General features: G+C 45.5%; 96 protein-coding genes and 1 pseudogene (1 of these 97 running past the window's edge). 39 read left to right on the forward strand and 58 right to left on the reverse strand.

Annotated elements, in window-relative coordinates; translation table 11 throughout:
• Window positions 1-325 precede the first annotated feature (325 nt).
• Together DW033_RS15395 and DW033_RS24940 are read left to right on the forward strand one after the other, a co-directional pair.
• Window positions 326-601, forward strand: a pseudogene (locus DW033_RS15395) (S1 RNA-binding domain-containing protein); the annotation flags it as partial.
• A 171-nt stretch (window positions 602-772) separates the two neighbouring features.
• The gene (locus DW033_RS24940) at window positions 773-1,402 is read left to right on the forward strand and encodes a hypothetical protein (protein ID WP_227805716.1); all 630 of its coding nucleotides are present in this window, start codon (window positions 773-775) and stop codon (window positions 1,400-1,402) included.
• A gap of 67 nt (window positions 1,403-1,469) precedes the next feature.
• On the opposite strand, the gene DW033_RS15405 is transcribed toward DW033_RS24940, so the two are convergent.
• From DW033_RS15405 to DW033_RS15415, 3 genes are all read right to left on the reverse strand, one after another.
• Entirely contained in the window at window positions 1,470-2,084 is a 615-nt protein-coding gene (locus DW033_RS15405) for a hypothetical protein (protein ID WP_147423680.1), read from the reverse strand.
• Between the two features lie 131 nt (window positions 2,085-2,215).
• Entirely contained in the window at window positions 2,216-2,560 is a 345-nt protein-coding gene (locus tag DW033_RS15410; RefSeq protein WP_227805714.1) for a DUF3244 domain-containing protein, read from the reverse strand.
• 101 nt (window positions 2,561-2,661) lie between these two features.
• On the reverse strand, window positions 2,662-4,401 hold the full coding sequence (locus tag DW033_RS15415) for a tetratricopeptide repeat protein (RefSeq protein ID WP_122382898.1): 1,740 nt from the start codon (window positions 4,399-4,401) through the stop codon (window positions 2,662-2,664).
• 244 nt (window positions 4,402-4,645) lie between these two features.
• On the opposite strand from DW033_RS15415, the gene DW033_RS15420 reads away from it, so the two are divergent.
• The gene (locus tag DW033_RS15420) at window positions 4,646-5,845 is read left to right on the forward strand and encodes an ATP-binding protein (RefSeq protein WP_057319947.1); all 1,200 of its coding nucleotides are present in this window, start codon (window positions 4,646-4,648) and stop codon (window positions 5,843-5,845) included.
• Between the two features lie 91 nt (window positions 5,846-5,936).
• Here DW033_RS15420 and DW033_RS15425 read toward each other — a convergent pair whose 3' ends face one another.
• A complete protein-coding gene (locus DW033_RS15425; RefSeq protein WP_005860810.1) occupies window positions 5,937-7,565 on the reverse strand; it encodes a fumarate hydratase in 1,629 nt (542 codons plus the stop codon).
• 125 nt (window positions 7,566-7,690) lie between these two features.
• Between DW033_RS15425 and DW033_RS15430 the strand changes: the two genes are divergently transcribed.
• The 3 genes from DW033_RS15430 (at window position 7,691) to DW033_RS15440 (ending at window position 13,855) form a co-directional block, all read left to right on the forward strand.
• Window positions 7,691-9,940, forward strand: coding sequence for a trypsin-like peptidase domain-containing protein (locus tag DW033_RS15430; RefSeq protein WP_122382899.1), 2,250 nt, complete (start codon window positions 7,691-7,693; stop codon window positions 9,938-9,940).
• A gap of 265 nt (window positions 9,941-10,205) precedes the next feature.
• The gene (locus tag DW033_RS15435; RefSeq protein ID WP_121961142.1) at window positions 10,206-11,897 is read left to right on the forward strand and encodes a hypothetical protein; all 1,692 of its coding nucleotides are present in this window, start codon (window positions 10,206-10,208) and stop codon (window positions 11,895-11,897) included.
• Between the two features lie 209 nt (window positions 11,898-12,106).
• Window positions 12,107-13,855, forward strand: a complete 1,749-nt coding sequence (locus DW033_RS15440) for an LruC domain-containing protein (protein WP_122382900.1) — start codon at window positions 12,107-12,109, stop codon at window positions 13,853-13,855.
• Between the two features lie 102 nt (window positions 13,856-13,957).
• Here the strand turns inward: DW033_RS15440 and typA are convergent, their stop codons facing one another.
• The gene (gene typA / locus DW033_RS15445; protein WP_005864133.1) at window positions 13,958-15,754 is read right to left on the reverse strand and encodes a translational GTPase TypA; all 1,797 of its coding nucleotides are present in this window, start codon (window positions 15,752-15,754) and stop codon (window positions 13,958-13,960) included.
• A gap of 170 nt (window positions 15,755-15,924) precedes the next feature.
• Here typA and rpsO point away from each other — a divergent pair, with 170 nt between their 5' ends.
• From rpsO to DW033_RS15480, 7 genes are all read left to right on the forward strand, one after another.
• Window positions 15,925-16,194 (forward strand): 30S ribosomal protein S15, encoded by a 270-nt coding sequence (gene rpsO, locus DW033_RS15450; RefSeq protein WP_005864132.1) that lies wholly within the window; start codon window positions 15,925-15,927, stop codon window positions 16,192-16,194.
• 159 nt (window positions 16,195-16,353) lie between these two features.
• Window positions 16,354-16,935: a helix-turn-helix domain-containing protein gene (locus DW033_RS15455; protein ID WP_005860798.1), complete on the forward strand. Its 582-nt coding sequence runs from the start codon at window positions 16,354-16,356 to the stop codon at window positions 16,933-16,935.
• A gap of 12 nt (window positions 16,936-16,947) precedes the next feature.
• Window positions 16,948-18,597 (forward strand): AMP-binding protein, encoded by a 1,650-nt coding sequence (locus tag DW033_RS15460; protein ID WP_057326727.1) that lies wholly within the window; start codon window positions 16,948-16,950, stop codon window positions 18,595-18,597.
• A gap of 93 nt (window positions 18,598-18,690) precedes the next feature.
• Window positions 18,691-19,509 (forward strand): AraC family transcriptional regulator, encoded by an 819-nt coding sequence (locus DW033_RS15465; RefSeq protein WP_122382901.1) that lies wholly within the window; start codon window positions 18,691-18,693, stop codon window positions 19,507-19,509.
• A 112-nt stretch (window positions 19,510-19,621) separates the two neighbouring features.
• Window positions 19,622-20,377 (forward strand): glucose 1-dehydrogenase, encoded by a 756-nt coding sequence (locus DW033_RS15470; RefSeq protein WP_005864130.1) that lies wholly within the window; start codon window positions 19,622-19,624, stop codon window positions 20,375-20,377.
• A gap of 230 nt (window positions 20,378-20,607) precedes the next feature.
• A complete protein-coding gene (gene ahcY / locus DW033_RS15475) occupies window positions 20,608-22,026 on the forward strand; it encodes an adenosylhomocysteinase (protein ID WP_011966979.1) in 1,419 nt (472 codons plus the stop codon).
• A 102-nt stretch (window positions 22,027-22,128) separates the two neighbouring features.
• Window positions 22,129-23,256: a glycosyltransferase gene (locus DW033_RS15480; protein ID WP_122144704.1), complete on the forward strand. Its 1,128-nt coding sequence runs from the start codon at window positions 22,129-22,131 to the stop codon at window positions 23,254-23,256.
• A gap of 43 nt (window positions 23,257-23,299) precedes the next feature.
• Here the strand turns inward: DW033_RS15480 and DW033_RS15485 are convergent, their stop codons facing one another.
• From DW033_RS15485 to DW033_RS15565, 16 genes are all read right to left on the reverse strand, one after another.
• Window positions 23,300-25,804, reverse strand: a complete 2,505-nt coding sequence (locus DW033_RS15485) for a YfhO family protein (protein WP_122382902.1) — start codon at window positions 25,802-25,804, stop codon at window positions 23,300-23,302.
• A gap of 23 nt (window positions 25,805-25,827) precedes the next feature.
• Window positions 25,828-26,589: a glycosyltransferase family 2 protein gene (locus tag DW033_RS15490; RefSeq protein WP_122382925.1), complete on the reverse strand. Its 762-nt coding sequence runs from the start codon at window positions 26,587-26,589 to the stop codon at window positions 25,828-25,830.
• A 12-nt stretch (window positions 26,590-26,601) separates the two neighbouring features.
• Window positions 26,602-28,464 carry an RNA-binding domain-containing protein gene (locus DW033_RS15495; RefSeq protein WP_008774360.1) on the reverse strand — a complete coding sequence of 621 codons (1,863 nt, stop codon included), beginning with the start codon at window positions 28,462-28,464 and terminating at the stop codon, window positions 26,602-26,604.
• Between the two features lie 98 nt (window positions 28,465-28,562).
• Complete coding sequence (locus tag DW033_RS15500) at window positions 28,563-29,825, reverse strand: glycosyltransferase family 4 protein (protein ID WP_057319921.1); 1,263 nt, start codon at window positions 29,823-29,825, stop codon at window positions 28,563-28,565.
• A gap of 92 nt (window positions 29,826-29,917) precedes the next feature.
• Window positions 29,918-30,706: a glycosyl transferase gene (locus DW033_RS15505; RefSeq protein WP_057319920.1), complete on the reverse strand. Its 789-nt coding sequence runs from the start codon at window positions 30,704-30,706 to the stop codon at window positions 29,918-29,920.
• Window positions 30,706-31,569: a glycosyltransferase gene (locus tag DW033_RS15510; RefSeq protein WP_122382903.1), complete on the reverse strand. Its 864-nt coding sequence runs from the start codon at window positions 31,567-31,569 to the stop codon at window positions 30,706-30,708. The genes DW033_RS15505 and DW033_RS15510 overlap by 1 nt, the downstream gene beginning before the upstream one ends.
• A gap of 2 nt (window positions 31,570-31,571) precedes the next feature.
• Entirely contained in the window at window positions 31,572-32,699 is a 1,128-nt protein-coding gene (locus DW033_RS15515) for a glycosyltransferase family 4 protein (RefSeq protein WP_057319918.1), read from the reverse strand.
• Window positions 32,696-33,613, reverse strand: coding sequence for a glycosyltransferase family 2 protein (locus tag DW033_RS15520; protein ID WP_122382904.1), 918 nt, complete (start codon window positions 33,611-33,613; stop codon window positions 32,696-32,698). Before DW033_RS15520 ends, DW033_RS15515 begins: the two co-directional genes overlap by 4 nt.
• On the reverse strand, window positions 33,610-34,647 hold the full coding sequence (locus tag DW033_RS15525; RefSeq protein WP_008774354.1) for a hypothetical protein: 1,038 nt from the start codon (window positions 34,645-34,647) through the stop codon (window positions 33,610-33,612). The genes DW033_RS15520 and DW033_RS15525 overlap by 4 nt, the downstream gene beginning before the upstream one ends.
• The gene (gene glf / locus DW033_RS15530; RefSeq protein WP_057319916.1) at window positions 34,644-35,729 is read right to left on the reverse strand and encodes a UDP-galactopyranose mutase; all 1,086 of its coding nucleotides are present in this window, start codon (window positions 35,727-35,729) and stop codon (window positions 34,644-34,646) included. Before glf ends, DW033_RS15525 begins: the two co-directional genes overlap by 4 nt.
• A gap of 4 nt (window positions 35,730-35,733) precedes the next feature.
• On the reverse strand, window positions 35,734-37,179 hold the full coding sequence (locus DW033_RS15535) for a lipopolysaccharide biosynthesis protein (RefSeq protein WP_057319945.1): 1,446 nt from the start codon (window positions 37,177-37,179) through the stop codon (window positions 35,734-35,736).
• 337 nt (window positions 37,180-37,516) lie between these two features.
• Window positions 37,517-38,542, reverse strand: coding sequence for a Gfo/Idh/MocA family protein (locus DW033_RS15545; protein ID WP_057319914.1), 1,026 nt, complete (start codon window positions 38,540-38,542; stop codon window positions 37,517-37,519).
• Window positions 38,539-39,669, reverse strand: a complete 1,131-nt coding sequence (locus DW033_RS15550) for a DegT/DnrJ/EryC1/StrS aminotransferase family protein (RefSeq protein ID WP_048928508.1) — start codon at window positions 39,667-39,669, stop codon at window positions 38,539-38,541. The genes DW033_RS15545 and DW033_RS15550 overlap by 4 nt, the downstream gene beginning before the upstream one ends.
• A gap of 72 nt (window positions 39,670-39,741) precedes the next feature.
• Window positions 39,742-41,781, reverse strand: a complete 2,040-nt coding sequence (metG, locus tag DW033_RS15555) for a methionine--tRNA ligase (protein ID WP_122382906.1) — start codon at window positions 41,779-41,781, stop codon at window positions 39,742-39,744.
• A 67-nt stretch (window positions 41,782-41,848) separates the two neighbouring features.
• Entirely contained in the window at window positions 41,849-42,235 is a 387-nt protein-coding gene (locus DW033_RS15560; protein ID WP_121962185.1) for a DUF86 domain-containing protein, read from the reverse strand.
• Window positions 42,228-42,521: a nucleotidyltransferase family protein gene (locus DW033_RS15565; protein ID WP_121962186.1), complete on the reverse strand. Its 294-nt coding sequence runs from the start codon at window positions 42,519-42,521 to the stop codon at window positions 42,228-42,230. Before DW033_RS15565 ends, DW033_RS15560 begins: the two co-directional genes overlap by 8 nt.
• Before the next feature lie 122 nt (window positions 42,522-42,643).
• Between DW033_RS15565 and DW033_RS15570 the strand changes: the two genes are divergently transcribed.
• Entirely contained in the window at window positions 42,644-43,063 is a 420-nt protein-coding gene (locus DW033_RS15570) for a hypothetical protein (protein WP_147331050.1), read from the forward strand.
• Here the strand turns inward: DW033_RS15570 and DW033_RS15575 are convergent.
• The 10 genes from DW033_RS15575 to DW033_RS15620 form a co-directional block, all read right to left on the reverse strand.
• Window positions 43,056-43,238, reverse strand: coding sequence for a hypothetical protein (locus tag DW033_RS15575; protein WP_121962188.1), 183 nt, complete (start codon window positions 43,236-43,238; stop codon window positions 43,056-43,058). The genes DW033_RS15570 and DW033_RS15575 overlap by 8 nt on opposite strands.
• A 74-nt stretch (window positions 43,239-43,312) precedes the next feature.
• On the reverse strand, window positions 43,313-45,037 hold the full coding sequence (locus tag DW033_RS15580; protein ID WP_122382907.1) for an ATP-binding protein: 1,725 nt from the start codon (window positions 45,035-45,037) through the stop codon (window positions 43,313-43,315).
• Window positions 45,038-45,136: 99 nt separating this feature from the next.
• Window positions 45,137-45,940 (reverse strand): DUF4493 domain-containing protein, encoded by an 804-nt coding sequence (locus tag DW033_RS15585; protein ID WP_121962190.1) that lies wholly within the window; start codon window positions 45,938-45,940, stop codon window positions 45,137-45,139.
• Window positions 45,941-45,955: 15 nt separating this feature from the next.
• Window positions 45,956-47,803, reverse strand: a complete 1,848-nt coding sequence (locus tag DW033_RS15590) for a DUF4493 domain-containing protein (RefSeq protein WP_122382908.1) — start codon at window positions 47,801-47,803, stop codon at window positions 45,956-45,958.
• Between the two features lie 18 nt (window positions 47,804-47,821).
• Window positions 47,822-49,486: a PCMD domain-containing protein gene (locus DW033_RS15595; protein WP_005864077.1), complete on the reverse strand. Its 1,665-nt coding sequence runs from the start codon at window positions 49,484-49,486 to the stop codon at window positions 47,822-47,824.
• Window positions 49,487-49,504: 18 nt separating this feature from the next.
• Entirely contained in the window at window positions 49,505-50,260 is a 756-nt protein-coding gene (locus tag DW033_RS15600; protein ID WP_005864076.1) for a hypothetical protein, read from the reverse strand.
• A 14-nt stretch (window positions 50,261-50,274) separates the two neighbouring features.
• Window positions 50,275-51,114, reverse strand: coding sequence for a DUF6261 family protein (locus DW033_RS15605; RefSeq protein ID WP_005864074.1), 840 nt, complete (start codon window positions 51,112-51,114; stop codon window positions 50,275-50,277).
• 244 nt (window positions 51,115-51,358) lie between these two features.
• Window positions 51,359-53,119, reverse strand: a complete 1,761-nt coding sequence (locus DW033_RS15610; RefSeq protein WP_048928488.1) for a PCMD domain-containing protein — start codon at window positions 53,117-53,119, stop codon at window positions 51,359-51,361.
• 15 nt (window positions 53,120-53,134) lie between these two features.
• Complete coding sequence (locus tag DW033_RS15615; protein WP_227154328.1) at window positions 53,135-54,397, reverse strand: DUF4493 domain-containing protein; 1,263 nt, start codon at window positions 54,395-54,397, stop codon at window positions 53,135-53,137.
• A gap of 60 nt (window positions 54,398-54,457) precedes the next feature.
• Window positions 54,458-55,282: a DUF4493 domain-containing protein gene (locus DW033_RS15620; protein ID WP_005864068.1), complete on the reverse strand. Its 825-nt coding sequence runs from the start codon at window positions 55,280-55,282 to the stop codon at window positions 54,458-54,460.
• Between the two features lie 263 nt (window positions 55,283-55,545).
• Here DW033_RS15620 and DW033_RS15630 point away from each other — a divergent pair, with 263 nt between their 5' ends.
• The gene (locus DW033_RS15630; RefSeq protein WP_005864065.1) at window positions 55,546-56,394 is read left to right on the forward strand and encodes an AraC family transcriptional regulator; all 849 of its coding nucleotides are present in this window, start codon (window positions 55,546-55,548) and stop codon (window positions 56,392-56,394) included.
• Between the two features lie 7 nt (window positions 56,395-56,401).
• Here the strand turns inward: DW033_RS15630 and DW033_RS15635 are convergent, their stop codons facing one another.
• From DW033_RS15635 to DW033_RS15670, 8 genes are all read right to left on the reverse strand, one after another.
• Window positions 56,402-57,940, reverse strand: a complete 1,539-nt coding sequence (locus DW033_RS15635; RefSeq protein WP_122377498.1) for a YifB family Mg chelatase-like AAA ATPase — start codon at window positions 57,938-57,940, stop codon at window positions 56,402-56,404.
• A gap of 60 nt (window positions 57,941-58,000) precedes the next feature.
• Window positions 58,001-59,101 carry a TlpA disulfide reductase family protein gene (locus DW033_RS15640; protein WP_122382911.1) on the reverse strand — a complete coding sequence of 367 codons (1,101 nt, stop codon included), beginning with the start codon at window positions 59,099-59,101 and terminating at the stop codon, window positions 58,001-58,003.
• Window positions 59,102-59,290: 189 nt separating this feature from the next.
• Complete coding sequence (gene pckA / locus DW033_RS15645; protein ID WP_122382912.1) at window positions 59,291-60,898, reverse strand: phosphoenolpyruvate carboxykinase (ATP); 1,608 nt, start codon at window positions 60,896-60,898, stop codon at window positions 59,291-59,293.
• 414 nt (window positions 60,899-61,312) lie between these two features.
• The gene (locus tag DW033_RS15650) at window positions 61,313-62,329 is read right to left on the reverse strand and encodes a 2-oxoacid:ferredoxin oxidoreductase subunit beta (RefSeq protein ID WP_005860730.1); all 1,017 of its coding nucleotides are present in this window, start codon (window positions 62,327-62,329) and stop codon (window positions 61,313-61,315) included.
• Window positions 62,330-62,332: 3 nt separating this feature from the next.
• A complete protein-coding gene (locus DW033_RS15655; protein WP_048928484.1) occupies window positions 62,333-64,186 on the reverse strand; it encodes a 2-oxoacid:acceptor oxidoreductase subunit alpha in 1,854 nt (617 codons plus the stop codon).
• Between the two features lie 88 nt (window positions 64,187-64,274).
• Window positions 64,275-65,486: an alanine dehydrogenase gene (locus DW033_RS15660; protein ID WP_005860726.1), complete on the reverse strand. Its 1,212-nt coding sequence runs from the start codon at window positions 65,484-65,486 to the stop codon at window positions 64,275-64,277.
• 3 nt (window positions 65,487-65,489) lie between these two features.
• On the reverse strand, window positions 65,490-66,011 hold the full coding sequence (locus tag DW033_RS15665) for a shikimate kinase (RefSeq protein WP_005860724.1): 522 nt from the start codon (window positions 66,009-66,011) through the stop codon (window positions 65,490-65,492).
• A gap of 80 nt (window positions 66,012-66,091) precedes the next feature.
• Window positions 66,092-68,152 (reverse strand): hypothetical protein, encoded by a 2,061-nt coding sequence (locus DW033_RS15670; RefSeq protein ID WP_122382913.1) that lies wholly within the window; start codon window positions 68,150-68,152, stop codon window positions 66,092-66,094.
• Between the two features lie 104 nt (window positions 68,153-68,256).
• On the opposite strand from DW033_RS15670, the gene DW033_RS15675 reads away from it, so the two are divergent.
• Genes DW033_RS15675 through DW033_RS15700 form a run of 6 tightly spaced genes read left to right on the forward strand, consistent with a single transcriptional unit; the run spans window position 68,257 to window position 73,867 of the window.
• Window positions 68,257-69,438 (forward strand): glycosyltransferase family 87 protein, encoded by a 1,182-nt coding sequence (locus DW033_RS15675; RefSeq protein ID WP_122382914.1) that lies wholly within the window; start codon window positions 68,257-68,259, stop codon window positions 69,436-69,438.
• A 5-nt stretch (window positions 69,439-69,443) separates the two neighbouring features.
• The gene (locus tag DW033_RS15680; protein WP_122382915.1) at window positions 69,444-70,160 is read left to right on the forward strand and encodes a glycosyltransferase family 2 protein; all 717 of its coding nucleotides are present in this window, start codon (window positions 69,444-69,446) and stop codon (window positions 70,158-70,160) included.
• A 9-nt stretch (window positions 70,161-70,169) separates the two neighbouring features.
• Window positions 70,170-70,967: a polysaccharide deacetylase family protein gene (locus DW033_RS15685; RefSeq protein WP_005864049.1), complete on the forward strand. Its 798-nt coding sequence runs from the start codon at window positions 70,170-70,172 to the stop codon at window positions 70,965-70,967.
• On the forward strand, window positions 70,954-71,589 hold the full coding sequence (locus DW033_RS15690) for a viroplasmin family protein (RefSeq protein ID WP_122380807.1): 636 nt from the start codon (window positions 70,954-70,956) through the stop codon (window positions 71,587-71,589). Before DW033_RS15685 ends, DW033_RS15690 begins: the two co-directional genes overlap by 14 nt.
• Before the next feature lie 56 nt (window positions 71,590-71,645).
• Complete coding sequence (locus DW033_RS15695; protein WP_122382916.1) at window positions 71,646-72,779, forward strand: glycosyltransferase family 1 protein; 1,134 nt, start codon at window positions 71,646-71,648, stop codon at window positions 72,777-72,779.
• Between the two features lie 23 nt (window positions 72,780-72,802).
• Window positions 72,803-73,867 carry a glycosyltransferase gene (locus tag DW033_RS15700; RefSeq protein ID WP_005864043.1) on the forward strand — a complete coding sequence of 355 codons (1,065 nt, stop codon included), beginning with the start codon at window positions 72,803-72,805 and terminating at the stop codon, window positions 73,865-73,867.
• Window positions 73,868-73,880: 13 nt separating this feature from the next.
• Here DW033_RS15700 and DW033_RS15705 read toward each other — a convergent pair whose 3' ends face one another.
• The 6 genes from DW033_RS15705 to DW033_RS15730 form a co-directional block, all read right to left on the reverse strand.
• A complete protein-coding gene (locus DW033_RS15705) occupies window positions 73,881-74,744 on the reverse strand; it encodes a hypothetical protein (RefSeq protein WP_005864041.1) in 864 nt (287 codons plus the stop codon).
• A 6-nt stretch (window positions 74,745-74,750) separates the two neighbouring features.
• The gene (locus DW033_RS15710; RefSeq protein ID WP_048928479.1) at window positions 74,751-75,485 is read right to left on the reverse strand and encodes a lipopolysaccharide kinase InaA family protein; all 735 of its coding nucleotides are present in this window, start codon (window positions 75,483-75,485) and stop codon (window positions 74,751-74,753) included.
• Window positions 75,469-76,524 carry a glycosyltransferase family 9 protein gene (locus DW033_RS15715; protein WP_048928478.1) on the reverse strand — a complete coding sequence of 352 codons (1,056 nt, stop codon included), beginning with the start codon at window positions 76,522-76,524 and terminating at the stop codon, window positions 75,469-75,471. Before DW033_RS15715 ends, DW033_RS15710 begins: the two co-directional genes overlap by 17 nt.
• A complete protein-coding gene (locus DW033_RS15720; protein ID WP_005860709.1) occupies window positions 76,524-77,129 on the reverse strand; it encodes a DUF4254 domain-containing protein in 606 nt (201 codons plus the stop codon). The genes DW033_RS15715 and DW033_RS15720 overlap by 1 nt, the downstream gene beginning before the upstream one ends.
• Before the next feature lie 84 nt (window positions 77,130-77,213).
• Complete coding sequence (locus DW033_RS15725; RefSeq protein ID WP_048928477.1) at window positions 77,214-77,897, reverse strand: response regulator transcription factor; 684 nt, start codon at window positions 77,895-77,897, stop codon at window positions 77,214-77,216.
• Window positions 77,894-78,328, reverse strand: coding sequence for a sensor histidine kinase KdpD (locus tag DW033_RS15730; RefSeq protein ID WP_232054463.1), 435 nt, complete (start codon window positions 78,326-78,328; stop codon window positions 77,894-77,896). The genes DW033_RS15725 and DW033_RS15730 overlap by 4 nt, the downstream gene beginning before the upstream one ends.
• Between DW033_RS15730 and DW033_RS15735 the strand changes: the two genes are divergently transcribed.
• The 3 genes from DW033_RS15735 to pdxB all read left to right on the forward strand — a co-directional run bounded on the left by DW033_RS15735 (window position 78,303) and on the right by pdxB (window position 83,348).
• On the forward strand, window positions 78,303-80,651 hold the full coding sequence (locus tag DW033_RS15735) for a TonB-dependent receptor (RefSeq protein WP_229103492.1): 2,349 nt from the start codon (window positions 78,303-78,305) through the stop codon (window positions 80,649-80,651). The genes DW033_RS15730 and DW033_RS15735 overlap by 26 nt on opposite strands.
• A gap of 71 nt (window positions 80,652-80,722) precedes the next feature.
• Window positions 80,723-81,922, forward strand: coding sequence for an MFS transporter (locus tag DW033_RS15740; protein ID WP_048928474.1), 1,200 nt, complete (start codon window positions 80,723-80,725; stop codon window positions 81,920-81,922).
• A gap of 316 nt (window positions 81,923-82,238) precedes the next feature.
• The gene (gene pdxB / locus DW033_RS15745; protein ID WP_048928505.1) at window positions 82,239-83,348 is read left to right on the forward strand and encodes a 4-phosphoerythronate dehydrogenase PdxB; all 1,110 of its coding nucleotides are present in this window, start codon (window positions 82,239-82,241) and stop codon (window positions 83,346-83,348) included.
• Window positions 83,349-83,361: 13 nt separating this feature from the next.
• Here pdxB and DW033_RS15750 read toward each other — a convergent pair whose 3' ends face one another.
• Window positions 83,362-83,922 (reverse strand): phosphoribosylglycinamide formyltransferase, encoded by a 561-nt coding sequence (locus tag DW033_RS15750; protein WP_005860699.1) that lies wholly within the window; start codon window positions 83,920-83,922, stop codon window positions 83,362-83,364.
• A gap of 154 nt (window positions 83,923-84,076) precedes the next feature.
• Between DW033_RS15750 and DW033_RS15755 the strand changes: the two genes are divergently transcribed.
• The 4 genes from DW033_RS15755 (at window position 84,077) to DW033_RS15770 (ending at window position 89,120) form a co-directional block, all read left to right on the forward strand.
• Window positions 84,077-84,313: an acyl carrier protein gene (locus DW033_RS15755; RefSeq protein WP_005639879.1), complete on the forward strand. Its 237-nt coding sequence runs from the start codon at window positions 84,077-84,079 to the stop codon at window positions 84,311-84,313.
• A gap of 21 nt (window positions 84,314-84,334) precedes the next feature.
• Window positions 84,335-85,600: a beta-ketoacyl-ACP synthase II gene (gene fabF / locus DW033_RS15760; RefSeq protein ID WP_005860697.1), complete on the forward strand. Its 1,266-nt coding sequence runs from the start codon at window positions 84,335-84,337 to the stop codon at window positions 85,598-85,600.
• Between the two features lies 1 nt (window position 85,601).
• Window positions 85,602-86,444, forward strand: coding sequence for a ribonuclease III (gene rnc, locus DW033_RS15765; protein WP_005860695.1), 843 nt, complete (start codon window positions 85,602-85,604; stop codon window positions 86,442-86,444).
• An 81-nt stretch (window positions 86,445-86,525) separates the two neighbouring features.
• Entirely contained in the window at window positions 86,526-89,120 is a 2,595-nt protein-coding gene (locus DW033_RS15770) for a T9SS type A sorting domain-containing protein (RefSeq protein WP_122382917.1), read from the forward strand.
• 64 nt (window positions 89,121-89,184) lie between these two features.
• Here DW033_RS15770 and DW033_RS15775 read toward each other — a convergent pair whose 3' ends face one another.
• Window positions 89,185-90,198: an ATP-dependent 6-phosphofructokinase gene (locus tag DW033_RS15775; protein ID WP_005864022.1), complete on the reverse strand. Its 1,014-nt coding sequence runs from the start codon at window positions 90,196-90,198 to the stop codon at window positions 89,185-89,187.
• Between the two features lie 80 nt (window positions 90,199-90,278).
• Here DW033_RS15775 and DW033_RS15780 point away from each other — a divergent pair, with 80 nt between their 5' ends.
• Window positions 90,279-91,796: a GH3 auxin-responsive promoter family protein gene (locus DW033_RS15780; RefSeq protein ID WP_122382918.1), complete on the forward strand. Its 1,518-nt coding sequence runs from the start codon at window positions 90,279-90,281 to the stop codon at window positions 91,794-91,796.
• 29 nt (window positions 91,797-91,825) lie between these two features.
• Here DW033_RS15780 and DW033_RS15785 read toward each other — a convergent pair whose 3' ends face one another.
• The 4 genes from DW033_RS15785 to DW033_RS15800 form a co-directional block, all read right to left on the reverse strand.
• On the reverse strand, window positions 91,826-92,611 hold the full coding sequence (locus DW033_RS15785) for a phosphatase PAP2 family protein (protein ID WP_008781033.1): 786 nt from the start codon (window positions 92,609-92,611) through the stop codon (window positions 91,826-91,828).
• Complete coding sequence (locus DW033_RS15790; protein ID WP_008781032.1) at window positions 92,601-94,439, reverse strand: right-handed parallel beta-helix repeat-containing protein; 1,839 nt, start codon at window positions 94,437-94,439, stop codon at window positions 92,601-92,603. Before DW033_RS15790 ends, DW033_RS15785 begins: the two co-directional genes overlap by 11 nt.
• A 251-nt stretch (window positions 94,440-94,690) precedes the next feature.
• Window positions 94,691-95,959 carry a PAS domain-containing sensor histidine kinase gene (locus DW033_RS15795; RefSeq protein WP_005864013.1) on the reverse strand — a complete coding sequence of 423 codons (1,269 nt, stop codon included), beginning with the start codon at window positions 95,957-95,959 and terminating at the stop codon, window positions 94,691-94,693.
• On the reverse strand, window positions 95,956-97,323 hold the full coding sequence (locus DW033_RS15800) for a sigma-54 dependent transcriptional regulator (RefSeq protein WP_199712373.1): 1,368 nt from the start codon (window positions 97,321-97,323) through the stop codon (window positions 95,956-95,958). Before DW033_RS15800 ends, DW033_RS15795 begins: the two co-directional genes overlap by 4 nt.
• Before the next feature lie 195 nt (window positions 97,324-97,518).
• Between DW033_RS15800 and DW033_RS15805 the strand changes: the two genes are divergently transcribed.
• From DW033_RS15805 to DW033_RS15815, 3 genes are all read left to right on the forward strand, one after another.
• The gene (locus tag DW033_RS15805; RefSeq protein ID WP_122382920.1) at window positions 97,519-99,885 is read left to right on the forward strand and encodes an ABC transporter permease; all 2,367 of its coding nucleotides are present in this window, start codon (window positions 97,519-97,521) and stop codon (window positions 99,883-99,885) included.
• Between the two features lie 90 nt (window positions 99,886-99,975).
• On the forward strand, window positions 99,976-101,451 hold the full coding sequence (cysS, locus tag DW033_RS15810) for a cysteine--tRNA ligase (RefSeq protein ID WP_048928467.1): 1,476 nt from the start codon (window positions 99,976-99,978) through the stop codon (window positions 101,449-101,451).
• 25 nt (window positions 101,452-101,476) lie between these two features.
• Window positions 101,477-101,884, forward strand: a complete 408-nt coding sequence (locus tag DW033_RS15815; RefSeq protein WP_005864005.1) for a PaaI family thioesterase — start codon at window positions 101,477-101,479, stop codon at window positions 101,882-101,884.
• A 294-nt stretch (window positions 101,885-102,178) separates the two neighbouring features.
• Here the strand turns inward: DW033_RS15815 and DW033_RS15820 are convergent, their stop codons facing one another.
• Together DW033_RS15820 and DW033_RS15825 are read right to left on the reverse strand one after the other, a co-directional pair.
• On the reverse strand, window positions 102,179-103,045 hold the full coding sequence (locus DW033_RS15820; RefSeq protein WP_005860674.1) for a DUF3108 domain-containing protein: 867 nt from the start codon (window positions 103,043-103,045) through the stop codon (window positions 102,179-102,181).
• Entirely contained in the window at window positions 102,987-104,900 is a 1,914-nt protein-coding gene (locus DW033_RS15825; protein ID WP_122382921.1) for an Ig-like domain-containing protein, read from the reverse strand. The genes DW033_RS15820 and DW033_RS15825 overlap by 59 nt, the downstream gene beginning before the upstream one ends.
• Before the next feature lie 403 nt (window positions 104,901-105,303).
• On the opposite strand from DW033_RS15825, the gene DW033_RS15830 reads away from it, so the two are divergent.
• Both DW033_RS15830 and DW033_RS15835 read left to right on the forward strand, forming a co-directional pair.
• Window positions 105,304-105,555 carry a hypothetical protein gene (locus tag DW033_RS15830; RefSeq protein ID WP_005864002.1) on the forward strand — a complete coding sequence of 84 codons (252 nt, stop codon included), beginning with the start codon at window positions 105,304-105,306 and terminating at the stop codon, window positions 105,553-105,555.
• Window positions 105,530-105,913 (forward strand): hypothetical protein, encoded by a 384-nt coding sequence (locus DW033_RS15835; RefSeq protein ID WP_005864000.1) that lies wholly within the window; start codon window positions 105,530-105,532, stop codon window positions 105,911-105,913. Before DW033_RS15830 ends, DW033_RS15835 begins: the two co-directional genes overlap by 26 nt.
• On the opposite strand, the gene DW033_RS15840 is transcribed toward DW033_RS15835, so the two are convergent.
• The gene (locus tag DW033_RS15840) at window positions 105,897-107,177 is read right to left on the reverse strand and encodes a DUF2851 family protein (RefSeq protein WP_122382922.1); all 1,281 of its coding nucleotides are present in this window, start codon (window positions 107,175-107,177) and stop codon (window positions 105,897-105,899) included. The two genes, DW033_RS15835 and DW033_RS15840, sit on opposite strands and share 17 nt — an antisense overlap.
• Before the next feature lie 76 nt (window positions 107,178-107,253).
• On the opposite strand from DW033_RS15840, the gene dapB reads away from it, so the two are divergent.
• Genes dapB through DW033_RS15860 form a run of 4 tightly spaced genes read left to right on the forward strand, consistent with a single transcriptional unit; the run spans window position 107,254 to window position 110,896 of the window.
• A complete protein-coding gene (gene dapB, locus DW033_RS15845) occupies window positions 107,254-107,970 on the forward strand; it encodes a 4-hydroxy-tetrahydrodipicolinate reductase (RefSeq protein WP_005860661.1) in 717 nt (238 codons plus the stop codon).
• Window positions 107,971-107,986: 16 nt separating this feature from the next.
• Window positions 107,987-109,384, forward strand: a complete 1,398-nt coding sequence (locus DW033_RS15850) for a S26 family signal peptidase (RefSeq protein WP_005863994.1) — start codon at window positions 107,987-107,989, stop codon at window positions 109,382-109,384.
• Between the two features lie 19 nt (window positions 109,385-109,403).
• Complete coding sequence (gene lepB / locus DW033_RS15855) at window positions 109,404-110,264, forward strand: signal peptidase I (RefSeq protein ID WP_005863992.1); 861 nt, start codon at window positions 109,404-109,406, stop codon at window positions 110,262-110,264.
• Between the two features lie 2 nt (window positions 110,265-110,266).
• On the forward strand, window positions 110,267-110,896 hold the full coding sequence (locus DW033_RS15860) for a WbqC family protein (protein ID WP_121962220.1): 630 nt from the start codon (window positions 110,267-110,269) through the stop codon (window positions 110,894-110,896).
• On the opposite strand, the gene phnW is transcribed toward DW033_RS15860, so the two are convergent.
• Genes phnW through DW033_RS15875 form a run of 3 tightly spaced genes read right to left on the reverse strand, consistent with a single transcriptional unit; the run spans window position 110,880 to window position 114,163 of the window.
• Window positions 110,880-111,965 carry a 2-aminoethylphosphonate--pyruvate transaminase gene (phnW, locus tag DW033_RS15865; RefSeq protein WP_122382923.1) on the reverse strand — a complete coding sequence of 362 codons (1,086 nt, stop codon included), beginning with the start codon at window positions 111,963-111,965 and terminating at the stop codon, window positions 110,880-110,882. The two genes, DW033_RS15860 and phnW, sit on opposite strands and share 17 nt — an antisense overlap.
• 31 nt (window positions 111,966-111,996) lie before the next feature.
• Window positions 111,997-112,785, reverse strand: a complete 789-nt coding sequence (gene phnX / locus DW033_RS15870) for a phosphonoacetaldehyde hydrolase (protein WP_005863985.1) — start codon at window positions 112,783-112,785, stop codon at window positions 111,997-111,999.
• Between the two features lie 34 nt (window positions 112,786-112,819).
• The gene (locus tag DW033_RS15875; RefSeq protein WP_122382924.1) at window positions 112,820-114,163 is read right to left on the reverse strand and encodes a DUF5690 family protein; all 1,344 of its coding nucleotides are present in this window, start codon (window positions 114,161-114,163) and stop codon (window positions 112,820-112,822) included.
• A 196-nt stretch (window positions 114,164-114,359) separates the two neighbouring features.
• On the opposite strand from DW033_RS15875, the gene DW033_RS15880 reads away from it, so the two are divergent.
• Window positions 114,360-115,232 carry a hypothetical protein gene (locus DW033_RS15880; protein WP_009276618.1) on the forward strand — a complete coding sequence of 291 codons (873 nt, stop codon included), beginning with the start codon at window positions 114,360-114,362 and terminating at the stop codon, window positions 115,230-115,232.
• A 56-nt stretch (window positions 115,233-115,288) separates the two neighbouring features.
• On the opposite strand, the gene DW033_RS15885 is transcribed toward DW033_RS15880, so the two are convergent.
• Window positions 115,289-115,343 carry the 3' end of an inorganic phosphate transporter gene (locus DW033_RS15885; protein ID WP_044545184.1) on the reverse strand. Its footprint extends 2,201 nt past the window's final position, so 55 of the gene's 2,256 nt are visible here — the last part of the coding sequence; the start codon falls outside the window, past its right edge; its stop codon occupies window positions 115,289-115,291.

Below are 115,343 nucleotides of genomic sequence, written 5' to 3' on the forward strand. Positions count from 1 at the left end.
GATTACGTTTATAAACAAAAAAAGTGTCTAGATAAATCAGGAAAAGACATTTCTTGGTATAAAACAAAAGTTTTCCGCTATAAAAACTTTTGTTTTCTCATGATGAAACCTTAGTTTCGTGCTTATGAAACTTTAGTTTTCCCTAGGAGAAACTATTTGTTCGCCTAAGGGAAACGCTTTTCTCATGCCGGAAAAGTCAGTACTACTTACTTATCCACGGGATATATACTGCAAGTGGCATAGAAGATATACTGTGTTGGCAAGGTAAGTACTACTGATAATTTAGGATCATGTTGCCAAAACATGCCTTTTGAAGGATAACAGATCTATTATGCCTTACGGTACGCTCGTTGAGGTTATATCGGGCAAGGATGATCTGCTTCACATTTTCGAGATCGGCTGGAAACGTCTGGAGACAGTTGAACAAGCGGGCTTAAAGGAAGGCGATACGGTTTCTGTCAAGTTGATTGATATCAATCCGAAGACAGGCAAGTTCAAAATTTCCGGGAAGGAATTACTTCCGAAACCGGAAGGTTACGAAGAACATCCACCGAGACCGGAAAGAGGTGATTTCAGACCTCGCAGGGAGTACAGAGATTAAATTAAACCTATACATGAGTATATATAATGAATCCTGAGTAACACAAACTATCCGGAATTTTATTTCTTACATATTTCTTTCAAACGAGTGCAAAAAAACAATTTTATTCTATAGAAACATACACTAAAAAATAAAGATTTACGTTATATATGTAAGAAAAAATATACAAGTATGAAAATATTCATCGGAAGCATAATTCTATTATCATGTATTTCTAATCTGAACGCACAAGTATTTAAATTAGAAAACGGCTTAGCTTTTTCGAAATTACAAACAAAAGGAGTCAAAGGTGCAAATATAGATTTATATCCCCATAAGTTAACGACTTATCAAATATCATTAGGTATCGAGTATTTGCAAACAAAACATTTCTATTTATCAAGTTCCATTGGTTACCTTGAAAAAGGAGGCAAATATACAGACATTGTAAATCAATCCATGAGTGAGAGACATATCAATCAGTATATAACAATAAATACTTTAACTTGTCTTAAAGCCAATATACGTCATGAAATTTATTACCTTGGTATCGGACCGAGGATAGATATTAGAACAAATCATAAGGTATCGCCCCCCGATATTCCATCTTATACTAATCAATGGCCCTCTCCTAATAGCCTTGTCTATGGACTAAAATGTGAAGTTGGATTTAAGTTACAACTAAAAAACAATTGGGAATTTGGAGTAAACACCGCTTACTTACCCAGTTTTAACTCTACACACTCATCTTCGTATAATTTAAAATTAAGAGATCAGACCTTTACTCTAACATTTATGATTGGATATAATATATGTAAATAAAATCAAAAAAAGAGGTTGCCTGACAAAATAGGGGGCAACCTCTTCAAAATCATTTCATCATCTATTACTACCAAATATAATAAGTAAATACTGTCTTTCGCAGATCTATAGGAAAAACAAATTCACCGATATATTGGCCTAGTAGATTATAATTAACCAATAAAGAGTAATACTTTAAGATCGCATAAGTATCGTGAACTTCCACTACTGCCCCAAGTTCTTGAGAATAATAATTATCATACCCACAAGGGCTTGATCCTTCATCCCATTTCACAGACGCACCTTTAGGAATAGATACAGTAAACGCATACTCATAAACATCACAGGGGTAAATTCCAGCTGTCAACCTCGTACCATTCACTGTTGCTGGTATCAAGCGAATCTTCTCTGTTTGTAACTTTTTTAATGTTCCCTGTCCTGCAGGAATAGTAAATGGGCCTTGTATTCCACGAGGAGTTTTTACGTTAGTAATAATCCCATTAGACGTTATTGCTATTGGGAAATCTGATTTAGACACATGATAAACACGAACTGAGTCTTCTTCAACAGAAACTGAATCAATAATTACATTTTCCTCTAAAGACGTAGATAACATTGCCGATTCAACACTATCCATTTCTACAAGCTCATTAGAACAAGAACCTAATGCAACAATGCTCAAAAGCATAATAAAAAATTTCATGATTTTCATATTATATTTGTAAGAATTAAATAAGATCAAAATTATATACTACACCTACGCTTCACATAAGCAGTTATTCCTCCCATCGAACATACAATATTCTTTAATGTAAGGTCTCTTTCATTTCTTTTTCATTCACTCAAAATAGGAATATCCATATTGATGCCATCCCCAATAATAAATAATTTGTAACACAAAGGACGATTTATAAAAATATAGTAACTTAACGAAGAGTCCACAATTACCTCCTCTCTATAAACTAAATCATTTGTGTCATTTATCACTTGTACAGACACCTCCCCTAGCGGAACCATAAAATGGATCATCACCCCATCATTTACAATTTCCACTTTTACCGGATCATGAGAAATGGAGCGTTCTTCTTCTTTATCACGTTCATTCTTTTTCTCTTCTTCCATCGCATGTACACACAAGCTCACGCAACTCAACAAAATCAAAAATAAAATTCTTTTCATCCCATTCATTTTTTGACTTCAAAAGTATCCGATAAGGTTGGATTCGGGGCTAAAACTTTGTTCGCTTTTTGTTCGCTTTTTGTTCGTAGAGTTGTATAAGACTAAAGATCAGCGATTAATTCATCCAGTTCATTCGGGGTTCCATCCTCTCCCTTTATTTTTTTATAAAGCCGTTTACGGGATGAGGATACGGAGGGTTTGGAGCGACCCAAGATTTTTGCCATATCAGTTACCTTGACTGATATCTTTATCAAGTAACAAATCCGGAGTTCTATCAATGACATTCCCGAGTATAGCTGATATAGACGATTCGTAAAATTATTGTATGTCTTATCTAACTCCTTCCGTAAAGCATTCCAATCTTCTTCCCTGATTATCTGATCTGCCTCATTCGTGGAATGGAATTTCATATAGATATCCGAATGCCTTAAATCCGACTCTAACAAATCACGCTCGGTACGCCGCAACTGTATTTGTTCATTGGTCACTTGCAAAAGTTCTTTTCGCACATGAAGCAATGAATTTGTATCTTCATGGTCTTTAGATAGTAAGGTTCCCAATTCATTCAATTTCGCGTTATTCGCTTCTACATATTGAAAACTTCTCTCATATTGTTCTTGCTTTTCCCGCTGAAGCGCCTCAAACTGCCTAGCCAACCGCTCTTTCTGCCGTTTCAGTCTATATATAAACAATAAGGTTATCGAAAGCCCCAATCCGAACAAGGATAATATCCGGTAAATACGAATCTGCATCCGGTCATTCTCGCCCTTTAGCCGTAAATTCTCAGTTTCCCGCTTCTGATAATTATACAAAGAGGTCATTTTACGGATTTCCTCCGAATCGGTTATCTTGCGGATGGTATCTTGCACTTGCTGGCCAAGACGAACATAGCGAATAGCCTCCCGATAATTCAACCGGCGCTCGTACAAAAGCGACAAGTACTCATAAATAGCGTCTCTCACATATAAATCGGGACTATCCAAACACCTCCTTAAATAGTAGTCGGCAGAGTCCAATTTTCCCACCTCTAAATAAATATGTCCCAATGTAGAATAAGTAGGATACATATTCCGACCTACGGAATCTTTTAATGATTCAAACAAACATTCAAAAGCCTTATCATACATTCCCATTTCCCGATGAAGATCTCCTAATTCTGTTGATATACCGGAATAGCGATGCACCAAGCCTATCTCTTTCGCTATATCGGCAGCCTTTTGATAATACAAAACCGCACTATCATTCTTATTGATCGCATCATACACCCGTGCGATGTCTCTCATCACAAGAGACAAGCTAGTGCTATCCCCCTTTAATAACTTATATTGAGCCGCTTTCTCATGCATACGGATCGCATTCTCATACACATTTTGATAAAAATAAAGCGTACCCATCTGCGAATAGACATTGGACAATAATCGGTACTTTCTCGTATCCCCCGCCACATCCAATGCCTTTTGGAAATACTTCAACGCTTCCGGGGCATCGTTCAGATCCCGGTAGACACGGCCCATATAGTAATAAGACTCCAGTAATTTATCCCGATCGCCATATGTCTCATAGAAAGCGGTGATTCGTTTAATTAAGGAATCGGATGTATGCCGGACATACATCTTATCATTGACCTTCAAGTCGAGCAAGTCATAATACATATGCTGTTCCTCATCAAAGAGCGAAAGGCTATCCCGCAATCGATCCAACAAAGGCCGGGCCTCTTCCGGATTTGTATCCGCAAGGGATTCGATCTGCGACAGGGTAGCAGGGTAAGGCTTCCCCCGATGATCGCAAGCATAAAAAGCCGAGATCAAGACCGACATCAAGAGGATGTATATACGAGGCATTGGAAATCTGTTTTATCACTTAAACGCAACAAAGGTAAAAAATTAAAGTGTAATAGTTTCATTGATATTTATACAAACTTTTGAAAGCCAATACGTAAAGTACGCTACGACCGGATACTTACAGGTTTTGCTTTTTACTCTTAACAAAAAAATACCAGATTTGCTTTTTGCCCTTAACAAATCCATGTACTTTTTGCTATCTATCTTGAATAAATCGTATATTTGTCATTCAATCAATCAGCGTATGGATAGTCTATTTATTAAACAAGAACGATTACTGGCACAAACGAGTACCCATATCATAAGGGAACTCATGAACCAAATTCACTGGGATAATCCTCTGATCGCCATCAGAGGATCAAGGGGTGTCGGAAAAACAACACTCATGTTGCAATACATCAAACTGAATTTCCAGCCGGGAAGCAGGGAGGTACTTTATTGCACGCTCGACAGCATCTATTTCAGTAATCACACCCTATCTGAACTGATTGAGCGGTTCTATTTGCAAGGAGGAAAACAATTATTCCTTGATGAAGTACATAAATATCCCACTTGGAGTAAAGAGATAAAAGAGGCCTACGACCTGTATCCATCTCTACGAATTGTTTTTAGCGGTTCTTCCCTATTGAATATATTGAATGCGGATGCCGATCTTTCCAGACGTTGCCTACCGTATAATATGTACGGACTTTCCTTCCGGGAATTTCTCATGTTCTATAAGCAAATTGATATACCTGTCTATTCCCTACAAACGATACTGGAAGATCCGGGAAACATTTGCCGGGAAATAAATGAGAAATGTCGCCCCGTACAAATGTTTAACGAATATCTCCACGAAGGGTATTACCCCTTTTTTACGGGTAACAGAGAAGATTATTATATTAATATCGAGAATGTGGTCAATCTCATTATTGAGCAGGAACTCCCGTTGCTGTGTGGCGTAGATCCTGCCTATACACGGAAGCTAAAGGCTTTGATGGGTATCTTAGCTACCTCTGTTCCTTATGAGCTGGACATCACGAAACTAGCGGGAATGATCGGACTTTCCCGAAACTCTGTCATCAATTACTTACAGAATTTGGACAAGGCGGAATTGCTCAAGTTATTGTACTCGGATTTACTATCTGTCAAAAAGATGCAAAAACCGGATAAGATTTACCTACAGAATCCCAACCTATTGTACGCCATAGCTTCCGCTCCCGTACAGATCGGGACGGCAAGGGAAACTTTTGTCGTCAACCAGTTATCCGTAAATCATAACGTGGAATATGGAAAAACAAAAGGCGACTTTATCGTAGACCATGCCTACACCTTCGAGGTAGGAGGAGCGGATAAAACATTCAAGCAAATAGCAGATCTCCCCGATTCCTTCATCTTGGCTGACAATCTAGAGTTCGCCACCGGCAAGAAACTACCGCTGTGGATCGTGGGATTAACCTATTAAAAAAACACGTACGTCTTTTTTTAAGAACAAAAAAGCGGTATCCAGCTTGCCGCCGGATACCGCTTTTCATTTATCTTTACCGATCAAGGAATCAGCAACGAGGCTTGATCTGCTTGAAGAAGTCATTACCCTTGTTATCTACCAAGATAAACGCAGGGAAGTTCTCTACCTCGATCTTCCAGATCGCTTCCATACCCAATTCCGGATATTCCACGCACTCGATGCTCTTGATATTGTTCTGAGCCAGGATAGCTGCGGGGCCACCGATAGATCCTAGGTAGAAACCACCGTGGTTCTTACAAGCGTCCGTAACTTGCTGGCTACGGTTACCCTTCGCCAACATGATCATGCTACCGCCATGGCTCTGGAACAAGTCAACGTATGAGTCCATACGACCCGCCGTCGTCGGGCCCATCGAGCCACAAGCCATACCTGCCGGAGTCTTAGCCGGGCCCGCGTAATAAATAGGATGATCCTTGATGTATTGGGGAAGATCCTCGCCACGATCCAGACGCTCCTTCAACTTAGCGTGAGCGATATCACGGCCCACGATGATCGTTCCGTTCAATGACAAACGAGTAGATACCGGATATTTATCCAATTCCTTCAAGATATCTGCCATCGGTTGGTTCAAGTTGATCTTGACAGCGTCGCCCTCACCCGCTTGACGAAGTTCCTCCGGAATCAATTCGCCGGGATGGCTATCCAACTTCTCGATCCAGATACCTTCCTTATTGATCTTACATTTAATATTACGGTCCGCGGAGCAGCTTACACCCAAACCTACCGGGCAAGAAGCGCCGTGGCGAGGCAAACGGATGATACGGACATCGTGAGCCAAATATTTACCGCCGAATTGAGCGCCCAAGCCAATATTCTGAGCGGCGGCCAATACCTCTTTCTCCAACTCCACGTCGCGGAAAGCACGGCCACCCTCGCTACCGGTCGTAGGCAAGCTATCGTAGAAACGAGTAGAAGCCAACTTCACCGTCAATAAATTCTTCTCAGCGGAAGTACCGCCAATCACGATCGCGATATGATACGGAGGACAAGCGGCCGTACCCAACGTCTTGATCTTCTCTACGAGGAAGGGAACCAATGTACCCGGATTCAAGATCGCTTTTGTCTCTTGGTATAAATAAGTCTTATTGGCGGAACCACCTCCCTTTGTCACGCAAAGGAACTCATACTCCATGCCTTCCGTAGCCTCGATATCGATCTGGGCCGGCAAGTTACATTTCGTATTTACCTCATCGTACATATTCAGCGGAGCGTTCTGGGAGTAACGAAGGTTCTCTTCCGTGTAGGTCTTGTAAACACCTAAAGAAAGCGCTTCCTCATCGCAGTAACCGGTCCAGACCTGCTGGCCCTTCTCGCCGTGGATAATAGCCGTACCGGTATCTTGGCAGAAAGGAAGTACGCCTTTAGCCGCTACCTCGGCGTTGCGAAGGAATGTCAAGGCCACGTACTTATCGTTGTCCGTAGCTTCCGGATCGCTTAGGATCTTAGCGACCTGCTCGTTGTGAGAACGGCGAAGCATGAATGATACGTCGCGGAAAGCGGCGTTAGCCATAGCGGTCAAACCTTCTTTAGCGACTTTCAAGATCGGTTTTCCTTCAAACTCAGAAACGGAAACATAATCTTTTGTAAGCAAATAATACTCTGTTGTGTCCGGTCCCTTTTGGAACATCGGCTCGTAGTGAAACGGAGGTGTTGCCATATCTTTAGAATTTAATTATATATTGGTTTTATTTAAGTTTGTCCGTACTTTTCGATTGGCAAACTTAGCGAAAAAACTTGATATATAGATCATGGGGTAAAGAAATATAGCTATATTTGCCCGATATGAAAAAGTTGACCTCTTTATACATTGTATTCCTGCTAACGATGCTCAGTTTTCAAGGAAATCTGAAAGCGCAGGTTAGCCACGGAGGCCGCCCGCTTCCGCTATCGCTCATGCGAAGTACAAACGGACAGATGTTTAAAGAAATGCCTCCGTTCGACGTCCAAGAGGAATTGCGTATCGACTCGCTGAATGAGAGCGACCTAAGAAGCGGTTTCCGTTTTGCCTATAAATTCATAACGGATTACAATCGGTACAACTCGGGCGTAACTTTCACCGGGCCGGATGGGACACGTGTATGGAGACTCGGGATCTACTCGCCCGGGGCCCTTTCCATCAACGTGCTCTTCACGGAATATGAACTGCCCGAAGGCGCCCAGCTCTTCCTATACAATGAGGACCAGACACAGATATTAGGCTCGTTCAATCACCTAAACAACTCGGAGTTAAACCTATTGCCGGTCTCTCCTATCCAAGGGGATCGCCTGATCATAGAATATCAAGAACCGGCCAACGCCTCTTTTCAAGGAAGACTGACCGTCGGGGAAGTCAACCATGGCTACCGGAGCTTGCGGGGGTTAGAACCGGGAGACAACACCTCACTGATCGGTAAAATTCCACCGTTAGCTTGCTATCAAGATGGGACAAACGATTACGCCCAATGGGGGCAAAGCGTCGTTCTCCTGATCATAGACGGAAGTGTAGGGTGCACGGGCACACTGATAAATAATACGGACAATGACGGAAAGCCTTATCTACTCACCGCCTCCCATTGCCTGAACAAGCAATTCACGATGAAAAACCCCGATTATGAGAAAATAGCCGGAAGTATCGTCTGCTTTTTCAACTTCAACAGCCCTTTCTGCGACCCGATCCTAAGGGGAACGGAAGAGATGTCTACCGCATCCACTTACTTCAAGGCGGTTAATGAAATGGCAGACATGGCCTTGTTGGAACTTACCGCCACACCTCCGGTTTATTACAGGCCTTATTATGCGGGCTGGAACGCACAAGAGGTAGGACCTGCCCCCTATACGTGCATCCAACATCCCCAATACTCGGTAAAGCGAATCAGTATATCCGATGAGGATCTGGCTCCCTTTACCTTGACAGATCCAAACATGATTTTTTACGAGAACGCTCATTTACATGTCAAGACTTGGGAAGTAGGTTATACGGCCAGCGGTTCCTCCGGATCTCCTTTATTCAATGCCAACGGAGAGATTATCGGAGCGTTATCCGGCGGGCAGTCCAGTGAGAATAGCCCGAAGAATGATTACTTCTTCTCTTTGAAGAAACCCTGGGACGCGATCGATACCCCCGAGAGACAGCTCAAATATTGGCTAAACCCGTCCGATGACGAGACCAAGGTTTGCGAGGGACTTGATCCGTATAAATCAGCCCCTTGTTTCCGGTTGAGCAACATCTATGACTCCGGTAATCAAGAAAACGCCGAATGTACGCTCTATCCCGGGTCTGAAAAAGCGTATTTGTTCGGAAACAACCCCGCCAATATCACTGAATACGCGGAAGCTTACCAAGTAGCCGAAGCGGGTACCTTATACGGAGCTTATTTCGTAACACCGCCTGCCGGAGCGAATTACAAACAAATGGAAGTGGAAGTTACCGTTTACAGCGGTGACTCTAAGCCCTCTACATTATTATATACGGAAACATTCCAACCCACCTACAGCAATAAATCGATATTGGACGATACGTTTATTGAGACCGCTAAATCCCTAAATCGGTCACAGGAAAGTTATATCCATTTCTCCAAGCCCATAAACGTTAGCGGAAAGTTCTACATCGGCTATAAGCTCAAGAGCGTCCCGGAGAACACGTATTTCTCCGCTTACAATTTGCCCAAAGGCAAAACGACCCGGAATACGGCTTGGGTTCATGATAAAAACGGCTGGAGACAAGCTACCGAATATACGCAAGCAGGTTTTAGCACCTCCTTGTTTATCGATCCCGTCATTCAATACGGTAACCCCGTCAGCAACGAAAAGCTCGAGGCGAACGAGCAGGTACTCATTCATCTCGGTCCGGAGAAAGGCATGGTACACCTTGTTTTGCCGGATGGAATAGAGAAAGCGACTTATACATTGCACTCGGCACAAGGAAAAGTGTCGGAAAACGGAGAGATCACGGACAGGCAAGCTACACTCCATTTCCTAAAATTAACATCTGGAGTCTACTTTCTAACCGTGCACTATGGCGAGGAGCATTATACACAAAAGATTATATTTTAATCAAAAAATATACAATAAGAGTTCTGGGAAACCATCCATTGAAAAGAATGGCAAGAGGTACACAGCCATATTTTTTCAATAATTCTACCCATATTTTATGTATAAAACAAGCCTAGGATTCATTAATAAGTATTAATTAAAAAGATTTTATCGCTTCTTTGCTATCCATAACAAAAAAATACTTTAGTTTTGCACGATAATGGCTAAGGGATAATTTGGAAGTGAATATATTAACATAGTAACATTTTAAACTTACATCAAGATTATGAACAAAAAGTTTTTATTGCCATTCTTCGTATTGGCAGCCATTTTAACTCTTTCTTCTTGTTCAAACAAGTTGAAACCGTTGGCAGAACAGTACATTAAAGCAGAGCCGCAGCCGCTAGAGGCTATCGGAGGCAAAGTTCCTGTAACGATCAATGCGACTTTCCCCGCTAAATGGTTCAACAAGAAAGCTGTTGTAACTGTAACTCCGGTATTGCGTTACCAGGGTGGCGAAGCTTGGGGCACTTCTTACACTTACCAAGGTGAGAAAGTAAAAGGTAACAACCAAGTAATCCCTCAAAAAGAAGGCGCTAACGTAACTATGAAGTCTTCTTTCACTTACAAACCCGAGATGAAAAAATCAGAATTGTATTTGACTTTCGATGCGAAGATCAAAAACAAGACTGTTAAATTGCCGGACGTAAAGATCGGTGAAGGCGTTATCGCTACTTCCGAATTGGCAGACGCAGCTACTGCTACAGCAGCTATCGCAGCTGATAAATTCCAACGTATTATCAAAGAGGCTCATGACGCTAACATCATGTTCTTGATCCAACAAGCTAACCTTCGCGCTAAAGAATTGAATTCTGACGCTATCAAAGAATGGAAAGATCTTGTTAAGAACGCTGACGAGGCTCCGAACCAGAATGTAGCTATCGAGATCAGCGCTTACGCTTCTCCTGATGGTGGTTTCAAATTGAACAACACGTTGGCTGAGAATCGTGAAGGAAACACTACGAAATATTTGAACAAGGAATTGAAGAAGATGAAGGTTGACGCTCCGGTTGACGCTCGTTACACAGCTCAAGACTGGGAAGGCTTCAAGGAATTAGTTTCTGCTTCTAACTTGCAAGATAAAGACTTAGTATTGCGTGTGATCTCTATGTACCAAGATCCTGAGACAAGAGAGAAAGAAATCAAGAATATCTCCGCTGTTTACTCTGACTTGGCTGAGACTATCCTTCCGCAATTACGTCGTTCTCGTTTGACTGCTAACATCGAGATCATCGGTAAGTCTGACGACGAGATCAGCGCTTTGGCAAAGAGCAATCCTTCTGAGTTGAATATCGAGGAAATCCTTTACGCCGCTACATTGACTAACAACGACGGTGAGAAGATGGCTATCTATACAAAAGCTTCTGAATTGTATCCTAACTGCTACCGTACTTGGAACAACATCGGTATGATGGCATTCAAGGCTGGTGATTTGGCTAAGGCTGAGCAAATGTTCAACAAGTCTAACTCTGTTAAGAATAACGCTTCCGCTAACATGAACTTAGGTTTGATCGCATTAACGAAGGGTGACCAAGCTAAGGCTCAACAATTGTTCGGTAACGCTGCCGGCGTAAACGAATTGAGCGAGGCTCTTGGTGTTCTTTATTTAGAGCAAGGTGAATATGCTAAGGCTGTTAACTCTTTCGGTTCTGTTAAGACTAACAACGCTGCTTTGGCTCAGATCTTGGTTAAGGATTACAGCAAGGCTTCTCAGACTTTGAACGGTGTCGCTAATCCTGACGCTGTAACTTCTTATTTGAAGGCTGTTGTTGCCGCTCGTACGAACGACGCTAACGGTGTTATCAACAACTTGAAGGCTGCTATCGCCGCTGATAAGAACATGGCTAAGGAAGCTGCTATCGACTTAGAGTTCGCTAAATACGCGACTAACTCTGACTTCGCCGCTTTAGTAAAATAATTAGAAAATATTCTTTCTAAATAAGAAAAAGACCTCATCCTTTTGGATGGGGTCTTTTTTTATATCCCACCATCCAATCCTACATTTGATAAAAGCGTAACAGCTTGAAATAAATATTGATTATCAATGATTTTTCATGAAATAAATTCGTAGATTTGCAAAATCTAATAAAGTTGTTGTAAATATTAATCAAATAGGGTAAAGAAATTATGAGATCACAAATCTGGAAACAAATGGTGTGGGTATTTTGTCTGCTCTTTCTAATGGGATCATGCGTTAAACATGACATTTTTCAAGGAGAAGACCCCACGGTAGATCCGAAAGAACCTACCAAAGAAGAAGAAGATTACATAGCCCAGTTCGAGAATTTCGAGAACATACAGGTTAACATATCTTCTCAGCATGAAGGGACCCTATATTCTATTTATTATGAATATCCTTATGAGGAAGGCTCTTTAGTCAAAGATCCTTATTTAATTGGTAAAACTCCGATCCATATGGCTCTGGAAGTACCTACACACGTAAAGAAACTCTATATCCTAAGAGGGGATGGGGAACTTATCGAGAGCGATGTAAAGGATATCACGATCGGTAGCGGAACCAAAAGCAGTTTACGGGCTACAAATGCGATCAGTGATGAAGTCCTTCATTTGATCAATAACAAATACTTCCCGGAAAAGTCATACAATGTGAAAAGCGAGGATTTATATAGATGCTCTGATCTAAAAATCACGGAAACCGTTTTTACCAGTAGCTTTGAGAAAGCGGATATTTGGCTGACCTATATAAGCGATGGAGGAATGTCCAAAGACAATATGTATGGTAAAATTTGGTTCTATACATATCCCTTTGAGAAGATGGAGAATCTCACTTTAGACGACTGCACCTTCTATGGAAAGACTAATGGCACCATCCAAGTCATTGACTTCAATATGATCAACCAAGGCGAGAATTATATCTTTTACTCCAAAGAGGAACAGCCAAAGGCTAAGACAGGAGAATATACCCGAATTCCCCTAGGAAGATTCGACAAGGGGCTCAACGTCGGCTTCGTATATCGAGGCACAGACCGTCCACAATTCTCCACCCCGGCATTAAATGGGCCGGATAACAATAAAGTGCCAGACAATGGGGCATTCTCCCATAATTATATAGGCCATACCTTAAAATACGGCAATTCTTCTTTCAAAATAGAGAAAAACGTAGCAAACGGATTCATCCACCACATTCAAGAAGGTGATTTTGAAGGAAATATATTGGGAATGGAAAATCGTTGTCCAAACTATAGGGCCTACGACGGAGACTACAACGATATGCTTTGCCTAATCGAAAGTAATCCCGTCGCCATCGAGCCGGCAGAGCCGGTAACCCCTCCCGTCATAGAATCGCAAACGAACAAGAAAGGATTCCTCTTGTTCGAAGATAATTATCCAAACCAAGGCGATTTCGATTTCAATGACGCTGTCATATATTATAGCATCACAGCATATACCGATAAGAGTACCGCAGATGTTTATGCCCAGTTACTGGCTAAAGGCTGTACATTCCACAACCAATTTGGATTTAAGGACGCCAATGGACTAACTCCCTTTTTCTCCGATGTCAATGGATATGTCAATGTGAGAAAATTCGACAAGGAACCGGAAAGTGGGATTACAAAGACATTAACATATAGCTCAACTCAACTGATCATGCCTTACATTGATAACGGGAAGGGACCGGTAAGTAAAAACGTAAAGAATACGGATCTATACCCATATGTGTTGGATATCCCTTATTCGGAAAATAAACCTTTCCATTGGTGTATAGAGAATAAGAGTATTGACAATGCCTATAATTTTGATCAGGATTACCGCAAAGCGCACGGAGATTGGTATGAGACTCCTAAAGATGAATCGCTTGTAATAAAATTCACGACTTCGGATGAAGAGAAGAAAGATCCGGAAAATAAAGAATGAAGTTACGCGAACCCATTGAAGGATCTCTAAAATCCTATAACACATAAAAACGGCGGCCTTTTTAAAAGGTCGCCGTTTTTTATATTTATTCAATAGAAGAATTTATCTACCTTGGCGCTTGCGCTCTGTCTCATCCAAAATGATCTTACGCATACGCATATTATTCGGGGTGATCTCTACGTACTCATCGCCCTTGATGTACTCAAGCGCATCCTCTAGGCTGAATACGATAGGAGGAGCCAAGGAAACCTTGTCGTCCGAACCAGAGGCACGCATATTCGTCAACTTCTTGGATTTGGTGACATTTACCACCAAGTCATTGTCTTTGGTATGCTCTCCGACCACCTGTCCAGCGTAAACCTCCTCGCCCGGGGCGATGAAGAAACGTCCGCGGGATTGCAAGTTATTCAGGGCATAAGCGAAAGCCTGACCTGTCTCCATAGCGATAATCGAACCATTCATACGTCGTTCGATATCACCCTTCCACGGTTGATATTCCAAGAAACGGTGTGCCATGATAGCCTCACCGGCAGAGGCGGTCAATACAGCGTTGTTCAAACCGATAATACCACGGGAAGGAATCGTGAACTCCAAGTGCATACGACCATTCTTGCTTTCCATCATGGTCATCTCGCCCTTACGTTTCGTTACCATATCGATAATACGGCTAGAGCATTCCTCCGGAAGATTCACCGTCAATTGCTCTACCGGCTCACATTTCTCACCATCGATCTCCTTGATGATAACTTGAGGCTGACCTACCTGCAACTCGTATCCCTCACGACGCATCGTCTCGATCAATACAGACAAGTGAAGCACACCACGACCATATACCAACCAAGAATCAGCGGAATCAGTAGGAACTACGCGTAAAGCCAAGTTCTTATCCAATTCTTTCTGCAAACGGTCAAAAATATGACGGGAAGTAACAAACTTACCATCCTTACCAAAGAACGGAGAATTGTTGATCGTGAAAAGCATAGACATCGTAGGCTCGTCGATAGCGATCGTTGGCAATGGCTCCGGCTCGTTCACGTCGGCGATTGTCTCACCGATCTCGAAACCATCGATACCGATAATAGCGCAAATATCCCCGGACTGCACGGAATCAACTTTCGTACGTCCCAAACCCTCAAATACATCCACTTCCTTGATCCTCGATTTCACCATACTACCATCACGCTTACAAAGCATGACATCTTGGCCCTCTTTCAACTCGCCACGGTGTACACGTCCTACGGCGATACGACCTACATACTTAGAATAATCCAAAGAAGTAATCAACATCTGCGGAGTACCCTCCAACATCTTTGGTTCGGGGATATACTTGATGATCGCATCAAGCACAGCCGTGATATCTTCTTTCGGCTCCTTCCAATCCTCGGACATCCAGCCCTGCTTGGCGGAACCATAAATAGTAGGGAAGTCAAGCTGCTCCTCGGTAGCATCCAGACTAAACATCAAGTCGAATACCATTTCCTGCACTTCCGACGGGCGGCAATTCGGCTTATCCACCTTATTAATTACCACGATCGGCTTCAAACCCAGTTGAATCGCTTTTTGCAAAACAAAACGAGTCTGCGGCATAGGCCCCTCAAAGGCGTCTACCAATAGCAAACAACCGTCCGCCATATTCAAGACACGCTCCACCTCGCCACCAAAGTCGGCGTGGCCCGGAGTGTCAATAATATTGATCTTATATCCCTTATAATTGATAGACACGTTCTTGGCAAGAATCGTGATACCTCGTTCCCGTTCCAGATCATTGTTATCCATGAACTGATCCGGTTCTGCCTGTCCTTCACGGAAAAGCTTACCGGCTAATAACATCTTATCCACGAGCGTCGTTTTGCCGTGGTCTACGTGCGCGATAATCGCAATGTTTCTGATCTTTTGCATTGAAGACTAATTTATTGGCTGCAAAAATACGATATTTTTACGATATATATATGACATTCATGCTTCAAAACACAAAAAAGATAGTAGAATCTATTGCAAATCAAAAAGGAATGCCTACCTTTGCGACCGCTTAGATAACATAGTATTAATTTATTAAAGTAAAAAGAATCATGTATTTAGATTCAGCGAAGAAAAAAGAATTATTTGAAAAGTATGGCAAATCAGCTACTAACACAGGTTCTGCTGAGAGCCAAATCGCATTGTTCACATTCCGTATCTCTCACTTGACAGAGCACTTGAAAGTGAATCACAAAGATTACGCTACGGAAAGATCATTGAAGATGTTGGTAGGTAAACGTCGTCGTTTATTGGACTATCTGATCAAGACTGACATCGAGAGATACCGCGCTATCATCAAAGAACTTGGTATCAGAAAGTAAGAAAAAGCTTACTCGAGAATATTGAAAAGGGCAATCCCAATCGGGAATTGCCCTTTTTATTTGCCTTAATCCTAGATATAATAAAATATTAATGTAAATTTGCGCCGTTTAGTATCAATTTATCAAACATTATAGGACTATAAATAACAAATCATACACATGGGAAACAACAAAATTATAGGCGCAAAAATTAAAAATATCCGGGAATCGAAACAGCTCTCTATCGAGGAAGTAGCCGAACGCTCCGGGTTAGGTATCGAACAGATAGAACGTATCGAGGGTAACTTGGATTTTCCATCTTTGGCCCCTCTTATCAAAATAGCACGGGTATTAGGGGTACGTTTGGGTACATTCTTGGATGATCAAGCGGAGCTAGGCCCAGTCGTATGCCGCAAAAAGGACAGCGAGGCCGATGGTATCGGGTTCACGAACAACGCGACACAAGGACACAAGCATATGGATTACCACTCGCTCTCACAAGATAAGTCCGGCCGCCATATGGAACCCTTCTTGATCGAGATCGCTCCCTCCGAGGAAGGCGAGGATTTCATCCTGTCCACGCATGAGGGAGAGGAGTTTATCTACGTATTGAATGGCGTCGTAGAGATCAATTACGGAAAGAACACCTATATCCTAGAGGAAGGCGATAGCATCTATTATGATTCTATCGTGGCGCATCATGTACATGCGGCAGCCGACAACAAGGCCCGAATCCTAGGAGTTGTCTATACACCTTATTAAATCCGGCGTTTTATGGAATTACATAACAGAACCCTTGGCCAATGGCTGGAACATTGGGCCGAGACTACACCGGACAAGGAATATATCGTTTATTCGGACCGTGACTTACGTTTCACTTGGAGCGAATTCAACAAGCGTGTGGACGACATGGCGAAAGGTATGTTGGCGATCGGTATCACCCATGGCACACATGTCGGCGTATGGGCGACGAACGTACCGGATTGGTTGACATTCCTATATGCAGGCGCGAAGATCGGTGCCGTATTGGTCACGATCAATACGAACTATAAACAAAGCGAGCTGGAATACCTAGTAGAGAACGCCGATATCCATACGATGTGTATCACTGACGGCGTGTTTGATGGAAGTTACGTGGACATGGTCTATACCATGTTGCCGGAATTGAAGACCTCTCAACGGGGGTATTTGAAAAGCGAGCGTTTCCCACGCTTGAGAAATGTAGTCTATATCGGACAGGAGAAATACAGGGGTATGTACAATACGCCCGAGATGTTGCTCCTCGGACAAAATATAAAGGATGAGACCTTAGAGGCTGCCAAAGCGAGAGTAAATTGCCACGACGTTGTCAATATGCAATATACTTCCGGTACGACCGGCTTCCCGAAAGGGGTCATGTTGACTCACTACAACATCGCCAACAACGGTTTCTTGACGGGTGAGCATATGAAATTCACCGCCGACGATAAGCTTTGTTGCTGCGTACCTCTCTTTCATTGCTTTGGCGTGGTATTAGCTTCCATGAACGTATTGACGCATGGATGTACGCAAGTGATGGTCGAGAAATTCGATCCGCTATTGGTATTAGCTTCTATACATAAAGAGCGTTGCACGGCCGTGTACGGCGTGCCTACCATGTTCATTGCCGAGCTGAACCACCCGATGTTCGAGATGTTCGACCTCACGTCGTTACGTACCGGTATTATGGCAGGTTCTCTTTGCCCGGTTGAATTGATGAAAACCGTGGACGAGAAGATGCATATGCGTGTAACCAGCGTGTATGGATTGACAGAGACCTCACCGGGTATGACCCACTCCCGTATCGAAGATCCGGCCGAGGTGCGTTATAATACCGTAGGCCATGAGTTCGAATTTACCGAGGTACGGGTTATCGATCCGGAGACCGGCGAGGAATGTCCCGTTGGCGTACAAGGCGAGATGTGTAACCGCGGTTATAATAACATGAAAGGTTACTATAAAAACGAAGCCGCTACCAATGAAGCGATCGACAAGGATGGCTTCCTGCATTCCGGCGACTTGGGCGTTCGTGATGAGAATGGAAACTTCCGTATCACCGGCCGTATCAAGGATATGATTATCCGTGGAGGCGAGAATATCTATCCACGTGAGCTGGAGGAGTTCCTCTATCATTTCCCCGGCGTGAAAGACGTGCAAGTAGCCGCTGTTCCTTCCAAGAAATATGGAGAGGAAGTGGGTGCCTTTATCATCCTTCACGATGGTGTGACGGCTACGGAGGAAGAGGTGAAAGACTTCTGCCGCGGAAAGATCGCCCGGCATAAGATCCCGAAATACATCTTCTTCGTCGATACCTTCCCGATGACCGGAAGCGGAAAGATACAGAAGTTCAAATTGAAAGACCTCGGGCTGAAACTATTGCAAGAGCAAGGTATCACGCCGGCCTGACGATTTAGTGGACAGCTAACAGTTGACAGTTACTTTAAAATCTTCATAATGGGCGGTACGATCTTCCCGTGTCGCCCATTTTCCTAAAGAACGATGGACGGAATCAACACACTGCGTTACTCGGATTTATTTTTAGCGATGTATTTCGATGGCGGAAAGAGCTGCCTGCACCGGAATCATTCGCATGTGTTGGTGTATGTATATTCCGGAGAGATGGTAATCGACGAGAAAGGCCAAATCACCCGGTTACATAAAGGAGAATGCGCTTTCATCCGCAAGGACTTCAGCGTGCAGATGACGAAACAAGCATGGAATGGCGAGCAGTTCAAGGCGATCTTCTTGATGTTCACCATGAAGTTCCTACGCGACTTTTACAGCAAATTAGATCGAAATACTCTCCCTAAAGATGCCAAGCGAGATCAGGTAAGCCTTTACAAGCTACCGTCCAACCGTCCCGATATCGTAAGCTTGTTTGAGTCGATGACCCCTTATTTCAATTCCAAGATCCAACCGACAGAGGAATTGCTGCAACTAAAAATGATCGAGGGCGTTTATGTGTTGCTCCATACCGACAAGAATCTATATGCCTCTATCTTCGATTTTACCGATCCATGGAAGATAGACATACTGGAATTTATGGAGCGGAATTACATGAACGATATTTCCATGGAAGAAATCGCCAACTATACGGGACGCAGTCTCTCCACATTTAAACGTGATTTCAAGAAATGTAGCGCTCTCTCGCCCCGGGAATGGCTCATCCGACGCCGCCTTGAAGCCGCACACGGGCTGATACGTAAAGGGGGGCGTAAGGTCTCGGAGATTTGTTTCGAGGTAGGTTTCAAGAACCTTTCCCATTTCTCGAAAATCTATAAGATAGCGTATGGCGTACCGCCAACCGAGGATATATAATATTTATAATGGCCCACACAACAAAGCTATTTGAACCACATAACAAAGCCTCCATACCACTCCCTCCTTATCTTTGCGACATAAATAATAACAAAATGTAAATCAAATGATCATGACAAAGACAACGGAAGAGAAAGTAGCTTTAGTAACCGGTTCAGCGATGGGTATCGGACTCGCTTGCGCCGAAGCCTTCGCCAAGGCTGGATACATAACCGTATTGGCAGACATCCGTGAGCCGAGAGAACAGGTAGAGAAATTAGTAGCCGAGGGACATAAGGCCGTAGCGTATCGGTGCGACGTATCAAACACGCAAGCCGTAAAAGAGATGATCGACTGGATCGTAGCTACCTACGGAAGACTGGACGCGGCTCTTAACAACGCAGGCATACAAACACCGCAACGCCCAATGGCGGAAATCACCGACGATGAATTCGACCGTACCGTGGCTGTGGATTTGAAAGGTGTCTGGAACTGCATGCGTTATGAGATCCTGCAAATGCTGAAACAAGGCGGCGGCGCCATCGTCAACACCTCATCGCAAGGCGGAGTCACGGGATTTCCGGGGCAAGCGGCCTACATAGCCTGTAAGCATGCCGTTATCGGACTGACACGTACCGCCGCTATCGACTATGCGGCAAAGAACATCCGCATCAATGCCGTATGTCCGGGCGTTATCCGTACGCCGATGGCGGAAGACTTAATGCGGCGTGACCCTTCCTTGGAGAAGGAGCTGGTGCGCGACATTCCCGCAGGGCGGCTCGGTAAGCCGGAAGAGATCGCCAACGCCGTACTTTGGCTATGCAGCCCGCAAGCGAGCTTCGTAGATGGGCATGCGTTATTGGTAGATGGAGCCTTCAGTATTCATTAAATCGCAAAACTACAGAGAGTCCAATACTGCAACGGCGTTGCAGTGATACTGCAATGCGGGTTGCAGTAATGCTGCATGGCTGTTGCAGAACTACTGCAAGGCAGGTTGCAGTAACGAACCCACCTACCCCTCGGCAAGCCTCTGCCCTAGATGGAAATTCATAGATAAAGAACACCTACTATCAACGCTTTTTCGTACCTTTGCGTCTCAACCATTTATAGTATTAATTTATGTCACAATTATTTCCAACTAATCTGCCTTATAAAGTGGCAGATATGAGTTTGGCTGAATTCGGTCGCAAAGAGATCGAGATCGCCGAACACGAAATGCCGGGATTAATGGCGCTACGCCAGAAATACGCCGATCAGAAACCCTTGAAAGGCGCACGTATCACCGGCTCACTGCATATGACTATTCAGACGGCGGTGTTAATCGAAACATTAGTTGCGTTGGGAGCGGACGTTCGCTGGGCTAGCTGTAACATCTTCTCCACACAGGACCATGCGGCAGCTGCTATCGCGGCTGATGGCGTACCGGTATTCGCTTGGAAAGGCGAGACGCTGGAGGAGTATTGGTGGTGTACGGACATGGCGCTTCGTTTCCCGGAAGGTAAAGGCCCTCACATGATTGTTGACGATGGCGGAGACGCTTCCTTGCTGATTCACATGGGATATCGTGCGGAGAACGATGCGGAGACCATCAACCGCAAAGGCGGTAATCATGAGGAACAGGTAATTCTAGATACATTAAATCGTATCCTTCAAGAAGATAACAGCCGTTGGCACCGTACGGTAGCCGAGATGAAAGGTGTGTCGGAAGAGACGACCACCGGCGTTCACCGTCTGTATCAGATGATGGAGAAAGGTGAGTTGCTGGTTCCGGCTATCAATGTTAATGACTCCGTGACGAAATCCAAGTTCGATAACCTATACGGTTGCCGTGAGTCTTTGGCGGACGGCATCAAGCGGGCTACGGACGTTATGATTGCCGGCAAGGTGGTAGTCGTAGCCGGATACGGTGACGTAGGTAAAGGCTGCTCTCACTCCATGCGCTCTTACGGGGCTCGTGTACTCGTGACTGAGATCGATCCGATCTGCGCCTTGCAAGCCGCTATGGAAGGTTTCGAGGTCACTACCATGGAAGAGGCTGTGAAAGAGGGTAACATCTTCGTTACAACCACCGGAAACTGCGATATCATCACGATCGAGCATATGACACAGATGAAAGATCAATCGATCGTATGTAATATCGGTCATTTCGACAACGAGATCCAAGTGGACAAGCTTGTCAACTATCCGAATATCAAGCACACGAATATCAAGCCTCAAGTGGACAAATATACGTTCCCGAACGGAAACTCCATCTTCTTATTGGCAGAGGGACGCTTGGTAAACTTAGGTTGCGCTACGGGACACCCGTCATTCGTAATGAGTAACTCGTTCACGAACCAAGTGCTTGCCCAAATGGACTTATGGCAAATGGCTTATGAGGTAGGTGTATACCGCTTACCGAAACGCTTGGATGAGGAAGTTGCCCGCCTACACTTGGAACGTATCGGCGTGAAATTATCTACATTATCACAAAAGCAAGCTGATTATATCGGCGTACCGGTAGAAGGACCGTACAAGGCCGATCATTACAGATACTAATTAATTGAAAATTGAAAGTTGAGAATTGATAATGAAGGGAGGGCAGCTCCTGTAGTTCTCGATTCTTAATTTTCAATTTTCAATTCTTAAATTTCAATTACCATGCGTTTCGCTATTCTCTCCCCCATTTATCCCTATCGTGGCGGTATCGCCCAATTCAGCGGGATGCTCTATACGGAATTAGTAAAAGAAGGTCATGAAGTAAAGGCTTTCAACTTCAAACGTCTTTATCCGGATATCTTATTTCCCGGCAAGACTCAATACGTAGAAGCGGGAGACCGTGCGATCGAAATCGAGAGCGTGCGAGTATTAGATAGCGTCAACCCGATTAGTTATTTCAGTACCGTAAACGCCATTCGCTCCTATGCGCCGGACGTACTGATTATCTCTTACTGGATGTCCTTTTTCGTTCCCGGATACGCCCACGTAGCGAACCGGATGAAGAAGCATTGCAAGGTAATCACCCTTATCCACAATGCAATTCCCCATGAGCCGCGTTTCTTCGACAAGCCTTTAGCTTCGTTACTTTTCAAGCAATGCCATGGCTTTATCGTGATGAGCGATAACGTGCGGTATGATTTGCGGAAACTTTACCCGGGCGCTAAATATATCCAGAACCCACACCCGCTTTACAATCATTTCGGGAGTAAGATCAACAAGAACGAGGCGTGCCGGAAATTAGGAATCCATCCGTCCAAAAAGAATCTTCTATTCTTTGGACTGATACGGGATTATAAAGGATTAGATCTGCTGATAGAAGCGATGGGACAGCTTAACGAGGATTACCATCTCATTATAGCCGGCGAATGTTACGGTAGTTTCGAGAAGTATCAGGCTCTGATCGATGCATCTCCGGCAAAAGAACGTATATTCGTCCACTGTGAATATATCAGCGACGAAGAAATCCCCATTTATTTCTCAGCGGCGGATGCCTTGGTACTCCCCTATCGCTCCGCCACTCAAAGCGGTGTCGTATCCGTAGCCTACAATTACGATTTACCTATGTTAAGTACTCCCGTAGGCGATTTCAAGAACAGCATCGAAAAGCCGGGTACAGGCATCGTAGTGCCTGAGATATCTGCGACGGCCCTCGCCCAAGGTATCGAGGAACTTTTCACCCCCTCACAGCAAGCCACCATCCCTGCGAACATATCCAAAGAAAAAGCAGCCCTCTCGTGGGAAACCCTAACGAGAAAACTGCTCGATTTTATCAATAGCGGTTTCATCTAGTTGTAGAGACGGGGCGTGCCCCGTCTCTACAACCAACCGGAATTTATATCTCTTTTTGCTTTCTAGCTTTCCAAACCGAATATCCTACCGCACCAATCAATAACAACAAGATAATCAACGAACTGAAAGAAGTAATATAAGCCGCCGTAATATAACCTTGCGGTCTAAACTCAAATACGATCTGATGCTCTCCTGCAGGAACTAACATAGCCCTTAATATCCAATCCGCCCGGAAATGCGGAGCGGGCTTCCCATCAATCGTAGCCTCCCATCCCGGTTGATAATAGATCTCAGAGAATACTGCTAATTGCTCAGAATTAGTCTTCGTCGTATAAACTAACTTATTAGGGCGATAACTATCCAATGTTATCGTAGCGGTAGAGTCCAATTGAGGCGTGAAACCTTTCACCTCATCAGCGAAACGTTTATCAACAACCGCCGTCGTTAACGGATTGATCGTATTCAACGCCGCTATTTCCGCATCCGCATTCTCCACGACCTCCACTTTATCCACAAACCAAGCGTTGCCGAAAGCAAACGGATTCCTCAAAGGCGGTTGCTCCGGATTATAGATAATATAACGTGTATTGAGCATATTCAAGGACGGACAAGCAGCGAACGCCCCCATCAAATCCTCCGCAGTCTGCGCTTTCTGGAAAGCCCCGATAACCGAGTTAAGCTCTCCTTGCAGACGGTGGTCGATCAGTTCTTGGTACCGTCTCAGCTTCGCGGCGTAATAACCACCGACGGAATGGTGATAGTACGAGGTCGTTGTCTCCAAGAAAGGATTATTCAAATTCAAGACACGATAAGAAAGGTCCTTATCCTTCATGATTTCTTGATCGGCTACCGTCTCTTTATATACCTCTGTAGGTTTCTGGCGGATAAAGTTACTATCGTTCAAATACCGTTTATCCACCGTCCATAAGTCAACCAACATCAAGACCGCAACACCGATCCCTACGAATGTCGCCACCTTTTTCCGATCTTTCGAGGTATAGAACCAGAACAACAAAGCCGCCCCTAATAAGATAAAGACCAAAGAGCGCAACGCATCCGCCGAAGCCAAGGAAGCACGATCCATTAACAAGGCGTTGTAATACCAATCCGGCAACTGATATTGAGCGTCGAAAGAAGAACGGAAATCCAACAGCATACTCGGCATCAACCAAAGGATTAAAGAAAGCCCCCCCGTGATAGCCAAAGCAGCGATCAATCCTCTCTTCAACAAGGCATCGCTCACGGTCTCGGATAACACCTCTTTCAATCCCCATATAGCGATAATAGGAAATACCATACCCGGAATAACCAATGCCATCTCTACGGTACGGAACTTATTATACATCGGCAAGTAATGGAACATAAAGTCATTGAAGTTATCAAAATTACGTCCCAATGCCAGCAATATCAAAAAGACAGAACCTCCGAATAACCACCATTTCATCGGATTCCGGATCACGAACATTCCCAGAACAAACAAGAAGCAGACCAATGCCCCGAAATAAACCGGCCCGGAAGTAAATGTCTTCTCTCCCCAATAGGTAGGAGCCTGTACCTCTTTTCCGACTTGAGCGCCTTTCGCCCTTAATTCCTTATATAACTCAGAATCCGGGCCTAGCATTCCACCCGAACGTCCACCATAGGCATTCGGAACCAACAAGGTCAACAACTCCCCTTTTCCATAGCTCCAAGCGAACGCATAATCCTTGTCCAAGCCGGAAGAGATCTTCTCGCCCGAAGGGGTCGTTGTCGTTAATTCCGTAGCCCCACGGATAGAGTTCTGTCCCAAATCCCATTGAGCATACATATTCTGGGCATTCGGCAACACCGCCAATATCACGCATCCAGCCATAATAGCGGTTACCGTACCCAGTTCTTTATAAGCTTTTTCCTTCAGTTTATTGAACAAATATCCCAAATAAACGAAGAAGCAAAGTAATAATAAATAATAAGTGATTTGCAGGTGCGTATTCGCGATAGAGAAAGCGACACCCAACAAGAACACGACCGCCCCCCATAAATACTTACGCTTGAACAACAGGGCCATACCCGCCAACGTTAATGGCATATAAGCGATTACATACGCTTTCGTGACATGGCCGGCCTCTATAATGATCAGATTATAAGACGCTAAAGCGAAAGCGATGGCACCAGCGATCGCCAACCACCAATTTACGCCCATGACACACATCAAGATATAAAAACAGACGAATCCGGTAAACACCATCCCCGCATCCATATATCCCAACGCTTTTAAAGGCTTCTCCACTAAAAGATATCCGGGAAACCGTGGAGCCGGATTGCCATATCCCGACACATAAGGCATTCCGCCAAACATGGCATCGGACCATGCGCTGAATTCTCCCGGTTGGGCCGTCTTCTCATATTCATCCATCTGGCTATTCCCCATACCGATAGCCTTTTCCGTATCCCCTTGCCGGACTACCTTACCTTCAAATACGGCCGGAGAAAAATAAATCACCGTCAATACCAAGAATACGGCTATCGCAGCGATATGTTTTCCCCATTTACTCATTATACTCCGCATAAAACTTATCTATAATTTATTGTTTATACTCTACCTTTAAACCATTTGGCAAAATAGAATCTCACGGCGAACCAACCATGCAACAGAATCGTCGACACCTTGCCATAATACTTACACATGACCTCATATCGCTCCTTTAAGGAAGCTTTCCGGTTCACACTACTTAACCCTTCCTCCAAAAAATTAGACAGGATCAAACGTGTATTATGTATTCTTTTCGATCGTCTCAGACATTGGATACACCAATCATAATCCGCCGTCAAACGGTATTCCATATTATATAACGGAGCGATCTCCCGTTTTGATATAAACGACTGGTGACAAACCAACATTCCCATCCGGAAACTCTTCCAAGTCAGTTTCTCCGGAGCTTTCAACCTGCGCATCCCTAACGATCTACCCTCCGCATCAACGATCCGGGTCTCTCCGTAAATCACGTCAGGCAAAGATACTTTCTTTTTCAAAGACGCCACAATTCTTTGCACGGTATCTGCGGTATAAAGTGTATCACCCGCATTCAAGAACCACACATAGTCCCCCGTAGCCAGCTTCAATCCCTTATTCATAGCATCATACAAGCCTTTATCAGGCTCGCTTATCCAAGAAGCGATACCGGACTCATATTGCTTGATGATCTCTACGGTCTTATCCTTCGACGCTCCGTCAATCAATATATACTCAATATTCGGATACGACTGGCTAAGTACGCTCAATATCGTACGCTCCAGCCATCGCTCCGCATTATAGGTGATCGTTATGATCGAAAATGTAGGTTGCTGATTCATTTCCATTATCTCTTATAAATTTCCGACTTGTCTCACACGATATTTTTGTAAAGGATGCTTAGGAGAAGACGGATATAATCTCTCTAGTAGCCCATCCTCTAACATTCTTGGTATAACCCGATTAATTAAATAAGAAGCCTCTCTATGAACAGCTTCCGCTATTATTTCCAGAGCTACATAATCCTCACAAACAGATAGTATTAACCTCGACAAATCCTCATAACGCATATATTTCTTACTTTCATCCTTCTCCAGTTTGCTTTCATCTTTTTGAGGCTTGCTTTCATCCTTCTTCAGTTTGCTTTCATCCTTTTGAGGCTTGCTTTCATCCTTCTCCAAAAACAGCAAACGGTACCTAGTTCCCCGGCCATTTCCTATAGACTCCAAAAAACCAGCATTGCACATACTTTTCAGTAGCTTTGTAATATTTGAGCTATGTTGGTTCAAAATATATTGAAGTCTTTCATTAGATACTTGTTTTTCAGAGTAACAAAGAGCCAAAACCGTGAATTGATCATATGGAATTCTTTCAATTTCCCGTCCAAACAGACGCTTAAGTTCTTCTAAGACTTCCTCTGGATACAAACTTTCCATCGGTAAATTCAACACCACCCGATCCGGGTGACTTTGCTCCTCTACAAATGGAGGTCTCCAATTCGCATTTTTCCAACCCATAAAAATCTTATTCACCCCACTTCCTGCTTTCTCAGAGAAGCCAATCAGCATAAACATCTTTTGCAAGCTCTTATTACGGCATATACTTTCACCTCCGGCATAATACTGGGCCTTACTCACTAGCAGTGTTCCGGGATTTTTAAATACATAACGATCTTTCCATTGTTCTATCGTTATATTTCCTTCCTCCATATAATCACAATGCACCAATGTATTTACAAATGCCTCACGTAAAGCGACATGTGTGGTAGTATCTTCCAATCTCACACCATTCTCCAAACGGAATGGCTTAGGCAGTACAGATGATAATTTAGGATACACACGCCGATAAAATTGAAAAAGATTCGCTTCCCAAGTTCCATCCATACAAATGCGATCTGTCCATCTAACATTCTCATCTACCGACATTTTTTCCTGATAATCCGGAAAATAAGATGGAGCACATTCATTATCTGTTATACTTTCTGTCCTTCCAAACATTAATATACCCGCTAAAGTAAACCCTTCTTGACCTGTTTGCCTATCTTGTCGATATCCTCCCAATTTTCTCAAAAAAGCCATATCATCAAGTGTCAACCAAGGGTGATCTGGCTGACGACTAGAAAGTAGCAGTCGATATTGTTTAAGTGAGTCCAAATCAATATCTTCCATTGAATAATTACATAAAATACGAGAATCTCTCGGATGTTCCTCATCCGCATCGGCAATCATTCTGCGAACTTCCGTATCCGTACATTTATAATCTCCCTCATTATTTCGTTTATAAGTATGTCCATTCAAGGGATTTCTTGTTAAATATACAGGACGTTGTGAACGAGATGCTCTCGGAACATAAATCAGCAAAAGAGATTTTCCTCTATAGTCTACCTCTTGAATATTCTTGTCAGTAAGTAAATTAACATTAACGCAATCCGGATTATTCAATTGGTTACAAATGATTTGCCGATAAGACACAATTTGCTCTGGAAGAAGTCCCTCCACAAATAGTGCCCCATTTTTCTCCTTTATTCCCAGAACGATAGTTCCTCCATCTGTATTCGCAAATGAAGAATACGTTTCCCACACACTATTTGGGAATCCGGCACGAGCGGTCTTAAACTCTAAATCGACAGCCTCTTGACTACGTAACAAGCTATCCACATATTCTACAAAATCCCACTCGTCCACCTTAATCCATTCAGGCTTATGCTGATCGTCCATTTATTCCATTTTTCCACAAATGTAGCAATTTTCATTTGCTTTCAATCACCTACCAACAAGCATTCATTCTTACTTCGATATGCTGATCTTCTTTCACGCTATTTTCTCTTATTACACAGGCTCTGATACAAAGCTATATATTTTTCGGCAATAACCGATTCCCTATAACAATCATGCACCTTGCGGACGCAAGCCTCACTAAATCGAAAAGTCTCTTGGTTGTCAATTATCCACTTAATCCCTACAGCCAAATCATTTGTATCCTTATATTTAGCTACATACCCATTCTTCAAATGATCTATCATCTCCGGAATCCCTCCTGTCTCAAATCCCACACAAGGCGTACCGCATGCCATCGACTCCATAATCGTATTGGGTAAGTTATCCTCCAACGAAGGAATAACGAACATATCGGCACAGGCATAAGCGGAAATCATAGAGTCTTGATCCGATATATATCCCAGCGTATTCACCTTAAAAGGAAACTGGCTAATCAATTCTTCCGAGCTATTTCCCATCAACACGATTTCTATGCGATCTTGGTATTTCTCTTTTAGTTTTTCGCAAGCCTCGATCAAAAAAATCGCTCCCTTCCGGGTATCTGAAAGCTTAGCGGCGGCAAAAAGAAGAAGGAACTTATCTTCCGGCAGGCCGAATCGTTTACGGGCCACCCGCTTTTCCATACGCTTAAAGGCTGTCACGTCAATCGGGTTAGGAATCGAGGTAAAACAGGCAGTTCTCAACCAATTGCATTTTTTGGCCTCTTCCATTATCCATCGGCTACAACCGACAAATGTAATCTTAGATAACCCAATTTTCCCTTTCTCCTTAAAAACAGAAGCCGCTAAATCAAAAAACGGATTTCGTTTCAGCATCGGGCACTGATAACAATTCGATATATACTTCTCACATCCTCCCGGATAATGACAAATAGCCGTAGCAGGCCACAAATCATGCATAGTCCACACAATGGGTTTTCCGGTATTTACTAATTTCTTGATATCAGAAAGAGACAAAAATCCTTGATTCACCCAATGCAGATGAATCACATCCGCCTGTTGCACTAATAGGTGCTTCGATAAATCCGTGCCTGTATTGGCTATGGAAACTTGAAAAAGGTTCTTCTTGCTAAAGAAGTTACAGATAAAGATTATCAGTCGTTCCCAAATGAAGCGAAAAGAATTAAGCCTATGTGAAGTCCATGAATTATTTACAGAGAAAACTTTTACATGGTCTGTTTTCCGATCACGTACTAACATAGAAACCTCTACACCAGATTTACCCAATGCTTTCGCTAGTCGGTTCGCAGCGACTGCCGCTCCACCGGTTAATTCAGAAGTATTTAATATCAATATATTCATGGCTTCTCTATTATTTTCCAATAACCATTTTTATCTGCACCTATGCGTTCTATGTAATTCTTATCTACCTATTTCATTAAAAATAATCTATCTCATCCTTTCAATACTGCTCGAATATACTTATTAAAATCAACAAGAAACGCAACTAAAGCAGATGTATGATCTGGTTTTTTATCATAATTCAGACCTTTAGTACGAAAAAAGTCATTTTTATCCCTAAAAATGACTTTCCTGTTAACAGGAAAAAACCATTTTTCAGGCTTTCCATACTCTGTTCCTACTATTTTTACTTTTTTATTCAATAAATACTTATTTAAGTGAGATTCATCATTCACAAATGCCACAACACCTTTTTTAGAATCTATTTCAACGTCACGCATACAAGCTTCTATCAATTGCAAGTATTCAAATGTTCGTCCACCATTAAACCCTCCTTGAAAGTAATAGAGACCTTGACCATAAGGGATATAGGCCATTGAATCCGGATTCCGATCATAAGGAAAACTGTCCCGATCTTTTATTCTATATATATGCCAAACTAAACCAACTAAAAAGCCATCCTCCGCAGAAGGTTTCAATTCCTCCAGATGGATTGTCCGTTTAAAAAGAGTATCTCCATTGAAAAAGAATAAATAATCACATTTATCAAAATCATCTTTATGCTCATAGAACATTTTAAATCTATACAATGTATTATTATATCCACCTAGGTCTTTTTGATAATAAACAGAGACAGACTTAGATACAGACAATTCTTTATCTGTAAACAGAAAATACTGTTTATCAACATTCGGGAACAAATACTTCTCTGCAGATTTAAAAAAATCTTCCCACAATAATGTATAATTACCAATACCTATATATAAAATGCCAACTTTCATCACAATGTCTTATTCGCTTCAGTCACCAATCCTGTAATTTCTTCCAGAGAAGACTTATACATTTCATATAACTTACCTCGATTTTTTATTTCTTGAAAACCCATTAGTCCCTTATTCCAAATACGCATTCCTCCTGCCACCATTGACTTGAAACCAGCATTATACCACCCGACTTTCAAACCATACAACCATGCACGTAAACATAACTCACAATCATCGCATTGAAACGGAGCAAAAGAAAAATCAATATGCTCCAAATGTTCAATAAATAATTTTTTATTCAACAACATCGGTGCCCGATTCACTGCATGCACAAAATAGAAATCTTTATCTTCCAACAGATCATCCTTATACAAATCTACATATCCCCACTTTTCCTTATCATCTATAATAAACTCCAATCCATTCAGCCCTCCTAAAATAACCATATCCGGATATTTTTTGAAATAAGAGATACCTTTATCAATCCAACCTAAATCAGCAATCTCATCATCATCCTGCATTAAGACTATATATTCTCCATTCGCAAAACGAATGGTTTTATCATACATCACATTCTCATATAAATCATTAGCTCGTACTAAAAATTCATTACCACGAGTAAGATACCTCATAAGAGACTTAGTATGTTTGTACTCAGAACCATCATCTATTACTACGATCTCAGCATTCGGATACTCACGTAATTTACTGACAATACATTTGACTCCCACACTTTTATTGTGAGATTCTATAATAAAGCTGACAAGCGGTTGATTGGTATATCCTTTCGCCAACCAATCCTCATAAGTTTTCTGCTTTCTTTTAAAGACACGTTTCGCTAACGCCCAATAAACTTTCTCCCAATATAAACGAATATCCATTCTTACTTATCTATTATAGAATTTAACTGATTGAAAAAAGAGGTTATATACTGATCGTAACTATAACACATCTTATTCGCTTTCAACGAAATTTGTTTAAGACCTTCACAATCCTTCAGACTTTGCGCCAATTTCTCCGCAAGATATGTTTTAGATGCCGGATCAAATAGATCACCATTTTTTTGCGGCTCAATCAAACAAGCCGCTCCCGCAACAACAGAGCATAAGGTATAACAACCTGCCAATAATGCCTCATTCACCACCGCCCCAAAACGCTCATAATAACTTGGCAATATGAATATCTGACCGACATTATAACAAGCATATAGATCCTCACCTTGCTTTTTCCCAGCGAAAATCACATGGTCAGCCAATCCATTTCTCTCCGCATGTCGCTCTAAAGCCACTCGCTGATCACCATCACCAACAAATAAAAGAATAACCTTAGGATACCTATTTACAACCAAGGCTAAAGCATCCAGTAAAAAGAATAAATTCTTGATATCTATTAAACGACCAACAAACAACAAGACTTGCCTTCCTTCCAAATGATACGTATCCTCCAATATCTTAGAAACAGGCAACGCATTCTCCAATAGCAACCTAAAATCTTGATCTTTTTGGATAATCGGGAAAAACAAAAATTTCTGCTTTACCCGAAAGCGTTTAACATACCAAGACAGCACATCATCGTTTGTCAAGATAATGCCACTGTAAAACTTAACCGCGATAAAACGCATACATCTTTTCACAAGACTTGCGCTTTCAGCAATCTCTTTGCTATCATCACAGATCGTAAAAATAGACAATTTCCAGTTGAATAGAAATTTATAAACCAACAATAATAAACCCAATATATTATACTCACTACAAAACACCACATCCGGCTGTTCCTTCCTCAATATTGAGAAAACCTGTGTCCTAAGATTCTTAATCCCGAATAATCCCGAAGCCAGAAAGCGAGGTACAAATTCCAATCGCCCTCTCAACTCATCTTGAGCGAATGATTGCTCCAATACATCTCCAAACTCAAAATAGAATATAGCATCAAACTCCTTATTCAAGGAATTAAAAAAATCTACTCGATAAGGAGCTATCGCCGGATGAAAAACCACAAGTTTCTTTTTCATTTCAAAATGCGTTTTATCTTTTCGGAGTTCCATACTTTCCTATTTGTCTCCAACTTCATTTTCCAATAAGAACGTCTTTCCGAATTTCCCAACAATAAGAATTGAAGAATACGAATATAACTTTTCAACTGGGTAATAGCAAAGATCAATCGGCAGCCAGAGATACCATAAACCTTTCGAAAATAAAAGTATTGTCCCTCATATAAAAAATAAAGACGAGATTGCTTTATATAAGAAGCACGACCCTCCAAATGTGTGATCTTTGCTAAGGGGACAGAATAAATATCAAATTTAGCTTTATGGATCCGATGACACAACTCTGTTTCTTCATAGTTCATAAAGAACTCAGGAGCAAAAGCACCTACCTGAGATAAAACAGATTTCCTCACCATCAGGTCTGCACCAACAATAGAAGCAACCCGTATGGGTTTATTTGAAACATTGAAAAATATAGATCGAGGATGAGATAAAGAGATTGGCGATATGTACATAATAGATAGTAGCTCCCAAAAGAAAGACGGATATTTACGGCTAAACGAGGTTGTCGGCTTATTATCCTCATCATACAAATTCCCCCCACAAGCTCCTATTTTATCCGAGGACCTTAAAAATGAATATAATTCGAAAAGAGCATTATTCAACAATAGTGTATCAGGATTCAAAAACAAGATACAATCACCTTTCGCTTGATCAAGAGCCAAATTATTAGCTTTTCCAAAACCCAAGTTATCATCTGCTTGAATACAAATAACCTCTGGATATTGTTTCCTTATCAAATCCAAGGAATAGTCACCAGAAGCATTATCCACAACTATAATTTCATAGTCTACCCCTGTTGTATTTTCCTTAACAGACTTAATACTATCTATTACCAACGAAGCTGTTTTATAATTTACATATACAATACTAATCATACCGACTCCCTCAAGAAAAGCTTTTTAACATCTTCCTCAAATTCAGCCTTTTCCATCAAAATCCGACTCCTATAATAATTAAAGTCAGAGAAACATTTCTCGTAATCTGCTAATACATTTCTTATCAAAGAAATGACATCTTCCTTAGAAACTTTCTTCTCATCAAGCTTATAAATATCCGGAATTGGAATATCTTCGTAAAAATAAGCAGCTCCCCTAATTCCTGTAATAAGACAACAACCATTCAATGCTGCCTCACGAGGCAAACGGTCTTTCCCCGGATGATTACCAAAATCTATATATAATTTACTTTTCCTTAGAAGCTCTACTAACTGTTTACGTTTAAGACCTTGTATAGGACGCCATTCTAAGTCAGGAGACAAACGTATTAATTGCCTAGTATATTCCATACCTTTTGCTGGATTATATAACACGATATTCTCACGTCCTGAAACTTTAGGTATCTCATAAAATTCCGTATTGATATAATCTTTTAAAGGCAATACATATTTAAACCCTTTCGTATAAAGAAAATGATGAGCATATTCCGACTGATACAGGGACACATACCGTTCTGAAGAAAGGCTATTTAAAGAAATCCGACCTCTCTTATCCTCTGGACTTGCATATCCCTTAAAATTCAGAATGAAACGATCTACAAACATTCGTTTACTAAAGTCAAACAACTCTTTTAATGGTAAATTAAACATACAACCATTATAAAAATTGTCCACACTCAACCACCATAAGTAAATGCGAGCATATTTGATGTCTATATGATGTTTAAACAATGTTTCTGGCAATACGACAATATTGTCTTCTCTATCGACAATTTCCAAACTCTGTTGAATATTATATCTCTTAAAAGCATCCGGGATTGCCGCATCTGGTTCACCTATATAATAGATATAAGCCTCCGCACCATTATTCCTCAACACATCTACCAATTGATGCAATAACTCCGTCCCACCTGTTACAAAATTTGCAGGACAATAAATATAAATCTGATGTTTTAAAATTCTAGCCTGTATCATACAATGACAACTTTTTCTACTATCTGGTTCATATCATAATATTTGTATTCAGCTAAACGTCCCCCAAAACAAACATGTTTTTCACGATCTGCCAAATATTTATATTTTTCAAACAAAGTTGTATTCCTTTCATCATTAATAGGATAATAAGGATCTGCACCTTCTTGCCAAGAGATAGGGTATTCACGTGTAATAACAGTCTTAGGCTGCATCCCAAATTCAAAATGTTTATGCTCGATAATCCTTGTATAAGGAATATCAGCATCTGTATAATTTATGACTGCATTACCTTGATAGTTATCAATATCTAATAATTCTTGTTCAAAATATAAACTTCGAAAATCCAAATGTCCTTCACTAAAGGTAAAATATTCATCAATTCTACCAGTATACACTATTTGATTTGCTAACGCCTCAAAATATGTACGATCCTTAAAAAAATCAGCATTACAAAGCACCTCACACCCTTCCAATAGTTTTGATATAAGACCATTATATCCTCCTGCAGGAATACCCTGATAAATATCAGAGAAATAATTATTATCAAAAGTATATCGAAGAGGTATACGTTTTATTATGAAAGCGGGTAAATCACGAGGGCTTTTTCCCCATTGCTTCTCCGTATATCCTTTGATCAATTTCTCATAAATATCCTTTCCCACAAGAGATAGTGCTTGTTCTTCCAAATTCTTAGGGTCATCAATCTGCACTTCTGCGCGTTGACGTTCAATTTCAGCTTTTGCTTCCGCAGGAGTTTTGGTACCCCAAAGCTGATAAAAAGTATTCATATTAAAAGGCAGATTGTATAAGACATTCTTATAATTAGCCAATGGAGAATTTGTGAATCTGTTGAATTCAACGAATGAATTTACAAAATCCCATACTTTCTTGTTAGAAGTATGGAATATGTGAGCCCCATACTTATGTACATTGATTCCTTCTATACTTTCACAGTATAAATTTCCCCCAACATGAGAGCGTTTATCTATTACAAGAACCTTTCTACCGAGGCTTTTATATTTATATGCAGACAAAGAGCCAAACAACCCCGCACCAACTATTACTACATCATATCTTGCCATCTTGTTACGATTTAAGTCCTTTAATAAAAACAATACTCTCCTTAAATATCTTAGAACCTGTTAACCAAACAAATAATATATACAATATTGCGACTAAGATAATCTTTAAGATCAATAGAAGCAACAGATTCTCCATATTTTTTGTGATAAAGAAAACGATACTTATTGAGGATAAAGTCAATACTAAATATGGCATAATGTCACATAATACACTTGACAAACGAATAGGAACTAATTTACTCAAATAAACATGCCACATTAACATCCAAATAATAGAATACACACCTACGTAACCTGCTGTCATCGCTAAAATTCCGTACCTTGTCATATAAAAAGCCAAGAAAAATTGAATTAATCCTATTACAACATGATTATTTAAGTAGAAATCAGAACGTCCACAACTAATAACAATTTGTGAATATAAGACTTGAATAGGAGATATAGCTCCCCAAATACATAATAACTGCAATATAGAAATACTATTAGACCATTTTTCACCAAGTATCAGAAGAACAAACTCTTTTGAGATAAAAGCCAACCCCAACATCAAAGGGAATGATACAAATGCCGTAAAGCGCAACATCTTTCTAAAAATTTTAACTTGGTAATCTTTATCTGTAGATGATCGAGCAAAAATAGGTTGTGCAACACTATTAATCATACCGCATATAACAGAGCCACCCATCGTCATCCACTTATTACCTTGAGAATAATATCCCACTTGATTTGCACTGTAAAATCGTCCTAGCAAAACAGAGAAAATATTATTATTAATTTGAGTAAACACATTGGTCAAAAACAATTTCACGCTAAAAGAGAACATTCCTTTTAGAGGCCTAAAGTCTAGCTCAAAAGTTGGTCTCCAAGGAGATATATAACATTTCAACAAAGAGCTCATTCCGACATATACCAAACTCTGAATCGCTAAAGCCCAATAAGCAAAGCCACTCACCGCTAACGACACACCCACTATTCCTGATAATAATAAAGAAACAATATCAATTTTAGCTTGTTCCTTTACCATCAGTTTTCTAAACATTACCGTATATGGAACCCCTGCTATACCAGCTAAAAAGAAACTAATAAATAACACACGAGATAATGCTATTAATTCAGGACGTTTATAAAACCCAGCAATCAAAGGCGCACTAAAAAATAAAATTACATACAAAAGCAAACCTGTAAAAACCATAAACCAAAAGACCGCATTATATTCCTTATGTGTAACTTCTTGTTTATTAGTTAGTGCCACTGTAAATCCGCTATTTATAATCGTACCTGCAATACCACTAAATATCGCCAACATCCCAACCAATCCATAATCCTCGGCATTAAGTGTACGTGCCAGATAAATACCAAACAACATCCCCAACAACTGTTGCACACCATTACTTACCCCTCCCCAGAAGAGCCCTTTCGCTGTCTTATCTTTTAATGATTGTTCCGCCATTTGATACGTATGGTAAAGTGCGGCAAAGATAAGCATTTACCTTTGGCTAACACTAAAAAAATGAAAGCTTTTCTTTGCTTTATGTATATTTACGATCTTCCGCAGATGATGTGGAAACAAAGAGTTATTGTAAAAATTCTTTTTATCCTTCGAACCCTCTTTATCTTCCATAGAAAAACACGTACGTGTTTTCTTAAAAACATGAGCAACTTTTCAAAAAAGACGTACATGTTTTCCGAGAAACATGCACGTCTTTTTGGAGCTCTGATTATCAAATAATTATAGCGACACACAAAATCATCACCTTATTGTAATGATTTCACATATCTACTCACTGCTATTTCACACTTTTCCCCGCATAAATCCTCCGTATAATATCCACCACCTTCATACCTTCCAAGACGTTGGTCGTTATGATCTCGCCGGGGGCGCCGGAAAGGACATTGACTACGTTACGGATCACGAAGTTGTGGTTTTGGGCGGAGCCTTTGTAAGGGCCATAATCATTGCCGGGGTTGGTAGGGGCCAATTCCGGCATTTCATACCCCTTGATATGGCAATATTCTACCTCATTCATATATTGACCGCCGATTTTCACGCTGCCATTCTCAGCCACGATCAGCATGCTGCTTTCCAGATTCTTGTCCCATACCGCCGTAGAGTAGCTCAAACTACCCATTCCACCGTTCACGAAATTAAAATTCACGAAACCGGAATCCTCAAAGGCGGTCAGTTTCTCGTGGTTGAAGTCGGCGAAACGGGTCTGGATATTACAGATATCCCCGAATAACCAGTACATAATGTCGATGAAATGGGAGAATTGGGTGAATAAGGTTCCACCATCCAAGGCAGCGTCGCCATGCCATCCTCCGGGTTTATAGTAGCGTTCGTCACGGTTCCAGTAGCAATTCAGCTGCACCATATAAATCTGGCCTAATTTTCCGGACTCAACCATCTCCTTGATCCAGACCGAAGGCGGGGAATATCGGTTTTGCATCACGCAAAATACCTGCTTACGGAACCTCAGCGAGGTATAAACCACTTTCTCGGCATCCGCCAAGGTCAAGGCCATAGGCTTTTCTATGACCACATGATGTCCGCTTTCTATCGCTTGGATCGCCATCTCGGCATGTAAACCGTTGGGTGTACAAATATTCACCACATCTATATCCAATCCCAAACGGAATAGTTCATCTATATTCCGGGCGAAAGGGACCGCATAAGCCTCGATCCCCAGCTCCTCTTTCGGACGGATATCACACAAAGCGACCAACTCTGCCCCTTCATCCCGGGTAATCATCTCGGCATGACGCTTACCTATATGACCACAGCCGATCACGGCGAAACGTATCTTCTTATTCATAAAACACTCTTTATAGATTCTATAATATAAGCCTGCTCCTCTTCTGTCATCTCCGTATGAATCGGCAAGGATAATACGGATCGGCTCAAGCGAGAAGCGACATTCAAATCCCCGGAAATCCGGCATCGACCCCTCATCACCTCCTGCTCCTGCAAAGGCAATGGATAATAAATCATAGAAGGAATACCTCGTTCTTTTAACGCTGCTTGTACTTGATCCCTCTTTTCTACAGCTAGCTGTACCGTATATTGATGATAGACATGCGATGAAAAGACTGATTTTAGCGGTTTGCGTACAGTTTTCAATCCGGAAAAGGCAGCATCGTATCTAGCAGCCACTTTACAACGAGCGGCGGCAAATTCATCCAAATACCGAAGCTTAACATCTAAGACAGCGGCCTGCAAGGTATCCAAACGGGAGTTGCAGCCCACCAAAGAATGATGATATTTCATCTTTTGCCCATGATTGGCGATCATTCGCAGGCGTTCGGCCAATCGCACGTCGGAAGTAAACATCGCCCCACCATCTCCATAACAAGCCAACGGTTTCGAGGGGAAGAAAGAGGTCGTACCTATAGAGGCGATCGTACCGGCTTTCTTTACCGTTCCATCCGAGAAGGTATAATTAGCACCGATGGATTGGGCATTATCCTCGATCACATATAAATTATGGCGGCCAGCGATACTCAAGATCGATTCCATATCACAACACTGGCCAAAAAGATGAACCGCGATAATAGCTCTCGTCTTTTCAGACAGGGCATCTTCTATCTTTTCCGGGTCTATATTGAATGTACCGGGATCTACATCCACTAATACCGGCACTAGGCCAAGAGCCAAAGCGACCTCAGCCGCGGCGATATACGTAAAAGCAGGAACGATCACCTCATCGCCCGGATGTAAGTCGAATGCCATCAAGGAGATTTGCAAAGCATCCGTACCGTTGCCGCACGGGATCGCATAAGGAATACCTAAATAATCTGATAAATGGTTACAAAATCCCTTCACCTGAGGGCCATTGATAAAGGCGCAAGCATTTATCACCGTTTGCATGGCAGGATCGATCTCACTACGCAAACGTTCATACTGCTTCCGCAGATCTACCATCTGTATCTGTTTCTCAAGCATCTTATCCATTCAAAAAATAGGGCTATCCCGTCGTTAAAACGGAATAGCCCCCTCATTATTGCGTTTATCTTATTATTTCACCTCGCTACCCGGTTTCACCTCTTTCTCCGGGGTGATAACGGCCAGCTTTCCATCGAAATTCTCGGCGGAGAGAATCATACCCTCGGAAACAATACCTTTCAGCTTACGGGGAGCTAAGTTAGCGATGAAGCAAACTTGCTTGCCTACCAATTCCTCGGGTTTATAATGCTGGGCGATGCCCGATACGATCGTGCGTTTCTCCAGACCATCGTCTATACGGAACTGAAGCAGCTTATCCGCTTTCGGAACTTTCGTGCATTCCAGCACCGTACCCACACGGATATCCAGTTTCATGAAATCATCGAACTCAATATTCTCACGGATCGGTTTCGCCTTATAATTCGCTTCCTCATTCGCTTTCTTCGTATCCAATAATTTCTGCACTTGGGCCTCGATCACACTATCCTCTATCTTCTCGAACAACAACTCTGCCTTGCTCAATTGATGACCGGCCTCCAATAGATCCGTAGCACCTAGGCGATTCCATCCCAACGGCTCTACATTCAGCATCTTATTCAGTTTCTCCATGCTAAACGGCAAGAACGGCTCAAAAGCGATCGCCAGATTAGCCGTAATCTGCAAAGCGATATTCATGATCGTAGCGACACGAGGCATATCCGTCTTCGCCAACTTCCAAGGCTCCATATCAGCGAGATACTTATTTCCGATACGGGCTAGGTTCATCGCCTCTTTCTGAGCGTCACGGAAGTGGTAGGTATCCAACAGGCGTTCCACGTTCTCTTTCACATCCGCAAAATCCTTCAAGGTCTGACGATCATAATCCGTCAACTCACCTGCCGCCGGCACCTTACCCTCGAAATACTTATCCGTAAGGACTAATGCACGGTTCACGAAATTCCCTAAGATAGCGACCAACTCGTTATTATTACGAGCCTGAAAATCTTTCCATGTGAAATCATTATCCTTTGTCTCCGGTGCGTTGGCCGTCAAGACATAGCGCAACACGTCTTGCTTGCCCGGCATATCCACCAGATACTCGTTCAACCAAACCGCCCAGTTGCGGGAAGTAGAGATCTTGTCGCCCTCCAAGTTCAAGAACTCGTTGGCGGGGACATTCTCCGGCAAGTTATAAGAACCTTCCGCTTTCAGCATGGAAGGGAACACGATACAATGGAACACGATATTATCTTTACCGATGAAATGGACCATTTTAGTCTCCGGATCCTTCCACCAAGTCTCCCAGCTATCCGGCAGTAACTCCTTCGTATTAGAGATATAACCAATCGGAGCGTCGAACCATACATACAGCACCTTTCCTTCCGCCCCTTCTACGGGAACAGGGATACCCCAATCCAAATCGCGACTCACCGCACGGGGTTGCAGACCCATATCCAGCCAACTCTTACACTGCCCGTAGACGTTCGGCTTCCATTCCTTATGATCCTCCAAGATCCATTTACGCAAGAATGGCTCCCACTTATCCAAAGGCAGATACCAATGCTTCGTCTCACGCATCACCGGCTTGCTGCCACTGATAGCGGATTTCGGATCGATCAAATCCGTCGGGCTAAGGGAAGTACCGCAAGCCTCACACTGATCGCCATACGCTTTCTCGTTTCCGCAATGCGGACAAGTACCCGTAATATAGCGGTCGGCCAAGAATTGCTTCGCCTCCTCATCGTAGTATTGCTCGCTTGTTTTCTCGATGAATTCGCCTTTATCATACAATGTACGGAAAAAATCCGAGGCCATCTGATGATGCGTAGCGGAAGTAGTACGTGAATAGATATCAAACGTGATACCGAACTCCTCGAACGATTTCTTGATAATACCGTGGTAACGATCCACCACATCCTGCGGTGTGATCCCCTCTTTCTTCGCTCTCAACGTAATGGGTACCCCATGCTCGTCCGAACCACCAATCATCAACACTTCCTCTCCCTTCAAACGAAGGTAACGGGCATAAATATCAGCAGGCACATACACCCCGGCCAAGTGTCCGATATGCACCGGTCCGTTCGCATACGGCAACGCCGTAGTAATCAGCGTTCTCTTAAAATGTTTTTCCATACCTTGTGTTCTCTTTTTGAGGAGCAAAGGTACGGAATAATTTGGTTAGATAAAAAAGATTGGAATATCATTCAAGGATATAGTTCGTCAACTCCTGTTTCATTCGCCGAACGGTTGATAAAAGAGGGGATAACTCTACTTTTATTATATTAAATATTTCTTCCTCATCGATACGATGATATTCATGGGCAATAATATCACGTAGCCCCATAATCTGCCCCCAAGGTATGTCAGGATAGTTTATCAAATAACGATGAGAGGTTTTATTATCAATCGTTTTAACACTCTCACCAATAAAAATCAGTTGCATACAAATGCCGCTCAAAAGGAAGGTACCTTCCTGATCTAATAGAAAATCATCAGGCCTTTTAATTTGAGAAGCCTTATTTTGGATCAAAAGTACCGCATCTTCTATCCGGCCTAATAAAGTCTGAATGCGAGAAAGCTCAAACATACAATAGATCTTTTGATATATTACGTAAAAAATCTGTACCAATAAGCTGTTCGCGAAGACGGATGATATCAACTTTACAGCCTAGCAAAGCCTCTAGCTCCTGCTTCATACGACAACGTAAGAGAATATCCGCCTTTCCCTCGTAAGCGATATCGATATCACTGGAATCAGTTTGCTCATTACGAACCACCGATCCAAACAAAGCCATTCGAACTACTCCATAAGCTTTAGCCTTGCTCAAAAAATAACTCCGTAATAATTCTATATATTCCTCTTTCGATCGCATAAGTATATTGGATTTAGGGACAAAGGTACGGAATAATTTGGTTAGACGGAAAAGAATAATTTCCTTTGTGAGCGAGTTTCCTCTTAATGAGGCTAGGAACTTTACCTCTAATAATAATATATATGGAAAGCATATACTTAAATATCACGAATTCTTTACCTATTTGGGTACAAATATTCACTCTTCCCTTTATTTTGGTGTTTTTATTTATCATCCCTGTATTCGGATATTTTGCAACCTTCAATGGTATTAGAAAATGGATGGTCATCATAGCCTGTACCCTAGTTGATATCTCATTATTATCGGCTATTATCATGGCCTTTATTGAGGCTAACAAAATAAATTCTATATGGGAAGAAGACATAAAAAAAGGTATAAAAAAAGAGCTTACCACTAGGGGACATAAAGCGGAAGCTCTCGACATCATGGAAAAGGGTAATTTCTTCGACAAAAAGAAGATTATTATAATAAATATCGAAGATAAGATTTACACGGCGTCTATTACGACTTCCGAGAAAGGGACGTTGATCTCATTTATTTAAACCCGAACCTATACACCAGTGCCAACCGGAAATTAAGCATGAAATGCGTCGCTGAGAATTTCTCCGTAGTCTCGCTCACCTGTGTATCATAATCCCGCTCGTAAGTGGAAGCATCAAAGATAATTCGTGAGCCAAAGCCAAGCCCAGCCTCAAGGAACCATCGCCCCTTCCTCATAAGGAAGATCGGCCTTATTGCCGATCAAGACATAATAGAATAATCAATGAATGTCTCATGTCTTGTCCTTTACGTTAGAGATTAATAATTTCCCATGTCTTACAAACCTTCCCGGCCGCTATATACACCACATACGATCGCATGCGATAAGCGGGGAATTGCCGATTGATATCAGCGGCATATCTTCTCACCTGATCGGCATCCTCGGAACGAACAACCTCCAAGGCCTCTATCATGGCAGCGTCTTTCGCCTTGAAATACTTGAACTCCACCACCCGGCAATCGTTGTGGAAGGCGGTGCCCGGTATGCCCGTCAATACCAGATCCGCACGGCCGCTTGGCAAGTTCTGCTCCACGGCAAAGGTATAGCAATTGCTCAAGTAACGACTCAGCACCTCGTAGAAAGAGCAACGAATAAAGTTCTCGTTGATCTTGTCGAATACTTGCGCCGGGAACTGACCGAGGTACTCCTTGAAATAATTTTCCACCAGCGGCTCCAGCTTCCGATGATCCATGAAAGACTCATAAGCTGGCACAAACCGGCGAGCATCGTCACTTATGCGGTTCAACTCGTTGTAATAATTCATGTAAATACTATGCGCTGTCAAATTAGGCAACACCATCTTGAATTGGTTTTTCAACGTTGTCATGCCCAAGTAATATAAACTGACGGGATAAAACTCCGGATCGAAGAACTTCTGCTTGTTGAACTTACTCCTCAGATCCGGTTGAGAGTAGATCAACTCCCCATCGATCACCAAGGCATCCAGCATCTCCTTCGCGTTCTTCAAGGTGATGGTAAGGCGGCGGATCCAATTCACGTCCGTACGAAGGTTCTCGTCCACCATCTCATCGGGGACACCTCCGGACAGCTCGGCAAAGTTCTTGAAGAAATAAGTCAATATAGTGGAATTAAATAACGGACGCGCGTTGGGCAGGAAGCGATAGCCATCATAGTTGTTTACGATAAGCGTCCACAGCTCGTCGAAACGATCCTCGCCGTTGCCATATTTACGAATCACATAGCGCAGATACTCGGCAGCCTCCTCATGATTGAAACCCAGCATCTCCGTGAAATCAGGCTTCAAGGTAAGAATCTCGGCGATATTATAGCCGCTCGTCAAGTCATCCATCGTAACAGGCAACACACCCAAACAAAAGCAAGTACGGATACTACCCTCGCCGATACCCGCCTTGATCGCCTTGAAGAAGGTACGCAAGAAGCTCTCGCCAGTGGTGACAGACTCGTAAAGCGGGTCCTTATAGGCCGTGAGCAATTGGTTGGTGAAATTATCGTACTCATCGATAAGGATATATACCTTGGGCAAATCGTGCGCCCGGGCATAAGCCAATGCCTCCTCCAGCATCTGCGTGGCGTTGCCCTTGGTAGAGAACCGGAAGTCGCCGAAGAGATCCCGGTTATGCTCCACCATAATCTCCACGGGAGAACAGTTCAATATATTAAAGTTACGCTCCAACCCCTCTATCGTCTCATCCAGCACCATCTTCGAGAAGTCGTAGCGGATAATCATGTATTGGTTATGCTCCGGCGTAGGATTGCTCCCGATCCACGTTCCCCCAAAAAGTTCCTCAAAGCGATGAGACTTACTCCGATCGTAGTAATGGGCGAGCATAGAGACCAACAAGCTCTTACCAAAACGCCGCGGACGCAAGAATACCGGAGCCTTATAACGCTCCAAGTAAGGGATAAACTGAGTTTTATCCACATAATAAAAGCCACGTTCGCGCATCTCCGCAAAATCAGCCACGGCATAGGGAATGGTTATCTGAGGTATCATAAGATCTTCCTTTCTTTTTGATGTACACAGACAAAGATAGTATATTCCTGTGAAACGTGCGAAATAAAAGATACAGACATGTCACGTATGGAATCAAATCTATAACAAATAGAATTCATAAGGATTGATAATCTCCGTGGAAGTCTTTTCATCAACCAGCGTACCATCCACTATAATTCCAATCGTAAGTTTTGACTTGGTTTCGTCATCCAACTTCACCGTTAGATGATAGCTGCGCGAAGGCTCCAAGGTCAGGGTGTTTGAATAGGTATGAGGTTCCTTCTCGCCGGGCAAAGTGAGATTGACGGTATATTGCAAGGCCCTTCCCGCCGTGCCGACATTGAAATAGGCGGTCTTGTAGCTATAGTTATTCTTGTCGAAGGTGAAGCTACGGCTCGACGCATCGGCAGCATGCAAAGCTATTGCGTAGTCCGAAAGGTTTTTCTTGATAAAGTCACTGAACACGACATTCACCGAAGAGTTTGCCAAGGCACATTTCAGTGTCACTTCCGTTGCCTCCACAGGTTTGACAGTAAACGAAACATTCCCCGCCAAACGAGCCTGCCCCCAACCACTATTGGTACGTTCAGCCTCGCCCTCCGTGCAACTCTCTGCCGTAAGGAGATAGCCGGAGCCAGCGCTACAAGTGATTGGAGTACCGGCGATATCGCCATATTTACGGGAGGAGAAAACCACCGTCTCGCCACGGGAAAGGCTCACGTTGAAATCCTTTACATCAAAGCCAGACAAGGCACGGGTAACAATCTCGACTTTCGAGGTATCGACTACGGATAGCCAAATCTCGCCCTGCTCTTCAGTGAGTACCGTTTCCTCCTCGCTCGTGCAAGAGACGAATGACAAGAAACACAGTACAGATAATAGATATAGGATTTGCTTATTCATAATTCTATGCTAAGTTTATAGTTCATAAGAGAATGTCAAGTTATCGATTGTCAACATTGCACCACGAGATGCTGATTCATATCGTCCATTATAATTCGTAGTCTTAATAGAAGAAGTCTCTTCTGACTGATTGTAAGAAGCGTGGTTTGAAGAGGTAATCATAATCCTCAACTGTGTTGCTTTTAAAGAATAATCTGAATATACAATTGGCACTTCAAACTCCGTATAGTCGGAAACTGAGGTTAAAGCTTTACTAGCCGTTCCTATTACAGTATTTTCATTCAACAAAGAGATTGTCACTATTCCGGTCTCACTACTATCATTCCCGTCTTGTACATATTTATAAAATCCCTTAAGTATTAATGGACGTGATTCAAAACCTACACCTTCATTATAGCTCTCAATTCCATTAACATAAGAATAAGAACCAAGGAAAAGTTTTCCCGCAGATCGATTAGCTATAGTAGGCACATTTCGATTATAGTAACCTGAACTTCCAGTAGTCTTACTATCATCTGAAGGAGAAGTTCCATTTGCATCCCATGCAACATTACGGATAACCATGGCATTAGCTTTATTTTGCGCAGACAAATTTTGATATACATCTGGAGTCTCAGAGCCTCCTCCACCCCAAATACCATAACTCGGGACTATTCCTGTCCAAGACAATGTAGTATTATAGGTAGAAGGAATAACAAACCATGAATTTATGTTCGAGCTATTCGCATTGCAAGTTTTCACATTTACACTTGCCCAATTGCTAGGTTCATTAATTGTAAAATTACAAGTATTCTGGTAATACGATCCAAGTGCCGTAGCCCTCCATTTTCCACCCTGATTCATTCCTAAAATATTCACAGTCTCCTTCAACTCCTCAAAATCCCCATTCGGAACAGGAGCTGCGTTCTCAGTGGTTATCGTCTTGGTATCACTGCTATATACCGCACCAAAACGAGAACGAAGCGTATATCGTGTGGAAGGTTCAAGACCTTTTATCACCAACTGGCCATCTACAGTAGATTCAGAGGGGATCCAGGTTAGTCCATCAGCGGAAGCCTCGTAAACGATATTGGCAAGTACCTTATCTGCCATCTCTTTATGGGTAGTCATGTTATCCGCAGTCATAGGGGTTATATAAATAAATTTACTCCAGGCATCGTTTTCCTTCTGATCTGGAATAGTGAAAGCTGGAAGATCTGGATTACAAACAACTATATACCGGGTCTTCGCTACGAGATTCTTATATTGCCAAGTATGAAATACATCTCCTCCTATTTGATTGGAACCGATAAGTTTCAATTCGTAAGTCGCATTCCCTGCTGGTAGAAAGAAATCCTTATCATTCTCTAGCAGAACGGCTTCTCCCCCCGCCACACCGAGAGTCAACTCATAGCTTTTAAACTGAGCGACCAGCTCATCCGACATACGGGGATGGAAAACAGCTTGTAGAAGAGAAGCTTTTATCTCAGCTCCCGTATCCGTGTTTGGAGCGATGGTAACCGAAGTCTCTCCATAAAAAGCGGGTGTATAAGACAATGCTGTTGGGTCACCATAACTGGCTTTCAGCAAGTAACTTCCCACAGGAAGAGTACAGTGAGTAACTCCGGGCTGCAAGGTCTTTACCGTCAAGCCATCCGATTTACTTACTACCTCAATCGTAAAATCCGTGATCCCAGGAAGATCTCCTTCTGCCAGCGAAGCCTTCGTCTGTACGTCGCCGACAGCAGATTCCACCTCGATCCCCGTGAGGAGCAAGCACCCCTCACCCTTGCCACCATTACGGTTGAGGACCTCATCGGCGCAACCCGCCACCATCCAGCAAAGGGTGGCCAAGGTCATTATCTGTCGTATCATCTTTCTCATATCCTATATCAATGCTTTTTATTCATAAACCAATTCCATCTCGTCTATCCAAAGGGTACTGCCTTCCCCCCCGATGAAGTAATCACCGTACTTGCTAGCCGCCGCCACGATGACGATATATTTGGGCGTACGATTCGTCGCACGATATTCCAAGGGTATCTCAACCTGCTTATAGCTCGTGGTAGACTGTCCGCTGATGAACTCGCCATAGGCGATGATATTACGGTCGTTCTTGTCGAAGACCTGCCGGACAGAGGGCTTGGTACGGATCTCGTAAGGTTCCGGCTTATCCGAGAGGGCGATATATATCTGGCAAGAGTCCGGACGGCCCCGAAGGTTTTCCAGACTGCCCACATCCTGCCCGATACGATTGATCGTGGTAGAGGTATATTTATATTGGAACTTGAGGGAGGTAGGGAATGAGGTGAACGGACGGCCCAATTGCAGCACGCCATTCGTGCCGTCCAACGCGAAATCGCCCGTGAAGATATTCCCGGCTCCCAACTTGATCACGGCATCCTTGGATTCCAGCAAGGCCGCTTTTCCAGATACACTCTCGGTCGTAGGCGTCGTCAGATTACCGATGAAAGCCGCCGCACCCGGGTTGCCGGTTCCCCAGAAGGAGGTTCCACCCGAAGGCCACGGATTCCATTGCTTGCCGTCTTGCGACCAATCCTCGAAACCGCCATTTGTCAAAGCGATCTCACCGGCAGTGGTAAACGAGCCGCTACCCGTTTGCGCATTGTCTACGCTGATGCGATAATCATAGGCTGTACCGCCCCGCAGCCCGCCGATCGTAGCGCTGAAAGAGGCACCCGAGGTCTTCACGTCTGCCGCCGTGCTCCACGCAGAAGCCGTCTGTTCCTTATATTCCACCACCGGGGTCTTGCCGCTTTGCACAGAGCCGGTAAGCGTGGCTTTCGTCACCATGGGGAAGACGCTCGACGAGGTAGAGGCACCGCCCTCGCTTTGCTCTATCACCACTTTCCATTCCTGCCATACCTCCTCGCCGGCACGAGCCGCATAAAAAGTCTGCGGATAGGTAAAGTCGCGCACGGTAGTAGGATCGGGCGTGACACGTCCATAGGCCCCACCAAGGTTAAGCGTACGAATTTTGATGTTGGAAAGATCCTGATCCGCACTCACGTAGATCACGGCGACACGGCTGACAGGATCTACCAAATGATCCACCATGCCGTCTACGTCTACCGTACGATCCACGATCTGGCGTACGGTAAGTGTCCATGGATTATCTTGGTAGGTACGGACGTTCAGCTCAAGCGGCGTGGAGAGGTCGAGCCGCGTATTGGCCGACAACGAGAGGCTATCAAGCGAGGCAAAATCATGAAAAGGGAATTTCTCCTTATCGTCGCATCGTGCGGAGTCCAGCTCGATCGTCGCGTCGCGCGGATCGAGGATGAGGCGCGTCAGTCTCAGCCGTGACACATCCACGGAGTCGTTCACATAGAGTGTCACGGTGCGAGCCGAGCGATCTATATCCACGCCGGAGGCTACCGTCCCGTCTTCCGAGGCACGCAGGCCCTCAGTCACGATCTCACTGATCGTTCCCTCCACCAGTGGGTAAGGAATATCGTTATCAATAGCGCACGAGGCCAGTCCCAACAAAGTTACCAGACCGGCCGCACGTAAATTCTCTTTAAACATCAATCGTTGAATCTTCATTAAATTATATTTTCTCCATTAAAGATAGAAGGTCATGCCTATGTTGATCGAGAAGAGGTTGATCTTGAAATTGCCGGAGGAGACACGCTGATGCCCCTCCTCTATCTGGTTCGTCTTTTGGTCGATCCACTTGAAATCGAAACCCATCACGCCAACCGATACCTCTACGGCCGACCAGTCGGTGATAAAAGCCGTCATCCCGGGAGCGATACCGATCTGCAGGTTCTGCGCCGTTTGGTAGGAGCCGTCGTAGGTGGCACCCGTACCGGTGGAATTCTTGCCCGTACCGTATCCATAGGTGAGGCGCGCCTCGTTGAACAGGCCGAATATCTTGCTGCGTCCGATAGGCATATAGGTGCGCAAGAAACCGGATACCTCGTACTTATGCTCCAGATAATAGAGGTTGTCGAGGCTGATGTTGAAATCCTCGCCGAGATTCAACTCGAAGTTCTTCAAGTCGAGGTAGTCGCGGTGATAGGCGAAACGCATGCCCGCGGAGATGTTGTTGCGGAAGAAGTAACCCACGTAGGGACTGACACCGAAGTTGTAGCCTTTTCCCTCCACGTTCTTCAAGACGAGGAAGTTCAGATTCCCCTCATCGTGCTCGGAGTAGGAAACAGTTCCTCCCGCCATCCACGTACCTTTCGGGATGAAGACGGTCTCTTGCACTTCTCGGTCGATACGATTCATGGCTCTCTTGCCACGTTGGGCCCAAGTCTCCCCTACGCAAAGGGCGCAGAGGAGGGCCAGACAGATTAGTTTATTTATTCTCATTTTTCCTATTCTAGTCATATTTCATCGGGAGATTCGGAATCCCCTCCCCCACCGGGCTCCGGCGTGCCGGGTTCGGCGGGTCCAGAGGGCGTGCCCTTGGAACGTTGCTTGTAGGCGGTTCGTACCTGGGCGAAAAGATGAGTCGCGTCACGAACAAATACGCGCGCCTCTTCCGAGGGTTGCAACAGGCTGGAGGCATTGGCCAGTGCGCACATATCGTCCAGCAGGTCTTGCGCCTCGGAGGACAGCTCCTTGGAGGTCACATTCTCTGTGCGTACCGATCTCGATTTGTCGCGTAGGGCGGCCAGCTCGGCATAGCGATCGTTGAGCCGTCGTAGCTCGGCGATGTAAGGTGCCAGTTGCAGAGTGACTACCGAGTCGGCGAACTCGGGCTTCGCTAGGTCGATAAGCAGGCCATTGATCACCTCCGTCTCCTGCGCTGTGGGCAGGTTGGCGAAGTCGCGGTAACCGCGCAAGGCGGGTTCCATCCGTTGGGCGGCGGTACGCTCGGCGGCAAGGGGCAGCTTGGCGTAATCGAGCACGCGGCGGACTATGTAGTTACCCGCCGTATCCCGATCGGCCTCCACTTGCTGCATTTCCGGGGTCTCCTCCGAGGAGGAGGCTTGCATCGTCAGTTCGGTCAGCTCATCGATAATGCCGTTCATACGCGTCACCTGTCCGGCGGAAATGTTTAGCACGGGCACTCCGCTATCGGCTAGCAACGAGATCTCGTCCGGCGATTCGGAATCGGAGCCGCTCGGCATCAGTTTCATGTAGCGTTTCAACAGACTTAGCTTCTCGGCCTTGTTCAAGTTACCTAACGACATCGGAGGAATCAATGTGAATGTACCCATAATTCGATTTTTTTTGAAGGTTATTATTCGTTTGTACCCGTTCGAAGGGTCGAAAAGCCCATTCCGGTTTCCAAAAATGGATTTTGAGGAGTCGAGAGCCGTTTTCCCGCTTCAGGAGGTGGATCTCGAGACCTCGAAATGTATTTTCTTGTCCCGGGAAAGCATCTCGAGCCCCCGAAAGGCATTTACCGGTCTTAGGAAATGGATTTCGAGGGGTCGAAACGGGTTTCGCGAATATAGGGAATTATTCCCAGATAGTAGGCGTTCCGTCATAAATGAGGGAAAGATCGTCTACATACAAGGTACTGCCGACGCCTCCGGTCATATAATCGCCATATTTACTGGATGAGCAAACCACGATGATATGGGTGGGCTGATCCGTCAGGTTCTTATATTTCAACGGGATGTTGAACTCCACGTAGCCATCGCCCTCCGTAGCCGCCCCGGAAGGGAGCTCGCCGTAGGCGATGATGTTGGGATCTGTCGCATATTGGATATATTGATCTTCGTTCTTATTATTAAACGTAAAAGTCTTCTTGGCCAAGGCTATAAAAATAGCGCATTGGTCCATAGTCTCTCCTTGCACGATCGTAACCCCCGCAGGCGTTCGATCCACTTTATTGATCACAGCGGGCGTATATTTATAATATCCGTGCAACCCTGTCGGGCGAGTTGTGAAGGCCTTGCCGAACTCCATATTCGCACTCATTCCACTAAGCCCCATAAAGCTTCCGGTATATAAACTTGCCGCAGCAAATACACTAAGTTTTTCAGTGGATTTCAATTCTGCGGCATAGGTGCCACCATGAATTGGAGTGGTTACACCCGTTGTCGGATTCACGGCACCACCGATCGCACCCATTCCCTGCGAAGTGCCCGGGTTACTTGTATTCCAGAAAGAGGTAGTATTACCGGCTTTCTCTGCCGTCTCGGGATACCAAGTATCTCCGGATTTATTCCAGATCTCAAAGCTACCATTATATAAAGCGATCTCCGTCTCCGTGGTAAATTCTCCCTTAGCGATACTGATCTCTCCGTCTGTCAACTGATATTCGTAAACCATGGCGGAAGTCAATCCCGTTAAGGTCGCCGTAGCGGAAGAGGCCGCCGTATTGACCGTGGTCGCCACATCCATCCAAGTATCCGTATTCTTTGGACGATACTGGAACTTCAAGGATGAAAGCTCGCCGGAATCAAGCGTGATGTCAGTAGCCGTCAGATAAGCGAGCTGGCTCCACGGGTTCGCAGACAAGGTAGCGCCGCTCTTCGCATTCGGATCGATCGTGAAGTCGTATGTGTATTGGTTCATCGTAGGATCTACCGTTACGGTTACATTTCCCGTGCCGGTAGCCTGATTCTTAAAGTTCAATATATAATGATCTTTCGCGCTGACCTCCGAGATTTTTTGCTCCTTGGAGTTCGTCTTTCCGGCAGCTGAAACAACCGTATAAGCAACCGTCAGGTCGGAAACCGGGAAATAGGCCACACTCGTACCTTTCGGGGCGAAATCCACCAGAGTGCCCGAAGCGCTCTTTACCTGCACTTTGATGGTACCATTGCCCAACTTATCCAAGAAAGCCTGCTCGAAAGCCACCGTCACCTTCACGTTCGCCAAGGAGCAAACCAAATTGGCTGTCGCAGTCTTACCTTTCTCGATCGTCACCGTGGTCTTGCCCGTGTAATAGGCGCGATCCACCCCGGCGTTGCCGTCCCATCCGTAAGAAACGGCCTCGATGGTATATTCACCTTGCTTCAACGAGAGTTCTTTACCTACTAAGTCCGCCGTATGGTCATTCGTCTCAAACTTCGTCACACCTGCCGAGTTCTTGATCACCACACGCATTTGCTTCGAGTTGTAATCAGCCTTCGTGTTCACCTCCGTACTTTGCTCCAATGCTACACGCAGGTAACCTACACTCTCCCTCGTCCCCAACTCATCGCCTTGACAGGCGAAAAAGGACACGGAAACCATACATATTAATAAGATATTATAGATCTGTTTCATGATTCATGCTCCATTTTACTCAGTAACAACAACAATCAAGTCCTCACTCTTAGACTGGGACGGATCACATTGATCGAATACCGTCATGGTAAACGTATGTGTTCCGATAAAATTCGCCAACATACCAAATAACTCATCAGAGAGAGAGAATGAGTATGCCGTCTCTCCTACTACTGGTAGAGTAAACAAAGTCCCTAAATCTTTATTATCTATCAAAGTCGCTCCACCATCCACTGTTAGTCCTAATTCCGTCAGCATTCCACGAAACACCGCATCAGTTGTTTCTATCTGAACCCGAACATCCTTGATCTTGCCCGGTACATTCATATCTACTTTAATTGCAGGATATGTCTTATCGCCCACTGTATAAACATTATTCTTACCCAAACAATCTCCGGTAATTGTTGGAGCGGCAGGTTTCTCACTCGGATCCACCGGACCCTCCGGCTCATCATCGTCATCGTCCACCACCGGCACGCCTACGGAATCCTCTATTCCATTCCACGTCACCTCAGCAGAGATCTCGATACCCTGCAAACCATTCGGATTTTCCGGATCATAAGTGCCCGGCTTCATCGTGATGGCCAACGCGTCGCCACCCTGCCAGTCGGAGCTCTCGGCCGAGGCGGGCTTCGTGATCACACGGCTCTCGCGTATATCCTTATTATCCTTATTCTTTCCCACGAAAGAGACTGTTATCTCCTTTACGCCCTCATCTAGCATCCAATAGAAAGCGGAGGGTTGCGCGAAAGCCTCCGTTCCAGAGTAGGTAAGCACCTTGCTCCGCGTACCGGCCTTCACCGTGATCGACCAGCTAGTAAAGGAAGTCTGCATTTCCGTGGAATAAACAAGCTGTATCTTCGTATTTTCCATCTTACAAGTAACGGTGACATCGGTAGCCTCACCTTTCTTCACGGCGAAAGAGGTGCTTCCACCATAGTAAGGATCTGTCTCTGTCGGACCGCCCGGCTTATGGGCATACATCGTGTAGCTGTCTACCGGAAGTTCCACGGAGGCATTCGTAGGATCGTAAGTAAGGGTTTTGTAAACGCCCGTGCTGTTACTGATCTCCACGATATATCCCGTGGCGCTCACCGATGGGATAGACTCTGGAGTTCCGGGGTTAGCATCGGCCTTGGTCTGCACGTCGTTGTTCTTCGCGTCTACAGCTACCCCAAGATTCAGCAAGCCCATCTCGGAGGAACCATCCTCTTTCCCGAGGATCTCGTTCTTCATCTCGCAGGAAGCCAGCCCCATTACTAGAAGGCAACCTGCCATTATCGTATATTTTATATTCATCATTAAATTCGTTCTACTGGTTTTACATCCTAATAACTATTAGAGCCAATCGGAAGGGATCTCGATATCGATAGGCTTATCGTTCGTGGAATCATCGAAAGTAATCGTGATGCCTACCTTGCCGGTGGTATCCTCTACTTTCGGATTGACAGTGATTGTCCACATGCTGCCCCACTTCATCTCGCGGGTCAAGGTATTGACCTCGGCCTTCGTTCCATCTGCCTTCTTGGTAAACTGGAAAGTCGCCGTCACGTTCTCCCCGGCCTCGGCCAGCTTCACGTAAAGAGGATCCGTATCTCCCTTCGGCCAGATGATCGGACCGTTCTCACCTGCCGCTTGGGTAGAGAAATGAACGGCGTAATCAGAGAAATAAGTAGCCATCGTATCGCCAAATTTCACGACCAGCTTTCCGCAGGCCGGCTTACAAGCCACATTTACAGCCGCTACCTTATCGCTATTCACGTCGAATCGGCTAGAGCCATACATATAGATACCGTTACGGGTGGAGGCATTCACGTTAAACTCTTCCCCATCAGAAGCTACTACCGTGTAAGAGCCGTTGCTCAACTCGATCAAACCTGTGGGCCTTTCCGAGTATTTCCACTCACAGCCCGATACCACATGGCCTTGCGCATCCAAGATTTTCACCTTGTAATCCGCAAGGGGACGATCCGTCAGGTATGTACTCTCATCGACAGCTTTTGTCTTCGTATCAAAGACCGTCTCGGCGGCAAGGTCTAGTATTACCGCACCTTTTCCGCCCATAGCCTGCGAGCCTCCCTCCTCGGAGGAGCAAGCGCTCAACATTAGGCCTCCCGCCAAGGCACAGACCATTTTTACTAATAAAGTCCTCAATTTTCTCATGCAAAAATTTATTGATTTCTGTTTTTTTAATTTACCTAATAAAAAGTGTACAAAAGAACGACTTTGTTAGGAATCTCACAAGGTCAATTTTTATTATTACCTATTCTTTTTTTTAGATTCCATTTTATACAACAACAAGAACAGAGCGTCTTACGATTATCTTCTGTCCTGTTTTTATTCTTCATTATTCTATTTATTAGATTGAGTCCAAATAAAAATATCCTCAAAAAAACGTATATTTGCCATCAAAATTACGTAAGAATATGGAAAATGACATCCCTAAAATAGACCTGCCACAAGATTGGGTAATAGGAAAACTCTCGGAGAAAGACATTGGATTGCTGAATTTATACGCTAATTATCCTTGTCGACTAAAGGCGGGAATATTCGTGTTATGCCTAAGGGGAGAAGTGGAAGCATCTATAAATCTGACGCAATTTAAAGTAGAGGCCGGGAGTTTTATTACGATTCTGCCGGGTACGATTTTCCAGATTCATAGAATGGATAGAGATCTGCAAATTTATTTCATGGGATTCTCGTCTGATTTCATCAATCAAGCGAATATCAATAAATCGGTCATGGATATGCACTATGCCATAAAAGATAGTCCTGTTTTCAAACTAAAAGAAGAAGCCCAATCATTATTGAGAGATTATTTCGAATTGTTGATCAAGACATATCAGTTTTGTGTCTCGCAATTAAACAGGAGTCTCATCAACCACCTGTTTTCCGGAATATTAATGGGAGTCAGCATCATGTATAAAGATAAGACAACAGACACGTCCAATCTCTCTAAAGCCGAAATTATCAGCAAGAACTTCACTCAATTAGTCATGCAAAACTATACCATGCAACGATCCGTTGCATGGTATGCCAAGCGGCTTGGCATCACACAAGCGCATCTAAGCAGCATTATCAAACAAACTACCGGAAAAACTTGCATAGAGATCATAACCTCCATGGTAATCATGGACGCTAAAGCTCAACTGAAATCAACGAACCTTTCCATCCACGACATAGCCTATACGCTAAATTTCACGAATATGTCTTTTTTTGGAAAGTATTTCAAGCGGTATGTGGGCATGAGCCCACAGGAGTATAGAAATAGTTAGTCGATACTCACATTCCCCAATTCTCCCTATCCAAACTCCTATACTGTATAGCCTCCGCCAAATGCCGGACTTCGATATGTTCCGAATTATCCAAGTCCGCTATCGTGCGGGAGACTTTCAGGATACGGTCATAGGCACGGGCGGAGAGGCAGAGACGTTGCATGGCGGTTTTGAGGATGGAGAGGCCGGAAGCGTCGGGAACGGCGTACTGATGGAGTAGCTTGGAGTTCATCTGGGCGTTGCAATAAATACCCTCATAAGCGGCAAAACGCCTTTCCTGGATCGCACGGGCTTTTATGACCCGCTCACGGATAGCGATACTAGGCTCTGAGGGCTGTTGCTCGGAAATCTTCTCGAAAGGGACAGGGACAATCTCTATCTGGATATCGATACGGTCCAATAAAGGGCCGGAAATGCGGTTCATATATTTCTGGACGGCTCCGGGAGAACAGAGGCAAGGACGGTCCGGATGGTTGTAGTAGCCGCAGGGACAAGGATTCATGGAGGCCACAAGCATAAAGCCGGCCGGATATTCCACCGTGAAACGGGCACGGGAGATATTGATCACTCGATCTTCCAATGGCTGCCGCATGACTTCCAAGACACTCCTGTTAAATTCCGGCAACTCATCCAAAAAAAGGACACCATTATGAGCCAAGCTGATCTCTCCCGGCTGCGGGAAAGTGCCACCTCCTACCATAGCGACATTAGAGATCGTATGATGGGGAGAGCGAAAAGGACGTTGTACCATCAAGGAGGTGCCACCTCCTATCTTACCGGCTACGGAATGGATTTTAGTTGTTTCCAAGGACTCATGCAAGGTAAAAGGGGGCAAGATCGTGGGGAGACGCTTCGCCAACATGGACTTGCCACTTCCGGGAGGGCCTACCATGATCAGATTATGCCCGCCGGCGGCGGCTACCTCCATCGCACGCTTCACGTTCTCTTGTCCCCGGACATCGGAGAAATCGCAATCAAACAATTGCTGGCGGTCGTAAAACTCCTTACGGGTATCAATAACCGTAGGTCGCAATGTAGGTTTCCCCTCCATAAACTCCAGCACCTCTTTGATATTCGAAGCTCCATACACTTCCAGATCGTTCACCACCGCAGCCTCACAAGCGTTTTGCTTGGGTAAGATAAAGCCCTTAAAGCCTTCTTCCCTAGCCTTGATAGCGATAGGCAATGCCCCTTTTATCGATTGGAGGCTCCCATCCATAGAAAGTTCGCCCATCAATACGAATTTGGATAAGTTGGATGAATCTATCTGCTCTGCCGCCGCCAGAATACCGATCGCCAAAGGCAGATCATAAGAGGACCCTTCCTTACGGATATCTGCGGGGGCCATATTAATAACGATACGATTGCGGGGGAATTTATAACCACATACTTGAAGAGCCGAGATAATGCGTTCATGGCTCTCACGAACGGCCACGTCCGGAAGACCGACTAAAAAGAATTGGATACCTTTGGAACAGTTCACTTCTACGGTAACGACCGTAGCGGAAATCCCCTGCACGGCAGCGGCATAAGATTTTACTAACATAGTTAAGAATTTTGAGTTACTAATTACAAATTAAAACCGGAACCTCCTGTTTTCAATCGCTCAGTCTTCGAACAAGTTCTCCAGTGTTTGCTTGATCTCGATTCCATTCTCTGTTTTCATCAAGATCTTATGATCCTCATCTATCAAGAAACAGCGTGGCAATACGCTTACGTTATACATATCTATCAACATAGCCGCTTGTCCGGCCGAATCTGTTACCAGATTCCACGCTATACTATCCTTCTTCAGTACATCCCGGACATTATCCGGATTATCGTCCAAGCTAACCAAAAGAATATCCAACTGATCTTTCGGATATTTCATCGCTACCTTATCCAGATATAGATCCTCTGTCTGGCACATATCACACCAAGGAGCGGTAAACGTCAGCAATAAATATTTCTGCGGGAAAGAGTCCAAACTTACCGTATTCCCATAAATATTCCTTACGGAGAAATCTGGGGCTTCCGCACCCAAAGCCGTACGTTTCGCACGGGCGCTATATTGCTCCAGCTCCTTCACCAGATAAAAGTCTTTCAACCTTGGATTCAATAACGCCAACAACTCATCAATTTTACGAGTATCATCGGGATCTGAGAAAAAAGATTGAATCAAGACAACGGATGCCTCTTCATTCGGGTTCTCTTTCACGTACCGGATCGCTTCCTCGCTCAATTGCATATTAACATTCGCCAAACGAGCGGCGATATCCGTCTCCTCGATCGTATCGTTCAAATCCTTGCTATTTAAAGAATTTGATAAATTTGTCAATTCCGTCAATAAAGGAGCGATTTTTTTCTTAAAAGCGGTCAACTTATCATTTGTCCGTCCCCCCTTTACCTGCAATAGCAATGGAGAGTTAGCGTCGCCCGTGATTTTCACGGTTTCTCCCGGTTCCAGATAAGCCGTAACCCAATGCTCTTTATCCGCAAAGAAGATAGTCACACAATGGAAACCCGCTTCATGTTGATCGATCTGGAACTGCCCGGGTTTCGTACAAGCCACTGTATCAACCACTTTATAATTATCCTTCTCAAATACAGCATATACGGTTTGATCTTCCAGATTAGAAAGTTCCCCTTCAATCCGATAGACATAATCCTTGCCACAAGATGACAAACAAATTATAAAGCCAATAATAAGTGCCAGTTTTTTTATCATTACTCCTTTTTAAGCTCTTCTTATAACAGATAATCCGGTCTAAAGGTAGGAATATTTTTTAAAACTACTTCACATTTATAATAAAATTAACGCAGTTATCATAAAAAAAGCGCAGAATTAGTAATTCCACGCTTTTTTATAAAGATATTTTTAAACCTTGACCTTTTTTGATCAAGTTTTTTTAAGCAATTATAACTGAGGACCAGCAGCAACCAATGCCTTACCAGCTTCGTTGCCCGTGAACTTAGCGAAGTTCTTCTGGAAGCGAGCAGCCAAATCCTTCGCTTTCTCATCCCATTGAGCAGGATCAGCATAGGTATCGCGAGGATCTAAGATCTTCGGATCTACGCCCGGTAATGCAGTCGGAACCTCGAAGTCGAAATACGGGATCTTCTTTGTCAGAGCCTCGTTGATAGAACCATCAAGGATAGCGTCGATGATACCTCTTGTATCTTTGATAGAGATACGTTTGCCGCTACCGTTCCAACCTGTGTTCACCAAGTAAGCCTTAGCGCCAGTCATTTCCATCTTCTTAACCAACTCTTCGCCGTATTTTGTCGGGTGCAATGACAAGAAAGCAGCACCGAAACAAGCGGAGAATGTAGGAGTCGGTTCCGTGATACCACGCTCTGTACCTGCTAATTTAGCGGTAAATCCAGACAAGAAGTAGTATTGAGTTTGCTCCGGAGTCAAGATAGATACTGGAGGCAATACACCGAATGCGTCAGCAGACAAGAAGATAACTTGTTTTGCGTGCGGGCCTTTAGAAACCGGCTTAACGATGTTCTCGATGTGATAGATCGGATAAGAAACACGAGTGTTCTCTGTAACTGACTTATCAGCGAAATCGATCTTACCATCAGCGGCAACTGTTACGTTCTCAAGAAGAGCGTCACGTTTGATAGCGTTGTAGATATCCGGCTCGCTCTCTTTATCCAAGTTGATAACCTTAGCGTAGCAACCACCCTCGTAGTTGAATACACCTTCGTTATCCCATCCGTGCTCATCGTCACCGATCAACAAACGTTTCGGGTCCGTAGACAAAGTAGTCTTACCAGTACCAGACAAACCGAAGAAGATAGCTGAGCTCTTGCCCTCTTTATCCGTGTTAGCGGAGCAGTGCATAGAAGCGATACCACGCAACGGGTTCAAGTAGTTCATGATAGAGAAGATACCCTTCTTCATCTCACCACCGTACCAAGTATTCAAGATAACTTGCTCTTTAGTCTTCAAGTTGAAAACAGTAGCAGTCTCAGAGTTCAAGCCTAATTCTTTGTAGTTGTCAACTTTAGCCTTAGCTGCGTTGAAAGAAACGAAATCAGGTTCGCCGTAGTTAGCCAATTCCTCAGCTGTCGGACGGATGAACATATTAGTTACGAAGTGAGCTTGCCAAGCAACCTCCATAATGAAACGTACTTTCAAACGAGTAGCCTCGTTAGCGCCACAGAATGTATCGACAACGAACAAACGTTTGCCAGACAATTCTTTTACGGCTTTAGCCTTCAAGTCTGCCCAAGCAGCCTCAGAACAAGGCTTGTTATCATTCTTATATTCATCAGAAGTCCACCATACAGAATCTTCGCTGGCTTCATTCTTTACGAAAAATTTATCTTTAGGAGAACGACCTGTATAAATACCAGTCATCACGTTTACAGCACCTAGCTCAGTTACTTGGCCTTTCTCGAAGCCTTCCAAACTCGGTTTAGTTTCTTCTGCGAACAGAACATCATAAGACGGATTGTGAACGATTTCTTTCACATCAACAATTCCGTACTTGCTTAAATCTAAATTAGCCATCTTGAATTTAATTTAAATGATTGACTTTATATAACTTTTCTCTCTACTCTAGTTCGATACGGTGAGGCTTTCCGGCCTTTTGGAGCTTGCTGCGACTCCACCTTGTTAACCGCGGTACAAAAGTAATATTTTTTTTTATCGTACACAGCTTATTAAGGAAATTTTTCAGTAATAATTACTCTTTTCCATGCAATTAACAAAACCCTTAGTCTATTTGTAATATGGAGTTTACAAATCATATACTTTTAGCTAGCATCTCAACTATTTCCGAAGTCGTCATCATAGGTATTCGCTTTTATTGTGACTGAAACAAAGATATATACTTTTTTCCACACAAACAAATCCAGCGTATAAATATAAGAAAGGCGCAGGATAAATATCTTGCGCCTTCTCTTATATCCGATCAGAAATATATTACTTTACCTCCCAAATCTCACCTTTCATCAAAAGGTCGTGTAATTTACGTGTAGGATTCTTCGCTTGTACCTCCTCGATTTGCTGGTGGACAGCCTCATCATAGGTCGGTCCCTCCACATCTCGTATTACGCCTAACGCGATTGGCATATCACCGCTCATCATGGCAAGCATCATATGCAAGGTGTTATCCTTCTCATGGGCGTCGTGTACCAATACGTCATCCATCGTATAACCATCTTGTCCGATCGTTACGGATTTCAGTTTTAGGCCGTCTAGCACAAGGCCTTTATCCATGTTAGCGCCGTAAACCATTTTCTCGCCATGGCGAAGGAAAATCGTACGATCCGCACGGTATGCCTTATCAACGATCCCCTTATGGATACCATCATTAAAGATCACGCAGTTTACCAACACTTCCGTAACGGAAGCGCCTTTATGACGGGCGGAAGCCGTCAATACCTCGGTCGTATTCTTCAAATCCACGTCAATCGTACGGGCGAAGAAATTACCACGGGCACCCAACGCCAACTCGGCCGGGATAAACGGATCTTCCACCGTCCCATAAGGAGAGCTCTTGGATACAAAACCACGGTCGGATGTCGGGGAATACTGCCCCTTCGTCAAACCATAGATCTTATTGTTGAAAAGAACGATATTCAAGTCGATATTACGACGGACAGCGTGGATAAAATGATTACCGCCGATAGCCAAGCAGTCGCCATCACCCGTAATCAACCATACGCTCAAGTCCGGGCGAGCCGTCTTTACGCCGGTAGCGATAGCCGCTCCACGACCATGGATCGTATGGAAGCCATACGTATTCATATAATAAGGTAAGCGGGAAGAACAGCCGATACCTGAGATAACTGCCATATTGTGAGGAGCCACTCCTACCTCGGCCATAGCCTTATGCAGGCAATTCAGTACCGCATGGTCGCCACAACCCGGGCACCAGCGTACGTACTGGTCGCTTTTATAATCTTTCGGTTGAAATTTAGTTTCTTCTGTTGTCATCTTTTAAGCCTCCAATATTTTAGTGAATTCCTCAACTAATCTCGCAACGACAAAAGGTTGTCCCTTTACACGATTGAAGCGATACGGGTTAAATCCGGGAACCTTTCCCCGTAAATAGTTAGCGAACTGGCCGTTATTTTGCTCAGCCACCACCACTTTCTTATACTTAGAAAGAACCTCAGCCGTATTCTTAGGCAGCGGGTTGATAAACTTGAAGTGAGCGAAAGCCACCTTCTTGCCATTCTCCTGCATCGTCTCCATCGCCTCGTAAAGGTGCCCGTAGGTTCCACCCCAACCAACGATCAATAAATCAGCGTCCTCATCTCCGATCACTTCCAGTTCGGGGATATAGTCGGCGATCTTATCGATCTTAGCCTGACGGGTCGTCACCATCTTCTGGTGGTTAGCCGGATCGGTAGAGATAGCGCTCGTCTCGTAGTCTTTCTCCAGACCGCCCAGACGATGAGCGAAACCTTCCGTTCCCGGAATCGCCCAGTAACGAACCAAGCTTTCCTTGTTACGACGATACGCCTTCCAGACTTTCTCATCTTGATAATTAGCTACGTAATTCGGCTTAATCTCCGGATATTTATCCATTTCCGGAATTCTCCAAGCGGAAGAACCGTTAGCGATAAAGGCATCGGTCAACAAGATAACCGGAGTCATATGCTCCACGGCCAACTTACCTGCCCAAAACGCGGCATCAAAACAATCAGTCGGCGTAGAGGCCGCTATTACCACGGCAGGGCTCTCACCATTACGGCCATACAGAGCCTGCATCAAGTCCGTTTGCTCGCTCTTCGTAGGCAAGCCCGTAGAAGGACCGCCACGCTGAACATCGATAATCACCAAAGGCAACTCAGCGATCACCGCCAAACCGATCGCCTCGCTCTTCAAGGCAAGACCCGGTCCGGAAGTAGATGTAGCCGCCAAGCAACCGGCGAAACTAGCTCCGATAGAAGTACAGATACCGGCGATCTCATCCTCGGCCTGAACCGTGATAACGCCTAAATCCTTACGTTTAGATAATTCATGTAAAATATCAGTAGCCGGAGTGATCGGGTAGCTACCCAAGAACAACTGCAAACCAGCTTTCTCGGCAGCGGCTATCAAACCATAGGAAGTAGCCTTATTACCATTCACGTCCGTATAGAATCCGGGCTCGGCTTTCTTACTCTCGATACGATACGTAGAAACCGAGGCATGGATGTTATTACCATAATTATAACCGTCCGTCAAAGCCTTGATATTAGCTTGGGCGATAACCGGTTTCTTAGCGAACTTATTCTGCAACATGTGCATAGCCTCCTCCAGCGGACGCTCGAACAACCAGCAAACAAGTCCTAAGGCGAACATATTCTTGCAGCGAAGAGCCGATTTATTGTCCAAGCCAAACTCAACCAATCCGTCTTTTACCATCGTAGAGATCGGAGCGGCAACAACCTGCACGCCAGTCAATCCCAGCTCAGTAAACGGATCATCGGTCGTAAACAAGGCCTTATCCAAATCACTTTTCTTGAAAGAGTCCGTGTCGATTAAAACAATCGCATTGGGTTTTAGGTGTTTTACGTTCACCTTCAGCGCGGCGGGATTCATGGCCACCAATACGTCGGCCTTATCACCGGGTGTAAAAATCTTACGAGATCCCAAGTGTACTTGGAATCCGGATACACCACTTAGTGTTCCTTGTGGAGCACGTACTTCTGCCGGATAGTCTGGGAATGTAGAAATCTCGTTCCCGAAAACCGCGGACAGGTTTGAAAAGATTGTACCGGTTAACTGCATACCATCTCCCGAGTCTCCCGAGAAACGAATTACAACCTTCTCCAGCGTCTTAACTTTTGTCTGTTCTGCCATAATATACTTTATTAGCTTTATCGCTTATTGGTATTTAGATCGTCCGCAAAGTAAAGCATAAACTTTGCGAGTTCAAAACTTTTCCGCATCAAAAAGCAGAGAGGTATAGATCAAGATTATTAGATGATAGATTAAAATGATTAGACACATAACTATTCACTGTCTTCCCGTAATACATATATACTCCCGCCCTAAAGCCCTTATCCGATTTGATCATTCCTTGCACGGAACCGGCGTCGCCCAACGACAATAATAAAGGCACGAATATATTACTATAAGCCATCGAGGTAGTACGAGCCACCCGGTTGCTGATATTCAGTTTACAATAATGTAATACCCCATATTGCTCGAACACCGCGGGATCTTCCCTCGACAAGCAGCATGTCGTCTCAAAGCAACCGCCTTGGCTTACCCTCAGATCGATCACCAAAGCTCCCTTTTTCATCGTACGCACCAAGTCCGTAGCGATAATATAGCGATGTCTCGTATTAATATAACGCATCGCCCCGATCACCACGTCAGCGCTACGAAACGCGTTATGCAGCACATTCGGATGGAACGTGGAAGTAAAAAGCCCTTGCCCCAAGACCTGTTGTATTATACGCAATTTATTGATATCATCATCGAATACTTTCACGGATGCTCCCAAGGCCAACGCGGCACGCGCGGCCACGGTCCCGGCGTTTCCGGCCCCGATGATCACCACTTCCGTAGGGGATACGCCCGGGATACCGCCTAATAAGATCCCTTTACCTCCTTGGGTATTGCTCAACAGCTCGGAAGCGATCGTTATGGAAGCCGCCCCCTCGATCTCGGAAGTGACATTCAGCACCGGGAAACGATTATATTCATCCGCCATCAACTCATAAGAGATAGCGGTAATCCGTTTCGCCATCATCAACTCGAAAGCCTCTTGAGCGAATAAATTAAACTGCACCAATGAGAAAACGGTCGTGCGAGGTCTCATAAGCGCAATTTCCACCGGCAACGGAGGCAATATCTTCAAGATCAGATCCGCTTGGAAAACTTCCGCGGGCGTATCGACAATCTCCGCCCCCGCCTCCGAGAAATGATTATCGGAATAGTTGATGCCTAATCCGGCGCCACTTTCCACCAGCACCCGGTGACCGCAATCGGTCAGCATATCCACCGCCTCCGGAGTCAACGGCAAACGTTTTTCCGCCTCGCATCGTTCACGAGGAATACCGATAAGCAAACGGTTATTCACCTTGCTGATCTCTTTCAATAATTCCTGCGGGATATAGGCCCCCTGTGCCTGCCGGCCGTCGTTCGCTTCCATATGCTATAGGATTTTCATTAACGCGTTCGATATGTCATGTACATCAGATTCTGTTAACATCTTCTCGGCATCAAACGTTATGGACGCCTTCGTATAAAACGGATTCCTTTTCTCCAGACTCTCGGCGATAAACGCCCTCAGTTCCTCCCCGGAACGTCCTTTCAACACCGGACGGGTATGTTTGCACAACTCCAGACGCTTCGCCAGCTCCTCGACTGACACCTTCAAGTAAACCGTCGTGCCAGAAGCGTTCATAAACTCCATGTTATCGAAAAAGCAAGGAGCGCCTCCTCCCGTGGAGATCAGCACGTCCTCAAACTCAGCGACCTCGTGAAGCATATTCCGTTCTATCTCTCGGAAAGCCTCCTCCCCTCTCTCGGCGAATATCTGCGAAACGGCCTTATGATAACGCCCTTCGATATAGTAATCAAGATCTATGAACGAAAGACCGGCGAGCTTGGCAAGCTCTTTTCCCACCGTTGTCTTGCCCGCTCCCATATATCCGACCAAAAAAACACGTTTCATACGTTATTATAATAGTTTTCGCAAATGTAAACTTTTTCCGGGAACTCTATCTTCTTTATTCCTAAGAATCAATAAAAAAATCATAGGCCAATGGCTTTTACTGTCTGGGTCGCACGATCCACTACCAATAAAGTATGACGAGCACCGGCTATTTTCTCGGGATAGACCATCGAATCTGTAAAGTCCTGCAATAATTTTCCGTTCTTAGGGCTGATCTCCCATAGCTCCGACCGTTTATCATCGACACGAAGCGTAACAAACAAACGATCCCCTACAAACGCTATCGACTGGGGAGACTTTTCAAATCCCAATGTCACCAGATACGGCGCAAAGCCCGTGTCCCCTGCCCGAATGTCCGCAGGATCGAATAAATAGATCATATTTTTATTCTGGGCCGTCACATACAAAAAGCCATCATTTCGCGCCGCTACCGCATAAGTACCCATTGCCTCTTGCAAATTTACGCTACGGCTATATATAGGTACCCGAGCAGCGGAACCGGGCTGTACATCTTGCTCCAAGACAACTACCAGTTTCCGTTTATCCCGGATAAAGACAGCCCCTTGACTAGCCGTCACATCAAACGCATGAACGGTCTGATAACCACCCTCACCCCAAGTACCCGTACCGATACAAGTAATGAACTCATACGTTTCCGCATCGAACACATCCGTACGGCTTCCCGTATTCGTGACATATATTTTCCCATACGAGCGAGTCACGCCGTTTGGCTCCCCCACAAAGGTCTCTTTCTTATCTCCGTTCATCCACTCAACCATACTTTTCACATGACGCACATTACCGGAAGATACATCAAAGACCTCCAAACTATAATGTCCCGGAGCGTCATTTGCTACATATAGCGTATTCCCATAAAGATGGACCGCTTTCGGATGAAAAGTTTCCACAGTGGCACCGGGAATATCCAAGACTGAAAGTGTAAATGAGAGAGGAGAACCCTCATCGCCAGCCCTATCCGTCTCCATCGGAGCAAGCCCAAGCCCGCCATCTATGGCATCCAATTCCGGATCATCGATAATGTATTTCGAGGAGGTATACACGTTTTTATTCTCTACCAGATTCTTATTCCTCCGGGTATGCAAGAAACGGCGGGAATAAATCGGCAATTTCTTACTCACGGAAAGCTGTGAGTAAACCTTCATACAAATTGTAGGGAAACCGCCTTCCGCCGGATAGTACGTCATATTCCCACTATGCCCATATCCCAAGCAGTGCGCCAGCTCATGATACGGCACATCAGTCCCGTTGGCATCATCCGCATAATGGGTAAGATAGACATATTCACCTAATCCAAAGGTATTTCCCCCGCCCAGGCCGACAACATTCACCACACGCCCATAACACAATCCGCCATGATTCAAGATCTTTTTCTTCAATACATCTATATCCACGATTTGCTCGTTATTTATCAGCTTACCACGCCACTTCTCCAGTTCCTCGTCAAAAAGCGAGGAAGAAAACATCGCCGCCATATTCAAGGAAAGGGCAACCGCCTCACGAGCCAGATGTGGCCTGAAGTTACCCCAGTTTGAACCAGAATACTTACCAAACCAAATATTCCACTTTGGTTTCACGTTAATCATTCCTTGATATACCGGATCTCCACATTCAATCCGCAAACTTATATTCTCGACCGCCATATCCGGATAGGCTTCTATGGTAACCTCCTCGCCGGAACGCGTATAATAAACCTTCGCCTGTTCCAGAAAAGGCAACTTCATTTTAAACTCCTGAAAAGGTAAAACCGTAGTAAACTCCGCAAACCGTACCTCGTCCTCATAGCCTTCAATCGTCGCCCATACGATCACGTTATGTATAGCCCTGGGTGAATAGAAACGAAGCATCAGCTCATTCTGCTCGGTAACCGACACCTGCAAAGGTTCATTCACCTTGAATTTTCGCTGCGACGAATCGAAAAGAACCTCGTCCGGTTCCTCATCCTGAAGGATATAAGAAGTATTCGACGAATCATAATCCTCCTCCGCCATCCGTATTAAACCATATTTACTCGTTCCTCCACTATTATCCACATCATCTTCATCCGAACATCCGAGAACAAGAAAGCCTCCCATTACAAACAGAATGACACGAATGATCGTGTATCTCAACATTTCATTCATAAATAATCTCTACCAGTTTTGGACGCAAAAATAGTATTTTTATTTAACTCGCATAAAAGTCACCGTTTTTATGTAATTTTGCCCCGTAGACAGATGTAGATTCGATGATGAAATTTATAGATAAGTTCAATACAATCATCCATAAGCCATTTTTCAGCAAATATAGTACCTTAATGGGGCTATGGGCATTGCTGGGGGTTATCGCATGGATCACCAAGTATTTCCCCGGGAAATATAACAACTTCTCCATCTTCAGGCAATCCTTTTGGCATACGTTGAATGAGTTACCGCTCTATGCCGCCTATCCGGAAGAATACAACGATATTTTTCACTATGGGCCGGTATTTAGCTTGGTCATCGCTCCATTCGCCATTACACCGTTATGGTTGGGATTGCTTACTTGGTCGGTGGCACAGAGCCTTTTCTTATTCTGGGCGGTCAAGATGCTGCCGGGAATCAAGCGGGAACGTATCTTTATCTATTGGTTCTGCGCCCACGAGTTGCTTACCTCGCTTTTCATGTCGCAATTCAATATCAGTATCGCCGCTATCATTGTCCTCGCTTACGTATTGATAGAGAAAGAGAAAGACGTATGGGCCGCTTTCGTGATCATGTTGGGTACCTTTACTAAATTGTATGGGATCACGGGATTGGCGTTCTTCTTTTTCTCTCGCCATAAGATGAAGTTCAGCCTATCTTGCGTAGGATGGGCGGTCGTCATGGTCGTAGCCCCGATGATATTGTCCGGGCCGGATTATATAATGTCCCAATATACCGGTTGGTTCGAGGACTTATCCGGAAAAAATTCGGAGAACTTATTCGCGCTCATGCAGAACATTTCCTTCTTGGGAATGGTTCGTAAGATATCGGGATCGGTCAGTTACTCGGACATTTATCTGATAATAGGGGGATTACTATTATTCGGCCTGCCTTATCTACGCATCAGTCAATATAAATATGAGGCTTTCCGGAAAACGTTATTGGCCTCGGTGTTGATGTTTGTCGTACTGTTCAGCACGGGTAGCGAGTCCAGTACCTATATCATAGCGTTTATCGGAGTCGCTATTTGGTATACGGCTGTACCGTGGAAACGTTCGACATTGGATATTGTCTTGATGGTCTTCGCCTTTATTTTGACCAGCATGTCTCCGTCCGATCTTTTCCCGAAATACATACGAGTGCATTATGTATACCCGTATGCGTTAAAAGCGTTGCCTTGTATGCTGATCTGGCTAAAGCTGACATTTGAGATGTGTACGAGGAGTTATAATCCGGTAAAGGCATAAATGGAATGAACGCACGAGCAGACATAGATTTGGTATTACCTTGTTACAACCCGCCTTCGGGCTGGGAGGAACAAGTAGCCACCCATTTCCGCGAAGTGGAGCGATTATTCAGCCCGGTACGTTTCCACCTTTTTATTGTCAGTGATGGTTCGAGACGGGGATACGAGCCGGAGACGATCGACCGCCTCCGGCAATTGATACCGGATGTCTGCGTCGTGGACTATAAGCCTAACCGGGGAAAAGGATATGCCTTGCGAGAGGCGGTAAAGCGATGTACCTCTCCTTGCATTATTTATACGGACTACGATTTTCCTTATACAAACGACTCGTTCGGCAGGATGGTCGAGGCGTTGCTAGGAGGAGCGGACGTAGTCGTGGCTACCCGCGGCAAAAGTTATCAGGATAATCTACCTCCTTTCCGGCAAATGTTATCCAAACTGTCCCACATATGCAATACATGGGTCTTGCGGATCAAGATCAAGGATACGCAAGGGGGCATGAAGGGATTCAGCCAAGCGGGACAGGCGATATTCCTGACGACCCGTATCAATAGCTTCCTATTCGATACGGAATTTATCTATAAGGCAAGTCGCCGGAAAGAGATAAACTTACGGACGATCAACGCAAACATCAAAGAAGGACTGGCGGTATCCGATATGGGATTCAAGGTCCTGCGGCGGGAAGCGTTGAACTTCTTATCCATCTTATTTCATAGAGATTAATTGACATACATGATATTACTTAGTTTTGATATCGAGGAGTTTGACGCTCCATTGGAACACGGCGTGGAATTGCCGTTCGAGGAACAAATGCGTACTTCCGTAGAAGGAACCCGGAAGATACTGGCATGTCTGGCCCGTCACCGGGTAAAAGCGACTTTCTTTTGCACGGCGAACTTCGCCCTTCACGCAAAGGATTTGATCTTGGACATCCAAAAGGGTGGACATGAGATCGCTTCGCATGGTTTTTATCACTCGTCGTTCGAGACCGCCGATCTACGCAAGTCCAAAGAGGCGTTGGAGGAACTGACCGGACAACCGGTGAACGGTTTCCGTATGGCCCGCATGATGCCCGTCGAAGAAGAAGAGATACATAAGGCCGGTTACTTATACAACTCGTCCTTGAACCCGACTTGTATTCCCGGCCGTTATAACCATCTGGGGCAGCCCCGCACCTATTTCATGAAAGATGGCGTATTGCAACTGCCCGCCTCGGTGACCCCGATCGTCCGTTTCCCCTTATTTTGGCTGGCTTACCATAACCTTCCGGCCACCTTGTACCGTAAGTTAGCGCTTTGGACGTGGAAAGAGGACGGTTATTTCCTAACCTATTTCCATCCGTGGGAGTTCACCTCCTTAAGTGATCGGAAAGAGCTAAAGTTACCGTTTATCATGACCAACCATTCCGGTTGCAGCATGGAAAGAAGGCTGGACGCCTTGATCCGTTTCTTCAAGGATAAAAGAGCGCCGTTCGGTACCTATACGCAATTCTCACAAGAAATCTTGAGTAAGAGTCATGGCCAAGAATAAGTTTTATGTCGTATGGAAAGGGTTGAACCCGGGAATCTATGATAACTGGGCAGAATGCAAGGCACAGGTAGACGGACAAGAGGGAGCCAAATATAAATCCTTCGAGAACCGGGAGGAAGCTGCCAAAGCCTTCGAGGCCGGCTATACCCATTACCTAAAGACCGCCTCTTCCCCGAAAGCCGTTGCCCGTCTCGCGCCGGAAGCCCCGATCGGAAACCCGATCAATGAGAGTCTTGCCGTAGACGCCGCCTGTAGCGGTAATCCCGGGGATATGGAGTACAGAGGCGTTTATACCGCTACCGGGCAAGAGATCTTCCATATCGGCCCGCTGAAGGAGGGCACGAACAATGTCGGGGAATTCCTCGCCTTAGTACACGGCCTCGCCTTGCTACAGCAAAAGGGAAGCGACCTGCCGATCTATTCGGATAGCCGCAACGCCATCAGCTGGGTCAAGAAAAAGAAATGCAAAACCTTATTAGCACGTAAACCGATCAACGAACCTATCTTCGACCTCATCGAGCGGGCCGAGAAATGGTTGAACACCCATACCTATACCACCCGGATCCTCAAATGGGAAACATCCGTATGGGGGGAGATCCCGGCGGATTTCGGAAGGAAATGAGGTAAAGGTAATTAAAATTATATCGTATATTTGCCCAATATATCGAATTCAAGCCTATGAAGATCGCTTTCGACGCAAAACGGATTACGCATAACGCTACCGGACTGGGTAATTATAGCCGGTTCGTAGTGAATAGTTTGTCCGCTTCTTTCCCGGAGCATATCTATCAACTCTATACGCCGGGCAAAGGCAAAGAGGCGTTACGGAAACGGATCGAGGAGCGTCCAAGTGTCTCATTCCATTATCCGGAAGGCAGGTTCGATAAACTATTTCCGTCTTTATGGCGTACCTCCGGTCTAACGGCTACGCTTCGAAAAGAGCACGTAGATCTGTTCCATGGCTTGAGTAATGAGATTCCTATGAATCTAAAACAGAACGGAATCCCAGCGGTCGTAACGATACATGACTTGATCTTCTTGCGTTACCCGCAGCTTTATAAACCGATCGATCGTTCCATCTATACCTACAAATTCAAGCAAGCTTGTTTACGATCGGACAAGATCATAGCGATCAGCAGGCAGACGATGCGAGACATCCGGGACTTCTTCCACATTCCGGAAAGCAAGATCGAGGTTGTTTACCAAGGTTGTGACCCGATATTCGGGCAAGCGGTTCAAGAAGACGTGAAATCGTCCGTACGCGAGAAATATCAGATAAACGGGCCTTATATATTATATGTAGGGAGCATCGAGGAACGGAAGAATTTATTGCTTCTGGTAAAAGCCCTGAAAGCCCTGAAAGAAGATATCTCCGTGATCGCTATCGGTAAGCATACGCCTTATACGGATACGGTAGAGACCTATATCCGGGAAAACAACCTGTCCGGTCGCATCCGTATCTTGACCCATATACCTTTTAACGAATTAGCCGCTTTCTATCAGATGGCGACCTTATTTGTATATCCCTCGTTTTTCGAAGGATTCGGTATCCCGATATTAGAAGCCCAGCTTGCCGGTATTCCGGTGATAGCGGCTACCGGTTCTTGTCTGGAAGAGGCGGGCGGATCGTCCGCTCTATATACCGATCCGAGAAATGAGCAAGAACTGCGCGGCTTGATAGAGTCCGTATTGAACGAGCCGAAGCTGGCCGAATCCATGCGTTCCGGCGGACGAGAGAATATACGGCGATTCATGCCCGACGTATTAGCGGCTCATTTCATGCGAGTATACGAGAATATCTCACGATCTTAGCAAATCCATTTTATCCATACACAATGAATATACTTTTAGTCTATAAAGAAGCCGACATAGCGACCTACAAAATGCTGGAAGGATTGTCCAAGCTTGAGGACTTCAACATCTATATCGCTTCCCCCCAATCGTATACCGACAAAAAGATCTATGGGAATTGTACACCCTTGGATCTGCCGGTCATTACCTCGAAGTTCAACTGGAACGTTATTCGTGCCCTGCGCGAAATCATCAAGACTTATCGGATCGACCTTATCTACTCACCGAGTAGTTCCGGTTTATCAAACGCTCTATTCGCCTCCATAGGCACACGGGCGAAGAATATCGCATACCGAGGTACGCAGGCTAAATTGAAGCGGTTCGATCCGACCTATTATCTAGGCATATTAAATCCCGCCGTGGAGCATGTCGTATGCGAGACCAAAGATATCGAGGAATATCTCTCCCGATTCATCGCACGAAAAAGACTAACAACCAGCACAAAGCCATTTGATATCGATTGGATCAAGGAGGCAGTCCGTACGCCCAAACAAGCAGACGATATTCCGGACGACGCCTTTCGTTGCATCTATATCGGAGCGACGAAGAACAGGCCGTTCAAAGGCTTAACCGATTTGATTCATGCGTTTATCTTATTGGATGATCCACGGGTACATCTTACAATCGTGGGAGAATATGGGGAAAATGATTTCCAATTAGCCCAACAGTCGAAGGTAAGCGCACAAATTCATTTTCTGGGACAGCGTTCCGACGCCATCTCTTTTCTGGTCACGTCCCAGTTGTTTATACTTCCCTCGCACCGGGATGCCTCCCCAAGAGTCGTGCGGGAGGCTATGGCTTGTTCCGTTCCTTGTATCGTAACAGACATACCGGGAGCAAGAGACTTAATCATAGACGGAGTCACCGGATTGTTAGTGCCGCCTTCTTCTCCTCAAAAAATGGCGGCGTCTATCCGCTCGCTTATCGATAACCCGGAGCGATTGGAAGCGTTCGCCAAGGCCTCACGTGAGCATATCATCCAAGATTTCAGCGTAAAGGCTTATACAGACGGCTTCGCCACGTTATTCAGGTCGATCAAGAAAGCATAGATTATTTACAGATTCAGAAACAACGGATATAAGCTAATGAATAGCTATCATAAAGATGGTCCTTCATTCCATGTTTATATTGGAAGGACAGGATATTTTTCTTAAGCTCATAATTTAGCTTTGTCCGTAGAATCATCGGCTTATCTCCATTATCCCGATATCCCCGGAAACCGGCATAATTACAATCCAACGAGAACCCCCGATAGGTCCCTAACACACCTGCCCCATAACAGAAAGCGTCGTTCTGACGATTAACGACATCGTTAGTCATCCAACAATAAAAACCCGCTAAAGCTTGCACACGGATCGAAGCGTTTACATCTTTCCGCTTCCACAACGTACGTCCCAGATTGGCGTCGAACCAATAAGAGGCCGCATCCGTATAACGAGCGTCGCACAAGCGTCCGCCACTGGCGGTTTTCAGGTTGGCGCTTACCACGATATCCATCCATTTCTCGCTCCGGAGGGCTTGGAAATAAAAATTAAAGATCACGTCGCCCCGGCAAACAATCGGGGATTTCAATTCTACCGCATAACGCTCATCCCGCACTTCCGGCGACATCTCATACCATTCTTGGAATACCCAACTGACATTCACCCCTACACGTCCCTTTACGACAGGAATGTACAAACGGGTAAAGATATCTTTCGTCTGATCGCCTCGCGTCTTATGATATTCCCCCCGAAGCTCCACTTCCCAACGGCTGGACAGGCTTCCTCCTACCAACTCGGGAATCGGAAAGGCATTTGGCCCGAAATAACGGGGCGAGTAAGTCAGATACTCTACCTTTTCCCACCATTCTAACGCCTTAACCGGAGATACATAGGCCAAAAGACAACTAACAACTAAACAGAACCGGAGTATTTGTATTTTCATAAAAGTCTATAATTCAAATTCAATCTCATGCTTCAACGCATATTTCTTCCAGAAACGATTTCGATAGTATAATATCCAACGAAGGCATTCCGCTTTATCAAAATGCCGGCTCTCGGCATAGGTCTCTGCCATTAAACGAAAAGCGGCTTCCCGTCCCCACAAACGGGAGAAATTCGCGCATCCTCGTTTCAGCGAGACAGGCCCGAAGTGCATCCGGTTTATATCGATCAAGGAGAACTTAACCCCTTCCTCCGTACGATCGTACAATACATTTCCGGGAGAGAAATCGGCATGATAAACCTCCGCCTCATGCAACTTTGCCATATAAGTACCTAACGCACGGAAAATATCCTCGTTCTCCTCTACCGGACGCTGTCCGACTTTATACAATGTCTTATAGCTGGATTGCAGACTGATAAAATAACTATATCCCAAAAACCCTTTCTTCCTAAAAAGGATATAAGCGATCGGGGCAGGAGTCTCAAACCCCTTGGCGACTAAACGCAGAGCATACTCATAGGCTCGCACAGCCTTGGGCCGACGAAAAAAACGATAAATAATACGGTTTATCAAGAGGGGGACTCTATATCGCTTGACATTCAGTTCCACACCATCTACCTCAAAAACCTTGATCTCATTCCTCGCCTTATAAATCGTTTTTCCCTCTTCTGAAAATATACGAGGTACACGCCTTACAAAATCCTCGAATCTCCCGTACGCCGGGTTAATGACCTCCTTCATCCGAAACCATTTCATTTAAAGAGGTTAATACCTTGTTTATGATTAGATCCGGATTGAGCTGTTTCATACACGCCCAATCCTTCCGCAGGCAGGGCTTTTGGCCGAATACGGAACAAGGACGGCAAGGTAAGTCCAACTGGATACAATCTTCCGGATCCTGATGATATCCGTAAAATCCGGCATAGGGATGGGTAGCGCCCCAAACGGAAAGCACCCGTGTACCGACCAAGGAAGCGAAATGCATATTGGCGGAATCCATGCAAATCAACAGATCCAACCGGCTGATCAAGGCCAGTTCCTGATCCAAGGAATACTTGCCCGCCACGCTTTTTACCCGGGGATACTCAAAAGCCCATTGATCCAAGAGCGCCTCCTCGTAGCCACGACCACCGAACAGGAAGATGGTAAAATCCTCTCGATCGGAAAGCTCGGCCATGACCAGCTCCATCTCCCCGGTCGGATAAATCTTTCCCCGGTGCTTGGCGAAGGGGGCGATACCGATCCATTTGCCCGTCTTCGTTCCCGCAAGGGGTTCCAAGGCGGATAAATCAGGGGTCGAGGTCTCATAAAGCGAGGTGAACGATTCCGTATAATGAAGTCCGGCGTTACGGAACACATCCGCATAACGTTCGATCACCGGGCGAAGTTGTTTAAATCGTTTATGCTTCGCGTCGGTCAACCGGGCACGATCTTTCCGGGCCTTATCCACGACAAACACCCGTCTGCCGTTCAAGCGGAACAGCGTACGGATAATCATGGTTCGCAACACATCGTGCAAATCCAGCACCATATCGAAATCGTATTTCACCAAGGCAGAGGCAAAACGAAGCAATCCCGCCAACGTTTTCTCCGTGCTCTTCGTATTGATACCGATCACGTTCACGTTCTTCGGGCGGTTGATAAAAACCGGGATCAAGAACGCTTGCGTCAACACGGTAAACGAGTCCGTAGGATTCGCCTTGGCTGCGGAATAGATAACGGGAACGGTCATCGCCACATCCCCGATAGCCGAAAGTCGTATTACTAATATATTTGCCATTATTTCTTACCGTACAACACAGGATTCAAGGCCGGGTCGTTGTACATCTTCATTTGCTTGTAGACCTTCATGTATTTCTTACCGTCACGGATATCGGATAGCAATTGATCCAAAGCCATCGACAAATCCTTCTTCTGCTCCATCAGCACCGCCAGTTTCTGCTCACAACGAGCCTTATGCTCGGCAGTAGCATCCGGACGGTTTGCCTCCTCACGCATATGATAGATCTTAAGCGTAAGGATCGACAGACGATCGATCGCCCAAGCCGGGCTTTCCGTATTGATCGTAGCGTCCGGCAATACTTTCACGTTCTTGTATTTATCCAGAAAGAAACTATCGATCAACTCTACCAAATCCGTACGATCTTGATTCGACTTGTCGATGCGGCGTTTGATAGCCAGCGCTTCCACCGGGTCGATCTCCGGATTCCGGATAATGTCCTCCAAATGCCATTGGACGGCATCGATCCAGTTCTTAAGATAAAGATAAAACTCGATGCTCTTTACCGCATAGGGATTATGCACTGTAGCATCTACATTGTCAGTTACATGATAAGCCTCCGTAGCTTGCTCAAAAATGCGGAAACATTGTTCGCTGAAGTTCATATATGATTCATTTTCTTTCTGTGAATACTTTGTGGGACAAAGATAATGCTTACGGATCAGAAACCCAATTCTACCGGATAAATTCTATCCTCTTAGCATATATCCTTTCTTCGGCAAGGATACGATGCCGGTAGACGGATCGTTATGAAGCGCTTTACGGAGATAGGTGACCTGCACATTCAAGGCCAGGGAGTTGGCGTATGAGCTAGTTCCCCAGACGGTTTCCAACAGAAGGTCACGATCCACCGCCAGATTCAGGTTTGTCGCCAGGATTCGCAGAAGATCCGCTTGGCGGGAAGTGATCAATACCTTGTTATTGCCCGTACGGATCTCATTCGTGGTATAGTTGAAGGTCGTGTTTCCGAAATGGAAGCTCTCCTCCTGCACGTTTTCATGGACACCGATCTCAAAACGGTCCTTGATACGGGCGATCAGCTCTTCCGGATAGAAGGGTTTCGCCAAGTAATCGTTTCCGCGCAAGCTAAAACCTTTCAAACGGTCGTTCTTATCGGAACGGTCGGAAAGGAAAAAGATCAAGACATGGCGGTCTTGCTCACGGATCTTTTCCGCTACCTCGAAACCGTTTAGGCCGGGCATGTTGATATCCAGCAAGACCAGATCCGGTTTCACGACCGGGAATTGCTTCAAAGCCATGGTACCATTGCCGGTATAAGTCACCTCATACCCCTCCCGTTCCAAGAATCGCTTCAAGACGAGGGAATACTTAAAGTCATCGTCAGCGAAAAGTATTTTCAATGTCGATTTCATAAAGCTGCAGTCGGTAGATTTATAGTAATTCGAGTGCCTTCACCTAATTCACTTCGCAGGGATACTGAACCATGATGCGCCTCTACTATTTGGCGAACGTAGCTCAATCCCAACCCAATACCCGGAATTTGCTTATCCGGCAGATGAGACGAACGGTAAAAGTTCTCGAATACCTTTCGCCGCTCATCCGGAGCGATACCGAAGCCATTATCCGAAACGGTCAATCCCACCCCTTGCTGATTCCAAAGCACTACGATTTCGATATTCACTTCCTCTCCCGAATATTTGATAGCGTTCTCTATCAAGTTAGACAAGACATTCGCCACATGTACCGGATCGGCTGTCAGATCCGGCATATCCGGGGGAAAGGCCGTCGAGAAAGAGACTTTTTTCCCGGCAGGGATATTGGTTAGGCGCACCACCTTCTCCACCAACTCACGGAGATTAAAAGCGGAAGGTCTTAAGAGCGTCTCCGTCTCGCTCTTAGGGTACCAAACCCAGCAACAAGCCGTACATGCCGGACAAACGCTTCGTTTTGAGATGGAGCCGCAGGTATTCAGCCTAAAGGAGGTGGAAATCCATCCGGGACGTGTCTGGGGGCGGCAAGATACGATCAATTATGATGTCACCCGCTTTCTCTCCCCAAAGGATCAATCCATCAAGGACGTATTACGGAAACTTCCGGGTATCGATATCGATGATCTGGGGAAGATCTCTTACAACGGGAAAGAGATCCGTAATTTCTATGTGGAGGGACTGGATCTCACCAACGGGAAATACAAGCAAATCAGCGAGAACCTGCGAGCCGATGCCGTACAGAACATACAAGTGATGGAGAACCACCAACCGATCCGTGTGTTACAGAGAAAGATCAAGACCGAAGACGTAGCGTTGAACCTCAAGCTGAGACCGGAATTCCGGGATCGCTGGTTGATCAATGCCGAAGGCGGTCTCGGCGCATCCCCGTTCTTATGGAAAGGAGCCGCTGACGCCTTGCAGATCAGCCGCAGCAGCCAATCCGCTTATCTATATAAAGGGAATAATACCGGGCAGGATGTATCGGGCGAGCAAAATACGCTTACCGAATCACCCGAATCCCGTTTATCCGAGCCCAAGGTTCCCCAATTTCTGCTACAGCCCTCATTCTCCGCCCCGCTAAAGAAAGAGCGCTGGCTGTTCAACCATATACACAGCCTATCCGCAAATCGCCTATATAAACTGAACGAGAACACCCAACTCCGTATAAACGCCGGTTATATCCACGACCTGCGAACACAGGAAAGGGGGAGTGAGACGACTTATTACCAATCCGAGGACACGATTCATCTAACGGAGCAAAGCGATAGCCGCATTCGCTCGGATCAAGCCAACCTCAATATCGGAGTGGAAAACAACTCGCAGGAAAGGTATCTCAAGAACCAGTTCTCAGCCACCGGAGATTGGCAATCCAGCCTTTCCCATATAACCGGAAACACAATTTCCACCGGCCGTACAACATTGGACCAACGCATCAAAACCCCGAACCTCAACTTGCGTAATAATTTACGGAGCCTGTGGAGCTTGGACAAATACACGTTGGAAGTCCAGTCTTTGCTCCGTTACCACAGCAACGCGGCCGATCTTCGCTTGGATAACCACCCTTATCCAATGAGCTTACGCGACTTTTATACCGATAATTCCTTTTCATTCCTGAAAAAGAGCGGTCCCCTCACCCAGCGATATACGGTGGGCATAAACGGGGAGATCAGCAATATCAAGAAAAGCCTGCAAACTTATCTCTCACCCGATTACCAATGGAATACCTATAAATGGACCCTATCCCTCAGCTCCCCACTCAGATGGACCGGATATACAGGGGTCGGTTTCTCCCGCATCTCGGTTAATCCGTCCCTGTCTATTATCTACAAACTGAATTACGCATGGCGTTTCACGGTACACGCCTCCTATAAGGAAAGATATGGAGAGATGACCGACTTATACGACCGGCCTTATCAAACGGATTACCGGAATAGCGTCTGGAATTGCGGAATCCTCCCGGTTTACAGACAACAGCTTTATTCCGTTTATGGGGAATACAAGAGTACGGCACGGGAATTCTTCGCCACGGTAAACCTGACACACAACCGGGAGTGGTACAATCGTATATACGAGCAACGTATAGAGAACGGGCAGGTACAACGAGTCTCCTTACCGCTGTCCAACCACGGTTCCGGCTATACCGTCAAAAGCACGCTATCCAAAGGCTTTTACGATCTAGGGCTAAAGACCTCGCTCATGGCGCTCCTCAATATCAGCAAGGCCGAGCAAATCAGCGGGGGACAAAGGCTTCCTTATCAATATCGCCTCATGCGCCTAGAGCCCAAAGTGATCTGGACTCCCAACCGCCATTGGGAAACCAGTTACCAAACCGATATCCGGTACGGAGGAAGTAAAATAGGAGAACGTACCCGTTTGGCGCCCTTATGGAACGTCATCCAACAAGTACAACTCTCCTACATTTTCTCACCCATAGAGGCAAGTCTTTCCGTAGATCATTACCACAATGACGTGAATGAAGACCAATCCGTCAACGCCGTTTTCGCGGACTTCTCGGTCTCATGGAAATCCGGGCGTTGGCAAATCACCGCCACGGCGACAAACCTGTTCGACAAACGTACCTACGCATACACACGATACGCATCGTTGGAAAGCTATACCTCATGGGTACGTATCCGTCCCCGGGAGTTTCTGGTAGCGATCCGCTACCGTTTATAATTATTAGGTCGTTTAGGGGATACTATTGTGAAAAATCAACTAATTTTGCGTCTTGATAAATAAGCGGCTTTATGAATAATGATAAGATCGTCACACCCAGCTTTTGCTATATACTAGCGGCGAATTTCCTGCTTTTTTTCGCTTTCTATCTAATCCTGCCGATCTTGCCTTTTTATCTGAAGGAAGAATTCATGATCGGGAAGTCTATGATCGGGTTTATCTTGTCGTGCTATACGCTAGCGGCGCTCTGTATCCGTCCGTTCGCCGGATATTTGCTGGATACTTTCGCCCGCCGTCCCTTATATCTGGTGGCTTATTTCATTTTCACCACCATATTTGGCGGATACATGGTAGCCACGGCACTTACCCTCTTTATCGCCTTACGCGTCGTACACGGTTTCGCCTTCGGCATGGTGACGGTGGCCGGAAATACGATACTGATCGATATCTTGCCCTCCTCCCGCCGTGGGGAAGGTATTGGCTATTACGGCCTAGCCAATAACATCGCCATGAGTTTCGGACCGATGATCGGTCTGTTCATGCAAGGGAACTTCACATACGACGTGATCTTTTCCTGCTCGTTGCTATCCGGAAGCCTTGGTTTTATCATGGCCTATATGGTCAAGACTCCTTATAAGCAACCGGTCAAACGAGAACCGATCTCCCTAGACCGCTTTTTCTTGGTGAAGGGAACTTGGGCGGGTATCTCCCTATTATTGCTCTCCATTCCTTATGGTATGACTACCACTTATGTAGCGATGTACGCCGCTGAGATCGGGATCAGCGTAAACTCCGGACTTTATTTCACCTTTATGGCCATGGGACTAGCCGTCTCCCGCCTGTTCTCCGGACGGCAAGTGGATAAAGGACGGATCACGCTTGTTATCTCCCTCGGGATGTATTTGGCGGCGGCCACATTCTTTCTTCTCGCGGCGCTCAAGGAGTTGATGCATTGGAATCCGGTATTTTCCTCTTATCTCTACATAGGTATAGCCCTCTCGCAAGGCGTGGCATTCGGAACCATGTTCCCTGCTTTCAACACGCTTTTCGTGAATCTGGCACCCAATAACCAGCGGGGTACAGCCACTTCTACATATCTAACTAGTTGGGATGTAGGTATCGGTATCGGGTTGATGGCCGGGGGCAGCATCGCACAAGAGCTAGGTGGCTTCAACTACGCCTACCTGTCCGGCGCTTGCCTTACGGTATTGTCTACGTTTTTCTTTTTGTTCAAGGCAGGGCCGCATTTCAATCGGCACAAGCTGAGATAAGTACTGCACGGCTCTTCCATTAATCTATCCGTTCTTAGTTAAGCCGAGAAGCTTTAATTCCATACAATAAGCCTACTCATGAACTGCGCACGTAAGAAGCTAAGAATCAGCGTCAAAAAAACACGAGAATCTTTCTGTCAAAACACGTACATGTTTTTTCAAAAAGTCGTACGTGTTTTGGATGAAACTCGTACGTGTTTTCCCGAATCTTTCGGCTGAGAACAAAAGCGCATATAGAAATCGACAAGAAGCCATCATCACTTGTATATCCCCTGTTTTTTACTTAATATCGCGTAACGATAATCAAGCTGATAAGATGAAAATAATAGCAGATAACACGGTTCCTTACCTAAAAGGGATCTTGGAGCCAATAGCGGACGTATCCTACCTTGACTCCAAAGAGTTTACACCCACTAACATAAAAGACGCGGATGCCTTGATCGTACGTAGCATAGATAAATGTACACGCGAGCTATTGGAAGGTAGCCGGGTTCGCCTCATCACGACAGCCACGATCGGGTACGACCATATCGATATCCATTATTGCGAGAAGACAGGGATCACGTGGAAGAACGCCCCGGGTTGCAACGCCGCTTCCGTGGGGCAATATGTATTATCCTCTTTGGTAGCCGTCGCCCTCCGCAAAGGAGAGAGACTAGCAGGGAAGACTATCGGTATCGTTGGCGTAGGCCATGTAGGGAGTATCGTGGAGATGCTATGCGAGGCCATGGGGATGCGTGTGCTTCGCAATGACCCGCCCCGTGCCGAGCAGGAAGGTGAGGATGGATTCGTATCCTTGGACACGATCGCGAAAGAGGCGGATATCATAACCTTGCATGTGCCGCTGACCAAGGAGGGACGCTTCGCCACCCGCCATCTAGCCGATCATGCCTTTTTCGACCAGCTGGAACGGAAGCCTTGGTTTATCAACAGTTGCAGAGGTGCCGTACATGATACGCAGGCCTTATTGCAGGCCAAACGAACCGGCAAGGTCAGCGAACTGATCATCGATTGCTGGGAGAACGAACCGGATATCGACCGGGAATTACTGTCGGAAGCCACGATCGCCACTCCTCATATAGCCGGTTTCTCCGCTGACGGGAAGGCGAACGGGACACGAATGTGCCTAGAGAATATAGGATGCTTTTTCGGTATCCGTATCGAAAAGATCAAGGAAGTCATTCCGCCTGCCCCAACCAACCCATTCATCGACTTGGGACAATTCAAGGAGCACCGGGTGGAAGGAGCCATCTTGAGAAGTTTCAACCCAGAAGTAATCGACCAAGCACTAAGAGCGAATCCTCATCATTTCGAGCGATTTAGGGCAGCGTATGACCATCCCCGTGAGTTCCATGCTTACCAAGCGATCAAAGCTGACCCGGAAGAATTCGCCGTACTCCAGAAACTAGGTTTTCAAGTAGGCTAATGACAAAAAAGCCTTACAGTAAACTTTCGATCACATGAGGATAATGCGCATACTCCAGGGCATGCACTTTCGAGGCTACCTCCTCCGGCGTATCCGAAGGTAATACCGGACAAGAAGCCTGGAAGATGATAGCGCCCTCATCATAATGCTCATTAATATAATGTATAGTAATACCCGACTCCCGCTCACCAGCCTTCACGACCGCCTCATGCACATGCATGCCATACATCCCCTTGCCGCCATATTTAGGGAGTAACGCGGGATGGATGTTCACGATCTTACCGGGAAAAGCCTGAAGAATCACGTCTGAGATCTTATTCATAAAACCGGCCAACACGATAAGGCAGACATCATATTCCGCCAACTTTTCCAAGATCGGCACACCAGCAATAAATTCCTCCCGTGAAAACACGAAAGAAGGCACTCCCAACTTGTTTACCCGCCCATGCACGCCAACATTACGATTATTTGATAAAACAACCGCAACATTAACGTTTTCACTGTTAGCAAAATATCGGGCGATGTTCTCGGCATTCGTACCAGATCCGGAAGCAAAAATCGCTATGTTTTTCATATTTTTAGATGTTTAAATGCACAAGAAAAGAAAAAATGTGCAGTTTTCCGCATTTTTAGCTTATTAAATTTGCTTTGTAACATAAAAAATTCTTTTCTTTGCACTGCAAATTTAAAAAGTATATTCGTATTTATTAATCTAAATTGAAAAAGTTATGTCTGAAGTTGCTGAAAGAGTAAAAGCTATCATCGTTGACAAGTTAAGTGTTGAAGAAACAGAAGTTACAAACGAAGCAAGCTTTACTAACGATTTAGGAGCAGACTCTCTTGACACTGTAGAATTGATTATGGAATTCGAAAAAGAATTCGGTATCTCAATTCCTGACGATCAAGCAGAAAAGATTACAACTGTAGGTGACGCTATCGCTTACATCGAGGCTAACGCGAAGTAATCAATCCTTTTAACTAAAGGTATGGAATTAAAAAGAGTTGTAGTAACAGGTCTTGGAGCTATTACTCCTCTTGGTAATACCCTCCCCGAAACATGGGAAGGTATTATCAATGGAAAAAGTGGCGCTGGACCTATTACTCAGTTTGATGCATCCAAATTCAAGACACAATTTGCATGCGAAGTTAAAGGCTTCGATCCGTTGAAAGTTATGGATCGTAAGGAGGCCCGCAAGTGTGATCGTTATAGCTTATTTGCGATCGACGCGGCGAAACAAGCGATCGAGGACGCGGCAATGGACTTGGATAACGAAGATAAGAACCGTATCGGCGTTATTTTCGCTTCAGGTATCGGTGGTATCAAGACATTTGACGAGGAAGTATTGAGTTATGCGAAGATCAAGGATACGATCGGTCCGAAGTTTAACCCGTTCTTCATCCCGAAAATGATCTCGGATATCGCGGCTGGACATATTTCCATGCTTTATGGATTCCACGGCCCGAACTTTGCGACCGTCTCAGCTTGTGCATCTTCTACAAACGCTATCAGTGACGCATTCAATTATATCCGTTTAGGCAAGGCTAACGTCATCATCACCGGTGGAGCGGAAGCTGCTGTTTCTGAATCGGGTGTAGGTGGATTCAACTCCATGAACGCGTTATCGACACGTAACGATTCTCCCGAGACCGCATCTCGCCCGTTCAGCGCTAGCCGTGACGGATTCGTGATGGGTGAAGGTGGAGCTTGCTTGGTATTGGAAGAAATGGAGCACGCATTGGCTCGTGGCGCTAAAATATATTGCGAGATCGCAGGAACCGGAATGTCTGCCGATGCTTATCACTTGACCGCTTCTCATCCGGATGGTTTAGGAGCGAAGCTGGTTATGCGCAACGCATTGGAAGACGCGGGAATGACTCCGGAAGATATTGATTACATCAATGTTCATGGAACATCGACTCCCGTAGGCGATATCTCAGAGGTTAAGGCGATCAAAGATGTGTTCGGAGAACATGCTTATCAACTGAATATCAGTTCCACAAAGTCAATGACCGGTCACTTGCTTGGTGCTGCCGGAGCGGTAGAGGCGATCCTGTGTATTATGGCTATAAACGATGGTATTATCCCGCCGACCATTAACCATGCGGAAGGCGATGATGATCCTGAAATAGATTATAAACTGAATTTCACATTCAATAAGGCTCAAAAGAGAGAAGTGAAAGCCGCTTTATCGAATACGTTTGGTTTCGGTGGACACAACGCTTGCGCCATTGTTAAAAAATTCGTGAAATAACGTGTTTAGAAAGCTATACAAACAGCTACATAAAAGAATAAGGCTCCTGCATAATAAAGGTAGGGAGCCTTATTTGTCTTTATCAAAGATTCTAGGTTTTTATCCGGATAATCTCCAGATTTACGAGCAGGCCTTGTTGCATAAATCATCATCGGTAGAGACGGGTGATGGTAAATGGCTTAACAATGAGCGTCTTGAATTTTTAGGAGATGGCATTTTGGATGCGGCGGTCGCCGATATTGTCTATAAGCGCTACCCGAATAAGCGGGAAGGCTTTTTGACAAACACACGCTCCAAGATCGTACAACGGGAAACGATGAATAAGGTCGCCGTACAACTCGGCCTCGATCAAATGGTAGTCTATTCAACCAAGATAAACTCTCATAACAATCATATGTATGGTAATGCGCTCGAGGCTTTGATCGGCGCTATTTATCTGGATCAAGGTTATGACGTTTGTTATAAGTTTATCCGTGACGTGATGATAGAAAAGTATATCGATGTAGATACGCTCGTCCGGAAAGAGATAAATTTCAAGTCAAACTTGATTGAATGGAGCCAAAAGAACAAAATATCGATCTCGTTCGATCTAATAGAGTCTTTTACGGATCATGATGGAAATCCTGTATTCCAAAGCGCAATTAAATTGCTCGGCGAGCAAATTGGCATAGGTATCGGTTACTCCAAAAAAGAATCCCAGCAAGCGGCTTCTAAAATGGCGGTCAAAAGATTGCGGACAGACAAAGAACTCCAGCAACGTATCTCTGCCACAAAGAAAAAGAAGACTGGTGAACTAACCGATGAAAAAGAGTTTTCTGACCTCCCAGAGGAAGAAACTGTATGATAAATAGCAGAACTTGGGTATATCGTTTGATATACCCAAGTTCTTAGTTATATAAGAATAAGCTCATATAAAGTTGTATGTATGAAAAAACAGTACAGTAAATTTCTCCGAATATTAATAACCGGCATATTATATATCGGCTATTTCTCGATTTCAAGTTCGTTGGCGCAGATCAGCGAAGGAGGACTCCCCCCCAGCTTTCAATTCGCAGGTTCACTTCGAAGTGAAAAGCTAGCAGAACAAGTTCCTGTGAATTTCAGTGTGGAAGACCTCAAGACGGTCGATGCGTGGAGGGTCAGCCAAGGCGCTCCGTTGCGTGTAGCCAAGTCGATCCCAACCAGCTTCGACATCGCCGATAGCGGCGATTGGATTTCACTACCCGACGGTAGCCAAATATGGCAACTTCACCTTCAAGCGAAAGGAGCGATCGCCTTGATCCTGTATTACTCCGATTTTTATATACCCAAAGGTGCCCGGTTATACCTGTATAACGCAGCGAAAACCCAAGTATTGGGTGCCTATACGCATCGTACGCATCCTGAAAACGGACCGTTCGCAACCCAAGCCGTAGCAGGCGATGAGGTGATCCTCGAATATGTACCTGCACCATCCGGCGAGACACCTCGACTACGCATCCGGGAGGTCGGTTACGGGTATAATCATCTTGAAGCGATCATGCCAGAAGTACAGGAAGCGCCGGGAGCTGGCTTTTCAGAAGCTTGCGAAGTGAATATCAATTGCGAGGAGGGAGCCGATTGGCAGGAGCAAAAGAAGGGGGTGATACAAATGATTCAATACATCCGTAATAAAGAGGGAGAAGGAGGAAGCTATATTTGTACGGCTTCTCTGGTAAATAATACGGCCCGTGACAAAAAGCCTTATGTATTATCCGCCTTCCATTGTTCGCAAGATATACTGGGCGAACAGACGGTTACTCCCGAGGAATTAGCGGTCTGGTTGTTTTATTTCCACCAAGAACATGTGGGCTGCGATAATGAGTCACCCATTTATCCGATAAAAACCATGGTAGGATGTACACGGAAAGCCTCTACCCCTGTCGAAAACGGTTCCGACGGACTGTTGCTGTTGCTTAACGACGAGATCCCCGACGATTATAATGTATTCTTTAACGGATGGGATCGTTCAAATATGCTTTCACTCTCGGGCGTAGGCATCCATCATCCTTCCGGCGATTATATGAAAATCTCCACCTATGGAAATTATCCGACAGAATCGATTACATGGCGTAATAGTGATGTTGGGAAAACCGGGGCCACGAACGCTCATTGGAACGCGACTTTCGATGCCACGCTAAACGGACACGGGGTGACCGAGGGAGGATCTTCCGGCTCGCCTTTATTTAATAGCAAAGGCTTGATTATAGGTACGCTGAGCGGTGGAAGCTCCAGTTGCGAACTGCCCGAAGGATTGAATTTATACGGTAAATTGTATTATCACTGGAATAAATACAGTGATAATGATACAGCCCGGATGGATGTCTGGCTAGATCCACTCGGAACGGGCGTCACCTCGTTGCAGGGAATGACGCAGGATGGGAAAACGATCGGAAACGAGTATGAAGGTCCGACTGATTTGAAATACAAACAGATCTCCACGGGTGAGATTCAACTGACATGGAATGCCCCAGTCCTCGAAAAAATAGCTGGTTGGGGATCACAAGATCGTTATCAACAGTTCGGTCTCGGAGGAGATCCATTCTATTTCGCTCAGAAATGGGATACGAAAGATCTACAACCGGTGCATAAAAAAACGATCCGGAAGGTTAATTTCTATCCACTGGAAGGGGTCACTTATGGAGTCTATATCAAACAGGGAAACCGGGAGTATGAAGAGAGTTTCACTCAACTGAAATCAGGTAAAATAAATTCGGTCACACTTAAAACACCATTCGTAATCGACGCGAAGCAGGATTTACTGGTAGCCATTCATGTGATAAGCTATGCCAATAACACATATCCGGCATGCTCCGATAAAGGCCCCGCAGTCGACGGAAAAGGGAATTTATATTCTTTGGACGGAAAAAAATGGGAAACATTCTCAGATGATGAGCTAGATGCCAATGTTGTGTTATCGATCGTAATAAGCGCAGAAGAAGGTGAGCTCCCCTCGAGTTCCGTATTCTCCACGAGCACTTTCTCGGAGAAACCGCAACCCATGAGAACGGGCCGATTATCATTCCGGAAACTGGCTATCGCCTCTGATGCGCAAGAAGCAGAGTTGATCACGGCTTTTCCGGAGCTGACCGGTTATAAGGTATATCAAGATACCCGAGAACTGACGACATTACCTGTTTCTCAACGGAATTATACGGTGAAAAATCTGACAACAAGTACCCCTCTGCTCCAAGTAACGGCACTTTATGGTACCGACGAGAGCGCCCCGGCTACGGTAATTCCGGAAACGAGCGTAGGTAACGAACTGAAGCCAACAGACGAAGAAGTAGATATTCAACCACGTATCTTCTCGAATGAAGTACAGATCCAGAATTATCAACAACTGAAATCGCTTGAGATCTACAGGGCCGATGGAAAGTTGATACGTAGCGTCCCGCAACCGGGAAGCAGTCTCAGCACGGGTGATTTTGCCACTGGAATGTATATCTTCCGCTTGACTACCGAAAAGGGAAGCCAAACCGTTCAAGGTATTAAAAAATAAACGGCCGCCTACTAGTATAAAGTAAAAAAGGTTGTGCGTTCTCTGACACACAACCTTTTTTATCTTATTTCCCGAATGTTACCCCCATCCGTTTTCCTTGTACGATCAAATCATGATCCGGTGTCACTAATTTTAGTTTTCCCGCTACTTCTAACAAGGGAATGGATTCTACCCTATCTCCTTTCATACAAACCATACGTCCGAATTCACCATTAGCGATCAGTTCCGTGGCATGGCCTCCCAAACGAGTCGCAAGGTTACGGTCGAACGGAGAGGGGTTTCCACCCCGTTGGGTGTATCCCAATACGGTATCCCGGGTCTCGATACCCGTTCCCGCCTCGATAGCCCGGGTAATATAATCAGAAGGACGCTTTTTATCCGGAGTCTCGATACCCTCGGCTACTACAACGATGGAATAAGGTTTGCCCCTGCGAGCCCGATCCAAGATCGCCTCGTTCACCTTATCGATATCGTATCCCAATTCTGGAAGTAAGATCACGTCGGCACCTCCAGCCATCCCGGCATACAAGGCGATCCATCCGGCATGATGGCCCATCACCTCCACGACCATCACCCGCTTATGTGAACTAGCCGTAGAATGAAGACGGTCTATAGATTCCGTGGCGATATTCACGGCGGTATTAAAACCGAACGTAATATCCGTACCCCATATGTCATTATCGATTGTCTTGGGAACGCCTATCACGTTCAATCCGATCTGAGATAACAGATTGGCCGTCTTCTGCGTACCGTTTCCTCCGATACAAACCAAGCAGTCCAGCCCCAGCTCCTCATAATTTTTCTTAATGATCTCCGGCTTTTCCGAATCTCCCGAGGCCAAGAGCTTACGGAAAGGCTTCTCTCTGGACGTTCCTAAAATGGTTCCCCCTAAATTTAATATGCCGGATAAGCTCCGTTCATCGAAAACTTGGACGTCTTTATTCAAAAGACCTATAAAACCGCTATGAATACCTATCACTTCCATGCCGTAATGCATGATAGCGGTCTTGCCAACACCACGGATCGTAGCGTTGATACCGGGGCAATCGCCACCCGATGAGAGAATCCCTATTTTCATCGTAACGTTAATTTAGTACCTAGCAAAGATATAAATAAAAAGAGAATGCCTACATTTGCACTCGAACAAATAAAAAGAGCATGGATATTTTAACACAGACGATTTCGCTCCTTTTCCGCCATCGACAAACGGAGATCGGACGATTTGGGCAGGATATAGACCATATCCAGCACAAACAGCTGCATGCTCTGCTTTCGACGGCACGCAAGACGGAATGGGGACTCAAATATGATTATAAAAGCATTCGCTCTTATTCTGACTTCTGCCAACGCCTTCCCTTACAGACTTATGACGAGATAAAGCCGTATGTCACCCGAATGATAAACGGAGAAAGGAATATTCTCTGGCCTTCGGTGGTGCGGTGGTACGCTAAGAGTAGCGGGACCACGAACGACAAAAGTAAATTCCTGCCCGTCACCCCCGAGATATTAAAGGGTTGCCACTATAAAGGCGGCTTTGATTGCGTAGCCATCTATCTGCGGAACAACCCAGAAAGCCGTTTCTTCTCCAAGAAAGGCTTGATATTAGGCGGTAGCCATAGCCCTTCCCCGCTAAACTCCGAGGCTCATCAAGGCGACTTATCCGCCGTATTACTTCAAAATCTCAATCCGCTCGTCAATTTAATACGCGTCCCCAAGAAACCCATTATCCTAATGGATGAATGGGAAAGCAAGATCAAGGCGATCGTGGAGAACACTTGGAATAAGGATGTAAACAGCCTATCCGGTGTTCCTTCTTGGATGTTGGTATTGATCAAGGCCGTATTGAAAAAAACGGGTAGGGAATATCTTACGGACGTATGGCCTAATCTGGAGGTCTTCTTCCATGGGGGAATCAGTTTCGAGCCTTACCGGGAGCAATATAAAACCTTGATTCCATCGAATAAGATGCATTATATGGAGACCTATAACGCATCCGAGGGCTTCTTTGGGCTGCAGGACGATCCTACGGACTCCAGTTTGCTTATGATGCCGGATTACGGTATTTTCTATGAGTTCATCCCGATGAACGAGGTGGGTAGCGCCCATCCGACCGTGTTACCGCTGGAATCGGTAGAGACCGGGAAAAACTACGCGATGGTAATCACGACCTCGGGAGGATTATGGCGCTATCAGATCGGGGATACGGTACGTTTCACCTCGTTATTCCCTCATAAATTCGTTATCTCCGGACGTACCAAGCACTTTATCAACGCCTTCGGCGAGGAGCTAATGGTGGATAACGCCGATAAGGCGATCGCCATGACTTGCCTACGAACCGGGGCGAAAGTAAAAGAATATACCGCCGCCCCACTCTTTATGCTGGATAAGGCAAAAGGACGGCACCAATGGTTTATCGAGTTTGACAAGAAACCGGAATCTCTCGATGAATTCGCCACTTTATTAGATCAGAACTTACAAAAGCTGAACTCGGACTATGAGGCGAAGCGGTATAAAGAGATCTCCCTTCAACCGCTGGAAATCGTTATCGCCCACGACGGTGCTTTCTATGAATGGCTCAAGCAGAAAGGCAAATTAGGCGGGCAGCACAAGATCCCACGCCTCAGCAACGACCGCACGCATATAGAGGAGCTTTTGCGCATTAACCAGTCTCTATAAGCCGGTATGCGCTTTATTCATAAGACGCATTAAAATTGATAAGTCAGATAGAATCCCGCCATATTCGAACTGAATACCGGAGCGGCCACGATCGGGCAGTTCTTCACATTTCGATTGATCCGCCGGGCGATAGCGTTACGAATCGGGAAATAGATCAGATACGATAACTCTACCGACAAGATCCCGAAACCTGCGCCGGCTACTACATCCGCCACCCAATGCCTGTTATTGTATAAGCGGGAACCCGCCACGAACGCCGCTATCGCATAACCCGAGTAAGCGAGTATAGGTGAGCTATCCTTAAATTCCTTATAAGCCATATGCGCCCCTAAGAAAGCATTCGAGGTATGTCCGGAAGGAAACGAATAAGGCGCCCCGTCCGGGCGAGGCTCGTTTACCCAGTTCTTCAGCCCATGCACCATCAATCCGTTCATCCCTTCCGCTAAAGCGACCAAGCAAAGTTGGTCCACCCAGTTATGCTTCTCTGTTCCCATAAGGTCGCAGACAAATACCCAACCCAGCATTCCCCACTCCAAGTAATTGTCGATATGGATTTGCTTCACGGAATCTTTCCGGGAAAACAGGTGAAAGTCATTCATCCCGTCGATCGCCGTGCCTACGGCTCCCACCGTTATCAATGAGGCCGGAAGAATCAAGCTTTTCGGGTTAAACTTATAGGCGACGACAGGCATTCTCTCCTTGACAGGGGCTTGAGAACGTACGTTTAACGTATCGAGATCACCAACGCCGGCGAACGCAATGTTTACGAAGCCTATCAAAAGGCTTGCCAAGACGATTAATTTCCTATATATCATATCCGTTATTTTCCTCTAAGACATCCCTCTCCCGGATAAACCCTTCATCAAAATAGTTGTTCTCTATTTTCGAATGGATCACCCGCTGGAAATAGAAACGATGGTTATTCCAATGGAAGGCTGGGTATTCCTTATTTTGTTTGACAATATTATTCGTGAAGACCAACCCGTCCACGGACTTGGCGTATACCAATGGCCTATCGAACGTAATAAACTCGTTCGCGTCGATCACGATATCACTATGGAAATATTTCCTTTGCGACGCTAAATCCGGGATTTCGGGATAAATAGAGATAATAGCGTTCGTAAATTGGAACATATTCGTCAAGGAGTTGATGAACTTATTCTTACGGATCAACACGTTCCGGCAAGCGCCGGTCTCGAACCAGCCGTTGCAATCACCGCACAGCAGGATCGCCGTCCCCGAGGTATGATCGAAAACATTATTCTCTACGACCGTTTGCCGAGGCGTGCTGAACAAGGAACCACGGGCACGGTTATTCCGGATCACGTTATCCGAGAATAGGACCGTCGGCGTCCACTCCAGATTCTCTATGCCGAAGCCGCTCCCCTCATGGATCGAAGGATTCACCGTATTCTCAAACCGGATCTCGAACTCCTTCGCCCCTCGGTAATCCGGTTGATCAACTGCCTTGATAGCGGTAATCCGGTTTCTCGCCCCTATCAATTCCATGGTGCTCGAATGGATGAACTGCACGGAATCCCCTACCCTTCCCCATTCGAAACCATACGATTGCGGGTGCATATACCGGCCTACCAAGGTAGAGTCATTCACTCGTCTCACCACTTTCAGGTAAGTTCCATGCACATTGATAGCGTCGTCCATCATCCCTTCGTACAAGCCATTCTTGGAGATGATCGCTCCCTTGCAGGCCGAGAAATGGGTAGCGTCCGCCTGTGTCGTGAAATACCGCGGATCGTCCGCCCCTTTCAAGCAAACGGAGAAACCATCCAGCGTGATATTCTCGCTCACTTGCGCCAAGAGGCCCATTCCCTCGGCATAATGAACCTTGATATTCTCCAGAGTCGTATTCACGTCATGATACAGGAAGACACCGGGAGCCGGACGTTCCCAAGAACGCATGGCGATCACCGTACCGGGCACCAAACGGCTGTCTTTCCAACGGGGAGACTTTATCAGCCTTGGAGAAACCTCGATCAAGCCCCGCACGCCTACCGGGATATCGCTTGTATTATACACCAAATGACGTGTATCTCCCTCGAAGGCGATACCGGAACCGGGAGTCAACTCCCAGCCTTCTCCCTTCGCTACAAACACGCTATCCCGTATCTCATAGCGTACCCATGGAGCCACCTCGAAGGTGATCCCGCCTTTCAGCGTATCGTTCTCCACCACTTTTACCTGTGAAATCTGAGGATGCTTGAAGTCTATACTGAAATTCTTCAAGACACAATTCCTCGAATCCAGCAAAGAGACCGGCAACATCCTGCCGTGGAAGATTAACTCCGAGCCTTGCCCGTCGAACACCATATTCTTCATCCCCTCGAAAGGCAAACCTACTTTCTTCGGATTCATTTGATCATGATTCGAGATGAAATAGACACGCTCCGCCGCGCTATCGGGATAAAACTCATAGCGGCCCTTAGGCAAGGTCACCACAATTGTCTGGTTTTCCTCGCATTTCTCCCGTATCTGCTCCAATGCCCTCGCCATAGCGGGCGCATTATCCACATTCTCGACCGGGGATAAACCATAAGCCGACAAATCATACCTCCGTTCCGTAGAACAAGCGCTTCCAAACAGGGAATAAAGCAGGACAACTGCCCCCCATAGATACCATTTCATAGAAAATCAATTAAATATATCCGCGAAGGTATGTATTTTACAGGGTAAGCGCACTAAAAACAGACAATAACTTTCCGTCTCATGAATCCTATCACGAATCTCCTATAATAGCAGCCTGAGTTTTCTCCTAATAAAACAAAAGTTTCCTCAGTAAGAAACTTTTGTTTCCCTATATAGAAACGAAAGTTTTTCCTTGAAGAAACTAAAGTTTTCCGTATAAGAAATTTAGAAAAACTGCAATAGGCTGATAATCAATTAAAGTACAAAAAGAAACAGCTACCCTTTCCATTCTCGGATTCTACCGAGATATGGCCGCCATGCAAGGTGATTATTTGCTTACAGATGCTTAAACCGATACCCGAGCCGGAGGGCTTGGTGGTAAAGAAAGGTACAAAAACCCGGTCGATAACCTCGGGTAAGACACCGATACCGTTGTCTCGCACGGTAAAGACGAGTTCGTTTCCCTCCCGCTGAGCCGCCACGATAATCTCGGGGTTTGGCTTTTCCGCACAAGCCTCACAAGCATTCTTCAGTAAGTTCAAGAAGACCTGCTCCATCTGCGCCCGATCCGCGAACCATTCCAGAGGCTCGTCCGGCAAGCGGAAACGGATAGAAGGCTCAGGGCACAAACGCCTTAAATCCGAAAAGAAATCTTTCACTAAGATACGGGTCTTTACCGGAGAGGCGATCCGGGTCAATCTCCGGTAATTCTCAACGAAATCCAGCAACCCTTTACTCCGGCGATGGATGACATTCACCCCATGCTGGATATACGAACGATTCCGGACATCATCCGGATCTGCTTTACAACGTTTACTCAAGGTCTCGGACAACGAGATAACGGGTGTGATGGAGTTCATGATCTCGTGCGTCAAGACACGGATCAATTTCTGCCAAGCCTCCATCTCATTCCGCTCCAAGGTAGAATGGATGTTCTTCAAGCTGACGATCCAACGCTCGCAACCTCGCAAGTCGATACGAGTGGCATCGATCGCCCAATCTTGCGGAACGGATGGTTTTCCGTAACGCACCACCGTCTTCCCCGCCTTGATAGCCTCCAAGAACTCATTGGGTAACCGACACCTCGTATCCAGCAACGCGTCGGCGGCCCGGTTCTTCCATTCAATAGCCCCTTCCCTGTCAGTAACGAGTACGGCAGTGTCCACCTTATTCAACAGACTCTCAAAATACTGCCGCCTTACCTCCTCGTCCATCAATCGGCCACGCAAAGATCGCAGGGCCTCGGACAAATCGTCCGCCAACTCCCGCATCACCTTATCCTCGTAAGGTGAACGAACGATCTGGATCAAGTCTTGCTGCCGCAAGCAATCCACCACATAACGCCAATACTTCACCTGCCGCATCTGTATGAAATAAAGATGAATCGAGAAATACAAGATCGCGATCCCGCAAAAAGTAGGACAAAAAATAATCTCCTCATGCACGCAATAGAACAGGAGTCCCGTAGACAATACGATGCCTAGGATGTGCGAGATGACCGTGAACGCATACGATCTCATAAGCCGAACTTCTCTATTTTGCGATACAAGGAAAAACGGGTGATACCCAATAGCTCGGCGGCATAGCTCATATTACCGTTGCTTTGCCGCAAGGCTCGCTCAATGATTTTCCGCTCGGCTTGTTCCAGATTCAAATCAGGGTCCAGCTCCTTCTTCCGCTCGTAAGAGGCTGTATAGAGAGGGAAATCATCCGGTCTCAGCACCGTACCCTCGTTCAAGATCACGGCTCGCTCCAAAACATGCTGCAACTCCCGGACATTACCGGGCCAAGGGTATTTCATCAGCTTACTCCCCGTCTCCCGGCTCAACCCTTTGATCGTTTTCTTGTATTTCCGGCTATACAGCCTCTGGAAATGATCGGCCAGCATCAAGATATCCTCTCCCCGCTCACGCAGCGGTGGTATGGCTATCTCTATGGTATTGATCCGATAGAGCAAGTCTTGCCGGAAACTCCCCTCGCTCACCAGCTGACGCAGATTGGCGTTGGTGGCGCAGATCAAACGGACATCGATCGAGATCGGTTCCACCGCTCCCAAACGGGTGATATGACGTTTCTCTATAGCTGTCAGCAATTTAGATTGCATCGGCAAAGATAGATTCCCGATCTCGTCCAGAAAGAGCGTACCGCCGGAAGCCATCTCCATACGTCCCGGCTTGGATCTTCGGGCATCCGTGAAGGCACCTTTCTCATAGCCGAACAACTCACTCTCAAATAATTGTTCCGGGATGCTTCCCAAATCGATCGTCACGAAAGCATCGTCACGCCGGGGCGAGTAATGCCTCAACAAACGAGCCACCAAATCCTTTCCCGTACCGCTCTCGCCGGTAATCAATATATTCGCGTCGGTCTCCACAAGTTTGTAGATCGTGTCTTTTACCTTCAGCATAGCCGGCGACTCACCTATCAATTCCGGCAATGTGTCGTCCTCCTTCATGGCTTTCATTTGCTCTCGCAAACGTCCTACCTCCTTACGGGAATGGCTCAATCGAATGCCCGACGAGAGGGTAGCCAGTAACTTCTCCGTTTCCCACGGCTTGGAGATGAAATCGGTAGCTCCTACCTTAATGGCCTTGACCGCCTTCTCTATATCCGAATAGGCCGTCATGAAGATCACGACCGCTTGCGGATCGATCTCCAAGATTTGTCCCAAATACTCAAAACCCTCCTGCCCGCTCACGGCATCCCGATGGAAATTCATATCCAGCAAGACCACGTCCGGTTGAAACGTCCGCATGAAATACTCGATGCGTGCCGGTTGTGTCGTTACCTTCACCTTTTGCATGTACGGCTCCAACAGTAAGTTCAATGCGAACAACACATCCTTATTATCGTCGATGATCAATATTTTCCCCTTTTCTTCCATACGGACAAAGATAAAGGGAATAAAGACAGCTTGTACGTGCATTATCGCACAAAAAATGTACGCTATCGCACTACATGAAGAAATACAGATTTTTCTATGATTCTATTTTCTAATACGTTACATTTATGGCATAATATTTGAGTCGGATTCAGCGAAATTGAGTCATCAGCGATATCATCAAAAAACGGAATTGCCATGTTAATACATTACTGTGTCATTGCCTTCAAAAACATCTGGAAGTATAAAGTCAGCGCCTCCATCAGTATCCTAGGGCTGGCTTTCGCCCTCGTCTGTTTCGTGCCCATACTCTATTGGATGGATCATGAGACCACTTACGATTCTTTCTACAAGGATTCCGAATCCATCTACCGTGTCTATAGCGCCGAGAAACAATCCGGTAAAGTGAACAAAGGAGCCTCGAAAGGTATCGAGAATAGCTTACGAGAGCAAGTCCCAGCTATCGAAGCCTCCACCACGCTTATGCTTTCAACCGAAAACTGCCGTACCCAAGCGACTCCTTATATCCAAATGAATATGCTTTATACGGACAGCACGTTCCTAGAGGTATTCCCGCAAACTTTTGTTTGTGGAGAAATGAATCATCCGCTACAAATCGTAAACAACATGATCTTGAGCGAACGTACGGCGGTCCGTCTATTTGGCGACGCGGAAAAGGCGATCGGGCAACCGATACACACCTTGATGAGAGCCTCCTTACCTCCCTACATCGTCACGGCTGTGGTGAAAGACCCATCACCCCATACCAATCTACCGTTCGACGCGATCATCAACCATAACATGATACAGCATTTCTCCCAGTTACCTCCAGAGGCACAATGGAGCTTCTTCGTGATGGACTTATACGTGAAACTCCATCCAAGCTCAGACCCAAAAGCCTTCGCCAATCAACTAAAAGAGCTACCTGAACGTATCGGGGTGAACAAGGAGATCGAGTTGCGAACACTCCCCATCCGTGAGATCCGGCATCATCTGAATGAAGATACACCCTTCACCTTAAATTTCATCGGCTTGTTTGTCGTATCTGGTGCCCTATTATTGTTTGCCGCCCTCTTCAATTTCTTGAATTCCTATATGGATCTCTTTCGGCAACGTGTGCGGGAATGGCGTTTACGGACGGTCAACGGCGCAACGAGAAAGCAATTGATCGAACAAATGTCTGTCGAGCTAGGCTGTTTCGTACTTGCATCCTTGTTGGTAGCCTTGATCTTCATAGTCCAAGTCAAGCCGCTTTTCGCCCGATGGCTGGAGATTGATTTGGAGATGGGCCGGTTCCTGTTTCTTTTCGCAGGGGTAGGTATAGGTACATTCCTCATCCTCCAATGTGCAGGATTAGTATTCTTCGGGCAGTTCAGCCATACGGCAACCACCTCGCTCGTTCCCAAAGAGACAGTCAAACCCCTTTTGTTACGCCGCATGGCCGTGACCTTACAATTGATGATCAGTATCCTGTTCATCGTAGCATCGCTGGTTGTCATGGAGCAAATGCGATTCGTAAATCAAAAAGATTTAGGTTTCGACCCAAAAGGCCTTATCCAACTATCCGGCTTCGTAGACGTATCCGGGAAAATAGAATCCACGTTGATGCAAGAGTTAAGTGCCCTGCCGCAAGTCAAAAGTTTCACCGACACGAACTTTAAGCCTCAACATCATGTCGATCCCATGGCGATCTTCACGAATGTGGAATGGGAGGGAAAACCGCTGGACACAAAGGTGGACTTCCACCTCTATGGAACCGATCACCGATTTGGTGAGACCTTCGACCTAAAGATGTTAATGGGCCGGTGGTGGACAGAAGGCAACGAACTTAGTGTCGTGCTCAACGAGTCGGCGGTTCGTGCCATGGGCTTACAAGCCCCAGTCGGCAGCATCATCCGTATGCCGTGGTGGTCAGATTTCAGCGTGATCAAAGAATACGAGATCGTCGGTGTCGTCAACGATTTCCATGCGCTATCTTTCCGGGAAAGTATTCATCCGATGCTATTCATTCCTTCGGGTGGACTGGTGAATAATCTGTATATCCGGGTCATACCGGGCGAGGAAGGAAACATCGCCCACCATATCACGGAGCTACTGCCCAAGATAGACCCGACATTAGCGGATACCCGGATCACCCCGATCGGAACGCTTTACGATCAACTGAACCAATCCGAGATCGTCGGGCTGAAAATATTCTCGTTCCTCGCTTTCGCCTGTTTGCTAATCTCCTTGTTCGGCATCTACGCCGTCGCTACAGCCTCCACGAAACGGCGGCGTAAAGAGATCGCTATCCGGAAAGTAGTAGGCTCGAAAGCCTCCGAGATCATTTTCTTGTTCTTCAAGGAATACATGCGATTAATTGTCATCGCCGGAATCATCGCTTTCCCGATCAGCTATCTCGTCATGAACTACTGGTTGCAAGGCTACGCCTATCGCATCCAAATCCAGATCTGGTGGTTGGTGGGAATATTCATCACCATTACCAGCATGGTTCTAGGTACGATACGTGAACAGGTATGTAAGGCAGCCAATGAGAATCCGTCGGAAGTCATCAAGAGTCAATGAATGCCTATGAAAACTACAGACTATTCACGATCAGCTTGATAATACCAAGGATTTTATGTAAGTTCGCGATTCCTAAATATATAATAGAATATGGAACATCCATTGAATATTTACAACACGCTTACGAGAAAGAAGGAGCAATTCATACCCCTGCACGAGCCGCATGTAGGTATGTACGTATGTGGCCCCACGGTTTATGGTGACGCCCACTTGGGACACGCACGTCCGGCGATCACGTTCGACTTGCTATTCCGTTACCTTACCCACCTAGGATATAAAGTGCGTTATGTACGTAATATAACGGATGTAGGGCATCTGGAGCACGACGCCGATGATGGGGAGGATAAGATCGCCAAGAAGGCACGGCTAGAACAGTTGGAGCCGATGGAAGTGGTTCAATATTACCTCAATCGTTATCATCAAGCGATGGATGCGCTGAACGTACTTCCTCCCAGCATCGAGCCGCACGCTTCCGGACATATTATCGAACAAATCGAGTTAGTCAAGAAGATTCTGGATAACGGCTACGCTTACGAAAGCCAAGGCTCCGTCTATTTCGACGTTGAGAAATATAATAAAGATCATAAATACGGCATCCTCTCGGGTCGCAATATCGAGGATATGTTGAATACGACCCGTGCGTTGGACGGGCAGGACGAGAAGCATAACGCCATCGACTTCGCCCTTTGGAAATGCGCCCAGCCGGAGCATATCATGCGTTGGCCGTCTCCGTGGAGCGACGGCTTCCCCGGTTGGCACTGCGAATGTACCGCTATGGGCAAGAAATACCTCGGGGAGCATTTCGACATCCACGGGGGTGGCATGGACTTGATCTTCCCGCACCATGAATGCGAGATCGCGCAAGCCGTGGCTTCCCAAGGGGATGACATGGTTCATTATTGGATGCACAACAATATGATCACCATCAACGGGCAGAAGATGGGTAAATCATTAGGTAATTTCATCACACTGGAGCAATTCTTCACGGGTGATCATCCCTCCTTGCAACAAGCGTATTCCGCCATGACCATCCGTTTCTTCATCCTGCAAGCGCATTACCGCAGCACGGTTGATTTCAGCAACGAGGCTTTACAGGCTGCCGAGAAGGGCTTGTCACGCTTGATGGAGGCATACGGACATTTGATGAAGTTGAAACCGTCCGCTACCTCTACCGTAGACACGAAAGGTCTTCGTGAGAAATGTTTCGAGGCCATGAATGACGATTTGAACTCACCGATCGTGATTTCTCATCTATTCGATGCCGCCCGTGCGATCAATTCGATAAAAGACGGTAAGGCTACCATAACCGAGGAGGACCTGAAAGAATTACAAGAGGTATTCCACTTGTTCTTGTTCGACATCCTAGGTATGAAAGACGAGGCTTCCGCCAGTGGTAACAGCTATGAGACTTTTGGCAAGGCCGTAGACTTATTATTATCCATCCGCCAGCAAGCCAAGGCGAATAAAGACTGGGCTACCTCCGACAAGATCCGTAACGAATTAATCGCGATGGGATTCGAGATAAAGGATACCAAGGATGGTGCGGAATGGAAACTAAGCAAATAATCCACCAAGCGAATAGTAAGAGGTTATGACAATCCATGAATTTCTTCAAGGCGATAAATTCGCCTTGCTTGCGGGCGTTGAATTATTAGAAACGGGCAACGGTTACGCCAAGGCGCGTATGCTCATCAAGCCCGAACATTTAAATGGTGGAGGCGTATGTCAAGGTGGGGCGATCTTCACGTTGGCGGATCTGGCTTTCGCCGCGGCGACTAATAGCCACGCACGCCTGACATTATCCATTACCTCAAACATCAATTTCTTTAAGGCGGAGAGTAAGGGATATTTATATGCGGAAGCGAAAGAAGCGTTCAGCCATAAGAGACTGGCGAATTGCGAAGTCCGTATCACCAATGAAGCCGGAGAATTAATCGCGACTTTTAATGGTACAGGTTACCGCAAAGACACGGAATTACCCTTCACTCCGTTGGTTTAAAAAAGAAATTCTATAAAAAGCGAAAGCCTTTGGGGTTTGTTCCCAAAGGCTTTCGCTTTTTTATGCTTATACGCAACACATTATAAATCAATCTAAATAAACAATATGTCATAAACAAATTATTCACATGTCATAACCTCTGCCTTTATGAGCCCCCTTTATTATAAAACATCTTTTATATTTGTCTACATCAATGCTACACGATCATGATAACTACCCTATCAATATAAAAAGCTCTCGCCCCAGCTCCGTGATGAGCTGGGTGCGAGAAACACAAGCCTATCTAAAAAGCTTTCATTTCTTCTGCACCACGATACGGCAAGTAAGCGGGGCACGCAGGTTATAGGAGTCTTTATAATAGACCTCGGCCGCCCCGATCTTCAGTTTCGCCCGGATCTTTACCGGGATATGGTTCTCGTCATCACCGATCCAAACCTCCGCCGCTTCCTTGGCTTGGGAAAATGCCTCATCGTAGATATCGATATAGAAATGACGGGTACGGAATTTCGCCTCCTTATGCTCGACGATCTGTTGTCCCGTATAGCGGAAACGAGCGTTCACGAGCTCCCGGCCGATAGCGATCATGAAAGGGAACTCCGCACCATAACTCATCGTCCGCCAATCCAGCGAACGGAGATACATCGTAGCTCCCAGCATATCGAATACACGTCCTTTCGCCATTAGCATCGTGTCGATCTTCGTCTCCTTTAATGTATGGCGATGCGAGTGGATATCGATCCTACCGCTTCCTTGATACTCAAACTGGAGATTATCCACCAGATAGTAGTCTCCCTCGTTCGTGCGCTTCGAGCTGAACAAGAGCCGAGGCTCCTTTGAGTAATGGCAATCCATCGTATCACGCATCCTAAAGACTTTCTCGATCACTCCGGCAGAGCGGAACAACAGGTTATAATGCCATGACGGCGCTCCTTGGTATTCCGATTCTTTCACGGAAAGGGTAGCCAATCCGGCCTTCGACATGATCAGCCCCCATTTGAAATAAAGATCGTAATCCACCCGTTCCCCATGGGATAACGGCAACGTTTGTGCCCGCAAAGACGTAAGACTCGCTACACACAAAAAGAAAACGCATATATACAGTTTAGAAGCGCAAGCCGCCCACACCGCTGTTCCTATTGGACGAAGACTGTGTTCCCTCATTTTTGTAATCTCTTTTCTTTTTCGTTAGCTCTTTCGGTTTATTCTTCGTGATATCGATCGGTTTCTGCCGTTTCATCGGTGTAGCCTTGATATTCCAAGTCTCCTCCACTTGCCAGTTCTGCATGATATTGAACATCTTCGGGCAATAGAAGACAAGCTCCGGCTGCCGTTTATCGGCGTAATTACCGGTATCCCAGACACCGTTATCATTCACGTCTAATACTAAACGGGCATAATATTTATCCGGTTTCAAGTCCATGAAAAGCACGCCGCCATCTTTTACCTTCACCTTACGGATCGGCTGGTCGCTGCTATTCAATAATTCCACGAAAGCGGTAGTATCCGATCCCTCGATATTGATATATAAATGCCCGTACTCATCTTCTTTCTTAATCTTGAATTCCCCGCTATACACATCGTTCCATTTACCATAGGCACTGAATATCGTGGCGGAATCTACTTCCAAACGGAATTCCTCGCCATATTTCCACGGGCGCTTGATGAAGAAATTCAAGGAATTCGTCGTATCCGGGAAGAAATCGAAGTCAACGGCTTCCCAAAGCGTATCCACTTTCTGATCCAGATAAAAATGATCTTTCGTTAACCCCGCTACCGGTTCGCTAAACGTAACAGCGACCGTATCATACAGGTTGATGGAACCGGAAGCGTTTACGTTCATTCCCAGAAACTCGATGGGTTCCGGCTCATCGTCTTTTTTCTTTTTCTTCTTCTCCACAGGACGGCGACGCACGGTAAATTGTACCGTATCGGTCTGCGGACGAAGTATATTCATGGAATCACTTTTCAGGTAATTCACCTCCACTTGTAGCGTATCTTGCTTCCAGATCAAAGAATCGGTCAACCAGTAATGCACGGCTTTTCCTTCCTCCGCTGTCTGCAAGAAATACCAATTGCTATCCGCCGGGGTGAAATTCAAAGGAACCGGTACCGGAATAGTATCCAAGGAGGTATTGAAACGCAAGGTTAGTATTTTCTCATCCGTACGCTCCGGCTTCAACATATATTGACGCTCTACTTTCTCCTTAAACAGGCGCAACTCGATATTGTCCGGCATAAAATGGGTATAACCGACTGTCATCACCGTATCGATCGTCAAGCTATCTTTCCAAATCGTATCTTGACGGGTCGTCAACTCGAACGCGGGGACGATCAAGGAATCGTAAAAAGCGATCTGCTGCCCGGGCTGACTGTACTTATAGGAGCGCATCACATCCTCCAAGGCATAGATCCGATAGGTCCCCGGGGCCATATTACGAATCGTAAACTCTCCCTTGTCGTTCGTACGGGAAGTACGGACAAATGGGATCGTCGTAAAGGCGGAATCCTCCAGATTCGTATGCACACCGATCGTAATACCCGGCATAGGCTCCAGATTCTCGGCGTTCAGCAAGACTCCGGACACCTCCATACTGTCGATGGATTCGCCGGTAGAGAACGCGAAGGAATAATTCTCCAATACATTCTTCTCATTATTATCGGAGATCGAATTGGTAAAGTCTATCGTATAGGTCGTATTCTCCTTCAACGTATCCATCAGCTCGATGACCGCCTTCCGGCCGTTCGCCCGGATAACGGGTTGCTCCATTTGGGGTGGAGTGATGATCACGTTCTCGGTAGGCTTATCGATCTGGATCAACTCATCAAAAATAATCTCCACCTTCTTTCCCTTATAGTTCATCTGGTTAGGCAACGGCGTACTGCTTACGAACTTAGGCGGGGCCTCATCATAAGGCCCCCCGTTCGGCGAGGCTATATTCGCGCACGAGTACAGCACGGCCAACAAAAGTACTCCTATAAAGAACCGTAAACTATTTCTTACGTATTTATCTTCCATTCAATCTTCATATTTCAATTGAGGGACAAAAATAGGGAAAAATCCCGTGAACGATAAGGATATATACGCTAATTAATCTATACAGGCCACCTAAATTAATTGAGTTATCATAAATTATCTTCACCTTATTGTCATTTTTCTCTCCTAAAGAATATCATCGCGGCTCATCCGGAAAAAAACATCAGCTTGTTTTCCCGAAAACACGTACATGTTTTTCGGAAAACACGTACGACTTTTCCAAAAAACATGTACGTGTTTTTTCGAGTCTGGTTATCAATCTCTTACAAAACGGTAATTCACATCGAGCTTATTGTAAAATAAAACACCCGAAATAAGGCAGATACCTAATTAAAAACAGTATCTTCGCGATAGATGGAAGTATAACCAAATAAATAGAGCAACTATGTCAGAAGTATCAGGTATCGAATTGGAGAAAGATGCGGCAGGGAACAACAGCTACGTTCGCATCGATTTAAAGAAATATGGGGATATGATCAATCCTATATTGCAACGATTGGGAGTAAACCTATCGGATAGTAACCTTGATGAATTTGAACGAGATTGGAACAAAGGATTGAGCATCGAGGAATTCAGACAATACGCAAAACAAGAACTAAGAAAACATTTCTATGAAAAAAACGCACAAAGAAAATAACACAAAAGTTATTATCCCTAAAGAAATAATCACTTATCTGATGGATTTAGCCGACACCTTATTTGAGAAAGATTATTATTCATACATTGAGTACGCAAACATACTTATCGATGATATCCTCGACTTCACCCACACTTTACCTCATGCGCCACATTATAACCTCTCCCATACAGCTGAAATGAGGTTCAACCGATACGGGAAAGATTTGCAATACGCCTTTTTCAAACGAAAAAGCAGTAAACATACCACATGGTATGTTTTTTTCAACCGGAAAGGTGATCGATATATTATACGTTATATCACCAATAATCATAAAGACGGCAAGTATATAAGAGCTCCTTTTACCGAGGAGGATTAACACTCCGTTTCAGCAGCCTAAACCCAATCCGGCAATACAAACACTTTCGCTTCTCGCAATATTCTCGTTTTAACTGGATGAGTGATTGCGTATCACCAGCGTTATGGACTTCGATACCGGATTGGATAAAAGCGGTTACGATATGATTGCGTTCCGGCGGGATACTCTCCAAGAGGCGGGTCGCACGCAGGCAATACTCAGGAAGTTTATTTCGACCGCCGTAAGCGAATAGCAGAGGGACTACCGTATTTATTAACAGGATATTCAAGGCATTCTCCCCGATCATTTTATCTTTTTGCACCGAGGCGTATTGGAAGTGATAATGATTCTTCCAATAATCCGAGGGTTGGATACGGAAATAATCCTTGATCTCTTTAGGAGAAGAAGCGGACAGGATCATCGAGAACAACGTATCGTACCGATGCCAGATAGCGGACAGTTGCGCCAACTTCACATGCGGGAAGTTGGTCGGACGGATGCGAAGGCTTTTGAACAAGGAGTCATCCAAAGGCTTGAGGCCGAACTTATGGCGGAGAAACTCATATTCCCGCCTCAGCAGACGGTAGTAATGGCAGGAGCCCTCTTCCGAGAGCATACCCGCTTGTCCGAAAAGCATCGCCTCTACTTGCGACTCGCTAGCCCTTTGCTTTTGGATATATCGCAGGGGGAGGCTTTTCGCCAACCACTCGAAAGCGTCGCTATTCACGCCAAAGCCGAAACTACGGGTCAATAGGATATAGAATACCTCGTTCCAATCCTCTTGGTACTGATCCAGCAGACGGTATATATCCTCTGTCTTTCGTTCCAGCCGCTCACTGAGCAAGGTATCCATCCATGAGGCCAGATGCACGGAGTCCACATCTTGAATCCGCTCAAGACAGGGGACGGGCACCTCTCTTGCCAATAACCAATCGATATTTTTCCGGGCAGGTTCCGGAACGGGTAATATCAATTGAGGAATAGGCTCACCGTTCATCCGGCAGATGGATGCGTCATTCACACCTGTTACATGCAAGATAACGGAGTCATATGCCTTATCCGAATCGTGATGATGCAGCAACCAATCGGAAGCTTTTTCGTGGATCTCCACGCTTCCGGCCCATACCGTGCCGTCAATCTTTATCTTGGCGTTGAAGAAGTCGGGACCGGCGTCGGTGTTTTGTATTCCGGGATCGATAACAGCGATAGGAAGCCCCTCGGTGGTAGCCAATGAAGTACTCGCGTAGAGTTTGTATTTCCAAACATAGTGTAATAAACGTTCCATATTCTTTCAGAGTTAAGATTTTGGATTCAAATGTAATTCATTTTCTGTATATTTGCGACATTAATTGAATTAAAGTATGAAAATTGCACTTATAGGTTACGGGAAAATGGGCAAAACGATCGAGCAGATCGCCATCCAAAGAGGACATCAAATTGTTTCCATCATAGATATCAATAACGCTGAGGATATATATTCAGAAGCGTTCAAGAGCGCCGACGCGGCGATTGAGTTTACTACCCCGGCTACCGCTTTCAATAACTATATGAAATGTTTCGAGGTAGGCGTGCCGGTCGTATCGGGTACTACCGGATGGCTGGACCGTATCGGCGAGATCAAGGAGAAATGCGAGAAAGAGGGCAAAACCTTCTTCTACGCCTCCAACTTCAGCATCGGCGTAAATATCTTCTTCGCCATGAATAAGTATCTGGCGAAAATCATGAACAACTTCCCCTCCTACGACGTTAAAATGACGGAAGTCCACCATATCCACAAGCTGGACGCACCCAGTGGAACAGCTATCACGTTGGCCGAAGGAATCTTGGAAAACATCGATCGTAAAGACCGCTGGACCTTAGAGAACGCCGAGAGCGCGACCGACCTGCCGATCCACGCTATCCGTGAGGGTGAGGTTCCGGGTATCCACGAGATCACGTATGAGTCGGACGTGGATACGATCAGTATCAAGCATGATGCCAAGAGCCGTGCCGGATTTGCGCTAGGCGCCGTAATAGCGGCAGAGTTTACCGCCGGAAAGAAAGGTTTCCTAGGCATGAATGACTTATTCAAATTCTAAACGTATTAGCTAAAAGATGAAGAAGTTCACGAAAAAACAATGGATCAAGTTTAGTATAGCGGCCGTATTATACACGTTGTTCGCTATCTGGATGCAAAACTTATGGTTACTGCTGGGATTAATCGTCCTAGTCGATATATTCTTGACGCACTACATCCCTTGGGGAGCTTGGAAACGGTCTAAGAACCCGGCGGTACGCAACGTATTGGAATGGGTGGACGATATCGTATTCGCGCTGGTAGCCGTTTATTTCATCAATTTGTTCGTCTTCCAGAACTATCAGATACCGAGTTCTTCCCTAGAGAAATCCTTGCTGGTAGGAGATTACCTGTTCGTCAGCAAATTAAGTTACGGCCCTCGCGTTCCGAACACTCCGATCTCCTTCCCGTTGGTACAAAATACGTTGCCTATCTTAAACTGTAAATCGTATCTGGATTGGCCGGAATGGGGCTACAAACGGGTGAAAGGTTTGGGCCATGTGAAACGTAATGATATCGTAGTGTTCAACTTCCCCGCGGGCGACACGATCGCCGTGAAAGTGCAAAACCCGGATTACTACTCCTTGGTCGAGGAGTACGGACGGGAACGTATCTTATTGGATAAGGCCACGTTCGGCGAGGTTATGTACCGCCCGGTCGACAAACGGGAGAATTACGTGAAGCGTTGTATCGGTATGCCGGGTGATACGCTCCAACTCATAGACAACCAAGTGTACATAGACGGTAAACCCGCCGAGAACCCGAAAGATATGCAATTCAACTACTTCATCGAAACAGACGGTTCCCCGATCACAGAGGAGCAATTCCGTTTGATGGACGTAAGCAAGGATGACCGTATGCTGGCCTCCAGCGGCGGTTATTACCAGAACCTATTGTCATACCTAGGCTTTACGCCTAACGCAAACGGACAGTACAACCCGGTATATCGCCTGCCACTCACGAAAAAGGCCTTGGCGATAGCGGAGAAGTTACCTACCGTGAAGAAGGTTATCATCGAGCCGGAGACGTTGGGCGGCCCTACCTATCCGGTCGGATACAATACCGGCTGGACCCGTGATAACTTCGGGCCGCTTTGGATCCCGAAGAAAGGGGCTACCATCCCGTTGGACGAACGTAATCTGGCGTTGTACAGCCGTTGTATCAAGAATTACGAGAACAACACCTTGGAAGTGAAGGACGGCAAGGTCTACATCAACGGCAAGCCCGAGACTTCCTATACGTTTAAATACGATTATTACTGGATGATGGGCGATAACCGCCATAATAGCGCGGATAGCCGCTCATGGGGTTTCGTACCGGAGGATCACATTGTCGGCAAGCCGATCTTGGTTTGGCTATCCTTGGACAAGGATCGCAGTCTGTTCGACGGTGGTATCCGTTGGAACCGCCTGTTCCGTTGGGTGCATCCGGATTAAGAGGTGAAAACTTCGTATTATGACAATCCAACGATTCCTGATAGTTCTCATGAAATGGCTGGCAGCTTTCGCGCTAGCCGCGGGGATCGTCATGCTCATACGCCTTTTCTGCATAGAGTCCTATCGCATCTCCACGGACTCTATGGAAGAGGCTTTGCATAAAGGGGATTATATCCTAGTCAATAAAATACCGGGGAAGAATAAGCCCGTCCGGGGCAAGGTCGTGCTTTTTACCAGCCCGCTCTCTCGAGATTCAGCGGATGCTCCCTTATTCATCAGCCGATGCATCGGTATGCCGGGCGATACGATCCGGGTCAGCATGGACGGATATACGATAAACGGGCAGAAAATCCCCCGCTCTCCTCGCTCCCTCTGTTCCTATTTCATAACACTGAGCGCCAAGGAGACGTTCTTGGAGACGTTAGAGAAGTTGGACATCCCACTTAGGGATTTCAGGCAGGAAAGTTTCGGCTGTATGCTCAGCCTCACGGCTTTCGAGGAATATCAATTGAGGGAGGAATTGCCCGACGCCATAAACCGTCATTTTATCGGGGAACAAATGCAAGAATACATGTTGATCGTCCCCCGGAAAGACCGGGCTTACCCGCTGGACGCCGCCTCGCTCACCGCCTGCAAGGAGATCATCATGCGGGAGACGGATGGTAAAGCTTCCTTCCGTGACGGAAAGTTATATCTGGACGGGCGGGAGACTAATTTCTTCTTTTTCCAACAAGACTACTATTGGGTACTGTCCGATAATACCAACGAGGCGGTAGATTCCCGCCATCTCGGTTTCATACCGGCCGACCATATCGTCGGCAACGCTTGGCTCTGCTGGTACAGCCCCGACAAACAACGAATCTTTAAACCCGTTCATTAATCATGCGACCTGTATATATAGCGACCGCCTATCTAGGCCCCATACAACAATATTGTAAGATGCTCCAATACCCGGAGGTCCGTATCGAGACCGCCGAGAATTACGTGAAGCAAACCTATCGTAACCGTTGTTCCATCGCCGCCGCGAACGGCCCACTCTCCCTATCCATCCCCATCGTCAAGCCGGATACCTTGAAATGCCAGACCAAGGACATCCGTATCTCCGACCACGGAAACTGGCGGCACCTACACTGGAACGCTTTGGTATCGGCCTACAATATGAGTCCGTTTTTCGAGTATTATGCCGATGACTTCGCTCCTTTCTACGAAAAGAAATACGAGTTCCTCCTCGACTTCAACGAGGAACTGCGCCGTCTAGTCTGTGACCTGTTGGATATGCAACCCGCAGTCGTCTACACCGAGCATTATGAGCCAGAGGTAGCCAACGATTTCCGGGAAACGATCCGCCCGAAACACGAAGGGGAAGATCCCGCCTTCCACCCGGAACCTTATTATCAAGTATTCCGGGAGAAATTCGGATTCCTCCCCAATCTGAGTATTGCTGATTTGCTGTTCAATATGGGCCCCGAAGGACTCGTTACGTTACGGGCATCGATTACCGGATCTCTTTAATCGCTTGTATCAAGGCTTCCATATCTTTCGGGAAGATATCTCCGATATTACCGATACGGAACGTATCCGCATCCGAGATCTTACCCGGATAGATCACGAAGCCTTTCTCCTTCAGCCGTGCGTAGAACGAGGTGAAATCGAAATCCGCGGAAGGATATAAGAACGAAGTGATAATAGGCCCTTGGGCATCATCGGGCAGCAAGGTCTTGAAACCCAATCCACGCATACCTTCCACCAATATCTGGTGATTCTCTTGATATCTCTTATAACGAGCCGTGATACCGCCTTCCTCGTTCAATTCCTTCATCGCTTGGTAGAAAGCGTGAACCACGTGCGTCGGAGACGTGAAACGCCATTTGCCTCCCCCTTTCTCCATCGCTTCCCACTGGGCATAGATATCTAAGGAAAGCGAGCGGGCATTCCCCTTCGTCGCCATCAATTTATCTTTTGGGGCGAGGATAAAGCCGAAGCCGGGAACTCCTTGAATACATTTGTTCGCGCTACTGACCAAGAAGTCGATACCTAAACCTTTCACGTCGATAGGGACACCGCCAAAGCTGCTCATCGCATCCACGATAAAGGTAATCCCCCGGCCCTTGATCACCTCGGCTACCTCCTCAATCGGATTCAACAAACCGGTCGTGGTCTCGCTATGTACCATTGAGAGATGCGTGATACCGGGATGTTCCTCCAAGGCACGTCGGGCTACCTCGCCGGTTACCAGTTCCGTCTCATGCAAAGAGACCAGTACGTAATTGATATGATAATAATCGGCGATCTGCGCCATACGTTTGCCATAAGCACCGTTAGCGAGGATCAACAATTTATCCTCCGGACGGACAGCAGCCCCGATCGTAGCCTCCACACAATACGTTCCGCTACCTTGCAGCAGGACACTGGTGTACTCATCCCCGTCCAGTCCCGCTATCGCCAGCAAGCCTTTACGGATCGGGGTAACGATACCCTCGTTATAATCCTTATCCCACGTACACCAATCTTGAAGCATGGCCTCACGCACCGTCTGCGACGTACTCAACGGGCCCGGTGTCAATAATAAATAGTTTCTCATATGATTGTTTTATTCTATTCGGTTATCAAGCTTAATTCCTGTTGTTAATCTTCTCGATGCAAGCGGGCAGCTCGGCGATCGTATCCAAGACGAAATGAGCCCCCGCCGCCAACATACGCTCACGCACCTCTTTCTTCAGAGATTCCCATTCTTCCGCCGGACGGCTGTTATATTCCTCCTCGCTCACGCCCATCTCGTTGCTACCGGTCACGATACCGACGCTCCATACCTTGGCGTTCACGCCCTCCTTAATATCAGCGATCGTATCTCCTACCTTCACCACTTGATCTACGGAAGGAATCGCTAAATCTATCATATTCTTATAGATCATATACGGGGCGGGGCGACCGGCCGGGACCTCGTTCGGTGTCACCAGATTATCTACCCTATATCCTTTGGCCTCGGCTCCGGGACGGACAATCTCCATCATCTTCGCCGTGTACCCGGTCGTAGAGCCGATCTTTATACCTTGCTCGCGAAGCATCGCCATCGTCTCCAAGACTCCCGGTATCGGAGTGGTGAAATCCTTCAAGGAAGCGAACAAATGTTTCTCGAAACTAGCGTACATCTCATCCACGTCCCCCTTGTTCCAGTCCCTCTTATACAAGGCACGGAACTTCTCGTTCACCTCCGGCATGCTCAAGATCGCCTTGATATGATCGATCTTCAAGAGACCCATCGGCTCACGGGCCTGCCGGTAAGTGATATCAATCCCTTTCTCTTCCGAGAATACCTTGAGAAAAGCGTTCAGTGGAGCGAAGCATCCATAATCCACGGCCGTACCGGCCCAATCCATAATGACACCTGAAATCTTCTTCATATTCTGTATGTATCGTATTTAATAATTTTCTTGTTTAAGCGATCGTAAGGACATTGTTTTCGGTAGGTTCAAGAGTTGCTATTTCCTCGCAGCCACATAAAGCGGTCTCCTTGCGATAGCGTTGCCGCAAATATACGAAGGAAGCGACAAAAGTGGCGCAGCAAAAGATCCCTACATATCCGGCAAGTTGGTTATAAAATACCTCCCAGTCCAATCCCGTACCCACGAATTCCTTTAGCACCAATACCAGTATCGTACCCGTGTACCCCAGAAAATCAGTTAAGACAATAAAGAAACCGACGTTTCCCCGTATCTTGAAACAAGCGATGAAGCGATCGAAGAAAATCGTCTGGAAGGTTAAGTAAGCCATATACAGGCAAAGGCTCTGCAAGAAAAGCCATGTCACCGGGCTCAATCCCATCCGCTCCTGCCCGAACGACACGAACGCCATGACCATCATGCCCGTAATAATCAAACCGTACAGGATTGAAAGCGCCTTAAAATTATCTTTCACGAGCACCATCAAACCAAAGATCGCCAAGATAGTCAAGGTCACCACGCTATCTATTTGCGTGAACAACCAAGGCGAGTAACCGGACATATCGATGATAGTCACCAAGAAGTCCTCCTTGATATCCCGCAACACCACGATCGTTATATTCGCCACGAAAAGCATCGTCAAGAAAGGCATGAAGTTCTTGAAAAGCTCCCAACGCTGCCGCCCGTTCAAGGTCTCCCGCTCCGACTTCAAGGCGATATCCTCCTCCGTAGGCTGTGGAAGTCGGTTCAGCGCATATCCCAACAAGGCTAGCAAAGGCAATGCCACCGCCCCGATCAAGGCGGGCATCCAGAACTCGCTGACCTGCCACGTATCCATTACGTACAAGCCGACAGACTTCGCCGTACCGGAACTGATCACCATACTTACGCCCAACAAACTAGCGAGGACATCCGTCATCCTACGTCCTTCTATAAAGCTGAAAATAATCCCCCACATACATCCCAGCGAAAGCCCGTTCAAGAACATCGCCGCTATATTATAAGGAGCCGAGAGCAACCCGAAGAATACCAACGAAAGTTCCGCCATCACCACGGACATCAAGATGAACCGCAAACGCTCTTCCCGCCGCAACTCCGATATCAACTTAATTCCCATGAACTTCGACACCACGTATCCCAATATCTGCACGATCGTGACCGCCACCTTATAGTCCATATTGAATACCTCCAGATCCTCGAAAGCGGCAGCCGTATACGGCTTACGCAACATATATACCAAGGAATAAGAAAGCAAGGCGGCCCCTCCGGCCCATAGGATGAAAAGGAGATCGGAAATCCGTTTCCGGGATGTTTTATTGCTCTGTATCGCAGTGTCCATAATCTTCTGTCGTTTTATTTTCGAAGGCAAAAGTACAGCCGCCATGTTACAGACATATTACTGAACCCATGAATGTATATTATTAATACCCAACTAGGAATCAATAAATTATAAAGAAATATTTATGTAACATTCATGAAACGGAAACGCAACATATGTCCTCTTATTTTGTAAGGTAAATCAAGAATATAAACACATGAACAATCTTCAAGAATTCTACCGAAAGATCGAATATCTACGAAGCAATGGGGTTAAGATGAAAGAGATAGCCGACTGGATCGATATGGCTCCCAGCATATTGTCCTCCCTATATACGACCGTATTGCCGAATTATTTCGAGGGCATCAAGAGTTACCCGCCGGAAGAAGCGCTGGACTCGGCGCTCGCCCTAGTGAATAACGTGTCGAAAAAACGTTTGCTTTCCCATATAGAGGAGATGATCCTTCGCCTAGACCAGATGGAGCTCGCCGAACCGGATAGCCTAAAAGATAATCCTTTCGCCAAGCAATTGATGGAGGAGACACGGCTCTCCGCCTCTAAAATAGAGGCTTTCAAAGGAATCTATACCAGTTACAGCCTTTCTTCCTCCTCGGACTGCCTCAAGATGGAACCCTTCCTACTCTCCCCCTCGGATAATCAAGTCCGTGTAGGGCGGATCAGCGCTTATGGAGAGGCTCAATGGGGATTCGGGATCATGCCCGATCCTCAGAATTTCCATTGCATGCTGAACGAGAACCAAGCGCCCCAATTCACGATGGTAACGATATACCTGCAAATACCATTTTTCAAGAATCCCCGCCAATTACGAGGATTATACATCGGGCAGGATTATAATCGTAACCCGATTGCCCGCCGAATCCTTCTTATCAAGGAATCAGAAAGCACGGAGATCGATGAATTCATGAGCCGGAAAAGCGGACTGATCGATAAAGAAGATTTTACCCCGGAACAACAGGCCTACTATGATTATACTTGCCAAACAGGAGATTTTATCAAGATGTGTACAGTCCCATCCCTGCGGATGGACGAGAGTGATTTAGTCAAAGAAAAGAAGATGCTAACCCTATAAACCAGTAGAGACGGGGCATGCCCCGTCTCCCACCATCCCAATAGAATAGAGACTGATTATTCCTTCTGGAACTTCCTGCTCACCTTCAAAAGGTTCGCCGTAAAAGAAACC

Source organism: Parabacteroides sp. AF39-10AC, from assembly GCF_003635405.1.
GTDB classification, from domain to species: Bacteria; Bacteroidota; Bacteroidia; order Bacteroidales; family Tannerellaceae; genus Parabacteroides; species Parabacteroides distasonis.

Coding starts and splice junctions, on each gene's coding strand:
- DW033_RS24940 (WP_227805716.1), top strand. CDS start 773: ATGAAAATATTCATCGGAAGCATAATTCTATTATCATGTATTTCTAAT.
- DW033_RS15405 (WP_147423680.1), bottom strand. CDS start 2,084: ATGAAATTTTTTATTATGCTTTTGAGCATTGTTGCATTAGGTTCTTGT.
- DW033_RS15410 (WP_227805714.1), bottom strand. CDS start 2,560: ATGAAAAGAATTTTATTTTTGATTTTGTTGAGTTGCGTGAGCTTGTGT.
- DW033_RS15415 (WP_122382898.1), bottom strand. CDS start 4,401: ATGCCTCGTATATACATCCTCTTGATGTCGGTCTTGATCTCGGCTTTT.
- DW033_RS15420 (WP_057319947.1), top strand. CDS start 4,646: ATGGATAGTCTATTTATTAAACAAGAACGATTACTGGCACAAACGAGT.
- DW033_RS15425 (WP_005860810.1), bottom strand. CDS start 7,565: ATGGCAACACCTCCGTTTCACTACGAGCCGATGTTCCAAAAGGGACCG.
- DW033_RS15430 (WP_122382899.1), top strand. CDS start 7,691: ATGAAAAAGTTGACCTCTTTATACATTGTATTCCTGCTAACGATGCTC.
- DW033_RS15435 (WP_121961142.1), top strand. CDS start 10,206: ATGAACAAAAAGTTTTTATTGCCATTCTTCGTATTGGCAGCCATTTTA.
- DW033_RS15440 (WP_122382900.1), top strand. CDS start 12,107: ATGAGATCACAAATCTGGAAACAAATGGTGTGGGTATTTTGTCTGCTC.
- typA (WP_005864133.1), bottom strand. CDS start 15,754: ATGCAAAAGATCAGAAACATTGCGATTATCGCGCACGTAGACCACGGC.
- rpsO (WP_005864132.1), top strand. CDS start 15,925: ATGTATTTAGATTCAGCGAAGAAAAAAGAATTATTTGAAAAGTATGGC.
- DW033_RS15455 (WP_005860798.1), top strand. CDS start 16,354: ATGGGAAACAACAAAATTATAGGCGCAAAAATTAAAAATATCCGGGAA.
- DW033_RS15460 (WP_057326727.1), top strand. CDS start 16,948: ATGGAATTACATAACAGAACCCTTGGCCAATGGCTGGAACATTGGGCC.
- DW033_RS15465 (WP_122382901.1), top strand. CDS start 18,691: ATGGACGGAATCAACACACTGCGTTACTCGGATTTATTTTTAGCGATG.
- DW033_RS15470 (WP_005864130.1), top strand. CDS start 19,622: ATGACAAAGACAACGGAAGAGAAAGTAGCTTTAGTAACCGGTTCAGCG.
- ahcY (WP_011966979.1), top strand. CDS start 20,608: ATGTCACAATTATTTCCAACTAATCTGCCTTATAAAGTGGCAGATATG.
- DW033_RS15480 (WP_122144704.1), top strand. CDS start 22,129: ATGCGTTTCGCTATTCTCTCCCCCATTTATCCCTATCGTGGCGGTATC.
- DW033_RS15485 (WP_122382902.1), bottom strand. CDS start 25,804: ATGCGGAGTATAATGAGTAAATGGGGAAAACATATCGCTGCGATAGCC.
- DW033_RS15490 (WP_122382925.1), bottom strand. CDS start 26,589: ATGAATCAGCAACCTACATTTTCGATCATAACGATCACCTATAATGCG.
- DW033_RS15495 (WP_008774360.1), bottom strand. CDS start 28,464: ATGGACGATCAGCATAAGCCTGAATGGATTAAGGTGGACGAGTGGGAT.
- DW033_RS15500 (WP_057319921.1), bottom strand. CDS start 29,825: ATGAATATATTGATATTAAATACTTCTGAATTAACCGGTGGAGCGGCA.
- DW033_RS15505 (WP_057319920.1), bottom strand. CDS start 30,706: ATGAAAGTTGGCATTTTATATATAGGTATTGGTAATTATACATTATTG.
- DW033_RS15510 (WP_122382903.1), bottom strand. CDS start 31,569: ATGGATATTCGTTTATATTGGGAGAAAGTTTATTGGGCGTTAGCGAAA.
- DW033_RS15515 (WP_057319918.1), bottom strand. CDS start 32,699: ATGAAAAAGAAACTTGTGGTTTTTCATCCGGCGATAGCTCCTTATCGA.
- DW033_RS15520 (WP_122382904.1), bottom strand. CDS start 33,613: ATGATTAGTATTGTATATGTAAATTATAAAACAGCTTCGTTGGTAATA.
- DW033_RS15525 (WP_008774354.1), bottom strand. CDS start 34,647: ATGATACAGGCTAGAATTTTAAAACATCAGATTTATATTTATTGTCCT.
- glf (WP_057319916.1), bottom strand. CDS start 35,729: ATGGCAAGATATGATGTAGTAATAGTTGGTGCGGGGTTGTTTGGCTCT.
- DW033_RS15535 (WP_057319945.1), bottom strand. CDS start 37,179: ATGGCGGAACAATCATTAAAAGATAAGACAGCGAAAGGGCTCTTCTGG.
- DW033_RS15545 (WP_057319914.1), bottom strand. CDS start 38,542: ATGAATAAGAAGATACGTTTCGCCGTGATCGGCTGTGGTCATATAGGT.
- DW033_RS15550 (WP_048928508.1), bottom strand. CDS start 39,669: ATGCTTGAGAAACAGATACAGATGGTAGATCTGCGGAAGCAGTATGAA.
- metG (WP_122382906.1), bottom strand. CDS start 41,781: ATGGAAAAACATTTTAAGAGAACGCTGATTACTACGGCGTTGCCGTAT.
- DW033_RS15560 (WP_121962185.1), bottom strand. CDS start 42,235: ATGTTTGAGCTTTCTCGCATTCAGACTTTATTAGGCCGGATAGAAGAT.
- DW033_RS15565 (WP_121962186.1), bottom strand. CDS start 42,521: ATGCGATCGAAAGAGGAATATATAGAATTATTACGGAGTTATTTTTTG.
- DW033_RS15570 (WP_147331050.1), top strand. CDS start 42,644: ATGGAAAGCATATACTTAAATATCACGAATTCTTTACCTATTTGGGTA.
- DW033_RS15575 (WP_121962188.1), bottom strand. CDS start 43,238: ATGAGGAAGGGGCGATGGTTCCTTGAGGCTGGGCTTGGCTTTGGCTCA.
- DW033_RS15580 (WP_122382907.1), bottom strand. CDS start 45,037: ATGATACCTCAGATAACCATTCCCTATGCCGTGGCTGATTTTGCGGAG.
- DW033_RS15585 (WP_121962190.1), bottom strand. CDS start 45,940: ATGAATAAGCAAATCCTATATCTATTATCTGTACTGTGTTTCTTGTCA.
- DW033_RS15590 (WP_122382908.1), bottom strand. CDS start 47,803: ATGAGAAAGATGATACGACAGATAATGACCTTGGCCACCCTTTGCTGG.
- DW033_RS15595 (WP_005864077.1), bottom strand. CDS start 49,486: ATGAAGATTCAACGATTGATGTTTAAAGAGAATTTACGTGCGGCCGGT.
- DW033_RS15600 (WP_005864076.1), bottom strand. CDS start 50,260: ATGAGAATAAATAAACTAATCTGTCTGGCCCTCCTCTGCGCCCTTTGC.
- DW033_RS15605 (WP_005864074.1), bottom strand. CDS start 51,114: ATGGGTACATTCACATTGATTCCTCCGATGTCGTTAGGTAACTTGAAC.
- DW033_RS15610 (WP_048928488.1), bottom strand. CDS start 53,119: ATGAAACAGATCTATAATATCTTATTAATATGTATGGTTTCCGTGTCC.
- DW033_RS15615 (WP_227154328.1), bottom strand. CDS start 54,397: ATGGCAGGTTGCCTTCTAGTAATGGGGCTGGCTTCCTGCGAGATGAAG.
- DW033_RS15620 (WP_005864068.1), bottom strand. CDS start 55,282: ATGAGAAAATTGAGGACTTTATTAGTAAAAATGGTCTGTGCCTTGGCG.
- DW033_RS15630 (WP_005864065.1), top strand. CDS start 55,546: ATGGAAAATGACATCCCTAAAATAGACCTGCCACAAGATTGGGTAATA.
- DW033_RS15635 (WP_122377498.1), bottom strand. CDS start 57,940: ATGTTAGTAAAATCTTATGCCGCTGCCGTGCAGGGGATTTCCGCTACG.
- DW033_RS15640 (WP_122382911.1), bottom strand. CDS start 59,101: ATGATAAAAAAACTGGCACTTATTATTGGCTTTATAATTTGTTTGTCA.
- pckA (WP_122382912.1), bottom strand. CDS start 60,898: ATGGCTAATTTAGATTTAAGCAAGTACGGAATTGTTGATGTGAAAGAA.
- DW033_RS15650 (WP_005860730.1), bottom strand. CDS start 62,329: ATGACAACAGAAGAAACTAAATTTCAACCGAAAGATTATAAAAGCGAC.
- DW033_RS15655 (WP_048928484.1), bottom strand. CDS start 64,186: ATGGCAGAACAGACAAAAGTTAAGACGCTGGAGAAGGTTGTAATTCGT.
- DW033_RS15660 (WP_005860726.1), bottom strand. CDS start 65,486: ATGGAAGCGAACGACGGCCGGCAGGCACAGGGGGCCTATATCCCGCAG.
- DW033_RS15665 (WP_005860724.1), bottom strand. CDS start 66,011: ATGAAACGTGTTTTTTTGGTCGGATATATGGGAGCGGGCAAGACAACG.
- DW033_RS15670 (WP_122382913.1), bottom strand. CDS start 68,152: ATGAATGAAATGTTGAGATACACGATCATTCGTGTCATTCTGTTTGTA.
- DW033_RS15675 (WP_122382914.1), top strand. CDS start 68,257: ATGATGAAATTTATAGATAAGTTCAATACAATCATCCATAAGCCATTT.
- DW033_RS15680 (WP_122382915.1), top strand. CDS start 69,444: ATGAACGCACGAGCAGACATAGATTTGGTATTACCTTGTTACAACCCG.
- DW033_RS15685 (WP_005864049.1), top strand. CDS start 70,170: ATGATATTACTTAGTTTTGATATCGAGGAGTTTGACGCTCCATTGGAA.
- DW033_RS15690 (WP_122380807.1), top strand. CDS start 70,954: ATGGCCAAGAATAAGTTTTATGTCGTATGGAAAGGGTTGAACCCGGGA.
- DW033_RS15695 (WP_122382916.1), top strand. CDS start 71,646: ATGAAGATCGCTTTCGACGCAAAACGGATTACGCATAACGCTACCGGA.
- DW033_RS15700 (WP_005864043.1), top strand. CDS start 72,803: ATGAATATACTTTTAGTCTATAAAGAAGCCGACATAGCGACCTACAAA.
- DW033_RS15705 (WP_005864041.1), bottom strand. CDS start 74,744: ATGAAAATACAAATACTCCGGTTCTGTTTAGTTGTTAGTTGTCTTTTG.
- DW033_RS15710 (WP_048928479.1), bottom strand. CDS start 75,485: ATGAAGGAGGTCATTAACCCGGCGTACGGGAGATTCGAGGATTTTGTA.
- DW033_RS15715 (WP_048928478.1), bottom strand. CDS start 76,524: ATGGCAAATATATTAGTAATACGACTTTCGGCTATCGGGGATGTGGCG.
- DW033_RS15720 (WP_005860709.1), bottom strand. CDS start 77,129: ATGAACTTCAGCGAACAATGTTTCCGCATTTTTGAGCAAGCTACGGAG.
- DW033_RS15725 (WP_048928477.1), bottom strand. CDS start 77,897: ATGAAATCGACATTGAAAATACTTTTCGCTGACGATGACTTTAAGTAT.
- DW033_RS15740 (WP_048928474.1), top strand. CDS start 80,723: ATGAATAATGATAAGATCGTCACACCCAGCTTTTGCTATATACTAGCG.
- pdxB (WP_048928505.1), top strand. CDS start 82,239: ATGAAAATAATAGCAGATAACACGGTTCCTTACCTAAAAGGGATCTTG.
- DW033_RS15750 (WP_005860699.1), bottom strand. CDS start 83,922: ATGAAAAACATAGCGATTTTTGCTTCCGGATCTGGTACGAATGCCGAG.
- DW033_RS15755 (WP_005639879.1), top strand. CDS start 84,077: ATGTCTGAAGTTGCTGAAAGAGTAAAAGCTATCATCGTTGACAAGTTA.
- fabF (WP_005860697.1), top strand. CDS start 84,335: ATGGAATTAAAAAGAGTTGTAGTAACAGGTCTTGGAGCTATTACTCCT.
- DW033_RS15770 (WP_122382917.1), top strand. CDS start 86,526: ATGAAAAAACAGTACAGTAAATTTCTCCGAATATTAATAACCGGCATA.
- DW033_RS15775 (WP_005864022.1), bottom strand. CDS start 90,198: ATGAAAATAGGGATTCTCTCATCGGGTGGCGATTGCCCCGGTATCAAC.
- DW033_RS15780 (WP_122382918.1), top strand. CDS start 90,279: ATGGATATTTTAACACAGACGATTTCGCTCCTTTTCCGCCATCGACAA.
- DW033_RS15785 (WP_008781033.1), bottom strand. CDS start 92,611: ATGATATATAGGAAATTAATCGTCTTGGCAAGCCTTTTGATAGGCTTC.
- DW033_RS15790 (WP_008781032.1), bottom strand. CDS start 94,439: ATGAAATGGTATCTATGGGGGGCAGTTGTCCTGCTTTATTCCCTGTTT.
- DW033_RS15795 (WP_005864013.1), bottom strand. CDS start 95,959: ATGAGATCGTATGCGTTCACGGTCATCTCGCACATCCTAGGCATCGTA.
- DW033_RS15800 (WP_199712373.1), bottom strand. CDS start 97,323: ATGGAAGAAAAGGGGAAAATATTGATCATCGACGATAATAAGGATGTG.
- DW033_RS15805 (WP_122382920.1), top strand. CDS start 97,519: ATGTTAATACATTACTGTGTCATTGCCTTCAAAAACATCTGGAAGTAT.
- cysS (WP_048928467.1), top strand. CDS start 99,976: ATGGAACATCCATTGAATATTTACAACACGCTTACGAGAAAGAAGGAG.
- DW033_RS15815 (WP_005864005.1), top strand. CDS start 101,477: ATGACAATCCATGAATTTCTTCAAGGCGATAAATTCGCCTTGCTTGCG.
- DW033_RS15820 (WP_005860674.1), bottom strand. CDS start 103,045: ATGAGGGAACACAGTCTTCGTCCAATAGGAACAGCGGTGTGGGCGGCT.
- DW033_RS15825 (WP_122382921.1), bottom strand. CDS start 104,900: ATGGAAGATAAATACGTAAGAAATAGTTTACGGTTCTTTATAGGAGTA.
- DW033_RS15830 (WP_005864002.1), top strand. CDS start 105,304: ATGTCAGAAGTATCAGGTATCGAATTGGAGAAAGATGCGGCAGGGAAC.
- DW033_RS15835 (WP_005864000.1), top strand. CDS start 105,530: ATGAAAAAAACGCACAAAGAAAATAACACAAAAGTTATTATCCCTAAA.
- DW033_RS15840 (WP_122382922.1), bottom strand. CDS start 107,177: ATGGAACGTTTATTACACTATGTTTGGAAATACAAACTCTACGCGAGT.
- dapB (WP_005860661.1), top strand. CDS start 107,254: ATGAAAATTGCACTTATAGGTTACGGGAAAATGGGCAAAACGATCGAG.
- DW033_RS15850 (WP_005863994.1), top strand. CDS start 107,987: ATGAAGAAGTTCACGAAAAAACAATGGATCAAGTTTAGTATAGCGGCC.
- lepB (WP_005863992.1), top strand. CDS start 109,404: ATGACAATCCAACGATTCCTGATAGTTCTCATGAAATGGCTGGCAGCT.
- DW033_RS15860 (WP_121962220.1), top strand. CDS start 110,267: ATGCGACCTGTATATATAGCGACCGCCTATCTAGGCCCCATACAACAA.
- phnW (WP_122382923.1), bottom strand. CDS start 111,965: ATGAGAAACTATTTATTATTGACACCGGGCCCGTTGAGTACGTCGCAG.
- phnX (WP_005863985.1), bottom strand. CDS start 112,785: ATGAAGAAGATTTCAGGTGTCATTATGGATTGGGCCGGTACGGCCGTG.
- DW033_RS15875 (WP_122382924.1), bottom strand. CDS start 114,163: ATGGACACTGCGATACAGAGCAATAAAACATCCCGGAAACGGATTTCC.
- DW033_RS15880 (WP_009276618.1), top strand. CDS start 114,360: ATGAACAATCTTCAAGAATTCTACCGAAAGATCGAATATCTACGAAGC.